At 36.2% G+C, this 115,343-nt stretch carries 118 protein-coding genes and 2 tRNA genes (2 of these 120 cut by a window edge); 56 read left to right on the top strand and 64 right to left on the bottom strand.

The features are described 5' to 3' along the window. Positions 1 to 351: the 5' portion of a hypothetical protein gene (locus tag DEU39_RS13420; RefSeq protein ID WP_062672789.1), read on the bottom strand. It extends 192 nt beyond the left edge of the window; the window shows 351 of its 543 coding nt (coding positions 1-351); its start codon is at positions 349 to 351; its stop codon lies beyond the left edge, outside the window. Positions 352 to 367: 16 nt separating this feature from the next. Continuing rightward, positions 368 to 919 carry an RNA polymerase sigma factor gene (locus tag DEU39_RS13425; protein ID WP_062672791.1) on the bottom strand — a complete coding sequence of 184 codons (552 nt, stop codon included), beginning with the start codon at positions 917 to 919 and terminating at the stop codon, positions 368 to 370. Positions 920 to 1,100: 181 nt separating this feature from the next. Between DEU39_RS13425 and DEU39_RS13430 the strand changes: the two genes are divergently transcribed. From DEU39_RS13430 to DEU39_RS13445, 4 genes are all read left to right on the top strand, one after another. Then, a complete protein-coding gene (locus DEU39_RS13430; protein WP_120232307.1) occupies positions 1,101 to 1,850 on the top strand; it encodes a Rossmann-like and DUF2520 domain-containing protein in 750 nt (249 codons plus the stop codon). Beyond that, positions 1,840 to 2,358 carry a KdsC family phosphatase gene (locus DEU39_RS13435; protein ID WP_034694018.1) on the top strand — a complete coding sequence of 173 codons (519 nt, stop codon included), beginning with the start codon at positions 1,840 to 1,842 and terminating at the stop codon, positions 2,356 to 2,358. Before DEU39_RS13430 ends, DEU39_RS13435 begins: the two co-directional genes overlap by 11 nt. Positions 2,359 to 2,366: 8 nt before the next feature. Then, complete coding sequence (locus DEU39_RS13440; protein WP_062672798.1) at positions 2,367 to 2,930, top strand: Maf family protein; 564 nt, start codon at positions 2,367 to 2,369, stop codon at positions 2,928 to 2,930. Positions 2,931 to 3,078: 148 nt separating this feature from the next. Next, entirely contained in the window at positions 3,079 to 5,637 is a 2,559-nt protein-coding gene (locus tag DEU39_RS13445; RefSeq protein ID WP_120232308.1) for a tetratricopeptide repeat protein, read from the top strand. Positions 5,638 to 5,653: 16 nt separating this feature from the next. Here the strand turns inward: DEU39_RS13445 and tsaB are convergent, their stop codons facing one another. From tsaB to rpiB, 8 genes are all read right to left on the bottom strand, one after another. After that, the gene (tsaB, locus tag DEU39_RS13450; RefSeq protein WP_120232309.1) at positions 5,654 to 6,334 is read right to left on the bottom strand and encodes a tRNA (adenosine(37)-N6)-threonylcarbamoyltransferase complex dimerization subunit type 1 TsaB; all 681 of its coding nucleotides are present in this window, start codon (positions 6,332 to 6,334) and stop codon (positions 5,654 to 5,656) included. An 84-nt stretch (positions 6,335 to 6,418) separates the two neighbouring features. After that, a complete protein-coding gene (locus tag DEU39_RS13455) occupies positions 6,419 to 7,168 on the bottom strand; it encodes an SDR family NAD(P)-dependent oxidoreductase (RefSeq protein WP_120232310.1) in 750 nt (249 codons plus the stop codon). 82 nt (positions 7,169 to 7,250) lie between these two features. Next, positions 7,251 to 7,622: a YraN family protein gene (locus tag DEU39_RS13460; RefSeq protein WP_120232311.1), complete on the bottom strand. Its 372-nt coding sequence runs from the start codon at positions 7,620 to 7,622 to the stop codon at positions 7,251 to 7,253. A 41-nt stretch (positions 7,623 to 7,663) separates the two neighbouring features. Beyond that, positions 7,664 to 8,593, bottom strand: coding sequence for an LD-carboxypeptidase (locus DEU39_RS13465; protein WP_062672808.1), 930 nt, complete (start codon positions 8,591 to 8,593; stop codon positions 7,664 to 7,666). Beyond that, entirely contained in the window at positions 8,590 to 9,276 is a 687-nt protein-coding gene (locus DEU39_RS13470; RefSeq protein WP_120232312.1) for a LysE family translocator, read from the bottom strand. Before DEU39_RS13470 ends, DEU39_RS13465 begins: the two co-directional genes overlap by 4 nt. A 246-nt stretch (positions 9,277 to 9,522) precedes the next feature. Continuing rightward, a complete protein-coding gene (locus DEU39_RS24215; RefSeq protein WP_145953321.1) occupies positions 9,523 to 9,789 on the bottom strand; it encodes a hypothetical protein in 267 nt (88 codons plus the stop codon). Positions 9,790 to 10,034: 245 nt separating this feature from the next. After that, positions 10,035 to 12,188 (bottom strand): ribonuclease R, encoded by a 2,154-nt coding sequence (rnr, locus tag DEU39_RS13480; protein WP_120232313.1) that lies wholly within the window; start codon positions 12,186 to 12,188, stop codon positions 10,035 to 10,037. Between the two features lie 337 nt (positions 12,189 to 12,525). Further along, a complete protein-coding gene (gene rpiB, locus DEU39_RS13485; protein ID WP_120232314.1) occupies positions 12,526 to 12,960 on the bottom strand; it encodes a ribose 5-phosphate isomerase B in 435 nt (144 codons plus the stop codon). A gap of 644 nt (positions 12,961 to 13,604) precedes the next feature. On the opposite strand from rpiB, the gene DEU39_RS13490 reads away from it, so the two are divergent. Further along, a complete protein-coding gene (locus DEU39_RS13490) occupies positions 13,605 to 14,795 on the top strand; it encodes a phosphoglycerate kinase (RefSeq protein WP_120232315.1) in 1,191 nt (396 codons plus the stop codon). Between the two features lie 1,514 nt (positions 14,796 to 16,309). Here the strand turns inward: DEU39_RS13490 and DEU39_RS13495 are convergent. From DEU39_RS13495 to DEU39_RS13520, 6 genes are all read right to left on the bottom strand, one after another. After that, positions 16,310 to 17,131 carry a class I SAM-dependent methyltransferase gene (locus tag DEU39_RS13495; RefSeq protein WP_120232316.1) on the bottom strand — a complete coding sequence of 274 codons (822 nt, stop codon included), beginning with the start codon at positions 17,129 to 17,131 and terminating at the stop codon, positions 16,310 to 16,312. A 112-nt stretch (positions 17,132 to 17,243) separates the two neighbouring features. Beyond that, positions 17,244 to 19,106 (bottom strand): tRNA uridine-5-carboxymethylaminomethyl(34) synthesis enzyme MnmG, encoded by a 1,863-nt coding sequence (mnmG, locus tag DEU39_RS13500; protein WP_120232317.1) that lies wholly within the window; start codon positions 19,104 to 19,106, stop codon positions 17,244 to 17,246. Positions 19,107 to 19,253: 147 nt separating this feature from the next. Continuing rightward, positions 19,254 to 19,673, bottom strand: coding sequence for an rRNA maturation RNase YbeY (ybeY, locus tag DEU39_RS13505; protein ID WP_120232318.1), 420 nt, complete (start codon positions 19,671 to 19,673; stop codon positions 19,254 to 19,256). Between the two features lie 4 nt (positions 19,674 to 19,677). Further along, on the bottom strand, positions 19,678 to 21,837 hold the full coding sequence (locus tag DEU39_RS13510; protein ID WP_120232319.1) for a patatin-like phospholipase family protein: 2,160 nt from the start codon (positions 21,835 to 21,837) through the stop codon (positions 19,678 to 19,680). Between the two features lie 2 nt (positions 21,838 to 21,839). Further along, positions 21,840 to 24,287 (bottom strand): bifunctional UDP-N-acetylmuramoyl-tripeptide:D-alanyl-D-alanine ligase/alanine racemase, encoded by a 2,448-nt coding sequence (locus DEU39_RS13515; protein ID WP_120232320.1) that lies wholly within the window; start codon positions 24,285 to 24,287, stop codon positions 21,840 to 21,842. Positions 24,288 to 24,492: 205 nt separating this feature from the next. Further along, positions 24,493 to 25,080 (bottom strand): thymidine kinase, encoded by a 588-nt coding sequence (locus DEU39_RS13520; protein WP_120232321.1) that lies wholly within the window; start codon positions 25,078 to 25,080, stop codon positions 24,493 to 24,495. A gap of 61 nt (positions 25,081 to 25,141) precedes the next feature. Here DEU39_RS13520 and DEU39_RS13525 point away from each other — a divergent pair, with 61 nt between their 5' ends. The 4 genes from DEU39_RS13525 to fabG all read left to right on the top strand — a co-directional run bounded on the left by DEU39_RS13525 (position 25,142) and on the right by fabG (position 29,737). Continuing rightward, a complete protein-coding gene (locus tag DEU39_RS13525) occupies positions 25,142 to 26,623 on the top strand; it encodes a hypothetical protein (RefSeq protein ID WP_120232322.1) in 1,482 nt (493 codons plus the stop codon). 2 nt (positions 26,624 to 26,625) lie between these two features. After that, a complete protein-coding gene (gene rsmI, locus DEU39_RS13530; RefSeq protein ID WP_120232323.1) occupies positions 26,626 to 27,300 on the top strand; it encodes a 16S rRNA (cytidine(1402)-2'-O)-methyltransferase in 675 nt (224 codons plus the stop codon). A gap of 6 nt (positions 27,301 to 27,306) precedes the next feature. Then, positions 27,307 to 28,818 carry a WG repeat-containing protein gene (locus DEU39_RS13535; RefSeq protein ID WP_147367593.1) on the top strand — a complete coding sequence of 504 codons (1,512 nt, stop codon included), beginning with the start codon at positions 27,307 to 27,309 and terminating at the stop codon, positions 28,816 to 28,818. Positions 28,819 to 28,993: 175 nt separating this feature from the next. After that, the gene (gene fabG, locus DEU39_RS13540) at positions 28,994 to 29,737 is read left to right on the top strand and encodes a 3-oxoacyl-[acyl-carrier-protein] reductase (protein WP_041461954.1); all 744 of its coding nucleotides are present in this window, start codon (positions 28,994 to 28,996) and stop codon (positions 29,735 to 29,737) included. A 55-nt stretch (positions 29,738 to 29,792) separates the two neighbouring features. On the opposite strand, the gene DEU39_RS13545 is transcribed toward fabG, so the two are convergent. Next, the gene (locus tag DEU39_RS13545; protein ID WP_120232325.1) at positions 29,793 to 30,830 is read right to left on the bottom strand and encodes a GMP reductase; all 1,038 of its coding nucleotides are present in this window, start codon (positions 30,828 to 30,830) and stop codon (positions 29,793 to 29,795) included. Between the two features lie 61 nt (positions 30,831 to 30,891). On the opposite strand from DEU39_RS13545, the gene DEU39_RS13550 reads away from it, so the two are divergent. From DEU39_RS13550 to DEU39_RS13560, 3 genes are read left to right on the top strand one after another with little or no spacing between them, the layout of a single operon-like run. Next, positions 30,892 to 31,647 (top strand): prolipoprotein diacylglyceryl transferase, encoded by a 756-nt coding sequence (locus DEU39_RS13550; RefSeq protein WP_120232326.1) that lies wholly within the window; start codon positions 30,892 to 30,894, stop codon positions 31,645 to 31,647. Next, the gene (locus tag DEU39_RS13555; protein ID WP_062672838.1) at positions 31,644 to 31,880 is read left to right on the top strand and encodes a hypothetical protein; all 237 of its coding nucleotides are present in this window, start codon (positions 31,644 to 31,646) and stop codon (positions 31,878 to 31,880) included. The genes DEU39_RS13550 and DEU39_RS13555 overlap by 4 nt, the downstream gene beginning before the upstream one ends. Before the next feature lie 10 nt (positions 31,881 to 31,890). Then, entirely contained in the window at positions 31,891 to 33,294 is a 1,404-nt protein-coding gene (locus DEU39_RS13560; RefSeq protein ID WP_120232327.1) for a radical SAM protein, read from the top strand. A gap of 53 nt (positions 33,295 to 33,347) precedes the next feature. On the opposite strand, the gene surE is transcribed toward DEU39_RS13560, so the two are convergent. Further along, positions 33,348 to 34,136 carry a 5'/3'-nucleotidase SurE gene (surE, locus tag DEU39_RS13565; protein ID WP_062672842.1) on the bottom strand — a complete coding sequence of 263 codons (789 nt, stop codon included), beginning with the start codon at positions 34,134 to 34,136 and terminating at the stop codon, positions 33,348 to 33,350. A gap of 366 nt (positions 34,137 to 34,502) precedes the next feature. Continuing rightward, positions 34,503 to 34,673, bottom strand: coding sequence for a lmo0937 family membrane protein (locus DEU39_RS13570; RefSeq protein WP_120232328.1), 171 nt, complete (start codon positions 34,671 to 34,673; stop codon positions 34,503 to 34,505). Positions 34,674 to 35,017: 344 nt separating this feature from the next. Between DEU39_RS13570 and DEU39_RS13575 the strand changes: the two genes are divergently transcribed. Further along, positions 35,018 to 37,147, top strand: a complete 2,130-nt coding sequence (locus DEU39_RS13575) for a carboxy terminal-processing peptidase (protein WP_120232329.1) — start codon at positions 35,018 to 35,020, stop codon at positions 37,145 to 37,147. Between the two features lie 55 nt (positions 37,148 to 37,202). Here the strand turns inward: DEU39_RS13575 and DEU39_RS13580 are convergent, their stop codons facing one another. Continuing rightward, positions 37,203 to 37,706, bottom strand: coding sequence for a superoxide dismutase family protein (locus DEU39_RS13580; RefSeq protein WP_062672846.1), 504 nt, complete (start codon positions 37,704 to 37,706; stop codon positions 37,203 to 37,205). Positions 37,707 to 37,947: 241 nt separating this feature from the next. Here DEU39_RS13580 and DEU39_RS13585 point away from each other — a divergent pair, with 241 nt between their 5' ends. The 10 genes from DEU39_RS13585 (at position 37,948) to DEU39_RS13630 (ending at position 46,530) form a co-directional block, all read left to right on the top strand. Next, complete coding sequence (locus DEU39_RS13585; protein ID WP_120232330.1) at positions 37,948 to 38,592, top strand: 4'-phosphopantetheinyl transferase family protein; 645 nt, start codon at positions 37,948 to 37,950, stop codon at positions 38,590 to 38,592. Positions 38,593 to 38,684: 92 nt separating this feature from the next. Continuing rightward, positions 38,685 to 39,587, top strand: a complete 903-nt coding sequence (locus DEU39_RS13590; protein ID WP_120232331.1) for a GyrI-like domain-containing protein — start codon at positions 38,685 to 38,687, stop codon at positions 39,585 to 39,587. A 93-nt stretch (positions 39,588 to 39,680) separates the two neighbouring features. Next, positions 39,681 to 41,927 carry a TonB-dependent receptor gene (locus DEU39_RS13595; RefSeq protein WP_120232332.1) on the top strand — a complete coding sequence of 749 codons (2,247 nt, stop codon included), beginning with the start codon at positions 39,681 to 39,683 and terminating at the stop codon, positions 41,925 to 41,927. Between the two features lie 51 nt (positions 41,928 to 41,978). Continuing rightward, positions 41,979 to 42,638, top strand: a complete 660-nt coding sequence (locus tag DEU39_RS13600; RefSeq protein ID WP_120232333.1) for a hypothetical protein — start codon at positions 41,979 to 41,981, stop codon at positions 42,636 to 42,638. A 139-nt stretch (positions 42,639 to 42,777) separates the two neighbouring features. Then, on the top strand, positions 42,778 to 44,091 hold the full coding sequence (locus DEU39_RS13605) for a 2TM domain-containing protein (RefSeq protein ID WP_062672857.1): 1,314 nt from the start codon (positions 42,778 to 42,780) through the stop codon (positions 44,089 to 44,091). Between the two features lie 4 nt (positions 44,092 to 44,095). After that, entirely contained in the window at positions 44,096 to 44,401 is a 306-nt protein-coding gene (locus DEU39_RS13610) for a 2TM domain-containing protein (RefSeq protein ID WP_120232334.1), read from the top strand. Positions 44,402 to 44,434: 33 nt separating this feature from the next. After that, the gene (locus tag DEU39_RS13615; RefSeq protein WP_120232335.1) at positions 44,435 to 45,004 is read left to right on the top strand and encodes a methyltransferase family protein; all 570 of its coding nucleotides are present in this window, start codon (positions 44,435 to 44,437) and stop codon (positions 45,002 to 45,004) included. A 123-nt stretch (positions 45,005 to 45,127) separates the two neighbouring features. Beyond that, positions 45,128 to 45,424 (top strand): 2TM domain-containing protein, encoded by a 297-nt coding sequence (locus tag DEU39_RS13620; RefSeq protein WP_120232336.1) that lies wholly within the window; start codon positions 45,128 to 45,130, stop codon positions 45,422 to 45,424. A 26-nt stretch (positions 45,425 to 45,450) separates the two neighbouring features. Further along, positions 45,451 to 45,726, top strand: a complete 276-nt coding sequence (locus DEU39_RS13625; RefSeq protein WP_120232337.1) for a 2TM domain-containing protein — start codon at positions 45,451 to 45,453, stop codon at positions 45,724 to 45,726. 60 nt (positions 45,727 to 45,786) lie between these two features. Further along, positions 45,787 to 46,530: a LytR/AlgR family response regulator transcription factor gene (locus DEU39_RS13630; protein ID WP_120232338.1), complete on the top strand. Its 744-nt coding sequence runs from the start codon at positions 45,787 to 45,789 to the stop codon at positions 46,528 to 46,530. 89 nt (positions 46,531 to 46,619) lie between these two features. On the opposite strand, the gene DEU39_RS13635 is transcribed toward DEU39_RS13630, so the two are convergent. Together DEU39_RS13635 and DEU39_RS13640 are read right to left on the bottom strand one after the other, a co-directional pair. Then, positions 46,620 to 47,846, bottom strand: coding sequence for a DUF6051 family protein (locus DEU39_RS13635; RefSeq protein ID WP_120232339.1), 1,227 nt, complete (start codon positions 47,844 to 47,846; stop codon positions 46,620 to 46,622). A 210-nt stretch (positions 47,847 to 48,056) separates the two neighbouring features. After that, a complete protein-coding gene (locus DEU39_RS13640; protein WP_062672870.1) occupies positions 48,057 to 48,953 on the bottom strand; it encodes a hypothetical protein in 897 nt (298 codons plus the stop codon). A 114-nt stretch (positions 48,954 to 49,067) separates the two neighbouring features. On the opposite strand from DEU39_RS13640, the gene DEU39_RS13645 reads away from it, so the two are divergent. Both DEU39_RS13645 and DEU39_RS13650 read left to right on the top strand, forming a co-directional pair. Then, positions 49,068 to 49,805 carry a glycine-rich domain-containing protein gene (locus DEU39_RS13645; RefSeq protein WP_120232340.1) on the top strand — a complete coding sequence of 246 codons (738 nt, stop codon included), beginning with the start codon at positions 49,068 to 49,070 and terminating at the stop codon, positions 49,803 to 49,805. A gap of 14 nt (positions 49,806 to 49,819) precedes the next feature. After that, complete coding sequence (locus DEU39_RS13650) at positions 49,820 to 50,170, top strand: hypothetical protein (RefSeq protein ID WP_120232341.1); 351 nt, start codon at positions 49,820 to 49,822, stop codon at positions 50,168 to 50,170. 63 nt (positions 50,171 to 50,233) lie between these two features. Here the strand turns inward: DEU39_RS13650 and DEU39_RS13655 are convergent, their stop codons facing one another. Then, complete coding sequence (locus tag DEU39_RS13655; protein ID WP_120232342.1) at positions 50,234 to 50,443, bottom strand: hypothetical protein; 210 nt, start codon at positions 50,441 to 50,443, stop codon at positions 50,234 to 50,236. 125 nt (positions 50,444 to 50,568) lie between these two features. After that, positions 50,569 to 51,756 carry a tRNA 2-thiouridine(34) synthase MnmA gene (mnmA, locus tag DEU39_RS13660; RefSeq protein WP_120232343.1) on the bottom strand — a complete coding sequence of 396 codons (1,188 nt, stop codon included), beginning with the start codon at positions 51,754 to 51,756 and terminating at the stop codon, positions 50,569 to 50,571. A gap of 189 nt (positions 51,757 to 51,945) precedes the next feature. On the opposite strand from mnmA, the gene DEU39_RS13665 reads away from it, so the two are divergent. Then, positions 51,946 to 52,473: a hypothetical protein gene (locus tag DEU39_RS13665; protein ID WP_120232344.1), complete on the top strand. Its 528-nt coding sequence runs from the start codon at positions 51,946 to 51,948 to the stop codon at positions 52,471 to 52,473. A 126-nt stretch (positions 52,474 to 52,599) separates the two neighbouring features. Here DEU39_RS13665 and DEU39_RS13670 read toward each other — a convergent pair whose 3' ends face one another. Beyond that, positions 52,600 to 55,134, bottom strand: a complete 2,535-nt coding sequence (locus tag DEU39_RS13670; protein ID WP_062673756.1) for an ATP-dependent Clp protease ATP-binding subunit — start codon at positions 55,132 to 55,134, stop codon at positions 52,600 to 52,602. Between the two features lie 150 nt (positions 55,135 to 55,284). On the opposite strand from DEU39_RS13670, the gene DEU39_RS24715 reads away from it, so the two are divergent. Genes DEU39_RS24715 through DEU39_RS13690 form a run of 4 tightly spaced genes read left to right on the top strand, consistent with a single transcriptional unit; the run spans position 55,285 to position 58,044 of the window. Then, positions 55,285 to 55,509: a hypothetical protein gene (locus tag DEU39_RS24715; RefSeq protein WP_062672881.1), complete on the top strand. Its 225-nt coding sequence runs from the start codon at positions 55,285 to 55,287 to the stop codon at positions 55,507 to 55,509. After that, the gene (locus DEU39_RS13680) at positions 55,509 to 56,606 is read left to right on the top strand and encodes a glycosyltransferase (protein WP_062672883.1); all 1,098 of its coding nucleotides are present in this window, start codon (positions 55,509 to 55,511) and stop codon (positions 56,604 to 56,606) included. Before DEU39_RS24715 ends, DEU39_RS13680 begins: the two co-directional genes overlap by 1 nt. A 44-nt stretch (positions 56,607 to 56,650) precedes the next feature. Next, positions 56,651 to 57,070 (top strand): SufE family protein, encoded by a 420-nt coding sequence (locus DEU39_RS13685; protein WP_062672886.1) that lies wholly within the window; start codon positions 56,651 to 56,653, stop codon positions 57,068 to 57,070. A gap of 50 nt (positions 57,071 to 57,120) precedes the next feature. Continuing rightward, positions 57,121 to 58,044, top strand: coding sequence for a glycosyltransferase family 9 protein (locus tag DEU39_RS13690; RefSeq protein ID WP_120232638.1), 924 nt, complete (start codon positions 57,121 to 57,123; stop codon positions 58,042 to 58,044). Here DEU39_RS13690 and DEU39_RS13695 read toward each other — a convergent pair. The 4 genes from DEU39_RS13695 to DEU39_RS13710 form a co-directional block, all read right to left on the bottom strand. Continuing rightward, positions 58,034 to 59,155: a hypothetical protein gene (locus DEU39_RS13695; protein ID WP_120232345.1), complete on the bottom strand. Its 1,122-nt coding sequence runs from the start codon at positions 59,153 to 59,155 to the stop codon at positions 58,034 to 58,036. The two genes, DEU39_RS13690 and DEU39_RS13695, sit on opposite strands and share 11 nt — an antisense overlap. A gap of 120 nt (positions 59,156 to 59,275) precedes the next feature. After that, a tRNA-Val gene (locus DEU39_RS13700) sits at positions 59,276 to 59,350 on the bottom strand. Positions 59,351 to 59,383: 33 nt separating this feature from the next. Next, positions 59,384 to 59,458 (bottom strand) — tRNA-Val (locus tag DEU39_RS13705). A 42-nt stretch (positions 59,459 to 59,500) separates the two neighbouring features. After that, positions 59,501 to 60,745 carry a bifunctional folylpolyglutamate synthase/dihydrofolate synthase gene (locus DEU39_RS13710; protein WP_120232346.1) on the bottom strand — a complete coding sequence of 415 codons (1,245 nt, stop codon included), beginning with the start codon at positions 60,743 to 60,745 and terminating at the stop codon, positions 59,501 to 59,503. 183 nt (positions 60,746 to 60,928) lie between these two features. Between DEU39_RS13710 and DEU39_RS13715 the strand changes: the two genes are divergently transcribed. The 5 genes from DEU39_RS13715 to DEU39_RS13735 are packed head-to-tail and all read left to right on the top strand — an operon-like array spanning position 60,929 to position 65,125. Next, entirely contained in the window at positions 60,929 to 62,251 is a 1,323-nt protein-coding gene (locus DEU39_RS13715) for a TolC family protein (protein WP_062672892.1), read from the top strand. 1 nt (position 62,252) lies between these two features. Next, positions 62,253 to 62,843 (top strand): SprT-like domain-containing protein, encoded by a 591-nt coding sequence (locus DEU39_RS13720; protein ID WP_062672894.1) that lies wholly within the window; start codon positions 62,253 to 62,255, stop codon positions 62,841 to 62,843. 2 nt (positions 62,844 to 62,845) lie between these two features. Continuing rightward, positions 62,846 to 63,928 carry a mannose-1-phosphate guanylyltransferase gene (locus DEU39_RS13725; protein ID WP_228432360.1) on the top strand — a complete coding sequence of 361 codons (1,083 nt, stop codon included), beginning with the start codon at positions 62,846 to 62,848 and terminating at the stop codon, positions 63,926 to 63,928. A gap of 32 nt (positions 63,929 to 63,960) precedes the next feature. Further along, positions 63,961 to 64,623 carry a hypothetical protein gene (locus DEU39_RS13730; protein ID WP_120232347.1) on the top strand — a complete coding sequence of 221 codons (663 nt, stop codon included), beginning with the start codon at positions 63,961 to 63,963 and terminating at the stop codon, positions 64,621 to 64,623. Beyond that, on the top strand, positions 64,592 to 65,125 hold the full coding sequence (locus DEU39_RS13735) for a GNAT family N-acetyltransferase (RefSeq protein WP_120232348.1): 534 nt from the start codon (positions 64,592 to 64,594) through the stop codon (positions 65,123 to 65,125). The genes DEU39_RS13730 and DEU39_RS13735 overlap by 32 nt, the downstream gene beginning before the upstream one ends. 90 nt (positions 65,126 to 65,215) lie before the next feature. Here the strand turns inward: DEU39_RS13735 and bcp are convergent, their stop codons facing one another. Continuing rightward, positions 65,216 to 65,665 carry a thioredoxin-dependent thiol peroxidase gene (bcp, locus tag DEU39_RS13740; RefSeq protein ID WP_120232349.1) on the bottom strand — a complete coding sequence of 150 codons (450 nt, stop codon included), beginning with the start codon at positions 65,663 to 65,665 and terminating at the stop codon, positions 65,216 to 65,218. 33 nt (positions 65,666 to 65,698) lie between these two features. Here bcp and nth point away from each other — a divergent pair, with 33 nt between their 5' ends. Further along, the gene (nth, locus tag DEU39_RS13745) at positions 65,699 to 66,319 is read left to right on the top strand and encodes an endonuclease III (RefSeq protein WP_062672899.1); all 621 of its coding nucleotides are present in this window, start codon (positions 65,699 to 65,701) and stop codon (positions 66,317 to 66,319) included. A gap of 224 nt (positions 66,320 to 66,543) precedes the next feature. On the opposite strand, the gene DEU39_RS13750 is transcribed toward nth, so the two are convergent. Genes DEU39_RS13750 through DEU39_RS13760 form a run of 3 tightly spaced genes read right to left on the bottom strand, consistent with a single transcriptional unit; the run spans position 66,544 to position 69,121 of the window. After that, positions 66,544 to 66,990 (bottom strand): DinB family protein, encoded by a 447-nt coding sequence (locus tag DEU39_RS13750; protein WP_183037422.1) that lies wholly within the window; start codon positions 66,988 to 66,990, stop codon positions 66,544 to 66,546. A gap of 8 nt (positions 66,991 to 66,998) precedes the next feature. Beyond that, entirely contained in the window at positions 66,999 to 67,316 is a 318-nt protein-coding gene (locus DEU39_RS13755; protein WP_120232350.1) for a hypothetical protein, read from the bottom strand. Positions 67,317 to 67,324: 8 nt separating this feature from the next. Further along, the gene (locus DEU39_RS13760) at positions 67,325 to 69,121 is read right to left on the bottom strand and encodes a DUF885 domain-containing protein (RefSeq protein WP_120232351.1); all 1,797 of its coding nucleotides are present in this window, start codon (positions 69,119 to 69,121) and stop codon (positions 67,325 to 67,327) included. Positions 69,122 to 69,290: 169 nt separating this feature from the next. Between DEU39_RS13760 and DEU39_RS13765 the strand changes: the two genes are divergently transcribed. The 4 genes from DEU39_RS13765 to DEU39_RS13780 all read left to right on the top strand — a co-directional run bounded on the left by DEU39_RS13765 (position 69,291) and on the right by DEU39_RS13780 (position 71,967). After that, positions 69,291 to 69,752 (top strand): hypothetical protein, encoded by a 462-nt coding sequence (locus DEU39_RS13765; RefSeq protein WP_062672903.1) that lies wholly within the window; start codon positions 69,291 to 69,293, stop codon positions 69,750 to 69,752. Positions 69,753 to 69,925: 173 nt separating this feature from the next. After that, the gene (locus tag DEU39_RS13770) at positions 69,926 to 70,630 is read left to right on the top strand and encodes a MotA/TolQ/ExbB proton channel family protein (RefSeq protein WP_047426580.1); all 705 of its coding nucleotides are present in this window, start codon (positions 69,926 to 69,928) and stop codon (positions 70,628 to 70,630) included. 12 nt (positions 70,631 to 70,642) lie between these two features. After that, positions 70,643 to 71,041: an ExbD/TolR family protein gene (locus DEU39_RS13775; RefSeq protein WP_062672905.1), complete on the top strand. Its 399-nt coding sequence runs from the start codon at positions 70,643 to 70,645 to the stop codon at positions 71,039 to 71,041. A gap of 35 nt (positions 71,042 to 71,076) precedes the next feature. Then, positions 71,077 to 71,967 carry a ferric siderophore ABC transporter substrate-binding protein gene (locus DEU39_RS13780; RefSeq protein WP_120232352.1) on the top strand — a complete coding sequence of 297 codons (891 nt, stop codon included), beginning with the start codon at positions 71,077 to 71,079 and terminating at the stop codon, positions 71,965 to 71,967. 15 nt (positions 71,968 to 71,982) lie between these two features. Here the strand turns inward: DEU39_RS13780 and DEU39_RS13785 are convergent, their stop codons facing one another. The 9 genes from DEU39_RS13785 to DEU39_RS13825 all read right to left on the bottom strand — a co-directional run bounded on the left by DEU39_RS13785 (position 71,983) and on the right by DEU39_RS13825 (position 79,674). Next, entirely contained in the window at positions 71,983 to 72,375 is a 393-nt protein-coding gene (locus DEU39_RS13785) for a hypothetical protein (protein WP_062672909.1), read from the bottom strand. Positions 72,376 to 72,447: 72 nt separating this feature from the next. Continuing rightward, the gene (locus DEU39_RS13790) at positions 72,448 to 73,851 is read right to left on the bottom strand and encodes a nucleoside recognition domain-containing protein (RefSeq protein WP_120232353.1); all 1,404 of its coding nucleotides are present in this window, start codon (positions 73,849 to 73,851) and stop codon (positions 72,448 to 72,450) included. Positions 73,852 to 74,159: 308 nt separating this feature from the next. Then, complete coding sequence (locus DEU39_RS13795) at positions 74,160 to 74,669, bottom strand: DUF6973 domain-containing protein (RefSeq protein WP_120232354.1); 510 nt, start codon at positions 74,667 to 74,669, stop codon at positions 74,160 to 74,162. Positions 74,670 to 74,723: 54 nt separating this feature from the next. After that, positions 74,724 to 75,578, bottom strand: coding sequence for an acetyl-CoA carboxylase, carboxyltransferase subunit beta (gene accD, locus DEU39_RS13800; RefSeq protein WP_105700341.1), 855 nt, complete (start codon positions 75,576 to 75,578; stop codon positions 74,724 to 74,726). Between the two features lie 89 nt (positions 75,579 to 75,667). Continuing rightward, positions 75,668 to 76,738, bottom strand: coding sequence for a class II fructose-bisphosphate aldolase (gene fbaA / locus DEU39_RS13805; protein WP_062672913.1), 1,071 nt, complete (start codon positions 76,736 to 76,738; stop codon positions 75,668 to 75,670). A gap of 70 nt (positions 76,739 to 76,808) precedes the next feature. Next, positions 76,809 to 77,675, bottom strand: a complete 867-nt coding sequence (locus DEU39_RS13810) for an NAD kinase (RefSeq protein ID WP_062672914.1) — start codon at positions 77,673 to 77,675, stop codon at positions 76,809 to 76,811. A 1-nt stretch (position 77,676) separates the two neighbouring features. After that, positions 77,677 to 78,330, bottom strand: coding sequence for a CBS domain-containing protein (locus DEU39_RS13815; protein WP_062672917.1), 654 nt, complete (start codon positions 78,328 to 78,330; stop codon positions 77,677 to 77,679). Positions 78,331 to 78,517: 187 nt separating this feature from the next. Beyond that, positions 78,518 to 79,048: an RNA methyltransferase gene (locus DEU39_RS13820; protein ID WP_062672919.1), complete on the bottom strand. Its 531-nt coding sequence runs from the start codon at positions 79,046 to 79,048 to the stop codon at positions 78,518 to 78,520. A 5-nt stretch (positions 79,049 to 79,053) separates the two neighbouring features. Further along, the gene (locus tag DEU39_RS13825; RefSeq protein WP_120232355.1) at positions 79,054 to 79,674 is read right to left on the bottom strand and encodes a toxin-antitoxin system YwqK family antitoxin; all 621 of its coding nucleotides are present in this window, start codon (positions 79,672 to 79,674) and stop codon (positions 79,054 to 79,056) included. Positions 79,675 to 79,729: 55 nt separating this feature from the next. Here DEU39_RS13825 and DEU39_RS13830 point away from each other — a divergent pair, with 55 nt between their 5' ends. Beyond that, positions 79,730 to 80,329, top strand: coding sequence for a hypothetical protein (locus DEU39_RS13830; protein ID WP_228432358.1), 600 nt, complete (start codon positions 79,730 to 79,732; stop codon positions 80,327 to 80,329). 12 nt (positions 80,330 to 80,341) lie between these two features. Here DEU39_RS13830 and DEU39_RS13835 read toward each other — a convergent pair whose 3' ends face one another. Beyond that, on the bottom strand, positions 80,342 to 81,220 hold the full coding sequence (locus DEU39_RS13835; protein ID WP_062672924.1) for a bestrophin family protein: 879 nt from the start codon (positions 81,218 to 81,220) through the stop codon (positions 80,342 to 80,344). Between the two features lie 265 nt (positions 81,221 to 81,485). Here DEU39_RS13835 and DEU39_RS13840 point away from each other — a divergent pair, with 265 nt between their 5' ends. Further along, on the top strand, positions 81,486 to 82,358 hold the full coding sequence (locus DEU39_RS13840; RefSeq protein ID WP_120232356.1) for a cupin-like domain-containing protein: 873 nt from the start codon (positions 81,486 to 81,488) through the stop codon (positions 82,356 to 82,358). 188 nt (positions 82,359 to 82,546) lie between these two features. Here the strand turns inward: DEU39_RS13840 and DEU39_RS13845 are convergent, their stop codons facing one another. After that, complete coding sequence (locus tag DEU39_RS13845) at positions 82,547 to 83,077, bottom strand: GNAT family N-acetyltransferase (RefSeq protein WP_062672929.1); 531 nt, start codon at positions 83,075 to 83,077, stop codon at positions 82,547 to 82,549. A gap of 125 nt (positions 83,078 to 83,202) precedes the next feature. Between DEU39_RS13845 and mutS the strand changes: the two genes are divergently transcribed. Next, positions 83,203 to 85,794, top strand: a complete 2,592-nt coding sequence (mutS, locus tag DEU39_RS13850; RefSeq protein ID WP_120232357.1) for a DNA mismatch repair protein MutS — start codon at positions 83,203 to 83,205, stop codon at positions 85,792 to 85,794. Between the two features lie 29 nt (positions 85,795 to 85,823). Here mutS and DEU39_RS24425 read toward each other — a convergent pair whose 3' ends face one another. The 4 genes from DEU39_RS24425 to DEU39_RS13865 all read right to left on the bottom strand — a co-directional run bounded on the left by DEU39_RS24425 (position 85,824) and on the right by DEU39_RS13865 (position 87,465). After that, complete coding sequence (locus DEU39_RS24425; RefSeq protein ID WP_157885766.1) at positions 85,824 to 85,991, bottom strand: hypothetical protein; 168 nt, start codon at positions 85,989 to 85,991, stop codon at positions 85,824 to 85,826. A gap of 157 nt (positions 85,992 to 86,148) precedes the next feature. Next, positions 86,149 to 86,304 (bottom strand): hypothetical protein, encoded by a 156-nt coding sequence (locus DEU39_RS24430; protein ID WP_156106405.1) that lies wholly within the window; start codon positions 86,302 to 86,304, stop codon positions 86,149 to 86,151. A 38-nt stretch (positions 86,305 to 86,342) separates the two neighbouring features. Continuing rightward, a complete protein-coding gene (locus DEU39_RS13860) occupies positions 86,343 to 86,504 on the bottom strand; it encodes a bacteriocin (protein ID WP_117753098.1) in 162 nt (53 codons plus the stop codon). Between the two features lie 112 nt (positions 86,505 to 86,616). After that, entirely contained in the window at positions 86,617 to 87,465 is an 849-nt protein-coding gene (locus DEU39_RS13865) for a hypothetical protein (RefSeq protein ID WP_120232358.1), read from the bottom strand. A gap of 135 nt (positions 87,466 to 87,600) precedes the next feature. On the opposite strand from DEU39_RS13865, the gene DEU39_RS13870 reads away from it, so the two are divergent. From DEU39_RS13870 to DEU39_RS13880, 3 genes are all read left to right on the top strand, one after another. Further along, positions 87,601 to 88,089 (top strand): TlpA family protein disulfide reductase, encoded by a 489-nt coding sequence (locus DEU39_RS13870; RefSeq protein WP_120232359.1) that lies wholly within the window; start codon positions 87,601 to 87,603, stop codon positions 88,087 to 88,089. An 11-nt stretch (positions 88,090 to 88,100) separates the two neighbouring features. Beyond that, positions 88,101 to 88,757 (top strand): thioredoxin family protein, encoded by a 657-nt coding sequence (locus DEU39_RS13875; RefSeq protein WP_062672937.1) that lies wholly within the window; start codon positions 88,101 to 88,103, stop codon positions 88,755 to 88,757. Between the two features lie 75 nt (positions 88,758 to 88,832). Continuing rightward, a complete protein-coding gene (locus DEU39_RS13880; RefSeq protein WP_120232360.1) occupies positions 88,833 to 89,234 on the top strand; it encodes a DUF2809 domain-containing protein in 402 nt (133 codons plus the stop codon). A gap of 23 nt (positions 89,235 to 89,257) precedes the next feature. Here DEU39_RS13880 and DEU39_RS13885 read toward each other — a convergent pair whose 3' ends face one another. Genes DEU39_RS13885 through DEU39_RS13905 form a run of 5 tightly spaced genes read right to left on the bottom strand, consistent with a single transcriptional unit; the run spans position 89,258 to position 93,786 of the window. Further along, on the bottom strand, positions 89,258 to 90,178 hold the full coding sequence (locus DEU39_RS13885; protein ID WP_120232361.1) for a YARHG domain-containing protein: 921 nt from the start codon (positions 90,176 to 90,178) through the stop codon (positions 89,258 to 89,260). Then, positions 90,175 to 90,813, bottom strand: a complete 639-nt coding sequence (locus DEU39_RS13890; protein WP_120232362.1) for a DUF2306 domain-containing protein — start codon at positions 90,811 to 90,813, stop codon at positions 90,175 to 90,177. The genes DEU39_RS13885 and DEU39_RS13890 overlap by 4 nt, the downstream gene beginning before the upstream one ends. A gap of 6 nt (positions 90,814 to 90,819) precedes the next feature. Next, positions 90,820 to 91,239 carry an energy transducer TonB gene (locus tag DEU39_RS13895; protein ID WP_120232363.1) on the bottom strand — a complete coding sequence of 140 codons (420 nt, stop codon included), beginning with the start codon at positions 91,237 to 91,239 and terminating at the stop codon, positions 90,820 to 90,822. 14 nt (positions 91,240 to 91,253) lie between these two features. After that, the gene (locus DEU39_RS13900) at positions 91,254 to 92,552 is read right to left on the bottom strand and encodes an alpha/beta fold hydrolase (RefSeq protein WP_120232364.1); all 1,299 of its coding nucleotides are present in this window, start codon (positions 92,550 to 92,552) and stop codon (positions 91,254 to 91,256) included. A 31-nt stretch (positions 92,553 to 92,583) separates the two neighbouring features. After that, positions 92,584 to 93,786 (bottom strand): NAD(P)/FAD-dependent oxidoreductase, encoded by a 1,203-nt coding sequence (locus DEU39_RS13905; RefSeq protein WP_120232365.1) that lies wholly within the window; start codon positions 93,784 to 93,786, stop codon positions 92,584 to 92,586. Between the two features lie 114 nt (positions 93,787 to 93,900). On the opposite strand from DEU39_RS13905, the gene DEU39_RS13910 reads away from it, so the two are divergent. The 5 genes from DEU39_RS13910 to DEU39_RS13930 all read left to right on the top strand — a co-directional run bounded on the left by DEU39_RS13910 (position 93,901) and on the right by DEU39_RS13930 (position 98,845). Next, a complete protein-coding gene (locus DEU39_RS13910) occupies positions 93,901 to 94,395 on the top strand; it encodes an acyl-CoA thioesterase (protein WP_114819788.1) in 495 nt (164 codons plus the stop codon). An 88-nt stretch (positions 94,396 to 94,483) separates the two neighbouring features. Next, positions 94,484 to 95,536: a thiamine-phosphate kinase gene (gene thiL / locus DEU39_RS13915; protein WP_062672952.1), complete on the top strand. Its 1,053-nt coding sequence runs from the start codon at positions 94,484 to 94,486 to the stop codon at positions 95,534 to 95,536. Between the two features lie 92 nt (positions 95,537 to 95,628). Further along, the gene (locus DEU39_RS13920) at positions 95,629 to 96,447 is read left to right on the top strand and encodes a helix-turn-helix domain-containing protein (RefSeq protein ID WP_120232366.1); all 819 of its coding nucleotides are present in this window, start codon (positions 95,629 to 95,631) and stop codon (positions 96,445 to 96,447) included. Between the two features lie 169 nt (positions 96,448 to 96,616). After that, positions 96,617 to 97,852: a multidrug effflux MFS transporter gene (locus tag DEU39_RS13925; RefSeq protein WP_120232367.1), complete on the top strand. Its 1,236-nt coding sequence runs from the start codon at positions 96,617 to 96,619 to the stop codon at positions 97,850 to 97,852. An 84-nt stretch (positions 97,853 to 97,936) separates the two neighbouring features. Beyond that, complete coding sequence (locus DEU39_RS13930; protein ID WP_062672958.1) at positions 97,937 to 98,845, top strand: DUF6268 family outer membrane beta-barrel protein; 909 nt, start codon at positions 97,937 to 97,939, stop codon at positions 98,843 to 98,845. Positions 98,846 to 98,896: 51 nt separating this feature from the next. On the opposite strand, the gene DEU39_RS13935 is transcribed toward DEU39_RS13930, so the two are convergent. The 7 genes from DEU39_RS13935 to pepT form a co-directional block, all read right to left on the bottom strand. Then, on the bottom strand, positions 98,897 to 99,631 hold the full coding sequence (locus tag DEU39_RS13935; protein WP_120232368.1) for a LytR/AlgR family response regulator transcription factor: 735 nt from the start codon (positions 99,629 to 99,631) through the stop codon (positions 98,897 to 98,899). After that, on the bottom strand, positions 99,621 to 100,682 hold the full coding sequence (locus DEU39_RS13940) for a sensor histidine kinase (protein ID WP_120232369.1): 1,062 nt from the start codon (positions 100,680 to 100,682) through the stop codon (positions 99,621 to 99,623). Before DEU39_RS13940 ends, DEU39_RS13935 begins: the two co-directional genes overlap by 11 nt. Positions 100,683 to 100,760: 78 nt before the next feature. Beyond that, the gene (locus tag DEU39_RS13945) at positions 100,761 to 101,354 is read right to left on the bottom strand and encodes a porin family protein (RefSeq protein ID WP_120232370.1); all 594 of its coding nucleotides are present in this window, start codon (positions 101,352 to 101,354) and stop codon (positions 100,761 to 100,763) included. 157 nt (positions 101,355 to 101,511) lie between these two features. After that, positions 101,512 to 101,754 (bottom strand): hypothetical protein, encoded by a 243-nt coding sequence (locus DEU39_RS13950; RefSeq protein ID WP_047426682.1) that lies wholly within the window; start codon positions 101,752 to 101,754, stop codon positions 101,512 to 101,514. Between the two features lie 156 nt (positions 101,755 to 101,910). Next, a complete protein-coding gene (locus DEU39_RS13955) occupies positions 101,911 to 103,218 on the bottom strand; it encodes a hypothetical protein (RefSeq protein ID WP_120232371.1) in 1,308 nt (435 codons plus the stop codon). A 155-nt stretch (positions 103,219 to 103,373) separates the two neighbouring features. Continuing rightward, the gene (locus DEU39_RS13960; protein WP_062672969.1) at positions 103,374 to 103,940 is read right to left on the bottom strand and encodes a hypothetical protein; all 567 of its coding nucleotides are present in this window, start codon (positions 103,938 to 103,940) and stop codon (positions 103,374 to 103,376) included. Positions 103,941 to 103,945: 5 nt separating this feature from the next. Next, positions 103,946 to 105,193 (bottom strand): peptidase T, encoded by a 1,248-nt coding sequence (pepT, locus tag DEU39_RS13965; protein ID WP_120232372.1) that lies wholly within the window; start codon positions 105,191 to 105,193, stop codon positions 103,946 to 103,948. 187 nt (positions 105,194 to 105,380) lie between these two features. On the opposite strand from pepT, the gene DEU39_RS13970 reads away from it, so the two are divergent. Continuing rightward, positions 105,381 to 106,229 (top strand): hydroxymethylglutaryl-CoA lyase, encoded by an 849-nt coding sequence (locus DEU39_RS13970; protein WP_120232373.1) that lies wholly within the window; start codon positions 105,381 to 105,383, stop codon positions 106,227 to 106,229. Positions 106,230 to 106,404: 175 nt separating this feature from the next. After that, positions 106,405 to 107,241: a sulfurtransferase gene (locus tag DEU39_RS13975; RefSeq protein WP_120232374.1), complete on the top strand. Its 837-nt coding sequence runs from the start codon at positions 106,405 to 106,407 to the stop codon at positions 107,239 to 107,241. Positions 107,242 to 107,292: 51 nt separating this feature from the next. Here the strand turns inward: DEU39_RS13975 and DEU39_RS13980 are convergent, their stop codons facing one another. The 4 genes from DEU39_RS13980 to DEU39_RS13995 are packed head-to-tail and all read right to left on the bottom strand — an operon-like array spanning position 107,293 to position 109,197. Continuing rightward, a complete protein-coding gene (locus DEU39_RS13980; RefSeq protein ID WP_047422116.1) occupies positions 107,293 to 107,619 on the bottom strand; it encodes an SUF system Fe-S cluster assembly protein in 327 nt (108 codons plus the stop codon). A 3-nt stretch (positions 107,620 to 107,622) separates the two neighbouring features. Then, on the bottom strand, positions 107,623 to 108,324 hold the full coding sequence (locus tag DEU39_RS13985; RefSeq protein ID WP_120232375.1) for a 3'-5' exonuclease: 702 nt from the start codon (positions 108,322 to 108,324) through the stop codon (positions 107,623 to 107,625). A gap of 19 nt (positions 108,325 to 108,343) precedes the next feature. After that, complete coding sequence (locus tag DEU39_RS13990; RefSeq protein ID WP_120232376.1) at positions 108,344 to 108,691, bottom strand: tRNA-binding protein; 348 nt, start codon at positions 108,689 to 108,691, stop codon at positions 108,344 to 108,346. Beyond that, on the bottom strand, positions 108,688 to 109,197 hold the full coding sequence (locus tag DEU39_RS13995; protein WP_120232377.1) for a hypothetical protein: 510 nt from the start codon (positions 109,195 to 109,197) through the stop codon (positions 108,688 to 108,690). Before DEU39_RS13995 ends, DEU39_RS13990 begins: the two co-directional genes overlap by 4 nt. A gap of 288 nt (positions 109,198 to 109,485) precedes the next feature. Between DEU39_RS13995 and DEU39_RS24720 the strand changes: the two genes are divergently transcribed. The 3 genes from DEU39_RS24720 to DEU39_RS14010 form a co-directional block, all read left to right on the top strand. Beyond that, complete coding sequence (locus tag DEU39_RS24720) at positions 109,486 to 113,127, top strand: hypothetical protein (protein WP_228436785.1); 3,642 nt, start codon at positions 109,486 to 109,488, stop codon at positions 113,125 to 113,127. A gap of 29 nt (positions 113,128 to 113,156) precedes the next feature. Beyond that, positions 113,157 to 114,734, top strand: coding sequence for a hypothetical protein (locus tag DEU39_RS14005; RefSeq protein WP_120232378.1), 1,578 nt, complete (start codon positions 113,157 to 113,159; stop codon positions 114,732 to 114,734). A 122-nt stretch (positions 114,735 to 114,856) separates the two neighbouring features. Next, on the top strand, positions 114,857 to 115,343 hold the 5' portion of the coding sequence (locus DEU39_RS14010; protein ID WP_120232379.1) for a hypothetical protein. 20 nt of this gene lie beyond the right edge of the window; 487 of the gene's 507 nt are visible here — the first part of the coding sequence; its start codon is at positions 114,857 to 114,859; the stop codon falls past the right edge of the window.

Consider the following 115,343-nt stretch of genomic DNA (forward strand, 5'->3'; position numbering starts at 1 on the left):
TTTTTGATTTTCAACTGTTTGATTGTTATTTTCAACAGAAGTTAAATCAGATTTTAAAGTTTCATAAGCCAGCTCGCTTTCTGTTTTAGGCTCTCCGTTATTGGCAACATAGGTTGTTTTAGAGTTCAAAATTTGTTCCGTGGAATTGTTATCTGAATTAAAAACATAAGTTGCTCCAAAAATCAAAGCCAGCGATGCTGCTGCAGCATACATCCAGTTCAGCTTAAAGACAGGTGCTTTTTTACTTGCCTTTATATCATTCATAACGTTCTCCTGAATATTTTGAAACAAATTATCAGGAACTGTGTAAATGTTTTTACGCTCTAATTTTTCTATGTCGAACTCTTTCATCTTTGTTGGTCAAAAATTATTTTTCGTAATTTTCTTTAATAAAATCTTCTATTTTCTGTTTGGCATAATGATAATTCGTTTTTAGCGTCCCTACCGACATATCTACAATTTTTGATATTTCTTCGTAAGGTAGATCATCATAATACCGCATCATAAATACCAGTTTCTGCTTTTCGGGCAGGCTCTGTATAGCGTTCTGTAGTAAAATCTGTATTTCTTCAGCATCACCTTCTGTATTATCTGCCACAAGATTCTGCATATGATACTCCGGATCCTCATCAGTTTTCTGCATTTTCTTCATTTTGTTAACCTGCTGTAACGCTTCGTTGGTAGCGATTCGGTACAACCAGGTATACAACTGGCTATCATTTTTGAACTGATGAAAATTCTGATATGCTTTAATAAAAGTTTCCTGCAAAGTATCCTGTGCAAGATCTCCGTCCACAATAATTCTTCTTATGTGCCAGTACAATCTGCTTTGATAGGCGTCCATCAAGGCACGAACCCCTTTATCCTGGGTCCGTGGATTCTGCATCAACGAAATAATTTCCGCGTCCTTAATCTTCATAAGATGCCTTCATTGTTTTGGATTACAAAAATAGCTGAAAGTTAAATTAAAAATTCAATTTTCAATGTAAATATTAAAAATAATATGAGACACTTACGCAATAAACGTGCCTATATTGAAGTACAGAAATTCTGAAGTGTTCTTCTTTTCCCGGCTCAGCTTAAAATCTTATATTTGTTATATGCAAATTGTAATCATCGGTTCCGGAAATGTAGCCTATCATATGGCAAAAGCTTTCACTTTGAAAAGTATTCCTGTGGCCCAGATTTTTGGGAGGAACGAAAAAGAATTAGGTAAAATTTCTGAAGAATTAAATCTTCCTTATTCCACAGATCATCTGGAAGAAGCAGATCTTTATATTCTTTGTGTAAGTGATCATTCTGTAGAAGAAGTCTCAAAAATTATTACAAGAAAAGATTGTCTGGTTGCCCATACCTCAGGATCTCTTCCAAAAGAAGTGCTGGCTGGTGAGTATAGAAAATCCAGCTTCTACCCTTTACAGACTTTTTCAAAATCCAAAGAACTTGAATATGAAAAAATTCCATTTTTTATAGAGGCGGAAAATGAAAAAGATCAAAAAATATTGTTTGATCTTGCTTCAAAGATTTCAGAAAGAGTGATGGAAAGCAATCACGAAAAAAGAAAATATATTCACCTGACTGCTGTATTTGCCTGCAATTTTGTGAATCATCTTTTTTCAAGAGCTAAAGAAATTTCAGATTCCCAGGATATTCCGTTTGATTATTTCTTACCCCTCATTGATGAAACGGTTCAGAAAATTCATGAAATTGAACCCAAACTGGCACAAACCGGTCCGGCAGTAAGAAATGATGTAAGGATTTTACAGCTGCATGAACAGTTATTAAAAGACGAGAGTCTTGAAATTTATAAAACAATGAATCATTCTATTCAGAAAATGTATGAGCTATAAAGAGAAATTAAAAGATATTAAGGCATTTGTATTTGATGTTGACGGAGTTTTCACTGACGGAAGCGTGTATCTGCTTCCCGGAGGAAACATGTGCAGGGTAATGAATGTCCTTGACGGTTATGCAGTAGTAAAAGCTTTAAAAAACAATTATTTAATTGGGGTTATTACCGGAGGAAATGATGAAATGGTAAAGCACAGAATCAATTATCTGGGTATTCAGGATTACTATCCGAAGTCTCACAATAAAATAGATGATTTCGAAGACTTTAAGAAGAAATATAATCTTAAAAACGAAGAAATTCTGACCATGGGTGATGATCTTCCGGATATTCACATTATGGAAAGTTCAGCCATTGCGGCATGTCCTGAAAATGCAGTTCCTGAAGTAAAAGGAATTTCCGATTATATTTCCCCTAAAAAAGGAGGAACCGGTGCAGTTCGTGATGTCATTGAACAGGTAATGAAAGTTCAGGGGAACTGGCATGACGATAATACTCAATCTGTATAAGTATCTGTATGAAATTACTTTTAGCATCACAATCCCCAAGAAGAAAAGAACTTCTTTCGAGTTTAGGCTTTGAATTTGAAGTTGTAAAAATAGACTGTGAAGAAATTATTCCGGAAAACATCAAAATAGAAGATGCTGCGGCTTATCTTTCTGATTTAAAAGCTTCAGCCTTTAGAAAACTTGAAGCGGGCGAAGTACTTCTGACTGCTGATACGGTAGTCGCTATCGATAATCAGATCCTGGGAAAACCAAAAGATGAAGATGACGCCTTTACTATGCTTCAAAGTCTTTCGGGAAGAACGCATCAGGTCTATACGGGCATTACCATCAAAACCGTCAATACATCCATTACCGAAACAGATGTAGCCGATGTTACTCTGGACACTCTTTCTGATGAAGAAATAAACTATTATATTCAGAATTATAAGCCTTTTGATAAAGCAGGCAGTTATGGTATTCAGGAATGGCTGGGAATGGCAAAGATCACAAGCCTTACAGGAAGCTATTATACCATTATGGGACTTCCTACCCATCTTGTTTATAAAATCCTGAAAGAATCTTCTCTGATTTAAAAGATTATCAGGTTTAAAACTTCCATTAAAGAAGAAATAAAATACTTCCTGAAGAAATATAAATATTATTCATTATAAAATTTTATTATTTTTACAAAATCATCAAACTGCTGATAATAAAAAGCAGATTAGCGAGTTATATTGAATAATGAAAAAGAATATATTATTCCTTTTAGTCATATGTCTTGTTGCTTCATGTGCTACCAAAACGAAAAAGCCGGAGCAGCGATCAAGAGTATTGAAAGGATTTTCCACATATTATAACACATTATTTAATGCAAAAGATGCATTAAACAGTGAGTTTACCACAAGAGACAAAGGGCATAAGGACAACTTTTATGCTCCCTACATTCCTATTCTGACTTATGAAGAACAGCCTTTAGGAAGTGATCTTGGACAGACTGAAGCTTTTGCCGAAAATTCGATGAAGATGGCTGAAGTAGCCAACAGACCTTCTGGAAGAGGTAATTCAGGAATTCCCAATATTCCCGGCGGAACTCAGGGAAATGGCCCTTCAAGACCTGACGGGGAACAGACCAAAGGAGCCACTACTCTCGAAATTGCAGAAGCAAAAGCTTTAAAAGCAATCAATAAATACTCCGTAACCAGAAATGGTGAGGAGAAAAATAAACAGATTTTTGATGCCTACATGATCCTTGCCCAGGCAAGAATTTATCGGGGTAAATCTCTGGAAGCACTTGATGCTCTGAATTATGTTTTCACCCGTATGAAAGATGACAAAAGGATTCCACTCGCGAGAATCTATCAGGGGCTTGCTTATGATCAGATCAAAGATTATCACAGAGCGCATGAAACTTTTGCCAAACTGAAAAGTGAAGATATCAGTAAAAGCTATGCAAAACTTCTGAGTATTTACTATTCCGAATCTTTGCTTGATGCCGGGAAAAAAGAAGAGGCCGCCAAAGAACTTGATAATGCTTTTGAACTGAACAGCAACAGAAAACTGAAAAGCAGAATCGCTTATCTGAGAGGTCAGGTGCTGGAAAATCTGAATCAGAATGATAAAGCAAGAGAAAGCTATGCTGCAGCGTATAAATATGCCAGTGATTTCGAATTTGAAGTAAAATCTCAGGTTGCCATCGCCAAAACTTTTAACGGTAAAGGAGACTATGCAGGAGCCAAAAATTACCTGGAAGGAATCAGTAAAAAAGGGATGTATGGCTCCAGAAAGAACGAATTTTATTATGCCTTAGGTTTAATGGCTAATAAAGCAGGCAAAAAGGATGAAGCACAGCAATTCTTCAGAAAATCACTGTTTGAAAAGGTTTCTGATCCTCAGATCCGTGGATTGGCTTATTATGAAATAGGAAAAAGCTATCTTGACAAAAATGATTATATAGGGGCCGGAAGTTATTATGATTCTGCGCTTGCCGTAATGACTTATGAACCATCAAAAATCCTGTTAAAAGATCAATCCGAGTATATTAAAAAGATTTCCAAAAACTACTATCTGATCAAAAAGAATGACAGTATTCTTTCTCTGGCAAAAATGAATGATGCTCAGAAAACAGACTATTTCACAAAATATATTGCCAAATTAAAGATTAAAGAAGAGAAAGAGGAACAGGAAAGGAGACGTGCGGAAAGAAGTAAAGGTTTTGATACCGGAGATTACAGTGCCAATTCTATTTTTGCCAATAGCGGCAATTCTTTTGAAGACTTTGGAGTCACTACAAAAGGTTTTTATTTCAGCAATTCAGGAACGGTAAGCAAAGGAACCTCTTCATTTAAGCAGATCTGGGGAGACCGTGCCCTGGCCGATAACTGGCGTTCTTCCAAGAAGATGGCCTCCATTGAAGATATGAAAAATGAAGCGTTGGGAGTAAACTCAGCGCCTAATCCAAGACGTTTTGAGCCTGCGTACTATATTGAACAGATTCCTACAGATCAGGGAAAATTATCTCAGTTAAAAAAGGACAGAGATACCGCCTCATTAGGTCTGGGAATTATGTATCAGAATTATTTTACCAATACTCCACTGGCTACGAAAACGCTTTATGATCTTGTTGATGTAAAGCCGGAAGAAAAGGTAATGCTGCAGGCATTGTATGAGATTTTTGCTATGAATTATGAGAAAAATCCACAGGCTTCTGAAAGAGCAAAACAAATTCTCTTAGCTGATTATCCTTATACTTCTTACGCTGAATTTGCCAGAAATCCTAAAAATAAATCATTTGTAAAATCAACTGAAGAAGTTGAAAACGAATACAAAAAGGCATATGCACTATTTGAATCAGAAAAATTTGTGGAAAGTAAAGATATTATAGATCAGACGATTCAGAAGTTTCCGAAAGATGCTCTGGTTCCTAAGCTGTATTTATTAAATGCTTTCAATGCAGGAAAATCAAGTGGAAAAGAAGTTATGATTCTGCAGCTGGAACAGATTGCCCTGAATTATTCCAAAACACCTGAAGGGATAAGAGCTAAAGAAATGCTGAATTATCTGAAAAGTGACCTCAGCTTCCAGGCAACGGACAACAAAGGAAATAATATTCCTCAACAACCATCAGGAGCACCTGTACAACCTAACACCCAAAATACGGGAGTTCCACAAATGAATAGTGGAAAAGTAAAGAAGCTGGATAATATAAGTACAGCTCCACAAGCAAGCCCGGGGCAACCACAAAATCCTAAAAAACCTACTGAGACAAAATCAGGATCGAAGATCCCACCAAGACCTCAATAAAAAGAAAAGCGAAGATTTATTCTTCGCTTTTCTTTTTCTTTACTCCATGGAAATCTTTGAGATAAAAAGGCTCAAAATAAGCCATATCTTCAAATTCTTTGTTTTGTATTTTCTCCAGAGTCTTTCTGATGAGATATTGTGCAGAAGGATAAACATCTTCTTTAAAAACAGCATCGGGGAGATTCAGAATTTCTTTTGCTTTTTTAGCGCCATCCCCTATAAACAGAATTTTTTTATCTTTAAATTCTTCAAAAGATGTTTCATCCAGAATCTTGGCTTCGGTCTTGGATAACTCCTCCCCTGTTTTACCGTCATAAACGGCCGTATAAACCTCCATTCTCCTTGCATCGATCAAAGGTATTATAAAATCGTAGTTATCGCCTAAAAAAGGCTCTATCATGCTTTCAAGAGAATTCACTGCTATTAAAGGAACTCTGAGTCCATAACAAAACCCTTTAGCTGAGGCGGCTCCGATTCTTAGGCCGGTATAAGATCCGGGACCTTTTCCTAAAGAAACGGCTTCGATATCTTTAAGCGTAATCCCCGCTCCTTCCAATGCCCACTCTACATAAGTGTGAAGACTTTCAGACTGTTTATAGTTTTCAGAAACTTCTTCACAAAGGCACAATAACTTCTCATTATCTGATATGGCTACTGAACAGTTTTTCGATGATGTTTCCAGATATAGAATTTTCATTTTTTTGTTTTAAAGCTAAACAGCAAAATCGCGAAAAGCAAAATCGCTTTATAATATTCTGCAAATTTACTCCATTATTTTGGACTATTTTCTATAAATCGTTCTTGGCTCAGCCTGAGCAATTGGATAGATAGTCATATCTGAAATAGTAACGTGTTTCGGAGCATTTACACAGTAAGCAATGGCATCAGCAATATCTTCTGCTTTCAGGGCATCATAACCTGCATACACCGTTGAAGCCTTTTCACTATCGCCTTTGAACCTTACCAGAGAGAAATCGGTTTCTACAGCTCCCGGCTGGATATTGGTTACTTTGATTCCAAATTCGGTAAGTTCCAGTCTCATACCTTCCGAAATAACGTCTACTGCTTTCTTTGTTGCACAGTACACTGCTCCATTCGCATAGGTTTGTCTTGCTGCTACAGAACTGATATTTACAATATGACCTAAATTTTTAGTTTTCATAGTTGGAATGATCATTTTGGAAACATACAGTAATCCCTTCACATTTCCGTCAATCATAGAATCCCAGTCGTCCGTCTTACCAGCAGAGAGAGGATCTAACCCATGAGCATTGCCAGCATTATTAATCAGAACATCAATATCTTTCCAGTTCTCAGGAAGAGAATTAATAGCTGCTTCCACTTCTTCAAGATTCCTTACATCAAATATTAAACTAAATATTTCGGTGTATTGGGAAAGTTCTGTTTTTACAGACTCCAGCACCTCACTTCTCCTTCCACAAATAATAATTCTGTTTCCTTGCTTTGCAAGAAGCTCTGCAGTGGCTTTACCTATACCGGAAGTTGCACCGGTGATTAATATTGTCTTCATAAAATTGGTTGTTAAATGTCCGAATGCACTCCTCTATCAATGTCATGATTCTGTTACATTCAAACATTGTTGTATTGATTTATTAATTTGCATCAAAGGCCTGAAAAGCATCTTTGATATGGTCAATAACTAAGTTTTTGTTATCATCGGGAAGAACGGAAATAATATCAAATCTGGCTTCCTGGTCTTTATGACATTCCTCAAGATAATGATTAGCTGCAGAAACAATGGATTTTATCTTTGTTTTGGTTACAGCTTCCTGAGGGAGCATAAAGGCATCCGTGGATCTTGCTTTCACTTCCACGATAATAATCAGATTATCTTTTTCAGCAATGATATCAATTTCGTTTTGCTTAAAACGAAAGTTTCTGGCCTTAATGGTATAGCCGTTTTTCTGAAGATAATCAGCAGCGAGATTCTCTGCTATTTTTCCAAAATCATTATGATGAGCCATAGTGTATAGTTAAGAGTTTGGAGACAGGAGAGTAGTGTACTTTAAAAATCTATTTTTACTTTAGCATCCACTTTCATTTTCACATTGGCACCAATTAAAAGTGGTCTGTTGTCTTTAATATGCCCATTCGGGAAGGCAAATACTACCGGGAAATTATACTTTGAAATTCTGTCTGAGATCAGTTTGTAAACGAACTCATCAAAGCTATCTTCATAGTTTTTATTTTCCTTTTCATCTCCCATATTGGTCATTCCACCAACAATCAATCCTTTGATTTTGTTGAAGACACCTGCCAGCTCCAGACTCATAATCATACGGTCCAGTGCATAAAAGTTTTCTCCTATATCTTCAATAAACAGAATCTTGTCTTTAAAATCGAATGAATATTTCGTTCCCAGAAGAGCGTAGATAAGGGCTAAATTTCCTCCAACCAATTCTCCCTGAATATTCCCCTTTTTATTGAATGGGTGAGATTTTAGGACGTATTTAGGCTTTTTGCCTTTTAGGATATCAAAGATCAGATCATAGCTTTCATTTGTCACTCCAAAACTTGATGTCTTAATGGTCTGTCCATGAATGGAAACAAAACCTTTTTTTAACAGATAACTTTGTATGACTGTATTGTCTGAATATCCGATATACCATTTCGGGTTTTCTGTAAAGTTTTTCAACTTCAGGTGCTGAATAAGATGCTGGCATCCGTAACCGCCTCTTGAAGCCCATACAGCTCTTATTTCCGTATCGTTTAAGGCCCAGTTGATATCTTTTGTTCTTTCCTTTTCTGTTCCGGCGTAATTATATCCGTTTGAAAATTTAGTGTAGAGATGTTCTCCGAGAACGGGTTCAAAACCTCTGCTTTTAATCATTTCTATTCCCTTTTCCAGTTGAGTAGTATCTACTGCACCTGCAGGGGAAATAACAGCTATTTTGTCTCCTTTTTTAAGAGACTTTGGAAAGATCATTTTTTTCATTTTGCTTTTTGATATTTTACTTCTTTCTTTTCTGCTTCCTCCAGTTGTTTTTCAAATTGGTTGAACTTTTTAAAACTCTGCAGGAAAATAAAGAAACTGAATATAATAAGAATACAGCCAACAACTCTTCTGATCTGGTTGGCCAGTTTTTGTGTTAATTTATCGTGAAACTGTTTGGCAAGAAATATCTTGGCAAGATCTATAGACAGGTAAGTGGCCAGTACTATACTGATGTATAAAATAAAACTGCTGGTGTCCGGATATTGATTCCTTACGGAAATTACCGTTACCAGCCAGAAAAGGATGACTCCTACATTCAGAAGATTAAAGAAAAAACCGTTGAAAAAGGTCTTAATATAATTTTGACCAATGATCTTTTCTTCTCCGGGCAGGTGCATTTTGGTTTTGGTCACCAGCATTACAATTCCGTAGATGAAAATAAGAATAGAAGTAATCCTGTAAAAACCTGGATGTTTATCAATTAAAGAAACAATATCTGTACTGGCATAGTACGCCGCTACAATGCATAATAAATCTGCAGTAATCACACCAAGATCTAGTGACAAGGCATGTCTGGGGCCTCTGGAAAAGCTGGTTTCAATTAACAGGAAAAAAATAGGTCCTATGAAAACCAGGCTCAGCATAAATCCTAATATGATGGCAGATAGTACAAGTTCTAGCATTAAGTGGTGTTTTAAAATGAATAAAAATTCATTTCGTTTAATACAAAGTTAGACTTTATGATTTAATTATTCAATAAAGTTGTGATATATCAAGTAGATTTTAATCAGACTTTAATGTAAAATTTTTAAGAAATAGTAGAGGAGCATTAATTATACGTTTTTTTCTAAAAAAATAAAGAGGTCATTCCGTTTAGAAACAACCTCCTTTATATTATAATTTTACTGAATACGTTCAGCAATCTTTTTTTATTTTTCCAAACAGTTTTCATTAAAAACAAATTCGAAATCTTTTCTGATTTTAAGACCAAAAATACCTCTTTCAAAGGTATAGATAACCTGATTCTTAAACAGCATTCTTTTATAATCAATCAAAAAACTTCTTGTCATATAAGAATATTCGTAGGCGTTTCCACTCAAATAAACGTAAGTTGTTTTACCTTTCTGATGGCTGCGTACACTCCCAACCTCCGAAACCATACATCTGAAACAGTATGTTTCTTTTGTAGGATTCATTCCTGTAACATAATTGATCAAAAAAAATGCATTGACTATCTGTGGAAATGTAACTGCAAAAAAGTATTTTTTTCCTTGTTTATCAATATTAATAATATTTCTTTTGATTAAAATATTACATATGAATACAAGGACGATTATAGCGAGGACAAAAAGATAAAAATTGATAACAGTGTTAAAAATTACTGTTATCAATAATATTACATTTAAAATACTAAATACAATGTATTTATCTATTCTCGTCATTACTTCACAATCTGGAAGTCAAGCTGCTTCTGAATCAGATTGGCTTTCACCACCTTAATCGAAACTTCATCTCCAAGCTGATATTTATTTCCATGTCTTATTCCGTATACAGCATGGGTTTTCGCATCATACATATAGGAATCATCCACAAGGTCTCTTAACTTGATCAAACCTTCAGCACCATTCTCAGGAATTTCAACCCAGAAACCAAACTCAGCTACTCCGGAAATCACTCCTCTGAATGTTTCTCCCAGATGTTTTTCCATGAATTTTACCTGCATGTACTTGATGGAATCTCTTTCCGCATCTGCTGCCAGTCTTTCCATCGCACTGCAGTGTTTTGCCTTTTCTTCAAGCTCACCTCTGTTTGGAGATTTTCCTCCATCCAGATAATGCTGAAGAAGACGGTGTGCCAGCAAATCGGGATAACGACGGATAGGAGAGGTGAAGTGGCTGTAATACTCAAAACCTAAACCATAGTGGCCGATTGGTTCCGTAGAGTATACCGCCTTACTCATACTTCTCATCGCAAGAGTTTCAATCATATTTTCTTCCCCTTTTCCTTTTACATCATGAAGAAGTTTATTCAAAGACGCAGCCACTTTTTTGGTATTGGCCAAATCCATTTTATATCCGAAAGTAGCAACGAAGTCTCTCAAAGATTCCAGTTTTGCAGGATCCGGATCATCGTGAACCCTGTAAATAAATGTATTGTTGGTGATCTCACCTTTTCTTGAAAGTGATACAAATTCTGATACTTTTTTATTGGCTAAAAGCATGAATTCCTCGATCAGGTGATTGGAGTCTTTACTGATTTTAAAGTACACACCGATCGGTTCATTATTTTCATCAAGATTGAATCTTACTTCACTTCTGTCAAAAGTAATGGCTCCTTTTCTTATACGTTCATGACGCATTATTTTCGCCAGCTTATCAAGTGTATTGATTTCTTCCGCCAGATCTCCCTGTCCGGTTTCGATACGCTCCTGAGCTTCTTCATATGTGAATCTCCTATCTGAGTGGATTACTGTTCTTCCGAACCACTGCTTTTGAATTTCAGCATTATCATTCAGTTCAAAAACAGCTGAAAAGGTATATTTATCTTCGTGTGGACGAAGGGAGCATACATCATTACTCAAAACTTCCGGCAGCATCGGCACAACCCTGTCAACAAGATATACTGAAGTAGCTCTCTGATAGGCTTCATCATCCAGAATAGTTCCCGGAACTACGTAATGAGATACGTCTGCAATATGAACTCCGATTTCCCAGTTTCCATTTTCCAGTTTTCTAATGGATAAAGCATCGTCAAAATCCTTCGCATCCTTAGGGTCAATGGTAAACGTACAGATATTACGCATATCCCAACGTTTTGCCACCTCGTCATCTGTGATGCTTCTGTCGATTTTATCTGCATCAGCTTCTACTTCTGATGGAAATTCGTAAGGAAGACCATATTCTGCAAGAATAGAGTGGATTTCCGTTTCATGTTCTCCCGGAGCACCCAGCACCTGAATGATTTCACCTTCCGGGTTTTTGTCACCCGGTCTCCATTCCGTCATTTTTACGATCACCTTATCTCCATCTTCAGCATTGTTGAATTTTCCTTTCGGAATAAAGATATCTGTGTTGATTGTCTTTTTATCACAAACCACAAACCCAAATTCCTTATGGGCAACCTTCTGAAATGTTCCTACAAATTCCGTTCTGGTACGTTCCAAAACTTCCAAAACAGAGCCCTCTAATTTCTTTCCTTTATAATGATAAGTTATAATAAGAACCTTATCTCCCTGCAATGCATCCTTTACATTTTTGGAATGAACGAAGACATCATCTTCCAAACCTTCCACACTTACATAAGCATTTCCACTTTGGTTAAAGTCAATAGTTCCCGTAAGCGTTCCTGCGATTTTCAGGTTCACAATGTATTTTCCTTTTTCAACTTCTTTAATCTTTTCAGATCCCTGAAGTTTATGCAGCGCCTGGATCACAAGTTCTCTTTGTCTTGGATTTTTGTAATCTATCCCATCAGCGATCTGCTTATAATTATAAATTTTGGATGAATTTGCATTCATAAAACGGAGGATCATTCTTCCGATCTCCATCATCTTTAAATCATTTTTATGACTTATATATTTTCTTTTTTTTGGCATTTTAATTTTTCTTTTAATTGTTTTGGTCTTATCTCAATTAAGACCTTTTTCTAAATCTTCCTTATTAGTTCCATAGTATAAGGTTATTCAATTTCATCATTAGAATCTTTCCGTAAATCATCAGAAATTATCTTTCATTTTGCTTACAACGGGAGCTTTAGTTTTGTATAAATTTAATACAATTCTGGAGAAGAAAAGAGAAAAACCTTTTATTAAATATATTTCAAATATAAGAAAGGCTTTGGAGAATAATAGAGTGTAATTTCTATTGGACACTGCAAATGTACGAATAAAAAATAAATAAGGCTTGTAAAGTGATTTACAAGCCTTATTATAATTAGCAAACTGCAATTTTGTCAACTCTGTTCTGGTGTCTTCCACCTTCAAAGTCTGTTGAAAGAAATTTATCTACAATTTCAAGAGCCAGTTCTTTAGATATAAATCTTGCCGGCATTGAAATCATGTTGGCATCATTATGCTGTCTTGCCAGTGTTGCAATCTCCGGCATCCAGCATAAAGCGCATCTTATCTTCTGATGTTTGTTAGCAGTGATCTGAACTCCGTTTCCGCTTCCACAGATCAGAATTCCCAGCTCATTTTCTCCGTTTTCCACAGAGGTTGCCGCAGGGTGTACAAAGTCTGGATAATCCACACTGTTTGTGGAAAACGTTCCAAAATCCTGAACATCAAAACGTTCTGAAAGGTAGTTCTTAACAATCTCCTTATATTCATAGCCTGCATGGTCCGCTGCGATAGCAATTTTTCTTTTCATAATACTCTTATTAAGCTTTATTAGATTCTATTTCCTTACAAAGGTAAGAATAATAACAATTCGTGTTAGTAAACCCTGAGTTAATTGTGAAAAGGTATGTGAATAACTGTGGAAAACTTTTCTCAACTTTCTATTTTTAAAGATCAATTTATTTCGTAATAGAAAATCTTTTCTCAAACTTTTACCACAACTTTCCAGATGTTTTCTTCAGCTATCCCCAGATTTTTCCATAATAAAATAACTAATAATGGTTTCATCTCAAAGTTATCAACATTTGTTAATAAGTATGTGAAATAGCGGGTTTACAGAGATTTATATTGTGAGTTAAATATGAATTGAGTAAAAGTTGAATGTTATCAATTTTTAGCATAAAACTTATCCCCGAAACTAACAACACTCAACAACAACTACATTATTCTTTTTTTTAAAAGAGATAAAATTGTTGATTAATGGGTGATTGGGTTCGGGGAAACTTTTTGAAAACTTTTATTTTAATCAAACTGTTGAAAAAGTTTAAAACCTTACATTTGTGAAACAAAAATTCAATGAGATTTATGAAATTGTTCTTGCGAGATTTTTCCGAAAGCTAAAACGGATTTTGAGCACGACGGTTTCATAGGGCTTAGCAAAAAATAAATCTACTTATGAAAACAATCAATGATCTTAATTTTAAAGATAAGAAGGCTCTGGTAAGAGTGGACTTTAATGTTCCACAGGACGATCAACTGAAAGTGACTGACAACACAAGAATTGTTGCTGTGAAACCAACAGTGGAAAAGATCCTTAATGATGGTGGTTCTGTCATCTTAATTACACACCTTGGAAGACCTAAGGGAGAGGTTAAAGATGAATTTTCCCTTAAACATATTGTTGGCGAAGTTTCTGCTGTTTTAGGACAAGAAGTGAAATTTGTTGATGAGTGTATTGGAGAGAAGGCAGAGCAAGCAGCTGCAGATTTAAAACCAGGAGAGATCTTACTATTGGAAAATGTACGTTTTCATAACGAGGAGGAAAAAGGAGATGCTGCATTCGCAGAGAAGCTTTCAAAGTTAGGAGACGCTTATGTAAATGATGCATTTGGTACGGCTCACAGGGCTCATGCTTCCACAGCAGTAATCGCTCAATACTTTCCATCAACTAAATATTTCGGTTTACTGATGGCTAGAGAGCTTCAGGCAATCGATAAAGTATTAAAAAGTGGTGAGAAACCAGTTACAGCTATTTTGGGTGGATCTAAAGTTTCAACTAAAATTACCATTATAGAGAATATCCTTCCTGCAGTAGATAATCTGATCATTGGTGGAGGTATGGCATTTACTTTTATTAAGGCTCTTGGAGGGAAAATCGGTAATTCTCTTGTAGAAGAAGATAAACTTCCTTTGGCCCTTGAGATTTTAGGAAAAGCTAAAGAGCACAAAGTAAAAGTATATCTTCCGTCTGATGCCATCATCGCTGAAAGCTTTAGTAATGATGTGGAGAGAAAAGAAGCTGATATCTATGCAATCCCTGAAGGATGGATGGGACTTGATGCGGGTCACAAATCGAGAGATCAGTTTAATGATGTATTGTTGAATTCAAGAACTATCCTTTGGAACGGTCCTATCGGAGTTTTTGAAATGTCAAACTTTGCTGGTGGCACAGTTGCTTTAGGAGAGAGTATTGCTGAAGCAACAAGACTTGGTGCTTTCTCTTTAGTTGGAGGAGGGGACAGTGTTGCTTTCGTGAAACAATTCGGATATGCTGATCAGGTAAGCTACGTTTCTACCGGTGGTGGAGCCATGCTTGAAAGTCTTGAAGGACTTGAATTGCCAGGGGTAGCTGCAATCAATAATTAATAGAAAAATAAAAGATATTTCAAAGCCTGCTAATTATATTAGCAGGCTTTTTTTATTTCTTAAACTTAAAGAAAATCCATTATTGATCGTAGTTTTAATGGTGTTTTAGATATAACTTCTAGTTATATAGAGATGGGTTGAATTATCTTTCAGGGACTTATGTTTTTAATGAAATTTATGATCAGAATATTCTTAGAAAATTTACGAGTTTATGTTATTTTATTTATGGTTTTATTCTCATTTTACTTTGATAAATGATCATTATTTTTGCAAAACAATTGATATAAAAAGCGGTATTTTTTCTGTGAATTATACTTTGTATTTCGAAAAATATAGAAGGAGTAGTTGATATGATCTTATGAAGATTAGTAGAGGATTTGAAGGAAGGTTTATGATTTTTTCTTCCCATTGAAAAGTGATTCTATTTATTTTTTTAAAATTATTCTGGAGAGATAGGTTTCACTTTATCTTTTTAGGAAATAGTATTCTAGATTGTTTTTGTATTTAAATTTCTACTAGAAAATGGAGATATAAATTTTTGAAAATTTTAAATTCAATCATTTATTTATTTCACATTATAGTGATAGCTTTGTATATTCTTGATTATTAATCATTAAACTTATTTTTTAACTATTTTTCCTTATTATTTTCATGTGATATTCTTACTAAAACAATAGAAACCCATAGGTAACTATGATAAAATGAATAAGTTAATTATTTTTTTGAATTTTTAAGATCCGTTTACATGATAAATTTAAGTAGGTTTCAATTTTTTATTCTTTAGACTTAAAAATCTGCCATGAAGTTTAACATTGTTTAGGTGCTTCCAAGTTTTAAATTTTTGATCAAGTATTGATTTTTGAAACTCTCTGTATTTTTATCTTTTCCTTTTTTCGTAAAAAAATACAACCTTTCAATTTTTATCAATTTTATTTTTTGAAGTAGGGAAAAATTATTTTTATTAAAAATGGTAGAGTGGAGTAGGGGAGCTTCTTTTTTATCGTGGAGTATTTACCTTAAGAAGAAATTAGATTTTCTTTTTTTGTCGTCAGAATTATATTTACCAAATCAGCTTTAATTTTTTCTTTTAATAAAAATGGCGAAAAATGAACTTCATAAATAGCTTAAAAATCAATTTTTTCTCTTTTTTAGAGTGTCTGTATCTTATTTTATTTTGAAGCTGAATTGAAGCTATTTCTGTAATAATTTATCTTGTTGAAACTAAATTTCTTCTTTTTTTGCTGTTTTTTATGCATTTGTTGAAAACTGAATGAGAAGGTTTAGTAAAATCTTAAGTGCATAAAATGCTGTGTAGGTGATGGACATTTTTCTCAACTTTTAAAAATAGAGTAGGGTAGATATTTTTATTTTTTTTTATTTGATAAAATTGACGAAGAAATTATTATTCGGATATGATATTTAAAAAGAAAACTCAGGAGAAAAATCCTGAGTTTTTATTTTTTAAGCTAAAACGCTGAAAATTGACCTTCATAAATAGGGTAAAAATCGATTTTCTATCTTTTTTCGATAATATATATCAAACTTGAAAATTCGTTCGAAAATAACGCTTTTACGTTGGAAATTGTTCCAAAGATCACTGCTTTTAACCAAAATAGAGGTGATTTTTTGTATTTTTCGCTCAACATAGAGATGTAATACGAATCAAGAACTAAAGGTTTGATCTTTCTCATTTTCCAGTCAGGATTTTTGGAAATTAAATTTTCCATACCATTTTTTGAAAAATGATAGATATGTCTTGGAACATCATAAGCGGCCCAATATTCTTTATAATGTTTCGCGTCATAGGAAGTAGGGTTGGGAACTGCAATCACAAGAATTCCTTTTTCTTTTAATTTTTCATGAAAAGCAGCAAGCATCTCATCTTGGTTCTCGATATGCTCAAATACATGCCATAGTGTAATAGCATCTAAGGTATTTTCCTCAATTTTGTTAATATCATCTAAAATAGAAGCCTTGGTTATTTTTCCCTGTGCTGCTTTTCTGGCATCAGAATCCGGTTCAAATCCATAGGTTTTAAAATCATTTTCAATGTATTTTACAAATTCTCCTGCGCCGCATCCGTAGTCCAGAACTTTTGATCCTTTTTTTATTCTGTCTATCAGGATATTTTTTTTGTACTTAAGATTGAATGATTGAAGAAACTTATAAAGCTTTTCTTTCAAACTTCCGGAATCCTGGTGATGAGAGATATAATCTTCACTTTCATAATATCTGGAAATATTGGATGGAATAGGAGTAGTTTTAAAAACTCCTTTTGTTTCAGTTTCTTCAATCTCAAATATTTCCTGTGAAAGAAAATGATCTTTTATTTTCATTGAAATAAATATCTTTAATATGATAAAAAAATTAAGATATTCAAAAGCTTTTATGCTTGAAAATACCTTAATTCTTGTTTTTATTTTTAATGTTTCACGTGAAACATTTTTATTAACGACCTAAATAAACTAATAAAACATTGATATCAGCCGGAGAAACACCACTTATTCTTCCTGCCTGAGCAATAGTCTTCGGACGTACGTTAGACATCTTTTGTTTTGCTTCTGCAGATAGGCTGGAAAGCTTTGTGTAATCAAAATCTTCAGGGATTTTAATATTTTCCAGACGATTTAGCTTAGCTACATTTTCTTTTTCTTTTTCAATATAACCTTTATATTTGATATTGATTTCAGCCTGCTCTCTTACTTCATCGTTATATTGGGTAGAAACTTCTTTAATAAAATCGATTTCATCCAGTTTTTCTAACGTCATATTAGGTCTGGTAAGGATTTGTGCTGCTCTGTACGCCTGATCAACAGGGCTGCTTTCGATAGATTCCAGGACAGGGTTAATAATACCTGGTTTTAAAGAAGTTTCTCGAAGGAATTCTTCAAGTGATTGACTTTCAGATACTTTAGTTTCGACGCGTCTTAATCTGTCTTCTTTTGCCAGTCCTAGCTGATATGCTTTTTCTGTTAATCTAATATCGGCATTATCCTGTCTTAAAAGGAGTCTGTATTCTGCACGGGAAGTAAACATTCTGTAAGGTTCTTCAGTTCCTTTTGTAATTAGGTCATCAATCAATACTCCAATATAAGCTTCATCTCTGTTTAAGATAAAATCTCCCTTTTCATGAACTTTATTGTGTGCATTGATTCCGGCAATTAATCCTTGACCAGCTGCTTCTTCATATCCGGTTGTTCCATTGATCTGTCCGGCGAAATATAAATTATCAATTAATTTAGTTTCGAGGGTATGTTTTAATTGGGTAGGAGGGAAGTAGTCATATTCAATTGCATAACCCGGACGGAAAACTTTTACATTTTCGAATCCTGGTATATGTTTCATTGCTTTGATCTGTACATCCTCTGGAAGAGAAGAGCTGAAACCGTTGACATAGATCTCTACTGTTTTCCATCCTTCCGGTTCTACGAAAAGCTGGTGTCTGTTTCTTTCTGCGAAACGGTTAATTTTATCTTCAATGCTTGGACAGTATCTTGGGCCTAAACTTTGAATCGTTCCATTAAACATTGGACTTCTGTCAAAGCCTTCTCTTAAAATATCGTGTACCGTTTCATTAGTATATACGATATGACAGCTTAGTTGTTTGGTGAGTTTTGGTGTATCAAGATAGCTGAACTTTTGAGGATTTTCATCTCCTTTCTGTTCTTCCATTTTTGAATAATCCAAACTTCTTCCGTCTACTCTCGGTGGAGTACCGGTTTTCATTCTTCCTGCCTCAAAACCTAAAGTGACCAGTTGTTCTGTAATTCCAAAAGCTCTCGGTTCACCCATTCTTCCTCCTCCTAATTGTTTATCTCCAACGTGGATTAATCCGTTAAGAAAAGTTCCGTTTGTAAGAACTACAGATTTTGCTTTAATCTCAATTCCTAAAGAAGTAACTACTCCGGCTACTTTATTATTTTCAACAATCAGTTGTTTCACCATATCCTGAAAGAAATCAAGATTGGGAGTATTCTCCAATGCTAAACGCCATTCTTCGGCAAAAAGCATTCTATCATTTTGGGTTCTCGGAGACCACATCGCAGGACCTTTTGAAAGATTCAGCATTTTGAATTGGATCGCAGATTTGTCTGCCACAATTCCGGAATATCCTCCCATTGCATCAATCTCTCTTACGATCTGTCCTTTTGCGATTCCGCCCATTGCCGGGTTGCAACTCATCTGTCCGATGGTCTGCATATTCATTGTAATAAGCAGTGTTTTAGAACCCAGGTTAGCTGCTGCTGCTGCTGCCTCACAACCTGCGTGTCCTGCACCTACTACTATTACATCATATATTTCTGAAATCATTTTTATCTCGCTCGTTTTAAGCTTTAAACCTTATCTTTATAACCAATGTTTCACGTGAAACATTTTTGGAGAATGCACTCTAGATAAACTTATATTGTTACTAGAATAGAGTACTTTAGATATGGGACTTTAAGTGATTGTTCAATTCTAAAACTTCCAATCCCTGTATTTATCCAGGTACAGATCTTCCATTCTCCGCATCTCTTTTTCTTCCTCTTCCGTCTTATCTTTATAGCCTGCAAGATGTAAAATACCGTGGGCTAAAACCCTTCTTAATTCTTCTTCATAATCTCGGGAAAGGGTAGAGGCGTTATCAGAAATGCGCTGCAAAGATACGAAAATCTCAGCGCTTATTGTCTTACCTTTTACATAATCAAAAGTGATGATATCTGTATAATAATCATGCTGCAAATAATCCTGATTAATCTTAAGAAGATATTCGTCATCACAGAAAATGTAATTGATTTCTCCTAATTTTTTTCCTTCTGAAAGAATAAGATCTTCCAGCCATTTTTTGTAATCTGTACTTACCGATTCTGGTAAGTTTTCGTAAAAGAACTGTATCATTTTTTTAAAACCAGTGTCCTAATATAACACTGAATATACCTTTTTGGTTATTTTTTAGGGAGTGGCTGAAGTTTACTTTTATCTGTCCGAAAGGAGATTTGTAACCTGCCGTAATTCCCAGTGAGCTATAATTTACTTTAACTGCATCTTCAAACTTAATATCGTTTGATAAGTTGGCAAAGGTAAAGTTTCCGCTGATAAAATAGTTTTTATTAAACTTAAACTGAACATCATTTGATGCCAGTATTACATTGTTTGTATACAACTGGGCGAAATAGAATCCACCAAAACTTTTAAAATTAATGAGATTCTGCTCAAAAATTCCGCCTAATCTGTATTGGTAATAGCCTGGAAGGTTTTCACCGATAGTAACTCCTCCAAACAGATTGAGACGATAGCTGAATTGTTTGCTTAGCGGAATATTAAGCTTAAGGTCCGCTTTAATCTGAATGATTCTTTTATCAACTTCAGACTTTAAAAGATCTACAACCTTTCCTTCTGCTGCAAAATAAACCCCTTTTGTAGGGAATTCCTTATCATCCTGAGTGTCGGTCTTAATAAAAACATAAGGGTTCAGAAAACGGCTGTATCGCCTGTTATCTCCATTGCTGTTTTCTGCTTTAAAATAATCGTGGCTAATACCGCCGCCAATGGCAAATTTATCCTTCCAGGTCGACTGTATATAAGCTTCATTTCTGATCCATTCCCAGCGGTCTACTACATAGTTATCTACATTCTTTATATCAAAGCTCATTCCTGATGAATAGAGGCCAACTCCCGGAATATATCCGTTATCTACAAAATAATTAAGGTAATATCTGAGACGATCTCCTACAACGAGATCCACCGAAAGGTTTGAATTTTTGAATAAAAGCCTTTTTGCAGAATAATTCAAAAGAAGTCCCGTTTTAAAAACTTCGTCATAATGCAATCCGAATTTTAAAAAATGACGAGCATCATCTTCAGTGACGTAAAGCTTCAGGTAATTGGCGTCATTCTCCTGAACGATATCATAATTGATAAATTTGTAGTTGTTGGTAGCAACCAGTTTATCTATCATTTTATTAATGCTTCCATAGGTCTGCAAAGAGGGGAGGCGTAGTCCCATTTTTCCCAGCGTGTAGTTTTTACCATAAATTTTGCTTCCTTCAATAGAAATACTGTCTATTTTATAAACATTGGAATATATAGGGTTCACCTGTTGTCTGAGACGGTCAAATGATCTCTTTGGCAGTTGGTCTAATACCTGGGAATATTTCATACCTTCCACATATCCGCTGTCCAGAATTTTCTTTTTATCATCGTAGCTTGTAGCGGACATCCCTTTCAGATTGGGTTTAATATTGATATCTGTATATCTGTATTGTCTTCGGGTATCTCTTTTGATACCGAAATCTATGACCTGGTTTAGAATGGCTATAATATTGTTTAAATCTTCTCTTTTAGAAAGATCCTGATTAAGATCCACACCTATGACGATGTCAATTCCTTTGTCCTTTAAAGGCTTTGAGGGGTAGTTTACCGTCATCGCTCCGTCAATATAAATGCTGTCCCCAATTTTTACCGGATCCATTAAAGAAGGGAACGCAGAACTCGCCATAATAGACTGTACGAGATCTCCCTTTTCAAAAATCTGCATATTGCCGCTTTCAAGATTGGTAGCGACACAAAGGAAAGGAATAGGCATTTTGGAAAAGTCCTCAATATTGGAAACGTTTTTAAAAAGTTCTTTCAGAAGATAAACATTTCTTTGTCCGGTACTGATAGAGGAAGGAAGTGTGATTTTACCGTTTTTGAGCGGAATGGATAAAAGATATTTGTCTACAGATTTATTGAAAAAGCTGGCTTCCTGCCGGGACTTTGGATCCATAATAAGAGAATAGAAATCTGTATCCATGACTATTTTTTCTATTTCTTTTCCGGAGTATCCGGCGGCATACAATCCGCCTACGATAGCTCCCATGCTTGTTCCAGAAATATAGTCTACTTTCACTCCCAAAGAATCCAGTACTTTAAGAACTCCGACATGTGAAAAACCCTTGGCACCACCACCGGCCAGAGACAGCCCTATTTTTGGATTCTTCGGAATTACCAGATTTTTTTTTACCTGAGAATGGATCAATAACAGTGGGAATATGAAAAGCAGAATCAGGAGTTTTCTCATAGTTAATCTTTTATATAAATCCGTTTCACCCGCGGGGAAATGGAGGTTAATACTTCATAGGTTATCGTTTTGCAGTATCCTGCGAATTCTTTTAAGCTTGGTTTGGCGTTGAAAACAGTTACGGTATCACCTTCTTTTACGTTGGGAATATGGTCTACATTAATCATCATCATATCCATGCAGATATTTCCGACGATAGGTGCAAGAGTTTTATTTACACCTACATTTCCTACCTGATTTCCGATCAATCTTGGAATTCCGTCTGCATATCCCACAGGAATCGTTGCAATTCTTGTAGGATGATCTGCTTTATATCTTCTGCTGTAGCCTACAGATTCACCATTTTCAACGGTTGATATCTGTGAAATTACGGTTTTAAAGCTTACCACAGATCGTAATTGTTTCTGAATTTCAGGATCTGCAGATTCTCCCAGCATACCAATACCGATTCTCACCATGTCATGCTGATGATCTTTATAGCTGGTAATTCCTGCCGAATTCAGAATATGACGGATAGGAGTGTAGCCTAGTTTTTCAATAAGGTAACCGGAATTTTTTTCGAATATCTCCAGTTGTTTTAAAGTGAATTCTTTTTCTTCAGGCATATCAGAAGAGGATAGATGGCTGAACATACTTTGAACCCTTACGTTTTTCTGACTTAAAGTTTCGCTTAATTGATCCAGCTCGAAGTCTTTAAAACCAAGACGGTGCATTCCCGTTTCCAGCTTGATATGGATCGGATATTTCTTATCATATCCGGATTTCTGAACCGCTTCATAGAATAATTCCAAAACTCTGAAACTGTAAATTTCCGGCTCCAGGTTATATTCTATAATCGTCTGATAACTGTGCTGCTCGGGATTCATCACAATAATAGGAGTGGTGATCCCTTTTTTACGAAGTTCTACCCCTTCATCTGCATAGGCTACCCCAAGATAATCTATATGATGATGCTGAAGAAATTCTGATACTTCAAAGCTTCCCAGCCCGTAAGCATTGGCTTTCACCATTGCCATCATTTTAGTTCCCGGTTTCAGCAATGATTTATGATAGTTGATATTGTGAAGAATTGCATTAAGGTTTACTTCCAATACCGTATCATGCTTTCTGAGTTCAAGAATATCTTTCAGTTTTTCGATCTCAAATTTTCTGGCTCCTTTGAGCAGAATAATCTGATTTTCTATTTCAGTAAGATGTTTACTTTCAATGAGCTCTTTAGTATCAATAAAAGTATATGTTTTAGTTTTAAATAATTCACTAAAGTTTGATATTTCATCGCCAATTAAGAAGACTGAGTCAAAATTTTGCTCATTCACCAGTTCAGAAACTTCTTCATATAACTCTTTGGCGTTGGAGTTTACTCCTACAATATCTGTTAAGACCAGTGATTTTTTAGATTTGTTGTATTCATTCAAAAACTGCAAGGCAGTCTTCAAAGAGTCGAGGTCCAGATTAAAAGAATCGTTGATGACAATATTGCCCTTAACTCCTTCAATCGCTTCAAGCCTCATTTCAACGGCTTTTAAAAGGTTGATTTTTTCAACGATCTTTTTATTTTCGATATTCAGTTCCTTGAGTACCGAGATAAGCGCCATAGCATTGGTTAATGTCGCTTCGTCTCTCTGATGAACCGGAAAACTGATTTCTTCACCCAAATATTCAACGATGATGTTTTCATCTTTGGAAATATTGTTTTTGATGAAAACCTGATTCTCTTTTTTAAAACCGTAAGAAATTAATTTTTTATCAGAATAGGATTTTTTAATTTTTTGATCAACCAAAAAATTATCTCCATTATAAATGATCACTTCAGAATTTTTGAAAAGAATAATTTTTTCATTAATCAATTCTTCCTCGGAAGAAAAGTTGGCCGCGTGAGCAGTTCCGATATGCGTGAGCAGTCCGATCTGAGGGTGGAAAATATTTTCAAGTTTTTCCATTTCATGCGGTTTTGAAATTCCTACCTCAAAAATCCCAAGCTGATGGGAACTGTTGATCTGAAGAAGAGACAAAGGAAGACCAATCTGGGAATTAAAACTTTTAGGGCTTTTTACCGTAGGAAACTCGTTCCATAAGCACTGATATAACCATTCTTTTAAAATAGTCTTACCATTACTTCCTGTAATTCCTATCGATTGTAAATGAGAATTTTCGAAATGATACTTTGCTAATTTTTGAAGAAACTCTACGGAATTTTCAACAATGATCCAGGTTATATTGTCAAACTCAGGATAGTAATGTTCAGAAATAATGACATTGATACCCCTGTCCATTGCAGATTCAATAAATTTTTCACCGGAATTTTTGTGAGTATTGATCGCAATGAAAGCTGAATTCTTGATAGAATAAATAATCCTGCTATCGTATGCTATATTTTTGATCAATAAACTTCCGTCACCAATGACCTGTGAACTGGTGATCTCTGCAATGTGTTGTACTGTATAATTCATTGGTACCCTTTCTGCTTTTTTTTTAGCGAACCGGCAAAAAGGTAAAATAGTAAAAGGGCTGAGATTTATGACATCATCCGGTTTTTCCTTTTTAAATATTTTACAGTGTAGCTTTTTCGCTTTTCATTTTATATTAGTGAATATATTTTACGGTTTATAGCAAACAGTTTTACAATTTAGTGATTTCGTCGTCTGCTTTATCCGATTATTTTCTTTTTGAAAGTACTTCGTCAATAAAAACACGGCGGCTTACTGCTTCATAGCTTTCTGTTTCTCCCAGTTCCACCAGATTATCTCCCTGTGAAATTCTCATCGAGTAGTTGGCAAGATTACCGGTTCTCTTACAAATAGCATGCACTTTTGTAACATATTCGGCAGTCGCCATCAAATTAGGCATTGGTCCGAACGGACGACCCAAAAAATCCATATCCAATCCTGCAATAACTACTCTGATACCACTATTGGCAAGCTGGTTGGCAACATCAACAATGCTTTCATCAAAAAACTGAGCTTCATCAATGGCTACTACATCACAATTGGAAGCCAACAGAAGAATTTCATTAGGGTTTTCTACTGCTGTACTGCGGATTTTATTCTGATTATGGGAAACTACATCCTCTTCAGAATACCGTATATCCATTTTGGGTTTAAAAATTTCCACATTCTGTCCTGCCATTTCCGCTCTTCGCAATCTGCGGATAAGTTCCTCGGTTTTACCGGAAAACATAGAGCCACAAATCACTTCCATCCAACCACTTTGTTTGGAATGATTAATTGTATTTTCTAAAAACATTTGTTAAATTAGCCGTATATTTTTAACATCAAAAGTAAGCAATTTTAATAAGAATCTTATTATGCAGAATATCCAAGATTTAAAGGAAAAGATTTTTTTTGAATCCATGAATATCATTGATAATCTGGACAAAATAAGCAATATAGACGAATTACTTTCCAAGCAAGATCTTGTAGATGAGCTTGCTAACAGGATTTCTTTTTTGAAACTGCTGGAAAAAAATATTGAATACTTCGTAGCAGACAATCCGGAGCAGAATCCGGACCATCATTATGTCTCTTTTGTGTCAGGAGAAACAGATCATCATGATACCGGAAACGAAGTGACGGAGGAGGAAGCAATTTTCAATAATGAACTGAACGAAATTGATGAAAATGAAGTTTTTTCAGACGAACCTGAAGAAGAAGCTGTTTTCAACAATCAGCTGAATGAAATTGTTGAAAATGAATTCCATGAAAATATTGTAAGTTTTGTAGAAGAAAACAAGGAAGAAAAATTACCGGAAAATATTCAGGAAGAGACTCCAGAATATGAACCCCTTGAAGAAGAGGCTGTTTTTAATAATCAGCTGAATGAAATTGATGAAAATGAAATTTCAGAGGAACAGAGAGCAGTTTTGAGCTTTGTAGATGAAGATAAAATTCTTGCAGATTCTACACCGGATTCGGATGAAGATCTTAACGAAGATCTGTTTTATAATGAAGTCACAGAGGAAGAAGCTGTTTTCACTAATCAGCTCAATGAAATAGAAGAACAGGAAGATGAAATTATTGTGACGAAATCTGAAAAAGAAACGGATTCTGTTGTAGTAAATGATGTAAAATCTTCTGTAACGGAAACAATTCCGAGCATTTTTGATACAGAAACGCTGGATGATGAAATACTGATTGAAGAAAACGAAGAACAATTTGTGGCTTCAAATGTTTCCATAGAGCAGGGGGAAATGGCTACAGAAACTTCCAATGTGGAAAATATTCTGAGTGAGATCAAAAATGACCACTCTGAAGAACCTGCAAAAGAAGAAAGTATTCTGGCTGAAGTATATGATCGCAGAAAGATTGTCGAAATCGACAAGCCTGTTACTGAAAAAACAGATAAACATCGTTCCGATGAAAGCTTCGAAAATTTAGAAGAATATCATCGGGAGAAAAAAATAAAATTAGCCAATATCAAAGGAATGAAGGCTGTTCAGTCACTTTTTGATGACGACCATCTGGAGCTTCACAAAGAAGAGAAAACTTCTCCGGTTGTAAAAGAAGACCAAGGAAGTATTCTGAAATCCAATATTCCGACCAATTTCATGGAAGCAGACAAGCTGAAACCTGAATTTAAGCTGGATCTGAATGACAGACTTGCCTTTACAAAGATGCTTTTTGAGGGAAGCCAGGCAGATCTGAATGATACTGTTTATCAGCTGAATCAATTCAGAACACTGGAAGAAGCCAAAGAATATCTTAGTGATCTGTATTACGAAAGAAAATGGAATAAGGTGGATGAATATGCACAGAGACTTTGGATATTGGTGGAAAATAAATTCTTATAATTTTGAGCGGAATCCTATATTTTGTTCCCACACCCGTTGGGAATCTGGAAGATATGACATTCAGGGCGGTAAATGTTCTGAAAGAAGTAGATTATATTTTATGTGAAGACACCAGAACTTCAGGAATACTTTTAAAACATTTTGAGATCTCCAAGCCTTTAAAGTCCTATCATTTACACAATGAGCATCAGGCAACGGAGAAAGTGATTACAGATCTTAAAAATGGTCAGAATATCGCTATTATTACCGATGCGGGAACACCTGGTATTTCAGATCCCGGATATTTGCTGGCCAAAGCAGGAGCAGATAATAATATTGACATGATTTGCCTTCCCGGAGCTACGGCGCTCATTCCGGCACTTGTGGTTTCGGGGCTTCCTAATAATGAATTTCTATTCGCAGGATTTCTGCCGCAGAAAAAAGGAAGACAAACCAAACTGAAGCAGCTTGCAGAAGAAAAAAAGACCATCGTTCTTTACGAAAGTCCTCATAAGATTAATACCACTCTGGAACAGATCAGAGAATTCTTCGGAGAAGAAACCAAGGTGAGCTTAAGCCGTGAGATTTCCAAGAAATTTGAAGAAACTAAAAGAGGGACAATCAATGAATTAATTGAATTCTCCAAGAGTAAAACTTTAAAAGGAGAGATCGTTCTTATTGTCAATAATTCTATTTAATTTTCTTTGAAAAAATTAGTTTTTGTATTGTTTTCTGTAGTCTGTACAGCACAGACTAACCAATATATGAAGGTGATCCTGTCGAAAAAAACAGGGAAGGAGATCAGTTCTTATTCGGAAGGATATGGAACATTCTATGATACTGGTTACAAGAAACAGGGAATTGTAGATTCTTTAGGAACGGTTACATTTGAATCCCCTTACAAAGGAGGTATTCTGCATGTCTTTAAAAACCGGTTTATTCTATATTCTGAGGAAGGAAATGGCAGAAAATCAGCTGTTATTGACGAAAAAGGAACAGAACTTATTCCTCTCAACGATCAGGAATTTAATACCCCATGGTGGAGTGAAGATTGTATCATCTCATCAAAACAGAATTCAGAAGCTGTTTATGATTTTAATGGAAAGGAAATTATTCCTTATGCTGAAAAGATTCGTTTTTCAGGGAAGAACAGACTCTTGGTTTTAAAAGATAAAAAATGGTTTCTCTACGACCTTAAAGGAAAGCAACTCGGCAATCGCGAATTTAAAGAAGACTATAGCTTGTATGAGGGTAGAGCATTGATCATCAATGAAGACAATGAAAAAGAAATCATTGGAAATAACGGAGAGACTCTGCATAAATTTTCAAAACAAGTGGTAAATATCAATGCCTATCCTTATCTGGTTACCCAAAATAAGGCTACAGGAAAATATGGTTTGATTGATGCTGATGGAAAAACAATTGCTGAAGAAGTCTATAATGATATCACCCCGGAATACTTTGGTAAAAAAGAGTATATCTACCTTACAAAAAACGGAAAGACAACAGTTTTCAGTAAAAAAGACAAGAAGCTGTATGCGCAGACTTTTAAATATCTAAATCCTTTATTGAATAATTATTTTGGTGTCTACAATGATAAGGTAAAGAAATCAGGAATTATAGATCTGGAAGGAAATGTTATTCTTCCACTGGAATATGATTTCATCAGAAGTTTTACCATTTCTGGGAAAGACTTTATTTACCTTAAAAAAGGAAATGAAGAGAAGTTTCTCGATAAAGATCTTAAAAATATTGTGGGTGACGGTGTCCGGATTTTAGGTTTTTATCCTGATAATCTTATTGTTGGAAAAGATAATCGTTACTACAGGTTTTCAGTGAAAGATCAGTCATTATCTGAGTTGAAAAATATCAGCCAGATAAAAAATGAAGATGTTGACTATTTTAATCCTCTCAATCAATATTCAAAACCTTTGGTCTGCAGAAACACAGATAACTTTTATGGAGTCCTGGATGGGAAGGGAACAGAAATTGTACCGTTTGTATACGAAGATATTATAACATTCGGAAATGCTGAAAACGAAATTGTCGTTAAAAAAGAAGGAAAATTTGGAGTTTCCAATTTTCAGAATGAGCCTTTGAAAGACATTATTTATGATAAATACTTTTGGCAGAAAGAGGTATTAAGACTGGATAAGAGTAAAAAAACAGACTTTATTTATTTCACTAGATTCAGAAATAATTTTGGTCAACTTTAATGAAAATCCTGATAATCATCAAAAAAATAGTAGTATTTTGACAATTTAAATGGGTTGAATAACATTTTATAATATCTTTGCAAACCGTTTAATTCCGGAAAGGAATTGTAGAAACATGAAGAGGCAGCTGTCACAAGCTGAACGAGTTATAAAAAGAAAATAATTGTCAATAGATATGAAAATATTAGAAGGAAAGGTAGCACTAATTACCGGAGCTACAAGAGGAATCGGTAAAGGTATCGCTGAAATGTTTGCTCAGCAAGGGGCAAAAGTAGCATTTACCTACGCCGGCTCTGTAGACAAAGCAAAAGAATTAGAAGCAGCTTTAAGTTCTGTAACCCAAATCAAGGGATATCAGTCTGACGCATCAGATTATGATGCAGCTCAGAAATTGGTGGAGGAAGTAATGGCAGAGTTCGGGCAGATTGATATTTTGGTAAACAATGCAGGGATTACAAAAGATAACCTGTTATTGAGAATGTCCAAAGAAGATTGGGATAAAGTAATCAAAGTAAATTTAGATTCAGTTTTCAACCTTACAAAAGCGGTAATCAAGCCGATGATGAAGGCAAGATCAGGATCTATCATCAATATGACTTCTGTAGTAGGTGTGAAGGGTAATGCCGGACAAGCCAACTATGCAGCTTCTAAAGCCGGGGTGATCGGATTTACAAAATCTGTAGCACTGGAGTTAGGATCAAGAAATATCAGATGTAATGCAATTGCACCTGGATTTATCGAAACGGAAATGACTGCTGTTCTGGATGAAAAAACAGTTCAGGGATGGAGAGAAGAAATTCCAATGAAGAGAGGAGGACAGCCTGCAGATATCGCCAATGCATGTGTATTCTTAGGCAGCGAAATGTCGGCATACATTACCGGACAGACATTAAACGTTGACGGCGGAATGTTAACATAACAATATAAAAAGGCTGCATATTATTTATGCAGCCTTTTTATATTTCTTTGATTTTTTAGTTAAAAACCTGATTTTCCTGTTCCTGAACCCTGATAAAAGTAGTTCTTTTGGAAAGTTCTTTAAGCTTTGAGGCACCTACGTAAGTACAAGTAGATCGTACGCCTCCTAAAATATCCTTTACGGTTTCTGAAACAGGACCCTTATAAGCTACTTTTACTGTTTTTCCTTCAGAAGCACGATATTCTGCCACACCTCCGGAATGCTTATCCATGGCTGTTTTAGAACTCATTCCATAAAAAAGGCGGTATTTTTTACCGTTTTCTTCAATCATTTCGCCACCACTTTCATCATGCCCGGCAAACATTCCGCCCAGCATGACGAAATCTGCACCGCCGCCGAAAGCTTTTGCTACATCACCGGGAACTTTGCATCCGCCGTCAGCAATGATATGCCCTCCCAAACCGTGAGCAGCATCTGCACACTCAATAATCGCAGAAAGTTGAGGATATCCCACTCCTGTTTTTACTCTGGTCGTACACACAGATCCAGGTCCAATACCTACTTTTATGATATCTGCACCTACCAGAAGAAGTTCTTCTACCATTTCTCCGGTAACCACATTTCCTGCTATAATAATTTTATCCGGGAAATTGGCTCTTGCTTTTTTCACAAATTCAACGAAATGCTCAGAATAACCATTGGCTACATCTATACAGAGAAACTCAATTTTTGGGTGCTTATCGAGGATCTGTTTTATTTTCTCTTCATCAGCTTTTCCGGTTCCGGTACTCAGTGCAATATACTGATGAATACTTTCAGGCTGGCTGTTGAGAAACTTGCTCCATTCCTCAGGAGTATAATGCTTATGAACCGCGGTAATAATTTTCTCCTTGGCCAGTTCCACTGCCATTTCAAAAGTTCCTACCGTATCCATATTGGCTGCAATTACAGGGACTCCTGTCCATCTTTTCCTGGTATGTTTAAAGGTAAATTCTCTCAGTAAATCAACTTCCGAACGGGATTTCAAAGTAGAACGCTTAGGGCGGAACATTACATCCTTGAACCCCAGTTTTATGTCATATTCTATACGCATTTTGTAATTATTTGTCAGAATAAAGGTAGTGAATAATATGAAATAGTGTATTTTTGAAACAATGGATTTTCCTGTAACATTTCATATTTTCGGCAAAACAATCCTTGCGCATCCGCTTTTTGAGGCTGCCGGAATGTTTTTGGGCATGAGATATTATTTTTATCTGAAACGTAAGTCTAAGGAAAAACTTTCTTTCAATACTTCTGCTGCTGTTTTAATTGGTGCCACTGCCGGTGCTTTGATAGGTTCCAAACTGATTGGTAATCTTGAAAACCCTTATGCATTATTTGAAAATTTTTCCTTCAGAAAGGTCTGGTCAAACAATACTATTGTAGGAGGACTGGCTTTTGGTTTATTGGGAGTAGAGCTGGCAAAAAAGATTGTACATCATAAAGAAAGTACGGGAGATCTTATTGTTTTTCCCCTGATATTGGCCATGATTATAGGCAGAATAGGATGTTTTCTTACAGGGGTTTATGAAGAAACATATGGTATTCCTACTGATTCTGTTTTTGGAATGCATTTGGGGGACCAATATCTCAGACATCCTGTTGCCTTGTATGAAATAGCCTTTTTAATTCTTCTTTGGATAGGATTAAAGTATATTCAGAGTCGTAAGAAGTACGCCTCCGGTTTTATTTTTCAGCTGTTTATGCTCAGCTATTTTACATTCAGATTCCTTTTGGATTTTATAAAACCAAGAATAGAAATCATTGGAAATATAGGTACAATTCAAATGGTGTGTATCTGTGTAATTATTTACTACATTTATAAAATCAAAAATACCGGATCTTTATATTTAAAATATTCAAGATGAAAACATTAACTATTTTAGAAGGCAATCTCAATCTGGCTGGGGTAGTGATAATGATTATTGGTGCAATTATTTTGGCTGCACTGGTTTTTTCCCTCATAGTCGCTTTTATTACAAAACTTATTTATGAAAGGAAAGGAGACCAAAAATTCACCAGAAAACAATTTATTCAGACCATGCTGATCTCTCTTCTGATCTGTGGATTAATCAGCGGTTATATTTGCGGAGGACTTTAAAAAAATTGCTATGCCAGTAAGAAATTATACCTATTACGATTATACAATAAGCCTTTGCCCGGAATGTCTTAAAAGGGTAGGAGCCAAAATCATTATTGAGGACGAAACTGTTTTTATGACCAAAAGATGTCCGGATCATGGATTTTTTAAAACAAAAATAGCTTCTGACGTACAGTATTATAAAAATATAAGAAACTATAATAAAGCCTCTGAAATGCCCTTTCATTTCGGAACCGACGTGGAATATGGATGTCCTTATGATTGTGGACTATGTGTTGACCATGAACAGCATAGCTGTCTTTCTATCGTAGAAGTTACAGACCGTTGTAATCTTACTTGTCCAACCTGCTATGCAATGTCCTCACCCCACTATGGAAGTCACAGAAGCCTGGAAGAAATTGAGGCTATGTTTGATGTTATTGTAAAAAATGAAGGGGAACCGGACGTGGTGCAGATCAGTGGAGGAGAACCTACAATCCATCCGGAATTTTTCAAAATTATGGATATTGCCAAATCAAAACCGATCAAACATCTGATGCTGAACACCAACGGAATCAGAATAGCCAATGATCCGGGATTTGCTGAACGATTGGCGACCTATGCTCCTGAGTTTGAAATTTACCTTCAGTTTGATTCATTTAAACCTGAAGTCCTGGAAGATTTCAGAGGGAAGGATCTTACCGCGGTCAGAATGAAAGCATTGGAAAAACTCAATGAGCTTAACCTTTCTACGACACTGGTTATTGTTCTTCAAAAAGATAAAAATATTGATGAAATTGGAAAAATTATAGAATTTGCCCTAAAACAGAAGTGCGTAAGAGGAATTACCTTTCAGCCGGTTGAAATTGCCGGAAGAAACCGGGAAGATTCTGCTCATGAAAAAATTACCTTAACTGAAGTAAGACAGGAAATTATCAATCAGTTTCCGTTATTAAATTCTGATGATATTATTCCCGTTCCATGTAATCCGGATGCTCTTGCTATGGGATATATCTTGAAACTGCAGGGCGAAACAATTCCTTTAACCCGGTATATCAATCCTGCAGATCTTCTGAATAATGAATCAAGGAATACCATTGTTTATGAACAGGATAAAGGATTGCATATGCAGCTGCTGGATATTTTCAGTACCGGAATTTCCGTAGATAAAGTTCAGCCTAAGGTCAATCAGTTACTGTGCTGCCTGCCGGATGTTTGTGCTCCGGATCTCGATTATGATAACCTTTTCAGAATAATTATCATGAACTTTATGGATGCTCATGATTTTGATGTAAGAGCGGTGAAGAAGTCGTGCGTACATATTGTCAATAAAGACCTGAAGCTAATACCTTTTGAAACCATGAACCTCTTTTACAGAGATGAAAAAAAGGCTTATCTGGAAGAACTCAGGAAAGAAGATAAAGTTTTATTTTAGCCATATAAAAAGCAAAGCGTGAAATGAAATTTCACGCTTTTATTATTTTCTTGTTATTTTACTTCTTTTACATCTTCAAAAGTCATCACTTCTTCCAATGTTTTCATGTATTCATAAGCTGTAAGGTCAAACTTTACCGGAACAATAGAAATATATCCATTGGCCAATGCTGTTTCATCAGCATCTTCAGAATCATCCATATTGTTGAAATAACCTGTCAGCCAGTAATATTTTTTACCATGAGGATTTACTCTCTCATCAAAGCTTTCTTCCCATTTGGCATTGGCCTGTTTACAGACTTTTACTCCTTTAATCTCTTCCGCCGGAAGTTTAGGAATATTTACGTTCAGTACAACTCCTTTTGGCATTGGGTTTTCCAATGTTCTTCTTACAATATTCTGAATAAATTCTTTAGCCTGAGTGAAATCTGCTTCCCAGCTGAAATCCAGTAATGAGAATCCAATGGCAGGAATTCCTTCTACACCTGCTTCTACTGCAGCCGACATGGTCCCTGAATAGATTACATTGATAGAAGAATTTGCCCCGTGATTGATTCCTGAAACCACAATATCGGGTCTTCTGGTCAGGATTTTATCAAGAGCCATTTTTACACAGTCAACAGGAGTTCCGCTACAGGAAAAATCTGTCTGCGGGCCATCCAGAGTAACTTCTTCGTAGCTTAGGGTAGAATTAATGGTAATAGCGTGGCCTTTTCCACTTTGAGGAGAATTGGGGGCAACAACCACTACTTCTCCGATTTCATTCATAAAATTTACAAGATTTCTGATACCAGGAGCTGTAATTCCGTCGTCATTAGTCACCAGAATAAGTGGTCTTTCCATAAATTATCTTTAATTTTTTATTTAAACAGAGTGAGTTTGTTCATTTTCAGAATTGAACAAATAGATTTTCAACACATCAAATGTAGGTAAAAATCAGACGCCATAAAATACCAGATTGGGATTGGCTGTTGTGAAATAGAAATAAAATCCTTCTGCTTTTGCTTCAGAGAGTGAAGATCAATGCACCGATAAAGAAAAATGCCAGAAGCAGAATATCTGACTAAAATGAAGGAATTTTAATATGAATTTTAGTTCATCAAACTCAGAATTTTACAGGTGCCTCCCATGAAAATCTCTTGTTATCCTGTGAAGAACACCTGTAAAGCCTGATAATTTTAATGTTAAGTGGTCGTACAAAATAATAAACTAGTCGAGAGGTTTTCTACCGGAAATGATATTATAAAGAATAACAATAATAGCAATAACCAGTAAAACGTGAATTAAATAACCTGTGCTTATTCCGGGAACGACTCCTAGCATTCCCAATAGCCAAACAACGATGCAGATGACTGCTACTAACCATAATAAACTTTTCATGACTTAATATTTTGAATTTGTATGGTTAATTCTCTGCATATTTTATGCCTTTATGGCTAAAAATTGATTTTTGTGGTATGTGTTTTCTGTTTTTAGATTAAAAATTAAAAATTTAGGTGTGTTTGAAAAAAAGGATTGATCTGTATCACTTTATAACGAAACTGTCTGATAATAGGAAATGGCTCATACTGTCCTGATTATTTGTAAATCTCTTTAAATAAAAATGATCAAAACTGTCGATATTTGTAAATAAGGTATTAAATTTGATCATTTGTAACAGTACCAAACTTACTGCTACTAATTACTATACTTATTATAAAAAAATTAATAAATAAAGACAGTTTATGTGGAAAAATTTCAAACTGAATAAATTTTTACTCCTGATTCCATTAACCAGTCTAATGTTTTGTTTCAACTCGCCACAGAATGACGATGAAAAGATGCAGACGATAATGGTGAGCGTAAAAAACACACTTTCTTATCTGCATTATAGCCCGAAATCTATCAATGATGCCTATTCGAAGGACGTTTATAAGCATTATTTCGAATTGGTAGATCCAGCGAAAAGATATTTTCTGCAATCTGATATGGATGAATTCAGCAAGCATGAAACAAAGCTTGATGACTATATCGGACAAGGTGATCTTACATTCTATAAGCTTACCATTGACAGACTCTACCAGAGAGTGGATGAGATTGATAAAATCACACAGGATATCTTCAGTAAGCCCATCAATCTTCAGGAAGATGAAACGCTTACTCTTGAGCCCAAACTAAAAAAAGTACCTGCCAACAAACAGGAACAGTATAATGAGTGGAAAAAATTCATCAAATACAACATCCTCCAGGAAGTTGAGTCGATGAACAGCAAAGAAGAAGCTCAGAAAGAAAAGAAAGACTCTGTTCAGAAATATAAACTGAAAGATACGATCAAGTTTAAGCCACTTACTCAGGACGAGAAGATCAAAAAAGCGACTGATGAGGTAAAAGACCTTGTAAAAGATACTTTCACGAGATTCAAAAAGAGAAAGAAAATGGATTGGTTTACCGTGTATATGAATGCGTATACTGAAGTATTTGATCCGCACACCAACTATTATTCTCCAAAAGATAAAGAAGATTTTGATACCCAGTTCACCGGAAAAGTAATTGGTATCGGAGCCCTGATCCAGGAGAAAAAAGGAAACCTTTACTTAGGAGCGCTTACCATTGGTGCACCGGCATGGAAATCCAAGCAGCTTTCAGAAGGAGATAAAATCCTGAAAGTAAGATCAAAGCCGAAAGAAGATGCTGTAAATGTGGTAGGAATGCTTTCTGATGAAGCGGTAAGACTGATCAGAGGTGAAAAAGGAACTCCGGTAACCTTAACTGTTCAGAAAAAAGATGGTTCCATTAAAGATGTAACCATGATCCGTGAAGAAGTTGCTATCGAAGATACATTTGCAAGAAGTATTGTAGTGAATGCTCCAAATGGTAAGAAATACGGTTTCATCAACCTGCCAAGCTTTAATGCTGACTTTGAAAATGCCAAAGGAAGAAACGCTTCTGATGATATTAAAAATGAAATCATTAAGCTTAAAGAACAGAACATTCAGGGAATCATCCTTGACCTTAGAAATAATGGTGGAGGTTCTTTAACTGAAGTAGGCGATATTATGGGACTTTTCATGGAAGCTGGTCCTTATGTTCAGGTAAAAGACGGAAACGGAAAAATACAGACGCTTAAGAACAAAAATGAAACTCCAATCTGGACAGGTCCGTTGGTTATTATGCAAAACGAACTTTCGGCTTCAGCTTCAGAAATCCTTGCAGGAGTAATGCAGGATTATGGTAGAGCGATGATTATCGGATCTCCACAATCTTTCGGAAAAGGAACCGTGCAGACTTTTGTGGATCTGAACAGATTCCTGAACACGGAAGATGATTTTGGATCTCTAAAACTGACAATCCAGAAATTCTACAGAATTACAGGAGAATCTACACAGAGAAAAGGAATTGTTTCTGATATCCAGATGAAAGACTTCTTTACGTATGCTGAAGTAGGAGAGCGATATGATGATTATGCATTGGCCTGGGATAAAATTCCACCTACAAAATTCCAGAAACTGAACTATTTCAATATCCAGGCTCTGGAGAAGGCAAGTGCAGACAGAATGGCTAAAAACAGCAATTATCAGTTGCTATTAGAATCTGCTCAGTGGAGGGAAAAACTGGATAAAGAAGAAAATATCACATTGAATATTACAAAATTTAATGAGCTGATGAAGAACAGAAAATCTCAGATTGAAAAGTTCAAGGCTTTGACAAAATTTGAAAACGGTCTTCAGTTCATCATGTATCCAAGTGAAATTGAAAGAGAGAAAAAAGACGAAGCTTTCAAGAAAAAATCTGAAATGTGGATCAAGAATCTGAAAAAAGATCTTTACCTGCAGGAAGCAATGAATATTGTATCAGATATGGGAGCTAAATCCTAAACATAAAAAAACCGCTAATTAAAAGATTAGCGGTTTTTTTATTGAATAAAGTAAATTATTTAATTTCTACACATCCTACTCTTCCTCCTGCATTTCCGGTAGGCTGAGTATGGAAATCATCTGCAGCAGCGTGTACAATAAGACCTTTTCCGATAATGTTCTTAGACTCGTCTGTACAGCCCAGACACCATTTGTCTGTCTTGAAAGTCAATGTTGCCGTTCCGTTCTGATCAGCAACCAGGTTTCCTATATCTCCCATATGGAAATGTTCAGCACCCCATTTACCATGATCATTCTTCGAAGGATTCCAGTGGCCGCCTGTAGAAGTTCCGTCTGCAGCTGAGCAGTCTCCTTTTTCATGAATGTGTACCGCATGGATTCCAGGAGTAAGGTTGGTAATATCAAGCTTCATGGTTACTTCATTTCCATTTTGAGTAAACTTCGCTGTTCCCCCTGTCTGTGTTCCGCTTTTGGCATTTACAGAATAGGTTTTTGTGGTTCCGCATGAAACGGCAAAAACTGCAAATCCCGCCAATAATGCTAATGTTTGTACTTTCATTTGTTAAATGATTTATAGTGATTTTACGATAAATTTAAAAAAGATTTTCCAAAGCGCTTTATGATCTCACTCTTTTTTAAAAAACAGGTTTAAATAATTACTGGCATAAGGCATCTTTTAACTTTAAATTCCAAAATCTTGAGATGAATAATATGTTGTTTAAAGAGAGATGAAAAAAAGCTTTATTTTAGTCGTTAAAAAGTCATTTTATCAAGCCTTCATAGTTGGAAACCAATAGAAAATGATCATTCTTTATACATTCATCAGCGAAGAAAAACATCAGTCACGTTTAGATCGATTTCTGCCTGCTTTTTCTCAGGAGGTTAATCAGAATATCCTGCGATACAGAAGATGGCAGGATGTGCAGCTTTCTTTACTGGGAAAGGTGCTTTTACAATATGGTCTGAAAACGTATTATAATATTTCTGATGTAGAAACAGGAGTTCTTCCCAATAAAAAGCCTTACTTAAAAGACCATCATCTTCATTTTAATATATCGCATTCCAAAGAGCTTGCGGTCTGTGCTATTGCAGAATATCCTTTGGGAATAGATGTTGAATTCAGAGATCCGAAGATCAATTATCAGGATTTTATATTTCAGATGACGGCCAAAGAGCTTCAGAAAATTCATGATGCTGAGGATAAAACGAAAGAATTCTTCACTTATTGGGCAAGAAAGGAAGCTGTAATAAAGGCCCATGGAGCAGGAATGATGTTACCTTTGGATTCTTTTGAAATCTTGCATAATGAGTGTATTATTGAAGAGGAAAAATTTTTTACCAAAGAGATTTTTATCCATGAAGATTATCACGGTTATATCGCCTCTTCAGATCAAAAAATTAAGGATGTGAACCCTCTTATTAAATACTTTCAAGAGGAAGTTTGAACGTGAAAATAAAAAAGATTTTCTGATAATAGCAATAAAAGACAACATAATTCCGCTCCGGAAAAATATCTTTGTGAATTAACAATTTTGAAGTGGAAGAATATAAAAAACGGATTGTAAAAACAATTCAATATATTGATAACCATATTGATGCGGAGCTGTCTCTGGAAAAAGTTTCAGAGGTAAGTGCCTATTCACCTTTTCATTTTCACAGAATTTTCAAGCTGGTTACAGGAGAAACCCTTCAGAACTATATCATCAGAAAGAAAATAGAGAAAAGTGCTCTTCATCTGGCGGTTCATAAAAATATGGAGATCAAGGAGATCTATTGGGATCTTGGTTTCTCCAATCATTCAGTTTTCTGTAAAACATTCAAAAAATATTACGGTCTCGCGCCCACAGAATTTCGCAGATCAGCACCGGAAAAATTTCACAGGATTTTACAAACACAAAGCAAGAACGGACAAGTTGAGACGGTTTTCAGCCAATACATTTGCAATATTGAAAACCTGTTAAACTGGACTAAAATGAATTTGAAAATCGAAATAAAAGAAATGCCGGAAATGAATCTGGCATCCATTATGAGCCTTGGAATGGCCAACGTAGAACCTTCTTTTAATATCCTGATAGACTGGGCAAAAAAGAAAAACCTGTTTCCGCGGCAAAATCTTAAAATGATTTCTGTATATCATGACAGCTGTAAAATCACACCTCTCGATAAAGTCAGAATTCACGCCTGTATGCTTTTGGATGAAAAACTGCAGCAACAGGAGGGAGAAGTATTTTCAGAAACGTTAGAAGGCGGAAAGTACATTGTAGGAAGCGGAGAGGTGACATTGGATGATTTTGAACAATGCTGGGTTTCTCTGTTCTTATGGATGAACGAAAACAACTACGCCATGAGAAGAACTTTTCCTTATGAAATCTATCACTCCAATTTTAAAGAACATCCGGAAGGGAAGATGATCGTGGATTTTTGCATTCCGGTTCATTAATTACCATTCGGGAGCAAAAGAATGCCTTTCAGTAATAATTTTTTTACAGAAAGGTATTTCTCATGCTATTTTTGATTCCAGAAAACAATAAAAATGAAAACACAAGGACAAAACATACTGTTTCTGATTCTTCTTCTCACTTCCATTATGGGATATTCCCAGGTGAAAATATCGGGGAAAGTATCCTTTAAAAACAAAGGAGTCGCCGAAGTAAATGTAACGCTCAAAGACACCTATGATGGGGCTACAACAGATGCTCAGGGTAATTTTACCTTTGAAACTTCAGAAAAAGGAGCTCATACAATTACTTTTACCCACCCGAAATATGAAAATGTAGAAAGATCAGTTTCTATTGAAAATCAAGATATATCTTTGAATATTGATCTTAAAGAACAGATCAGTGAGATTGATGCAGTAGTAGTTTCTGCAGGATCTATTGAAGCCAGTGATAAAAAAAGAGCAACAGCATTACTCACTCCCATTGATATTTATACAACGGCAGGAGCAGACGGACAGATTTCTTCAGCATTGACTTATCTTCCGGGAGTACAGAAAGTAGGAGGAACAGAAGGTTTATTCATCCGTGGAGGTACCGGAACGGAATCTAAAATCTTTATGGACGGAAGTCTTATCAATAATTATTTTTCTAATTCTGTTCCGGGAATAGCGGGGAGAGATCAGTTCAATACTTCACTTTTTAAAGGAAATGTTTTCTCAAGTGGTGGCTATTCTGCATTGTACGGGCAGGCTCTTTCGGGAGCATTGATGCTGGAAAGTGTAGATCTTCCGGAAGAAACCTCCTATAACTTTGGGATTTCACCCATTTTTCTGAGTGCAGGATTTCAAAAGTTAGGAGATAATAAAAACTATTCCTATGGTGCTACAGCAGGATATTCTCTTTTAAGTCTGATGCAGAAGGTCTTAAATTTTAATACAGACTTTGTAGAAGCTCCCCAAGGTCTTAACGGAGATCTGAATTTCAGATTTAAAACAAAATCAGGAGGCTTTTTCAAATATTACGGAATGTTCAATTCCAATAAAATGGGCGTGAGATCAGAAAGTCTTACACCCGGATATGATTTCAGTCTGGTAAATCTTAGCGGTAAAAATACATTTCACAACCTTTCTTTTAAACAAAAATTCGGAAAATATCTGCTTAATGTGGGCGGTTCTTATTCCTACAATAGATCGGATCTTCATTTTTCAACAGAAACCAATGATATTGAATCCAACAGAAGCCAGCTTCTCACTGACGGAAACTATGTGAACTTCAAAGCAGTTCTTGAAAGAAAGATAAACAGAATCAGTGCCGTAAGAGGAGGAATTGAACTGAATAATACCGATGAAAACCTGAATTTTGAAGCTGTGCAGAAACATTATAAAGACCTGATCTCTTCTGCTTTCGTGGAAACAGATCTTGGCTTCAGCAATGCATTGTCAGCAAAAATAGGGGTGAGAGCAGAGCATTCTTCTTTTTTAGGAAAGGATAATATTGCGCCTCGTTTTGCGATTGCCTACCGTCTTGCAAAAGACTGGACCACTTCATTAGCTTACGGGATTTTTTATCAGAATCCGGAAAGTAAATACATCAATGGACCTGCCAATCTTGGTTTTCAGAAATCACAGCATTATATTTTCCAGGTTCAGAGAGCTTCAGAAGGCAGAACTTTACGTTTTGAGGCATTTTACAAGAAATATGACCAGTTGATTAAGACGTTCAATATTACCCAGAACAAAGAGCAAAATCAGCAGATTCAGACCGCTTTAAATAATGATGGCTACGGATATGCAAAAGGACTGGAGTTTTTCTGGAGAGATAATAAAAAGACATTTGAAAATATCGATTACTGGATCAGCTACTCTTATCTGGATTCAAAAAGGGATTTCCTGAATTATCCGGTAAGCCTGCAGCCGAGTTTTGCAGCAGAACATACCCTTTCAGCAGTAGCAAAAAGATTTATTCCGGAATGGAAACTTGGAGTCAACTTATCATATACCTATGCTAAAGGACGTCCATATTATGATATTGCCTCTACATTTAAAGATGGAAAAGCAATAAATTTCATCCGAGATGAAGGAAGATTAAAAGATTATAATGCATTAAACTTCAGTATTAATTATCTTCCGAATATCGGTAAAAAAGATGCGAAAGCTTTCCCTGTATTTGTATTGAGCATCAGCAATATTTTAGGATCAAAGAATGTATATGGCTATAATTTTTCAGCCAATGGTTCCAGAAGCTCTGCTATTGTTCCGCCAGTCAATACTTTTGTTTTCATAGGAGCATTTATAAGCTTTGGAGTAGATAAAACAGATGATGCCATCAATAATAATTTATAAAAAACATATCTTAGAACAAACAAACATAACTCACTTTTAAAATTTGATATCATGAAAAAATACCTTTTAAGTTTTGCTTTAGCTTTTGTGAGCTTAACAGCTTTTGCACAGGCAGATTATGACAAAATAATGTCTGAAAAAATAGCCAGAATTGAAACCTGCAAAACCTCAGAAGATTTCCAGGCTCTTGCAAATGATTTCCAGAGAATAGGAAGTAAAGAAAGTACAAAATGGCTTCCGGCTTACTATGCCGCATTTTCTTATATCCAAAAAGGAAGAACCCTGATGAGAGACGGAAAAATGCAGGAATTGGATGGTATTGCAGATCAGGCAGAGAAAAGTCTTTCATTGGCTCAGAACCTTGCAGGAGCAGATAATGCGGAAATTCATCTGTTGAAAAAAATGTCTTATTCTCTCAGAATGATGGTAAATCCTGCCCAGCGTTATATGACAGATGGAGCAAGAGCTGCTGAGGAACTTAATATTGCAGAAAAATTAGACCCGGCAAACCCAAGAATTGCGCTTATCAAAGCAGAAGATGTCTATTTTACTCCCGAACAGTACGGAGGAAGCAAAACCAAAGGATTGGAACTATTTAAAGATGCTCAGGCAAAATTTACAACATATAAGCCTAAAACAGCTTTAGATCCTAACTGGGGAAGAGGAGAAGCCGATTATTTCTTAAGCTTACCGGCAGAAAAAACAAAATAGCTTTTTCTATATTTCAAATTAATCAACCTTCATTCGTGAAGGTTTTTTTATACCATTCGGAAAGAAAAATCAGCCCTTCGGTAACAATTAATTTGTGATACCTTTAATAAAAACTAATTTTGAGTCAAGAAAACAGATCATGAAACGGAAAAACTTTATCGTACTATTCTGGGTATCGCTTGCAGTCTCCATGTTTTTCTTTTTTGTCTTTACAGAAGAGAAGAATCTTGAAAACTTTTTATATACCCTGCTTATCTCTTTTATTTATTCTTTTGTATTGGGAGGAGGAAACGGGCTATTGAACAGTTTTCTGAATAAAAAGGTCCCATGGTCTGAGGCTACAACCAAAAGAGCGGTTATCAGTATTATTTCAATTATTGTCGCCAATTTTGTACTGGTCTATTTCTGCAATTATGTCAATTTTGTACTTATTCAAAAAGCAGCTACTACAGAAGAGTTTTTCCTTGGAAAATATAATTTCCTCAATTGGTTTACCATCAATATAGCATTGTTGATATCCGCTTTCCTTCATGCCAGAAGTTTCATGGAAGAGCTGAAGAAAACTTCCCGAAAAGAAGTGGTGGAACAGAAGCTTATCGCCAAATCTGCAAATGCCCAGTTTGAAAGTTTAAAGAACCAGCTGGATCCACATTTCCTTTTCAACTCATTGAATGTTTTAAGCTCGTTGATTGATGAAAATCCTCGTCAGGCACAAAAGTTTACTGCTTCAATGTCAAAGATTTACCGATATGTACTTGAACAAAAAGATAAAGAACTGGTAACAGTAGAAGACGAGATAGAATTTGCAAAAACCTATTGTGAACTTTTGAAAACAAGATTTGAAGACAGTGTGGATTTTACCTTTGATGTTGCTAAAGAGGATTATCAGAAATATGTAGTTCCACTGGCTTTGCAGCTCTTGCTGGAAAATTGTATCAAACACAATTTTGCCACATCATCAAAACCTCTGATCATCAGAATTTTTTCAGACGGAAATACGCTCTGCATTGAAAATAATCTTCAGGTAAGAGAGCAGATCAAAGAAAGCTCAGGAATTGGTCTGGCCAATATTGTACAGCGTTATTCCCTTATTACAGAGCGAAATGTCTTCATCGAAAAATCTGAAGATCATTTTAAAGTAAAACTTCCAATGCTCGTGGCTAAACCACAAGTTTCCATATCAAAACCTGAAGATGATTCTGCAGCTTACCAACGGGCACAAAAAAGAGTAAAAGAGATTAAGAGTTTTTATATGAACCTTATTTCTTACTGTACGGTAAGTGCCTTTTTAATCTTTATTAATCTTTTTACGAGCAGCAGAAATCATTGGTTCTGGTTTCCTGTACTGGGATGGGGAATAGGCGTTGCTTCTCATGCATTTCAGGTGTTTGGAGTAGGTGAATCCTGGCAGGAAAAGAAGATTCGTGAAATTATGAACAAACAAAAAAAATAGAATCATGAGAACATTTGAAGAAAACAATATTGAATATCAACAGGCAAGAAGACAGGTAGAAAGACTGCGTGGGTTTTACGGACATGTATTCGCTTATATAGCAGTAAATGCTCTGATTGTTGTCTATAATTGTATGCACCTGAAACCTGGTGAAAGTTATTTTCAGTTTAAAAACTTTTTCACGGCAACTTTTTGGGGAATAGGACTTGCAGCACATGCAGTTACCGTTTTTCTGCCCCGTGTTAATTTTATCAAGAAATGGGAAGATAAGAAGATCAAGGAACTGATGGATAAACAGAAAGATCACTAAAAAGGAAATTTTAATCTAAAAAAATTCTTTACAATGAATACCTTATCAACGCTGTTCTACATTTCAATGGCTGCTTGGTTTCTCACGGAATTCCTTTACAAAAACATGTTGAAATCTGGCAAAGAAGATCAAAAAAACAAGGATAAATCAACTCTGAATATCCTATGGCTGGCCATTCCTTTTTCCATTGCAAGTGCAGTATTTGTGTCTTATCAGACTCATTTTCCAATAATTGACGGTATCTGGATTTTATATCTGGGTGAACTTTTTATCGTTATAGGGATTATTGTAAGATACATGATCATCAGGTCATTGGGAAAATATTTTACAGTAGATGTAACCATAAGACAGGATCATAAAATCAAAAAAGAAGGATTTTATAAATATCTGAGACATCCTTCCTATGCTTTTTCCCTGTTAACTTCTTTTGGCCTCGGTTTGTATCTCAATAACTGGCTTTCATTAGTCTTTGCTTTTGTTCCTCCGTTTTTAGCCTTTGCCTACAGAATAAAAATTGAAGAACAGACGCTGATAGAACAGTTCGGGGATGAATATATTGAATACAGAAAAAGAACCAAAAAATTGATCCCTTTTATCTATTAATGGCAGGTTTTTACAATTCAGACAGCATAATCTACCATTCGGTCACATAAAATTGATTCATGGCACTTTCGTGAGCTACCTTTGATTCAAGAAAAAACAAATCAACCTTTAAAACAAATCATTATGGAAATTTTACCTGACAAAGAAACAATTGCTTACAGAAAAGCTTCAAGAAGAGTGAAAGACCTGAAAGAATTTTATGGAAACCTTACCTCGTACTGTATCGTTATTCCTTTTTTAGCAATACTGAACATTGTAACTGCTCCCGGATATTTATGGTTTCTATGGCCTGCACTGGGATGGGGAGTAGGAATTGCATTTCATGCCATAAGCGTATTCGGAATTGGTAAAAGCTGGGAAGAAAGAAAAATCAGAGAACTGATGGAGAAGGATGAAAAACAGAAAATAAAAACACTTTAAACAATAACTTAAAAACTTATAATATCATGGATTACGATACTGCCCACACAAGAACCAACAATATCAGAAAATTCTATAAAAGCCTTTTTATATTTGCCTTATTTGCCGTTCTAATCATTCCTGATGATATTTTTGGAGAAAAGATGATTAGCTTTCATTGGTTTGACCGATATATCATCCTTGGAATCTGGGGATTTATTATTCTGGTAAAAGCTGCAAAACTATTTCTCTTTGATTCCGAATGGGAAAAGGACATGATTGAAAAAGAACTCAGAAAAGAGAAAAAAACAATAAATTATTAAAATCTGTCCACTTTTATATAACTTTATTTCCTAAAATCTGACAACCAAAACTTAAACTCAATGATCAAAACTGTCATTATAGAAGATGAAAAACCTGCTTCAAGGAAGTTGGAGAGAATGCTGAATAACTTTCCTGATATAGAGATCGTTGCTAAAATAGAATCGGTGGAAGAAGGTGTTGCCTGGTTTTCTGAAAACGAACATCCGCAGCTGATCTTTTCAGATATTGTTTTAGGGGATGGATTGTCTTTTGATATCTTTGAAAAAGTACCTACAAAAGGTTTCATTATCTATACAACAGCCTTTGACCAATATACGCTGAAAGCTTTTAAACTGAACAGCATTGATTATCTTTTAAAACCCATTCTTGATGAAGACCTGGAAGGAGCAGTGGAGAAATTTAAATCATTTATTCCAGCCAATGACACTAATGGTTCTCAGGATATCAAACAGTTAATCCGAAAAGAAAAGTCTACGCTTTCCAGAGTTCTGGTGAAAATAGGCTACAACCTTAAGATTATACAGACTCATGAAATAAGCTGTTTTTTCAGTGAAAATAAAATCGTTTATCTTCAGACGGAAGACCGTACCTATCCATCAGATTTTACACTTGATGAGCTGGAAGATGTACTCGATGAGAAAAAGTTTTTCCGAGTGAACAGGCAATTTATTATCAGTTCGGATTATATCAAAAATATCCATACTTCGCCTTACTATAAAGTGGACCTTGAGTTTCAGCCTGAAGAAGAAATAACGGTCAGCAGAGACCGTGTGAAAGATTTTAAAGACTGGTTGGTCAGTTGATAAAGATTAACTTAAAAAACAAACACCATGGATCTTATTCTATTTATTTTTAAACTATTTCTCTCTCTATTTTATCCCTGAAAAAATCATCAGGCATTATAGAAATCACTGGCAGATTGTACAAACTGGTGGAATGCGTCGGTAACTTCTTTTGAATGCTTGTGGGTAAGCGGAAATGGAACCATATGGGAATATTCAAACGGGAAATCTTTGATTTCAATATCTACATTGATGTTCCTGTAGCCACCCTGCAGCGTATTGAGTGCTTCTATCGGAGGAGCAACACTGTCTTTCTCTAATACATAAGCCTTGATCTGAGATTGGATTTCCTGAATTCTTTCTTCTCTTTCCTTCTGGAAATAATTGTAGCGGAGCATTTTTTTGAACCAGCTTTCCTGTGGATGCAATGCTTCATTCTGATAATGTTTCAGACGTGAATCTGACTTAAAATCAGAGCTCAACAATTCCGTAAAAACAGACTGCATTTTAACTGTTGCCTGAGTATCCATGATGTATTTGGATATCGGAAACATCCTGTCAATTGTCATTCCACCACAAAAGCAAAACACTTTTGATCGGGTAAAATAATGTTGAGGATCTGCCATTTTGATAATTAAAGCAAGAAATGATCCTATAGAATACCCAAATAAATCCAGATCTGCTTCTGGAGAAATACCCTTGATTTTGCCCTTTTTAATATCTTTTACCACTTCTGTAATATCAGAATAGGTCTGTAGCCCGGACCAGAATATTCTTTGCGGATGCGCTTCCAGTCTGGAACTTATCGCAGCATTTACATAGGAATAATTCATGTTTTCCGGATACTTTTTTTTCCTGAAATTAACCACTTCCATCATGTGACGGCGGTCACTCCAGATAGGTTCTGCTCGATCCATATGAAACGCAATAGGGAACAGTATGATGGCCTTTTGTGTTCTTTGGGCCAATTCATACGCCCATGGCAGGTATTTATCCCATTTCTTTTCATTCAGTCCATGGAAAAAAAACAAAGCTCCTTCGGCTGTTTCTATATCTGCCCGCTTCAGGATATGATATTCAAATCTTTTATTGCATTCAATATCAAAATCTTTGATGTCTACAGCAGGTTGGTTGTACAAGAGATAACCATTTTTGTTGATTTCGAGGGTTTGCTGATGTTTGTTGCACTGCTGTTTCTCTGAGCCATAAAGCAGATCACATACCTTGGATTCAAAAGGAATTGATTCAATGCTTACATTCAGTTCCTGGAGTTCAACCCTGTCTTTTCCGGAATCAAAATGATTTTTCAAAACTTCATACAATTCATAATATTCCATAGCAAGACGATTGAAGGGTTTATATTTAGAACCATCAAGTTAGAGAATTATTGCGGTAATGAATTGATTTTTAAGGTTTAAATATATTCCAGGCATAAGAGAAATATAATAGACCCCGAAATAGTCTTATTCCGGGGCCATGATATAGAGATTGATGATGATGTTTATTGTTAAATTATTTTTTTGTCCGATAATCTTTATTTTTTTTAACTATCTGTAATCTATTCTGTTAGATTCTGTATCTTCAAGTTGTTTAACAATTGATTCAGGTATTTCGTCACTGTCAATGGGAAAACTGATGGAATCAGAAATGAAGTTTTTTCTGTCCGCTTTTCTGAAGATTTCAAATAAAGCAATCGGCTCCTGATTGAAACTAATGCAGGTGCTTATAAAGTGGATTTCGTGGAGTTTATAGTCCGGGTTCTTAAGTTTTTCTTTAATATCCTTTATCCTTGAAATGAAATGTCTCTGACGAATAAAAGTATTGCTGTTCATGATGATGAAAACATAATCAGAATAGGCGGTTACTTTTCCAAAGTATTTGTGATGATCACCACCGCTTCTTTCAATAAAATATTCTCCTGTGGTTTCCGACTTATAAATTTCCATGGCAGAACGCCATATGCGGTCTTCTTTTGCCATCAAAGGATTATCGGGCAGATTTCTGTTATAAGAATACCAGCACCCTACTAAACGGTCTAAAAGAGCGGTATTCATATTGGTATTATTAATATCAATCCTTAGATCATTAAAATTGAATGCTTCCGTATTTGAATTTATGAAATCTATGTAATTGGAATATCCCAAAACTTTGACAATTAAACTCAGCTTAGCAAGGTTGGGTCTGCTTAAAACCGCATTCTCGTTCTGTTTGAATTTTTTCAGTTTATTGATGATCAGATGCTCATACAGATAATTTGTTCCCAGAATATCAGGTTCTTTTTTGATCTCTTTTTCTGAATGATCATTGATAATCAGTTCATTTAGTTCAGCGCTTATATAAGACCATTCGGTTTTGGTCACATCTTCCCAATGGTTTTTCTTTAAAAATTGCCGGCTTAAGAAATTCATCAGTTTCTCAAGATGCAGGATATCTTCCTTTTTCATGGTGTTTATTTATAAGACTAATTTAAGATTTTTATCAAACTAAAAAAGATTTTTGAAAGACTTTTATATTGTATAATCCATTGATATTTGAGTAGAAAAACAAAAATCAAAACAATGGAAACAAAAATGTTATTACAAGATGAGTCTCTTTGGAACAGGATACAGGAATTTTCTCTGGATGCTCCGGGAGTTGATTTCCCTTTTTCAAAAAAGCTGGCCAAAGAAGAACGCTGGAGTCTTGATTTCGCAAGAAAAGCAATTGAAGAATACAAAAAGTTCGTGTATCTCTGCTGTATTCTTCCCCACGGAGCTTCTCCCAGTAACATCGTTGACAAGGTTTGGCATATGCATCTGATTTATACGCAGAATTATTGGGAGGAATTCTGTCCCCATATCTTAAAAAGACCGCTTCATCATCATCCTTCCGAAGGAGGCTCTGCGGAAAAAGAAAGACATCAGAACTGGTTTGAAGATACTTTAACAAGTTATCGGCAGATATTCCGGCAGGAAGCACCAGAAGAAATCTGGAGAGAGCGTAAGAAAAAGTCAAAAGTACAATTTTGGCTTAAAAAAATGGCCTTCTTTGCTCCCATATTTGTGTTACTGCTTTTATTTTCGTGTACAGAAGGAGATAGCTTTTCAGGGTTAATGGTTACTGGAGTTGTATTCGGGATTATTTTCATTCTGGGAACGATCGTTTCAATCATAGGAGATCAGGAAGTTTCTGACCCTAACAGAAAAGATAAGCAAAATAATGATGGAGGAAGTTGTGGTGGCTCAAGCTGCAGCGGAGGAGGTGGTTGTGGAGGAGGCTGCGGTGGTTGCGGTGGATGCGGAGGCTGTGGAGGATAATAAAACTCATCATTATGAAAAAACTCATCATTCATTCAGTTCCGGTTGTGATAGGCTTTATATGGCTTATGGCAGTCCATTTGACATTTAATCCGGTTATTCTTAAAGGACCTGACTTTTTGAAGTTCTATGTCATTCTGGTTCTAGGATTTTACGCTTCGTTTTTTATGCTAAATTCTTTGAAAGAAACCATTTCGGGAACGGCATTTTATTTCGCAGGATTTATTTTCTTGTTGGGAATTATCAAGCTTATCAGAGGTGTCATATTGGGAAAACCTGTTGGATTTCTTGTTGTGATATTAATAGCAGAAGGTATTGTTACATTGGTTTTTATCTCAGGTTATGTAAATGAAAAGATAAAATAAAATTTATTATTAAAAACAAACCCGAAACAAAAATGTTCCGGGCTTTATTATGTGTTGTTGATATTAAATATCTTTCTTTTCTTCTTTTGTGGGCTGATAGCCATATTTTCGAACCATAACGGAAGTCAGGACTACCAAAATAAGACTGATCGCGATATTGGAGTTTTCCGGATGTACAATGGCCTGATAAAGATTATAACCGAAAATAGAGGATACAACTGCAATCAGAATATTGTTTACATAAGCATACTGGTTTTTTGTAGATGTTTTCATAGTAGTATTTTTTATTGTTATTTACTCCGTAAGTATGATAACTTAAAAAACGTTACAGAAAAATTTAAAAAAAATATTTTCTTAAAAAAACAATCTCAATCACCCGAATCCCGTACCCGAAACTCTTACGAAATCACACCACTGCCGATCAGCTCCTCATCAATATACCATGAAGCAAACTGTCCTTCAGCAATAGCAGACTGAAGTTCATCAAATTCAATATAAAAAGCATTTTCAAACTGATACAGGGTTGCTTTCTGCAAAGGCTGTCTGTATCTGAATCTGGCCATTACTTCCATAGATCCTCCGTTCTGAAGCCTCAAATCTTCACGTACCCAGTGCAGTTCAGAATTATCAATTTTCAGAGCTTTTTTATGAAGTCCCGGGAAATGGCTTCCTTCTCCTACGAAAAGAATGTTGTTTTCCATATCTCTGGAGATGATAAAACAGCTTTCTTTGTGTCCGCCTATACCAAGGCCTTTACTTTGTCCGATCGTGAAAAACTGGGCACCCTGATGTTTCCCGATTACTTTTCCGTCAGATTTTTTATAATTGATTTTTCGTGATAAAAACTCAAGTTCCTCTTCTTTGGAGGAAAATTCAGGTTTTTCTTCTGAAAATAAAGGAGAATCTTTGAAAATTTCTACAATTTCCCCTTCGTTAGGTTTTAATTGCTGTTGTAAAAACTGGGGAAGGCTTACTTTTCCGATAAAACATAATCCCTGAGAATCTTTTTTATCTGCCGTTACCAGTCCGATTTCTTTTGCAATTTCTCTTACCTGAGGCTTTGTAAGTTCTCCGATAGGGAATAATGCTTTTGAAAGCTGATCCTGGCTTAGCTGGCAAAGGAAATAAGACTGATCCTTATTATTGTCTTTTCCTGCAAGAAGGTGGAAAATTTCTTTACCGTTTTCATCAAAAGTAGAATTTACCCTTGCATAATGTCCTGTTGCTACCTTATCGGCACCCAAAGACATTGCGGTCTTCATAAAAACATCAAATTTTACTTCTCTGTTACATAATACATCAGGGTTGGGAGTTCTGCCTTTTTCATATTCGGCAAACATATAGTCAACGATACGTTCCTTGTAAAGTTCACTCATGTCTATCACCTGGAAAGGAATTCCAAGCTTTTGTGCCACCATAAGGGCATCATTACTGTCCTCAATCCAGGGACACTCATCTTCTAATGTTACGGAAGCATCGTTCCAGTTTCTCATAAATAAAGCCACTACTTCATGGCCTTGTTGCTGCAGCAAATAAGCTGTAACACTAGAATCTACACCTCCGGAGAGGCCTACTACTACTTTCATTGTATTCAATTTTACGAAACTCTTAACGGGAGTTCTTAGTTTGATGTGGCAAAAATACAATTAAAAAATTCGTAAAAAAACCATAATTTTAAACATTGATAAAAACGATAGAGCTATATGTCATCTTTTTATCAACCTCTGCAAATGAAAACAGATGAGAATATAATTGTAACACCAAAAATATAACATATGAAAAAGTTTATTATTTCTATGATGCTGATATCTTCAGGATCAGTTTTTTCCCAAATTTCAGTAGGAGCACCCGTACAGGAAAACAGCAAGTGGACTTTTGGAGGAGGCATTGGATTAGGATTTGGAAGTAACAGCGCTTTTAATCTGTCTGCATCGCCAAGAGTAGGTTACAGATTTACTAATGATTTTGAAGGCGGTGTGGTAGGAAGTGTTTCGTGGCAGACTTCTGATTATTATAAATCTACCATGTTTGGAGTAGGTCCTTTTGTCAACTATTATTTTGCCAGATCATTTTACGTGGGAGCTAACTATCAGCATTATTTTGTTGATTACAAGGATAAATATTACGATTATAAATACAATACGGAAGAAAATGCATTATACCTTGGAGGAGGATATATGCAGCGGATCGGAAACAATTCCTTCATGCAGCTGGGTTTAATGTATAACGTGCTTTGGAAACAGAATTCCAGTGTGTTTTCCAGCGGTCTGATCCCGAACATTGGTTTTGTAGTAGGACTTTAATATTTGATTTATCAATAAGAAAGGGCCTAACCTGTTTAATCAGAAACCAAAATAGTCAAAATCTATAAAAACAAAAAACCCTGGGAAAGTTCCCGGGGTTTTTCTATTTGAAAATTATTTATTTAATTAAGATTGAGAAGACTTTTCAGCTGATTTCTTAGCCTTCTGTGTTTTCCCGATCAGTCCGTCTTTTGCCTCGTTAAGGTCAAGAACTACGGTTTCTCCCTCGTTCAATTGCTTGTTTACCAGCATTTCTGCCAATAAGTCTTCAATATACTTCTGGATGGCACGTTTCAATGGTCTTGCTCCGAAATCTTTATCCCATCCTTTTTCAGAAATAAAGTCTTTTGCTTCTTCAGTAAGATCTACTTTATATCCTAATTTTTCAAGTCTGCCATAAAGTTTGTTCAGTTCAATATCAATGATTTTCTTGATATCATCCTGTACAAGAGAGTTGAAGATCACAATATCATCAATTCTGTTTAAGAATTCCGGTGCAAATGCTTTTTTAAGGGCATTTTCAATCGTGCTTCTTGCTCTTGAATCCGAAGTTGTTTTCTTCGCAGAAGTTCCAAATCCTACACCGTCTCCAAAGTCTTTAAGATCTCTTGTTCCGATGTTTGAAGTCAGAATAATGATGGTATTTCTAAAATCAATTTTTCTTCCTAAACTGTCTGTAACGTGTCCTTCATCCAAAATCTGCAACAGAATATTGAATACATCCGGGTGAGCTTTTTCAATCTCATCCAAAAGAACTACTGCATAAGGTTTTCTTCTTACAGCTTCCGTTAACTGACCACCTTCTTCGTATCCTACATATCCCGGAGGCGCACCTACTAGTCTTGAAACAGCGAATTTCTCCATGTATTCACTCATGTCAATTCTGATCAAAGATTCATCGGATTCGAATAGCTCTCTTGCCATTACTTTTGCCAATTCGGTTTTACCAACCCCGGTTGTTCCAAGGAAAATAAAGGTACCGATAGGGCGGTTAGGATCTTTAAGACCTGCTCTGTTTCTTTGAATAGCTTTAACAACTTTCTTCACAGCATCTTCCTGACCGATTACTTTTCCGTTCAGTTTCTCATCCATTTGGGCAAGTTTGTCAAGCTCGTTCTTACCAACTTTCGTCACAGGAACTCCGCTCATCATAGAAACCACTTCCGCTACATTTTCTTCTGTTACGGTTTCTTTTTTCTCTTTTACATCTTTATCCCATTTTTCCTGAGCCGAGTTAAGTTCCATCTGAAGACGTTCCTCCTCATCTTTCAGCTTTCTTGCTTCAAGGTAATCCTGAGCTTTTACAGCCTTCTGTTTCAGTTCTTTGATATCTTCGATTTTCTTTTCAAAATCAATGATTTCTGTAGGAACTTTCATGTTTTTGATATAAACACGTGATCCGGCTTCGTCCATCGCATCAATCGCTTTGTCCGGTAAGAAACGGTCTGTAATATATCTCGATGTCAGATTGACACAAGCCAGAATCGCTTCCGGAGTATAGATTACATTATGATGTTCCTCATATTTATCTTTGATCTGATTCAAGATCTGTACGGTTTCATCAATAGAAGTAGGTTCCACCATTACTTTCTGGAATCTTCTTTCTAAAGCTCCGTCTTTTTCAATATACTGACGGTATTCATCCAGGGTAGTTGCCCCGATGCATTGAATTTCACCTCTTGCCAAAGCCGGTTTGAACATATTGGAAGCATCTAAACTTCCTGTAGAACTTCCAGCTCCTACAATCGTATGAAGCTCATCAATAAATAGGATGACATCTCTGTTTTTCTCCAGCTCCGTCATGATGGCCTTCATTCTTTCCTCAAACTGACCACGGTATTTAGTTCCGGCAACTAAACTTGCCAGATCTAAAGTGATCACACGTTTTCCGTAAAGAACTCTCGACACTTTTTTCTGTTGAATTCTTAGTGCTAACCCTTCAGCAATGGCAGATTTACCAACTCCAGGCTCCCCGATAAGAAGAGGGTTGTTTTTCTTTCTACGTGATAAAATCTGAGAAACTCTCTCAATTTCTTTTTCACGGCCAATCACCGGGTCCAGTTTTCCATCCCTTGCCAAAGAAGTAAGGTCTCTACCAAAGTTGTCCAATGTAGGCGTTTTACTTTTTGCAGAACCTAGATTTCCTGTAGGCTTTCTCATTTGCTCAAATTCTTCTCTCTCATCATCATCATCGTAAGCACTCATCTGAGGAGACTGTCCTGAATTTTTAAGCATAGTCTGGTATTCTCTTGAAACTCCTTCGTAGTCGATGTCATAAGCTCCCAGAATATTTGAAGTAGGATCTTCATATTTATAAAGAATACCTAAAAGCAGGTGAACGGTATTAATTTCATTGCTTTTATACTGTCGGCATTCTAACTCTGCACGTTTAATAGCATGGTCTGCCATCTTAGTGAAAGAAATATTGGTAACCTCTTCAGAAATAGGATTAAGACTTGCTGTATTTAAAGTTTCAATTTTTCTTCTGATTTGTGTTAAATCCGCATTAAGGTTTTGAAGGATTTCTTTTGCAGAGTTTTCCGTTTTTATAATACCTAAAAGTAGATGTTCTGTATTAAGAAATTCACTTTTGAGCCTTTTAGCTTCGCTTTTGCTTTGTTTGAACACCTGGCTCAAACCTTGTGAAAACTTATAATCCATAATATATCTCATTAGAACAAAGGCAACATTACCTTTTATTCATTATCTAAATTACAAATATTTTACCAAAAATCAATTAATGACTTTATGGCAGAAAAAAATTTATTATCTTATTGAAAATGATTAAGTTTGTAACCTTAAATTTTCCCCATGAATTCTGAACTTACCACTTACATTGGCTATTCTGCTTCTCTTTTTATCGTATTGAGTTTCATACTGAAAGATGTAAAAAAAATCAGAGTGGTTAACATGATTGGCTGTATTTGTTTTGTCATTTATGGTATCTTTAATGGAATGCTTTGGCCGGTTATCATACCAAACGGGCTTATTTGTTTCATTCAAATCTATTATTTAATACTAGACAAGAAAGATTGATGAGGAAAAAAATTATTACTTCTGCTTTTAGTAATCTGTATACTGACCAACGGATAGAGAAGGTGTGCAAAACCCTTTTTGATAACGGGTATTCCATAGATCTGATTGGTAACGACTGGGAAGGAAATGAAAAAATGGAACGTCCTTATCCCTTTTCCAGAATAGGATTGAAGTCTAAAAGCCTTAAGACCGCTTATTTTGAATTCAACTGGAAATTATACAAAGAACTGAAGAAAAAAGCGGACAAAGATACGATTCTCCATGCCAATGACATTGATGCACTTCTGCCAAATTATCTCATTGCCAGAAAACTGAATATTCCGTTAGTCTTTGACAGTCATGAAATTTTCACAGAAATGCCATCGGTTCAAAACAGGTTTTCTCAGAAGTTCTGGAGAGTACTTGAAAGAAAGCTGGTGCCTCATATGGAACTGATGATGACAGAAAGTGAAAGCTATGCCGAATGGTTTCATGAACAGTATAATGTCAATCCGGTAGTGGTTAGAAATATTCCGAGAAAAATTCTTTCCGCACCGGAAATTCCTGAAAATCATCCAAAGATCATTCTGTATCAGGGAGCGATTAATCAGTCGAGGGGAATTGAAAAAATGATTGTGGCCATGCATCATATTAAAGATGCTGTTCTGAAAATTGCAGGTGACGGCCCGAAGAAAAAAGAATACGAAGAACTTGTTATTCAGGAGAAACTTCAAGATAAAGTCTTTTTTCTGGGTAAGCTGAAACCGGAAAATCTCAGGGAAATAACAAAAACCGCTGATGCAGGATTCAGTCTCGAAGAAAATAATGGAGTAAGCTACTATTATTCACTTCCTAATAAGGTTTGTGACTATATCCAATCGAGAGTACCGCTTGTGATGATTAATTTTCCGGAAATGCAAAGGATAAAAAATCAATTTAATGTAGGAGAAGTTATTCCGGATCATCAGCCTGAAACCATTGAAAAAGCAATCAATCTTGTTCTTCAGAGAGGAAGACAGTATTATCAGAGCGAATTAAATAAGGCAGCAGATGTATTTTGCTGGGAGAATGAAGAGACAAAAATCCTCCAACTTTTTGAAAAAGCATCCTGTAAATAATTTTTACAAAATTGGTTATCTTTGCAAAAGAAATTTGATTTAAAATGACCATTAAAGAAAAACAGCAGGAAATAATAGATGAATTCGCTTTTCTTGAAGATTGGGAGCAAAAGTATGAGTACATCATTGATCTTGGAAAAGAACTGAAAGGCTTGGCTGAAGATAAGAAAACAGAAGAAAATCTGATTAAAGGATGCCAGAGCAAAGTTTGGATTGATGCTGAATTTAAAGACGGGAAACTTTTCTTTAATGCAGATTCTGATGGTATTCTACCAAAAGGGATCGTTTCTCTTTTAGTAAGTATTTACAGTGGACATTCCACTCAGGAAATCCTGGATTCTGATTTTGATTTTATCGGAGAAATAGGACTACAGGAATTTCTTTCACCTTCCAGAGCTAACGGGCTTATGGCGATGACAAAGCAGATCAAGTTTTATGCAGTTGCTTACCAACTGAAATCATAACCGTGACCAGAATTTTAGCATATCGTTTTTCCGCATTCGGAGATGTTGCGATGACCGTACCTGTTTTCAGAGAATTTCTGGAGCAGAACCCCGGTGTGGAAATTATTATGGTCTCCAGGAAAAATTTTGAGGCGTTGTTTGCTGGAATTTCCAATGTAACTTTTAAAGGGATTGACCTGGATGACTACAAAGGTCTTTTTGGATTGAGAAAACTAAGTAATGAACTGATTCGTGAGTTTAATCCTGATTGTATTGCCAACCTCCATGATGTAATCCGAACCAAAGTTTTAGACAGAATATATAGAAGAAAGGGACTTAAGGTCTTTAAAATTAATAAAGGTAAAGAGGAAAAAGAACATCTTACGGATGTCTGGAATCTGGAAAAGATGCAGCTGAAAAAAACAGTGGAACGTTACGCTGACGTTTTTCGTGAAATGGGATTCAAAGTTGAACTTTCTCATCAATTAAGACCGGTTTCAGAACAAAAATCTGGAATTGGATTTGCTCCTTTTGCCCAGCATAAAGGAAAAATGCTCCCTTTGGAAAAATCCTATGAGTTGGTAAGAATTTTGGCTCAGAAACATACTGTATATTTCTTTGGAGGGGGTAAAAAAGAAACGGAAACTCTCGAAAAATGGGCAGAAGAGATTCCTAATACAAAAAACCTTGCCGGAACATTAAATCTTACGGAAGAACTCAATTATATTGCCGGGCTTGAACTGATGATATCCATGGATTCTGCCAATATGCACCTCGCAAGTCTTGTAGGAACGCGATGTGTTTCTATTTGGGGAGCTACTCATCCTTATGCCGGCTTTTTAGGATTCGGGCAAAGCGAAGAAGATGTTGTTCAGGTGGAAGACCTGAGCTGCAGACCATGTTCTGTCTTTGGAGATAAAGAATGCTACAGAGGCGACTGGGCTTGCCTTGAAGAGTTTAATATTCAGAAAGTGGTGGACAGGATTAATTTTTAAAAATAATCCTAACTATCTCATTAGCTTTGGTTTTATCAGAATGGTTTTTTTCTAAGACTTCCTTTCTCTTTTCAGTATCATGATAGTCCTTTCCAGCTGAGGAGATAATCTGTTGACGGATTTGGCTCATATCATCGCCATACAGGCATAAATTTGTTAAAACCGGATCATCTGTAATATTCCCGTTAATAATCACGAAACGGCTGTTGTAAAGCGTATTAAAAAGTTTCACCTTTGTTCCGGAATTCTGGTAAGAAATCAAAATATTGGCATGAGCATCTTCCAGAAGGCGGTAAAGATTTTCTGTGGTTTGTATAGGAGTGAGGCTGATGTTTTCAACTGTGGAAATCTTCCTTTTAATATCCTCACTGGCACGATCTGAGGCTACAACAAGCTGATATTGTGGAAGGGTTTTAAATAAGTCAATTGTTTCATTCAATGCTCTTTTGTTATCAGCGGTAGTAAGGTCTCCATGAAAGAGAAAATACTTTCCTTTTTGATCCAATTCCTTTACCGATTCATTACCGTGAAAGATATGAATCAGGTGTGCATTTTCCGAATAAGTTTGTACTTCATTATATTCCTTTTCAGATAAGGAGAATACAGCTTCAAATTTCTTTAAAAGTTTTTTCTGATATCCGGAATACTTCACAGATTCAATTTTGTAAATAATCTTTTTAAATGGGTTCTTCTCAGACACAGATAGGCCTTTATAATACTCTGATTCGTTATTGTGATGACGGAGGTAGAGTTGGTGTCTGTTATCCTTCAAAAACCGTACAATATGGGTTGTTTGCAAGCCTTCGAACAAGATAGGAGCTTTGTGCTTCTCCAGATTTTTAAGCAGGGTTTCAGAATCTCTGATGGCAACAGCGAAAGGTGTTCCGGAGAAATAAAGAAGTGGATTCTTTTTCTTTTGATAAAAAAACACATTTTCTGTCATCTCTTTGACTTCCGGATCAATCTTATGAGGGATTTGATCTACAAAACAATGTAGGTGAATTTTTATTCCCAGATCAGATAATGCCTTAACTTTATAATACACATCAATAATTCCACCATAGGAAGGAGGGTAGGGATAATTAAATGATATAAGATGAAGTTTATTCACAGCAAGCGAAATTCAAGTGAAGGCAAAGGTAGATAAATATAAGGAAAAGTGGAGGAGAAGCTTTATAAATTGCTTAGGGGTAAAATAAAAAAATCTCCCAGAAATCTGAGAGATTTTTTGTGGGTCCTGAGGGATTCGAACCCCCGACCCTCTGGGTGTAAACCAGATGCTCTGAACCAACTGAGCTAAGAACCCGAATTTTTTTGAAAGGTTTCGTTTCCTTTTCTGTGGGTCCTGAGGGATTCGAACCCCCGACCCTCTGGGTGTAAACCAGATGCTCTGAACCAACTGAGCTAAGAACCCTCTAGACTTGTTCTCTTGTTTAGAGTGGTGCAAATATACGACTTATTCTTTAATCTCCAAATTTTTTTCCAAAAAATCTCCCACTACAAAGTTGCTTCCGCCAATAAAAATCATTTCTTCTTTTGTACATTGTTCTTTTGCAGAGAGATACGCTTCCTGCACGGAATCAAAAATTTTATAAAAAATTTTCGCCTCCTGGAGCAGATTTTCGTAATCTTCGGGATGTCTTCCCCTGTTGATGGATGGTTTTGCAAAATAGAACTCAGAATTTTCAGGAAGTAAATTCATTACATCATCTATTTTTTTGTCATTCACAAACCCCAAAATAACATGCTTGTGTCTGTTAATTGAATTTAATTGTGAAAAAACATACTCCAGACCTGCCTGATTGTGACCCGTGTCACAAATCGTAAGTGGATGTTGTGAAAACTCGAACCAACGGCCAATAAATCCTGTATTTTGGTGAACATGGAGAAGTCCTTTTTCCAATGCTTCATCAGAAATATTTACTTTAAGCTTTCTTAATTCTTCTACAGCGGCCAATACAATTCTGATATTTTTCTTCTGGTAATTCCCTTTGAGATCAGATTCAAGGTTGGTATTTATAAGAGTAGCATCTATAAATGGAGCATTTTCTTTCGTTGCTTTATCCTGAATGATATTTCTAACGGCTTCATTCTCGTCACCGGAAATAATCGGGATATATTGTTTAATAATTCCAGCCTTCTCTGATGCAATTTCTTCGATGGTATCTCCAAGAATATTCTGATGATCCAGCTGAACATTAGTAATGGCCGAAATCAACGGTTTGATAATATTTGTTGAATCCAGTCTTCCTCCCAATCCTACTTCAATAATGGCAAAATCTACCTGCTGCTGATAAAAATATTCAAAAGCCATGATGGTCGTAAACTCGAAGAAAGAGGGACGGATGTCTTCCGGAATCGTTTTCAGTTTTTGAATAAAATCAAAGACAAATTCTTTATTACAGTTTTTTCCATTCACCTTTATGCGCTCTGTGAAGTCTATAAGGTGTGGAGAATTGTATAATCCTGTTTTATAACCGGCTTCCTGAAGAACCGATGCCAGCATATTGCTTGAAGAACCTTTTCCATTGGTACCGCCAATGTGAATACATTTTATTTTATCCTGAGGATTTCCAAAGAAAGCACAAAGCTTTGTAATGTTATCAAGCCCAGGTTTATAAGCCTTCTGTCCATCTATCTGATAGTTGGGCATCTGTACGAAAAGCCAGTCGATAGCTTCCTGATATTGTTCATTTGTCATGGTGCAAAATTCCCAAAAGTTTTTTTAAAATAAAATATAATTTTTCAATCTGTAACTTTTTTATATTTAATTCGTCTAATATTGAAAAATCTTAATATGAAATCGCTGTGATTTACATGGTATAGTACTTATGAAGATAACACGATTCCATATGACCATTAAAAACAAATAAACATATACAATATGAAAAAAGTTTGGATCATCGTTTTTGGATTAGGTTATCTGGGTTTAAGCGCTCAGAAGAAATGGTCCTTAAAAGAATGTGTAAGCTATGCAGTGGAGCATAATCTTCAGGTTATCCAAAATCAGTATAACAAACAAAACCAGGAATATAATCTTAAAGCAGCCCAAAAAGAATATTTACCATCTGTATCGGGGAGTATGACGAATGGGGTAAGTTTCGGGCAAGGCTCATTAGGAGCAGGAAGCTTTAGAAACGATAGATTCAATAACAGTATTGGTCTGGGTGCTGATATTTTGCTCTATAATAATGGAAGGTTAGAGAAAAATGTAAGAAAAGCCCAGTTTGATGTAGAAGCAAGCCAATACGACATTGAAACCATTAAAAATGATATTTCCCTTCAGATCGCTCAGCAATATCTGACTACTTTGTTGAATAAAGAGATTGTTAAAATCTCTCAGAGTGCCGTGGATAATGCGCAGAAACAGTTTGACAGAGCTAAAATCACAACTCAGGTTGGAACAACAGCCCAGACGGTTCTGGCAGAGGCTGAAGCTGCATTGGCAAGAGAAAAACAAAACCTTAAAACTGCAGAAGTAAACGTTGGACGTGCTTTGTTTGCCATCGTTCAGCTTTTACAGCTTTCAGATTATAAAGGTTTTGATGTGGAAGATGTAAATATTCCTGAAAAGCTTGATTTACAACTTACTACCGCGGATGAAGTGCTTACCACTGCGTATGAGATACAGCCTCAGATAAAAGCAGCGGAAAGCCGTATAAGATCTGCCGAAGCACAAACGGAAGTAAGCAAAACAGCATACTGGCCTACATTAACAGCGAGCGCTGGTCTTAATACTTTCTATAACAGACAATTTGATCCTATGCCAGGTACTGTACAGGGAACTTTTTTTGAACAATATAAAGATCAGTTCGGACAAAACGTGGGGCTATCACTGAATATTCCTATTTTCAATAAAGGGAAAACAAAACTTCAGGTAGAACAATCTAAAATAAATGAAAGTTTAGCCAAGAATTCCTTGGAACAACAGAAACAGACGGTAAGACAAAACGTACAGAAAGCTCAGTTTGATGCTGATGCCAATTATGAAACCTATCTGGCTGCAGTGGAAGCTGAAAAAAGCTCAAAACTGGCTCTTGATTTTGCCGATAAAAGTTATGCTGCCGGAAGAACCACTATCTACGACGTTAATGTGGCGAGAAATAATTATGCAAATGCACAAGGATCAGTAGCGCAAGCAAAATATAATTATCTTTTTAGTCTTAAACTATTGAATTTCTATGCAGGAATTCCATTAAGTTTGTAAAATGCCAATTCAATCATTAGAAAAATACTTACCTCAAAATACACTTAGATATTTAAGAGTCTGGTTTGCAGATTACTATATACATATAAAAGTAACAAGAAACAGAAATTCAAAGCTGGGAGATTACAGAAAACTTCCGGATAATTCTCATGAAATTACGGTAAATTCTACCCTTACCCCGCAGCTTTTTTTCTTTGTACTCACTCATGAGCTTGCTCATCTGATTGCTTTCGAAAAATATGGGCGAAGAATCTCTCCCCACGGTAATGAATGGAAAGAAACTTTCAGAAATATGCTTCTGGAAAGCCTTGAAATTTATGATGAAGAACTCAAACCTATCATTATAAAATTTTCAAAATCGCCAAAAGCCAATTTCATGGCAAGCCCTGATCTGGTAAGGTATTTCCATACTGAAAAACAGGATGATACTCTTCTATTTATCGAGGAACTTAAAAAGGGAGAATTTTTTATCTATCGCAACGAAAAGTATTTATTAGAAGGTCTGGTTAAAAAAAACTATCTTTGTAAGAACCTGGCTACTGGAAGGAAGTATTCTTTCAAGCCTTTAGCGAGGGTAGAAAAATGTAGCTAAGAATGTTAAAATCAGATAGATACTGCGTTATAATGGCCGGGGGAATCGGGAGTCGGTTCTGGCCTATGAGCACGCAGAAATTTCCAAAACAGTTTCAGGATATTTTAGGAACCGGACGCACAATGATTCAGCAGACCTATGACCGAATCAGCAAGGTAATTCCTAAAGAGCAGATATTCGTGATTACGAATAAAGAATATGTTCCTGTTTCCCATCAGCAGCTTCCGGAAATTCCTGAAGAGAATATTGTGGGTGAGCCGTTGATGAAGAATACAGCAGCTTGTAATCTGTATATGGCTAACAAAATTGCTGAGATCAATCCGGATGCAACAATGATTGTATTGCCGGCAGATCATCTGATCCTTAAAGAGGACGTATTTCTGGAAAAAGTAGAGCTGGCATTTGAGGTGGCTTCACAGCATGATTATCTGGTAACATTAGGAATAACTCCAACAAGACCCGACACCGGTTATGGCTATATTCAGTTTGTAGAGAAAAAAGGATCAGAATATTTTAAAGTAAAAACATTCACAGAAAAACCTATTCTTGAAATCGCCCAAAGCTTTTTGGAAAGTGGTGATTTCCTTTGGAATGCAGGAATTTTTGTATGGAATGTGAAAAGTATTCACCATGCTTTTGATCTCTATCTTCCTGAGATGATGCAGCATTTTATGGCTTGTGAGTATAACTCCGAAAAAGAAAACAGCTGTATTGAAACCATTTATCCGAAGGTTCAGAAAATCTCCATTGATAACGGGATTTTAGAAAAGGCAAAGAATGTTTACGTGATTCCTTCAGATTTAGGATGGAGTGATCTTGGTACATGGACTTCCGTCTATGAAAATACAGAAAAAGATAAAAACGGAAACGCTGTAAAACTGAAACATTTACTTTCTTATAATTCAAAAGGGAATATCATCCGCTTAAAGAATAATAACAAGGCAGTGATTATTGACGGTCTTGAAAACTACATTGTTGTAGATACAGATAAAGCGCTTCTTATCTGCCCAAGGGATAATGATCAGCTCATTAAAGATTATGTTCTTGATTTAAAAAACTTTAAAAAGGGCGAGAAGTTTATGTAATATTTGGTATATTTTCTGCTGATTTTTAAATTATGATTAAAACTGCAACCCGATTTACAATTCTTATATTTTCACTTTTGGGAGTCTTAGGATTTGCTCAGGAGAAGAAAAAGTTTTCAAGCATTCCTGCTATTTTACAGCAGATCAACCCTGGTAATAGGGTGGATTCATGGGTGTTGGTGTACAACAGCTATGGGAAAGGTCAGGAAATAAAGATTTCGGGTAAGGTAAATTATACTCCTCAATTCTCAGGATTCAATCTTTTCCCTAGTGAAGACAGCTTTTATTATATCGCTTATTCGGAAGGAGGTAAAGTAAATTACGTTACGGATGTCGAAGGATTGAAGAAGTTTGTAGATAGAATTGATAATGCTCAGGAAGCAGCTGTTGTATTAGCCGCTGACGGATATATGATAGATGAAGAGTTTAAGGACCTTGCGGGTAATTATCATGAAGATAAGTCGAATTACTATCTGGACCTTGGAAAGCTCACCTCAAAGGAATGTCCATACCAGAAAACACATTATACAGTAACACTCAATAAATCTACAGGTGCTGTAAACAATGTTAAAGACAATGGAACTTATATTGAGCTTTACAATAAAAAATGTGCTAATAACCCGAGACTTTTAAAAATCGAAAAAAAAGAAGAACCAAAGAAAGATGAGCCCAAAAAAACACCCAAGCGCAAATAATACCTATGAGACTGAACGATTGATCCTTCGCCCTATGTCCCGTGAAGACAAAGATTTTGTCTTTGAACTTTATAACAGGCCAAAATTCATTCAACATATTGGCAACCGCAATGTAAATTCCATTGAAGATGCTGAAAATTACATCTTAAACAGATTTGCCCCACAGATTGAAAGGCTGGGATTTGGAAATTATATTTTAATAACCAAAGATGGAAATGAAAAAGTAGGTGCGGTAGGAATCTTCGAAAGGGAAGGACTTGATATTGTGGATATTGGATATTCTTTGTTGGAAGAGTTCGAAGGTAAGGGCTATGCTTTTGAGGCAGCTCAGAAGGTTAAATCGATCGGAATGGATGATTTCGGATTAACAAAAATATCAGCCATTATTTCAAAGGATAATATTTCTTCCCAAAAGCTGATTGAAAAATTAGGTTTGAGGTTTAAAAAACACGTCATACTTCCAGGTGAAACCGAAGAACTCAACTATTACGAAACAGAATAATAAATCTATAAAAAAATATTTTCACAAATAGCACAATAATGTATCTGGGTTATTTGTGAAAATATTTGTGATATCTGTGTTTTAAGAAAGTTATCCCTCCAGAATCTGTTCAGCAGCAGTCTTTGAAGTTACTTTTTCAATCACTCTTGTACAAATACCATTTTCATCGAAAATAAAAGTGGTTCTTACAATTCCCATATAGGTTTTTCCAAACGTTTTTTTCTCCTGCCATACCCCGAATTTTTCAATGATATTACGGTTTTCATCTGCAATAAGATCATAAGGAAAAGCAAACTTGCTGTGGAAATTCTTTTGCTTTTTTACAGAATCACCACTTATTCCCAATAATTGAAATCCTGCTTTTTTAAGCTTAGTATAATTATCACTCAGGTTGCAGGCTTCCACTGTACAGGTTGGTGTATTCGCTTGCGGATAGAAGAAAACGACCAGTTTTTTTCCAATTAATTTTGATGAGGTTACTGTTTCTCCGTCTTGATTGAATCCTTCAAATTCAGGTAATTTATCTCCAACTTTCAGCATAATGATTTAATTTTGTTCAAATTTAAGGCATACATGACAAAAAAACAAAGAGCTGAGCTCGTTCAGATAGAACTGGAAAAATTATATCCCACTACACCTATTCCGTTAGATCACACTGATCCCTATACATTGATGGTTGCCGTAGCGCTTTCTGCACAAACTACAGATAAAAAAGTAAATCAGGTTACTCCCGAACTTTTTGCGGTAGCAGGAACACCGCAAAGAATGGCTAAGCTGGAAGAATTTGAAATCAAAGAACTAATCAAAGAAATAGGATTATCCAATACGAAAGCCAAAAACCTGAAGAAAATGGCCGAACTTCTGTTAGAAAGACATAATGGTATTGTTCCCCAGACTTATGAAGAATTGGAAGCTCTTCCGGGCGTAGGGCACAAAACGGCATCAGTAGTAATGAGTCAGGGTTTCGGATTTCCTGCTTTTCCTGTGGATACCCATATTCACCGTCTGATGACGCAGTGGAAACTTACTTCCGGAAAAAATGTGGTGGAAACAGAACGTGACGCCAAAAAATTATTCCCTGAAGAAGTATGGAATAAACTTCACCTTCAGATTATTTTCTATGGAAGAGAATATTCTCCGGCAAGAGGAAAAGGAGAGAAGGATTTTATTACGAAAATGATGTTTGAGAAATAATTCAATTATTTTAGCGCCATGTCCGCTAAGATTTTATAAAAACCACGCTGAGATAGCTCGCGAAGACACTTCGTTTAGCAAAAGCAATATTGCCCTGACTGAGTGAAAGATCTATGCGAACTGATAGAAAACGCAACAATTACTTTGTGGTCGCTAAATAAACCATGTCAAGGTTCTGAACCTTGACATGGTTTAAAAACATCATGTGAGATAAAGGAAATGATTTAATATTCCAACAACCTTCTGTGGTAATTAATCTGTCCCAAATGATAATCCAGATGAGCAATCAGATGAATCAGGAAGTAATCTGTAGTCATTTTATTTTCAAAAACAACCAGTGGGTATTCTTTTTTCAGGTCGTCTTCTGATAATTGAGAAAGAGTAGAATCTATCATTGTTGTAGTTGCCTCTATTTTTTCAATAAGTTCAGCTCTTGGAACATCTTTTAATGAAAACTCCAGGTCACGCTGTCTTACATATCCTGTGTTTCCAAGGTGCGTTCCTATAAAATGATTGAGGTTTCCAACCAGATGAAGAACCAGGTTGCCCGCAGAATTGGCTATGTTTTTATCAACTTTCCAAAGATTTTGTTCGTTTTGATAGGCTTCTAGCTCTGTTTTTAATTTATTTAAATCTCTGTTGTAAAGAGATTTGAGGCTTTCTGTGATCATATCAATTTTTATTGTATTATGGTTTTAAAATATCCTTTAAAGTGTTTATCAACCAAACTGTCAATACTGCATTTATAATCATCGAATAAAAATGTTCCTTTACGAAAGCCATCTGAGTAACTTGCAGCCTGAACAATATGTGCTGTCCTTGTTTTACTTTCAACAATTTCACTGTTATAAAGCTTCAGTTCCGGATATTTGGAAAGAAGGAGAATAGTATCATTGCCAGGTAAGCTCTTGTCAACCGTAAAATTTTCAAAATTTTGCTTCTTTTGACAACTCAATAACACCAATAAAATACCGGTAAAAAATAAAAATAGTCTCATAAAAGAAACTATTTTTGTTTTTTAGCCCAAAGCTCCATTTTTCTGTTCAGAACATCCAAAGGAAGACATCCCTGGCTTAATACTTCATCATGGAAGCTTGCCAGCTTGAATTTGTTCCCAAGTTCTTTCTGATACTTTTCTCTCAGCTCACGGATTCTTAAGGATCCTATTTTGTAGCCTAAAGCCTGTCCCGGCATTGCCATATATCTTTCTACTTCTGCAGTGGCAGATCCCTCGTCGTAAGAAATATTGCTTAAGAAGTATTTGATAGCCTCTTCACGTGACATTTTTCCTGTATGAAGCCCTGTATCTACTACCAGTCTTACAGCTCTCAGCATCTGATCACTCAGGTAACCCATTTTTTGATAAGGATCTGTGTATAACCCAAATTCAGGTCCTAATGTCTCACAATAATGGGCCCAGCCTTCACCATAAGCTCCTAACCATCCGAATCTCATAAATTTAGGAAGCTTTGTGTTCTCCTGTTGCAAAGAAACCTGATAATGATGCCCTGGGATGGCTTCATGAAGGAAAAGAGATTCCATTCCTGAAGTAACATTGAATTTAGTAGGGTCAGGAAGCGGAACATAGAATATACCTGCTCTTTTTCCATCCGGAGTTCCCGGCATATATTCTGCGCTGGCACTTGCCTCTCTGAATTTCTCCGTCTGTCTGATCTCAAACTTCGTTTTTGGCGTTACATTAAACATTGTTTTCAGCTTCGGAGTGATTTTAGTTAAGATCCCGTTGAATGCATTTAAAACCTCTTTAGATGTTTTATAAGGCATTGCCTTTGGATCCGTTTTTACAAAAGTGATAAATTCTTCAAGAGTTCCCGTAAAACCTACCTGTTGTTTTACTTTTTCCATTTCTGCACGAAGCATAGCTACCTGCTGAAGTCCGATCTTATTAATTTCTTCAGGAGATTTCTTAGTGGTTGTCCAGCTTTTTACATAATAGTTGTAGATCTCATTTCCGTTAGGAAGACTGTTGTATCCGTCTGTATCCCTTGATTTCGGAAGGTACTCTTTTTCTAAAAATGTTCCCATTTTAGTATAAGCCGGAATGATCTTTTTGGTAATAGCATCTTTATAAAGTGCTGAAAATTTTTCTTTCTGAGCCTGAGAGAAGCTTTTCGGAAAATTTCTTATCGGACCATAGAAAATATTCTTTTCCATGTCAGAAGTGGTAATTTCCTCTGCTTTCATCTGAGGAATCATTTTGATAACCAGTTTTTTAGGTAATACTATCTTATTGTTGATTCCCTCACGGAAGTTGTCTGCCGCTGCATTCATCCACTCCGGGAATTTTTCCATTCTTTTCAGCCAGTCGCTATAGTCTTTTTCTGTTTTAAAAGGTTGATTACCCTGCCCGCTTCCATACAATGGGAACGTTAACGGAAGTCCTCCAAATTGAGTAAAAGGAATATATTCCGGATGATAGGCGTAGGCCTCAGTTTTATCTTTTAAAGTATAATCCAAAACATCATAGACCACTTTGTCTTCGTCAGAAAGGGTTTTATAATCTACATGTTCCAGTTGTTTTTGCACAGAATTGTAGAAAGCAATTTCTCCTGAGATAAAATCTTTATCAATATTGATAGGAAGCTGATCATTATATCTTGTATCTCCTTGTGCGGTAGCATCTAAAGGATATAGTTTAAGATACTGCTCATAATAGTTGGAAGCGATAGAATCCAGATTGCTGGGAGTCACTTTTGTAAGGGGAGAATCCGATTTTTTGCAGGAAGTAAGCCCAATCACCAACCCTAATCCTAGAATACTTTTTGATAAAATGTTTTTCATTTTCAGAATCTTTATGAAAACAAAAATAAGTATTATTGGGAGATTCAGACTTATTGTTTGCATTGATTTTAAAAAATTATTTTCAAAATCCTTTCAACTTTGAATCAATTTTTTATCTTTGTCTAAAACGTTTAACAATCATATTATTACAGCTCTTTTTTAAGAAAAAATGAAAGGGATTTTAAAAATTTACCATCCGGACGAAACGCTAAAATACAATATCAGAAATACTTATTGTAAGGCAGTTTACAGCAACCAGCAACATTTTTTAGAGGTTGAAGTGATTACGGATGACAGTTTGGATCACGTGGATGATGATTCATTACAGTACAACTTTCCGCAGCTTTCACTTGAAGTTTTTGATTTTCCTATTGAATCGGCGGAAATAGAAGGAAAAACCATCATCATCAATGACTCTGATGAAGAAACCTATACAGAAGTAGACCTTTTCGATGACGAAGATGCCTACATCTATGATAATGAGCTTCTTTTTGAAAAAAACGAAGAAGGGGAGCTTCAGGTCATCTGGAAAGGGACCATTGATGATTTCTATACCGGATCAGATACACCGATCCCCTTTAGATTAAAATGCGAATTTAAGCAAGATGAAATTGAGGTAGGAGAAGACTAACATAGGCTTCTATCTTTTTCGTACCAGATTTCTTTTCAAAATTTTTTTTTGGAAAGAAATTTGCTATTTGTAAAATTGTAACAAAATTTAAGTTGTTTTTAAGCAATTTTTAAGAGTTCAATTCATAATATTCTCCTACATTTGTCGTTGAAATTTAATAAAATTTACATTTAATGCTGTTAACGGAACTTTCTCAGATTTTATTTGCACAAATCGCTACCCCTGCAGTTGCTGCAGACAACTTAGAGTTCTCATTCTGGAAAATTATGTTCCATGGAGGAGCTTTCGCTAAAATAGTGATGGTCACTGTATTACTATTGGGAGTGTTTTCTCTATACCTGTTTTTTGAAAGATTTTTCTTTATCAAAAGGCTTACATCAAAAACAGATTCCAACTTCATGAACAATATCGAAGACTTCATCAAGGCAGGAAAAATAGAGGCGGCAGCAGATTACTGCAAAACCCAGAACTCTCCGGAAGGAAGAATTTTAGAAAAAGGAATTTCAAGATTAGGACGTCCTGTTTCTGATATTGTAAGTGCTATGGAATCTCAGGCACAGGTAGAGGTTGCCAATATGGAAAAAAACCTGAACCTTTTGGCTGTAGTACCAAGTATTGCACCCATGTTGGGACTTTTAGGTACGGTAATCGGGATGATTATTGCTTTCTTTAATCTTTCCCACGCAACAGGATCATTCTCTCCGAAAACACTTTCAGAGGGGATCTATACCGCTTTAGGGCAGACCGCTGTAGGTTTGGCTGTAGCAATTCCTGCTAACTTCTGTTATAATATTCTATTGACAAGGATTGATAAATTTGTCCTGAAAGCTCAGAATATGTCAGGAGAATTTTTAGACCTTATCAACAAACCTTTATAAATCTTTCTTACGATGAAAATTCAAAGAAGAAATAAAGCAAATCCGGAATTCAGTTTAGCAGCGATGACAGACGTTATCCTGTTGATGCTGATTTTCTTTATGATCACTTCTTCAGCTGCCAATCAAAGCGCTATTGATGTGAATCTGCCGAAAGCCGGAGCAGTTGACGATAATATTCCCAATCCTTTAACGGTAAGCATCAAGCCGGACGGCTCGTTCTTTGTAGATGATAATCCTGCCAATAAAGGAGAACTGGAGCAAATTATTGTAGATAAATTAGCCAGCCAGACCAATAAATCATTTACGATCAGAGCTGATGAAAACACACTGCATAAAGATGTTGTTTTTGTGATGGAAATTGCTGAGAAACATAAATTTAATATTGCTATTGCAACCGTTAAAGACAAATAACATAGCCGGATTTCCGGAAAGAATTACGTTTTAAGATGAAAAGCTATACAGCAAACAGAAACGAAGAAAATAAAGACAGAGTAAAGAGCGCATTGCTTTCTATTCTCATCTGGGCTGCTATTCTGCTTTTTGTTTTTTTGTATAAATTAAAACCTGAACTGGATAAAGATCCTGAGGTGGTTACTACCATGCTGGTTAATTTTGGTGATAACAGAAATGGAAAGGGGATTGAAGAACCAGCTGAACAGCCTGGAAGTCTTGCCGCTGCAACGGAAGAAGTTACACCAGAGCCCGCAGAAACTCCGGTTCCGGAAACAAAAACAGTTATAAAGCCAGAACCAGTTCCTACTCCCGAACCAAAGAAAACAGAGGTTAAGGAAAAAGTTATTACAGGAAATAATTCAAAAGCTACTGTTCCTAAAAAAGAGGAATCCAAAAAAGCTGAGAAAAAAGAAGCTACGAGTACAAGTGCTTCAAAAAATACTAAAAAATCAGGAGCAGCTACGTCTAACTCAAAAACAGGAAATGGAGACGGAAAAGGAAATGCTGCGATCGGAAACCTGATCAAAGGAAGAGGAACCAAAGCCGGAAGCCAGGGAACTGGTGATGGTATCGGAAATGCGGGAGATCCTTTAGGAGGAGATGGAAATGGAGACAGTAAAGTTGGAATCGACAGAAAACTGGTAGGCTATATTCCCGGAACAATGGGAAGAGGAGGAGCACAGCCTTCTCACAGCTGTACAGCAAGTGGATCAATTACTATTGCTTATACGGTAGATAAAGCAGGGAATGTAGTATCCGCAAGAAGAGCCGGCGGGATTTCAGATCCTTGTGTCTCATCCACATCTGTGGCCTGGGTTAAGAAATATGTAAAAGCAGAAAAAGCCAATACATCTTCAACCGGAACTTATAAAATTACCTTCTAACAATACAAAAGCACTTTATTCAAGTGCTTTTTTCAATTCATTTATTCTGTTGATAATGGGGAGTGCAAAAATACCACTGGTCTGAAGATAAAGCTCGTAGAATGTCTTGGCTTTATCCTGAAAATCTTTGTTCTGATCATGTCTGCTGTTGAAATAAAATAGATTTCCCAGCATTTCATAATAATCTTTGTGATCTCTTTCCTGTCTTTCATTCACAATCGCGATCATTTCTTCCTTGGTTTTAGAAGCAACCTCTGTGAAGCTCATCTTAAAAATGTCTCTCATCAACGTATCAAAATCCAGTTCTTTCTGCATTAAGCTTTCTTCAGGTTTGTCGAGAATCAATTTTTCTAATGCCTGAGTTAATTGGCGGATGAGTCTTAAGGTGAATTCTTTATCTGTGATCATAATGGATTTAAATTTTTAAGTTTTAAGTTTAATGTTTAAAGTTAATAGCATCTGCTCAACCTGCAGATTTCATTAAGCAAAGAATAAGTAAGCTAATGCAATGGCAGTGATAACGCCTACTAAATCGGCCAGAAGCATGGCAATTACCGTGTATCTTGTATTCTTAACGGCTACAGCACCAAAATATACTGCAATCACGTAGAACGTCGTATCTGAGCTTCCCTGAAGCACTGCCGCTAATTTCCCCTGGAAGCTATCTGCTCCAAATGTGGTCATCGTATCCACCATCATTCCTCTGGCTCCTGAACCGGATAAAGGTTTGATCAATGCAGTTGGAAGTCCATCCACAAATCTCGGATCCATATTGGCAACGTTTGCTACCCACTTCATTCCGTCAATAATCACATCAAATACACCGGAAGTTCTTAGTAATGAAATCGCAATCAGCATTCCAACCAGATAAGGAATAATTTTAACACAGGTGGTGAAGCCTTCTTTTGCGCCTTCAATAAAGGCATCAAAGACGTTAATTTTTTTATAAACAGCTCCCAATACAATCGCAAGGAAGATAAACAGAATTAAACCATTGCTTAATACTTTACTGAAGTCATCCAGTTCATCCTTACTCAATTGTACAAGGTATACTACCAATAAAGCAATAATTGCTGAAATTCCTCCTACATAAGCTATTACCACCGGACGAAGAAGATTGATTTTCTGGTATAAAGAAACAATAATCATCGCAGCTAAAGTTGCCGCAAAAGTGGCGATCATGCAAGGAAGGAAAATATCTGTAGGGGTCTTTGATCCCATAGAGGCTCTGATGGCAATAATCGAGACCGGGATCAATGTCATTCCTCCGGCATGAAGACACAGAAACATAATCTGCGAATTGCTGGCAGTATCTTTATTGGGATTTAAAGTCTGGAGACTTTCCATCGCTTTTAATCCAAAAGGAGTGGCAGCATTATCCAATCCCAGAAGATTGGCACTGAAATTCATTAGCATATGTCCGAATGCAGGATGGTTTTTAGGAATTTCCGGAAATAATTTTGAAAAAAATGGCTGAATCAAACGGCTTAGAAGGTTAATTCCTCCTGCTTTTTCAGCAATACTCATGAATCCCATAAACAAGGTCATGATTCCGATAAGACCAAGACAGATTTTTACGGCAGTTTCAGAGGTTCCGATAACTCCATCGGCTTCCTGAACGCGATAAACATTTACATTTTGTTTTAAAGAATCTGTTTTATAGTGAATTCTGCTGTCTGCAAAATCATTTTTTTTCATCAGGCTGTCTCTGACAATAGGAGATAGGCTGTTCATAGGTTGAGATGCAATCTTTACTGTATCACCTCCTTTTCCCACCACCATATCATTGAAAATGGTTTTGTAGTTACCTGACGAAACATATTTTATACTGGCAATGGCAATGGCAATGATAATGAAAGCCGACCAAATTCTGCTGAGAACCATCTGATTGATTTAATTGTTTAAACTTATCGAAAATACTTCAAACCACAAAAATAACTAAAGTCTTTTGTAATTCCGGTGTGAAAGAAAACTAATGATGGTCTCTAATCTTAAAGCTTATTGTTAACGCATTGTTCACAAAGTTCCTAAATAATGGGAAAATGATTTTTCTCGTTCGCAAAGGCGTTAGCACTAAGCAAAGAGAATTTAAGTTAAAGAGCATTGCTGAATGAAATGCCCTTGCGAACAAAAAATATGCATTAAGTTTTTAGATTTTCCTTACGCTCTCTAGCGTTTAAAACTAAAATGATTTACTCTTCCAGATAAACAAGATATCCTTTAAAATCATCATCAAGATTCTTCAGAACTTTGGCTTCATCCATTTTTTTGATCAAAGCATCTACAAAGAAGCTTTTTTCAAAGAACTGGCGATGAATTCCGGGTAAAATTTCCATAAAATAATCCATTCCGATTTTGTTGTTATGGAGATCCATTTTGGTTTCCAAAGGCTCATTAGGGAAGAGTTCTTCATGCATATCTGTGATTCTTTTACAAAAATCCAGCGCTTTTTTAGGGGAAGAGATCTTGCAGCAGTACATCATAATGAAGCAGCACCACAGCGCGTGTCTGAAAGCATTTCCAATTCCATTGTTGGAGGCCGTTGCAGGGAATTTTTTCTGTGCAATGGTAAACGCTTTTACTGTTGCATAAAAACTCAATAAAGCGAAAAGAGGATGAGGAAGGACAAGTGATAAAAGACGGATAATCTTTTTAAAACTCATGCTTCTGATGGTATTGAAAAATATCTTAAAAGTCCTCATAAATAAAAATCTCTCCCTAATTAGAGAGAGATTGTATTGTTTTTGTTACAGATACTATGCTTTTACAGTTAATAAATTAACTGTTTTGGCAACCGTATCCTGAATTTCAGTTCTTTTTACGATGAAATCTACAAATCCTTTTTCCTGTAAGAATTCTGATGTCTGGAATCCTTCCGGTAGATCTCTACCAATCGTTTCACGGATTACTCTTGGTCCTGCGAAACCAATCAGTGCTCCCGGTTCTGCCATAATAATATCAGCGGTCATTGCGAAAGAAGCAGTGATTCCTCCGAATGTAGGGTCGCAAAGGTAAGCGATGTATAAAAGTCCAGCTTCAGAAAGCTGAGCTAATTTAGCCTGAACTTTTGCCAGCTGCATCAAAGAGTAAGTCGCTTCCTGCATTCTTGCTCCTCCGGACTGACAGATAATCATATACGGAAGTTTGTGTGCAATACAGTAATCTACTGCTCTTCTGATCTTTTCACCCATTACAGAACCCAATGATCCTCCGATGAAAGCAAAATCCATACATGAAACTACCATTTCAGTTCCTTTTACGGTTCCTACAGCGTTTCTGATAGAGTCTGTAAGCTTTGTTTTAGCTTTTACTTCTTTCAGACGGTCTTTATAAGGCTTTGTATCTTTGAAGTTTAAGATATCAATACTTTCAACATTGGCATCCAGTTCGGTAAATTTACCACCGTCAAAAAGGATGTCAAAAAATTCTGCACTTCCTATTCTTACATGAAATCCGTCTTCAGGAGAAACATAGTTATTTCTCTTTAGTTCATCATGTTCCACTACTTTTCCTGATGGAGTCTGATGCCAAAGGCCTTTGGGAACGTCTTTTTTCTCATCAGTAGAAGTGGTAATGTTTTTTGCTTTTCTTTTAAACCAGTCGAATGCCATTTTTGCTTGTATTAATGTATAAATGTAAAAAGTACCAATGTAAATGCATTCCTATGAATACTTTTTACATTGGTACAAATGTACAGTTCTTATTTTAAAGTATCTACGTTATTTAAATCTTCAAATGCTTTCACCAATCTTGCAGAGAATGTATCCTCACCTTTTCTTACCCAAACTCTTGGGTCATAGAATTTTTTGTTAGGTTTTTCTTCTCCTTCAGGGTTTCCGATCTGAGCTCTTAAATAATCAATATTGTTAATCATATAATCTCTTATGCCCTCTGTGTATGCAAACTGAAGGTCAGTATCGATGTTCATTTTGATTACTCCGTAGTCGATAGCTTCTCTGATCTCTTCTAAAGTAGATCCTGAACCTCCATGGAATACAAAGTTGATAGGTTTTGCAGCTGTTCCGAATTTTTCCTGAACATATTTCTGAGAATTGTCAAGGATTTTCGGCGTAAGAACTACGTTACCTGGCTTGTAAACTCCGTGAACGTTACCGAAAGCAGCCGCGATTGTGAAGTTATCAGAAATAGCTTTTAATTTTTCATAAGTATAAGCTACGTCTTCAGGCTGAGTATATAATTTTGAGTTATCAACGTCTGAGTTGTCAACACCATCTTCTTCACCTCCTGTTACCCCGATTTCTACTTCAAGAGTCATCTGAAGCTTAGCCATTCTTTCGAAATATTTAGCAGAAATTTCAAGGTTTTCTTCTAAAGACTCTTCAGAAAGGTCTAACATGTGAGAAGAGTAAAGAGATTTTCCTGTCTGCTTGAAGAATTCTTCGTTAGCATCCATCAATCCGTCGATCCAAGGAAGTAATTTCTTTGCACAGTGGTCTGTGTGTAGAATTACCGTTGCTCCGTAAGCTTCTGCAAGAGTGTGAATATGTTTTGCTCCAGCAATTGCTCCTAAGATTGCAGACTTTTGTCCGTCATTGCTTAATCCTTTCCCTGCATTGAAAGCAGCTCCTCCATTTGAAAACTGAATAATTACAGGAGCGTTTAATTTCGCTGCAGTTTCCATCGTAGCGTTTACGTTGCTTGATCCAATTACGTTTACTGCAGGTAATGCAAATTTGTTTTCTTTAGCATACTGAAAGATATCAGTAACTAACTGACCTGTGGCAACTCCTGCCGGAAAAATTCTGCTCATGTTTTACTTTTTATTATAAATTTATTAGGTGTTTTAATTTCGTGTAAAGGTAATCATTTTTAAGAAATTACTAGTTTCTTTTATCTCTGCCCCAAAGGAGCTTCTGACGGATGGTTTCATAGAAACTCAAACTGTTGGGCTGCACCAGAAGAAGCTGGAATTTTGCCTTTTTAATGATGATTTCCTTGTCTGTTTCAATATGTATCAGTCGGGAATCTAAGGAAAGAGAGTATTGCGGTACGCGGCTTTCCACCCTGAATTTTATTTCTACTTTATCATTCACAACCAGCGGCCTCACATTCAGATTGTGAGGAGCAATTGGAGTAATGACAAAATTTTCGTTATTGGGAGAAATGATAGGGCCTCCGCAGCTCAGAGAGTAGGCGGTAGAACCCGTAGGTGTTGAAATGATCACGCCGTCACCCCAGAATACATTCAAAAATTCGTCATTGATATAAGAGTCAACGGTAATCATGGAAGTGGTTTCTTTTCGGGAAACGGTAACGTCGTTTAATGCGTAAGGAAAAACTCCCTCCAGTTTTGGAGAAACCACTTCAATTACAGAACGGCGGCTTGTTTTTACATTTCCTTTTAAGATGGAATCCAGTTCCTTAAAGGCTTCTTCTTTCGTGAAAAAAGCTAAAAATCCAAGCCTTCCTGTATTCACTCCTACCACCGGAATTTCAAGATCCTCAATAAAGGTTAAAGAATTTACAATCGTTCCGTCTCCACCGAAAGTGAAGAAAAGATCCACTTCTTTATCCAGAAGGTCCTGCTTAGAGTTGAAAGTTTCGAATATTTTTGAAAACTGAAGTGCTTCAGCCATTTCATCATACAGAACAGATTTTACACCTCTTGCTTCAAGTTCAGAGATAAACTTGCTTAAATATAAAAAAGTATCAAGATCTTTTTTCTGAGAATATATGGCTGCCTTCATGTTATATTTCTATGAATTTTTGTAAAAAACCATAACGGTCTTTAAACAGATCGGTTTTCTCATCAGAATAATATTTTTCAACGATTCTGTAGTCATACCGGTCAAAAGTAGCGTCTATCGAGGCCAGATTTTCATTGCTGATCTTTATGGTGACCTGAACTACCTCTTCAGACATAAAGCTTATAAATCCTCCGTAAAACTTCGAATTGTTGCTTTCGACGATGTTGGTAATTTCCGTCATTGAATATTTTCTGGCCGGAGTTTCTACGGTAAGAATAGCTCCTGTTTCTGAAAATAAAGGATAACGGGAAAGGTCCTGAAAAACATCTTCACAGGTAATATACCCCAGATATTTTTCATTTTTATTAATCACCGGAATCACATTGGAGCTGAAAGTATAAAACAGGCGGATGCTGTCCATGACATTGTTGTCCTCCAGAATTGCAAACCGTTCAATCTGGTGTTCCAGATCCTTCAGTATTCCTCCATCTTCTTCATACAGGAAGTCCATGGCAATGGCTCCGAAGAAGTGATGAGATTTTTTGATGAAAACATGAGAATATCCGAAGTCTTCCAACAGGTTTCTGGCCGACTCTATGGAGTCAGACAGGCTAAAACATGGAAAGTCTTTTGAGATATAGTCCTTGATAAACATTGTGCTAATTTATAAAAAATTAAACGAAACTTTTTCTGAAAACCTTACTTTTTTTAAGATGAAACAAAAAAAATGCCGTCAAAATTTGTTTGTAAAAAAAAATAAAGTACCTTTGTCGCCTTTCATTTTTACTTTTTATTAGATTTATTTCAAACTGCACTGTCTACTAAGGACATATGCAGTTTTTTTATTTTAATGCTTTTGCAAATTCCCACATCACAATTCCTGCACACACACTTACATTAAGAGAATGCTTCGTTCCAAGCTGAGGAATTTCTAAAAATACGTCAATATTCGGAAGTACTTCATCACTGATTCCTTCTACTTCGTTTCCTAAAATTAAGGCATATTTTTTTGATCTGTCGATGGTGAAATCCGTAATAAGCTGACTGTCGGTAGTCTGCTCGATCCCGATGATTTCGTATCCTTTGCTTTTCAGATCAGCAATCGCGTTATTGGTATCTGCGTCATGAGACCAGTCTACACTTTCCGTTGCTCCCAATGCCGCTTTATGAATCTCTCGGTGAGGTGGCTGCGGGGTGATTCCGCAAAGGATTATTTTTTCAATTAAGAAGGCATCTGCCGTTCTGAAGGCTGCACCTACATTGTGCATACTTCTGATATTATCTAAAATGATGACCAACGGAATTTTTTCAACCTTCTTAAATGTTTCTACATCTATTCTGTTAAGTTCTTCCAGTTTTAGTTTCTGTACCAATTGTATTATTTTGTTGAGATTAATTTTCCGTCTTTATAGACCTCTGTTTTTTCTATGCTTCCGTCTTCACGGTAATGAACTCTGTTGCCGTTTCTTTTATCGTTGGCAAGTTCAGTTTCACGCTGTAATTTTCCAGATGGATAAAAGACTTTCCATTTTCCGGTAGCCAGCCCGTTATCATACTGGCCAATATCTTTTATTGATTTTCCATCTTCATGAAAGGTCTTGCTTTCTCCCTGTAATTTATTGAATTTATAATTGGAAATTTCAGTTATTTTACCTGCAGGAGAATAAAAAGTAGCGGTAAGGCTGTTATCATAAATATTCTTCTCTCCATTTCTGAAAACTTCTTTGGAAGTGAGGACTCCATTTTTATCAAAATACGACCATTCCTTTACTTTGTATCCTTTTTTATATTCTCCTTTTGACTGCACTTTCCCGTTATCATAATAAAAAACAGCATCACCATCCAGTTTCCCTTTTTTCCATTCCACAGTATTTTTTACCTGGCCATTGTCATAAAATTCTTTACAGGCTCCTTCCTGTAATCCGTCTTTATATCCACAAGGTTTCTGTGCCGTGATCAGGGCAGCAGTGGAAAAAAACAATAGAAACATGTACTTCATAGCTATTTTTAATTCAAAAATAGTAAAATACTTATATTTGACTCAAAAATATACTATGAAAAAATTATTCACATTATTCATATTAATATGGGGATTTATTTACCTGAGTGCACAAAATACTTATTATCCTCAAGCTTTTTTTGATAAAAAGCTCGCAAGAGACATGCTTGGATTTGGAAACTCTACCATTGAAGGAGTGGCTTCTACCAAACAAAAAAACAACTGGGGAATCAAACCGTTACTTGGAGAAAAGCATTATGCTCCCAAAGGTACGGTTGTCATGCTTTTTCCTGTTACTCCTTATTTCCAGGAATTTTATGACATGAGAAGAAAATATGAAAATAAAAAGACCACCGTATATATGTCAGAAGAGGCTTTTAAATACAGAGTGGAAGCTTTAACCGATGACCATGGGAGATTTAAATTTGAAAAACTCAAACCCGGGAAATATTATCTTGAAACCATTGTCAACTTTACTGCAACGGCAAGTTATCAGCAGCAGACAGGAACCTCAGATGCTTATAACGGCTATGGAGCTTATCTGTATTCCACTCCTATATACAGTACCTTTTTCTACGGATATTCTGCTGCCAACAGGGAAAGCAAATTTGTAGAGATAAAACAGGATGGCGAACTTAAAGAAATCAAGCTTTAAAAGCTTGATTTTTTATTTTCTGATCATAATCTGCTGTACATTTTTCTCAATGTTCTGGGCTAAGGTTTCCATAGGAATATCATTTTCATCGTTATTGAACGGATCTTCAATTTCTTCTGCAATAAGTTCAAGGCTCATCAATACATAATACACAAAAACAGTAAGCGGAATCATAAAAAGCCCTATTGTAATAACGTAAGCAATAGGAAGCGCAAAAACATACAGAATAATAAATTTCTTGATGAAAGAAGAATAGGAATAAGGAATCGGTGTGTTTTTGATTCTTTCACAACCTCCACATACATCCAGAAAGCCGGAAAGCTGGGTATCTAAATACAGCATTTCAACTTCAGAAACTTTTCCTTCTTTTTTTAATTGATTCAGTTTATGGCTTAATAGAATAACAATTTCACTTGGTCCATGGTTTTTCAACGAATTTTCAATTTCAGAATAATCTTCATCCAAAGCCAGCCTTGTAGATTCCTTGGAAAGGTGTTTGGCTAAAAAGTGCGGGAAATATTTTAAATATCTAGCAATCTGCTCAGCATCCTGGCGGTTATCGCCAAGAATCGTATTGATTTTTATGGCAAAGTTTCTGGTATCATTCACCAGTTTTCCCCAAAGTTTTCGACCTTCCCACCATCTGTCATAGGCAGTATTCGTTCTGAAAACCAGCAAAAGTGAAAGCACAAAACCCAGCAGAGAATGAATCATACCTACATTACTCACTCCTGATTTTGTGGTAAGGTGCAGATATTCAACTTCCAGATACTGAATTCCCCAGGAATATAACCCTACAAGAATCATACTCGGGAAAAGAATTTTTAAAGTATCACTTTTGTGTAAACTGAAAAGGATTTTAATGAAATGTTTGGTATTATAGACTCTCATAAACTCGCTTATTACTACAAATATAATTTTTTCATCTGAGCTCTGCTAATTAAGTAAGGAAGTCTGAAGACGGAAGTGAGAAGTTATGGAAGCCAAAGAAGAAGTTTGAGTTTTCCATAAAAAATCTTTTAAGCAATGATGTATAAAGGTTTGCAGACAAATATTAACTTCCGGCATCGATCTTCCAGCTTCCAGCCTTTTTAATCTTAATTTTCTCACGTTTCAAAAAAAACACTATTTTTAGTTCGCATTAAATACAAAATACATGATCCTCGAAAACGTAGATGTTGTAAATGATATCAGTAAAGAAGATTTTCAGAAAAATTATTTTAAAAAGCAAAAACCTCTTTTGATTAAGAATTTTGCCAGCCGGTGGGAGGCTTTTGACAAATGGAATCTTGCCTATATCAAAGAAAAGGCAGGAGATCAGGAAGTTCCTTTATATGATAACAAACCGGCTGATGCCGCCAAAAGTTCTGATGCTCCGGTTACCCGTATGAAAATGAAGGACTATATTGACACCATCAAAAGCAAGCCTTCTGATCTGCGAATTTTTTTCTATATCATTACAGACAGGCTTCCTGAGCTGCTGAAAAACTTTACTTACCCTGATCTTGGAATAAAATTTTTTAAAAGACTGCCCACATTATTCTTCGGTGGAAGTGAGGCTCATGTTTTAATGCATTATGATGTGGATCTGGGTGATTTTATGCATATCCATTTCGAAGGAAAGAAAAGAATTCTGTTATTTGATCAGAAACAGTCGCCCTTTTTATATAAAGTTCCTTTATCCGTTCATACCATTTACGAGGTTGATTATGAAAATCCGGATTATGAGAAGTTTCCGGCACTGAAATATGCCAAAGGATACGAAATCTTCATGGAGCATGGTGATGCCCTTTTTATTCCCGGGGCATTCTGGCACTTCAACAGATATCTGGAACCAGGTTTTTCTCTTTCACTGAGAGCTCTTCCCAATAAACCCAATGTCTTTGCCAGTATGCTCTATCATGTTTTCATTATGAGATACACGGATAAACTAATGCGTAAGCTTTTCAAAGCCAAATGGGTGAATTATAAGCAGAAATGGGCCTACAAGAAAAGTTCCGAGGCTTTGGAAAAGCATCTTTCTAAATGATAAGAATTAGAGTTTAGATAATTTTAACGCATTGAACGCTAGTTTAATGCTTATCTGTTTATAAAGGTTCGCAAAGGCATTTCATTCAGCGAGAAAAGCAATTCAATTGCTAAATGAAAGCCTTTGCGAACGAAAATAAGAAGCATCAATATCAATTTTCTTTGCTTCCTAGCGTTAAATTTTTGAACTTATTTATTGATAAGCCCGAAGATGGTTGCATCTACGAATTTCCCTTTTTCAAAGAAATAATCTTTCAACGTCCCTTCTTTGCTGAAATTTAAAGAAGTCAACAGTCTTTCAGAAGAAATATTGGAAGGGTCTATGAAAGCATCTACACGGTGAAGCCTCATTGTTTCAAATCCGTAGGTTAAAATAGGAAGAATGGCTTCTTTCATATAGGATTGCTGCCAGAATTTGGGATTGAGTTCATAGCCGATTTCTGCTCTGAAATGTTCCCTGTACCAGTTGTGATAGCCGCAGGTTCCAATAACTTTTGCGGTGGATTTCAGTTCCAGAGCCCATCTGAAGCCTTTTCCCTTTTCGAATTCACTGTTAAAATGCTGGATGATGCGACGGGAGTCGTCTTCCGTCTTGAAGGTATCCAGATCATAATATTCCATAACTTCATCCAGAGAAAAGTATTCAAAAAGATCTTGGGTATCATTAAAAGTAAGCTGACGCAAAATAAGCCTTTCAGTCTCTAAAACAGGAAATTCCATGAATAATGTGATTTGATGGCTGAAAAATACGATTAATTACTGATAAAGAAAAGTATAGAAGATTAACCCCTAAACAATCTCTTACCCTGAATTTATTTTTTTAAATTTGGGGCTCATTTTTTACTATGGCAAAAACGAAGAAGGAAACTCCATTAATGACTCAGTACAATACCATCAAGGGTAAATATCCGGATGCGCTATTGCTTTTCAGGGTAGGGGACTTTTATGAAACTTTTGGGCAGGATGCTGTGAAAACATCCCAGATCTTAGGAATTGTCCTTACCAAAAGAAATAATGGAGAAGGCAGTGTAGAACTTGCAGGATTTCCACACCATTCAATAGACTCTTATCTTCCAAAACTGGTAAGAGCGGGAATGAGAGTTGCGATCTGTGATCAGCTGGAAGATCCGAAAATGGTGAAAGGAATTGTAAAACGTGGTGTTACTGAATTGGTTACGCCTGGTGTTACTTTCAATGACCAGGTTTTGAATTCCAAAAAGAACAACTTCCTTCTTTCATTGCATAAGGAAAAAGAGAAGTACGGAATTGCTTTAGTGGATATTTCCACAGGAGAGTTTCTGGTAAGCGAAGGAAACCTGGAAAAGCTTTTACACATTGTAAATACCTTTGATCCGAGTGAGATTATTTTCCAGAGAAGTACACAGATTCCGGAACAGATCAAAAATAAAAATGCCTTTAAGCTTGAAGACTGGGCCTTCCAATATAATTTTGCCTATGAAAAATTAACAAATCACTTTAAAACCAATTCTTTAAAAGGTTTTGGAGTGGAAGGTCTTCCGCTGGCGATTACAGCAGCAGGAGCTATTTTTGCTTATCTTGTAGAAGATACCCATCATAATCTGCTGGCCCATATTACGAAACTGCAGATCATTCCTCAGGAAGATTATCTGATGATGGATAATTTTACCCTGAGAAACCTTGAAATTGTTTATCCAAGCAATCCACAGGGAAAATCTCTGCTTGATATCATTGATAAAACATCTACTCCAATGGGAGGAAGATTGTTGAGAAGAAGAATTATTCTTCCTTTAAAATCTGTGGATGAGATCATGAGAAGACTATCTCTGATTGATTTCTTAAATGAAAACGATGCACTGAAATATGAAATCTGCCAGCTTCTGAAATCCATTTCTGATCTTGACCGGTTGATGGGAAAACTGGCTGCAGAAAAAATTTCACCTAAAGAACTGGGATATTTACGTCAGAGTTTAATTAATATTCATAAAATCAAAGCTTTATTACACCCTCATGCAGATGTGCTGTCGTGGTTAGAGCCTTTATTTGACCTGGATGAACTGATTAAATTTTTGCAAAATCACCTTAATGAAGAACTGCCGGTAAGTATTGCGAAAGGAAATATCATTAAAGAAGGAGTTTCAGAAGAGCTTGACAGACTGAGAAATCTTCAGAGCAAAGGGCGCGGTTTTCTGGACGAAATGTGCCAGAGGGAAATTGAAAGAACTGGGATTACCAGCCTTAAAATTGATTTTAACAACGTTTTCGGATATTATATTGAAGTCCGAAATACCCATAAAGATAAAGTTCCGGATGACTGGGTAAGAAAGCAAACCTTAGTGAATGCTGAAAGATACATTACCGAAGAGCTGAAAGAATACGAAAACCAAATCCTTGGCGCCGAAGAAAAAATAGGCGTTCTGGAAACATCCCTGTACAGAAATGTATGTGGGGAAACAATGGTTTATATTGATCAGATCCAGGGGAATTCCAATATCATTGCCCAACTTGATGTGGCTGCAGGATTGTCTGAACTTGCTGTATCTGAGAGTTATACAAAGCCCGTTTTGAATGACGGCTATGCTGTCGATTTAAAAGAAGCAAGACACCCGATCATTGAAAATGCACTTCCGTTAGGAGAAAAATACATCCCGAATGATATCTTCCTGGATAAGGATTCGCAGCAGATTATTATGGTAACAGGGCCTAACATGGCCGGTAAATCGGCAATTCTGCGTCAGACAGCGATTGTATGCCTTCTGGCACAGATCGGAAGTTTTGTGCCTGCAAAACATGCGGAGATCGGGATGCTGGATAAAATCTTTACAAGGGTAGGAGCTACCGATAATATTTCTGCCGGAGAATCTACTTTCATGGTAGAGATGAACGAGGCAGCCAATATCCTGAATAATATTTCAGAACGAAGCCTGATTTTACTGGACGAAATCGGTCGTGGAACTTCAACATATGACGGAGTTTCCATTGCATGGGCTATTGCAGAATATCTTCATCAGCACCCAACGCAGGCAAAAACTTTATTTGCAACGCATTATCATGAGTTGAACGAAATGACCGTGAATTTTGAAAGAGTGAAAAATTTCCATGTTTCTATCCAGGAAAACAAAGGGAATATTATTTTCCTGAGAAAGCTTGTTCCGGGCGGTAGTGAGCACAGTTTTGGTATTCATGTGGCAAAACTGGCCGGAATGCCTGTCAAAGTGGTCAACAGAGCGAATGAGATTCTTAAAACCCTTGAAGCAAGCAGAACGCAGGAAAGTGGAAGTACTTCTGAAAGTATCAAAAGAGTGACAGAAGAAAATATGCAGCTTTCTTTCTTCCAATTGGATGATCCTGTTCTTGAGAATATCCGGGAAGAACTGACGAAAATAGATATCAATACTTTAACACCTATTGAAGCTTTAATGAAGCTGAATGCGATAAAAAAAATGATTGGAGGGTAATCCAATCATTTTTTTACAGTTGTTTTGTGTTAGCAGCAGAATCCATCCTGCATCCCGGGAACACCATATCGTTCTTCTCCGGTATGAGGATCTGTACAGCTGATTACTCTTGGGCATACTGGCCTGTTTGCTCCGCCGCTGATTTCTTTCAGCTCAATTTTACTCAATTTTCTTTTCTGATTTTTTAAATTTTTCATAATAATTTTAATTTGGTAAAAGCTAATTTACAAGTTATTTTATTATGTTCAAAATATTGTGAGTCAAATTGTTAACTTTTCAAATCGAAAATCTATTTTATAAAAAAAGATTGAGGGCTGCCTCAATCCTTATTGATCTAACAAAGTGTATGTGATCCTAACAGCAATAGCCATTTTTGTCACCAGCACCTAGCTGCCATTCTTCGAATTCGCCTCTGCGGCAGAATCCATCCCAGCATACTCTGCCACTTCCTGTAATTTCTTTTAACTCACTTTTTGTCAGTTTTCTTTTTTGAATGTTTGATTTTTTCATGATGATTTGATTTTGGTTATTGTTTTTAGTGTATTGGATTAGCAGCAAAATCCGGTGCTGTCTAAAGGTCCTATGGTATATTCATCATCTGTTCCTCTTACCCTGCAAAGGCCTTCCCAGCATATCCCTGGTCCATTTCCTCCTGTAATGTTTTTCAATGCCTTTTTAGTCAGTTTTTTCTGATTGTTTGATTTTTTCATGGTATTTTTAGTTTGATTCAAATCAAATATATAAAAATCATCTATATAATTCTAATGCTTGTGAAAAAATTAACATATCTGCAAAAAAAAAGAGCCTTGTCGGCTCTCTTTATTATAAATGATTGTATTCATAGGTAATCAATTCACTATTCGTTACCCCCGTTCCTGTCTTATTATAGTATGTTTTTACATTTTTTGTTGGGTATCCGCTGTTATTATATTCGTAAGTGGATTTAAAGATTCCCCATTCTCCACTTCCGGCTCCGTTGTTATAATTAAGGACATGGTTATAGCTTATGATATTGTGTACAGATCCGTTTTCATCTTCACTATCAATAATTTTTAAAAAACCTGTTACATTTTTAAAAGGAATATTCTTGGTATCGTACACAATCGGCTGTAAAGTACCTGTGGCACTATGAAAACCTCCTGTATTATTAGGTACGGATGCTGTTTCTGTCCAGCTGCTAAGCGAACCATCAGCATTTAATGTTGCTGTTTTGCTGCCTGTTCTTATGGCTGAAGATCCGGTAAAGCTTGCGGTATAAGTAATTTTCACACTATTACTGGAAAGATAGCTATAATTGGTTTCTACTGTAGAAGTCGTTCCGGAAGAAAGGGAAGTCTCACTATATATTTTTTTGCTTAATCTGCTGCTTCCGTCGTAACTATACGTTGTTTTATAACTTGTGCTTAAACCAGTAGTTACCTGTTGAGTAATGAGATCTCCAGAATAACTGAAGAGAGTAATTTCACCATTGGTAATATTTTTAATCTGGGAAATTTTAGAACCACTGTAAGTATAGGTTGAGGTCTCTCCGTCAGAAACCATCTTTGTTACTAGAACCGGGCTGTCATTATTAGTATTATTTCCGTTGTTGTTAGATGAAGTATCATCGTCATTGCTGCTTGTGCATGATGCCAAAAAGAAAATTGGCAGAAGTAAATAAGTTTTTTTCATGATTATCATTTAAGGCTGTAAAAATATCAAAAAAATGAATCAGTGACCAAAAAAATGTTTATTTGTAAAAGATTTACGGAATTGATGAATTTTATTTTTGTATATTGTTGTATTGTAGTTGTTTATATTTTGATAATGAAAAATATAATAAAAATATTAATCCTGTTTGTATGCTGCTCTGTTTTCAAAGCCCAGCAGACGGAAGTTTCTGTTGTAAAATATGAAGACCTGGAAAGGCGTATTCAGCAGGAAAAAGATAAATTGCTTGTGGTCAACTTCTGGTCTACAACCTGTGGTCCATGCGTAAAAGAACTTCCCCATTTTATGGAGGTAAATACTAAATATGCAGATAATGAGAAGTATAAGATGATTCTGGTCTCGTTGGACAGACTGGCGGATCAAGAAAGAGTCTTGAAATTTATTAAAAATAAAAATCTGACTGCTGAAGTACTTTTGTTAGATGATATTAAAAGGATGAACACCTGGATTCCAAGATTTGAAAAAGACTGGGATGGAAGTATTCCGGTAACATTGTTCTACAAAAACGGATCAAAAATCCATTTCAATGACGGTGAGATGAGCAAAGAAGATCTGGAAAAAACAATTAAAGAAAATCTACAATAAATAATTAAATTATGAAAAATCTGAAAATTGTAATGACTGCATTCATCGTTGGGCTAGGATTACTAAGTTTTACAGCGAAAGATGATGATAAAAATATAAGACAGAAAGAGAATATTTTATTTGTAAAAGGCTATGAAGTAGGGGACGAAGCTACCGATTTTAAGCTTAAAAATATCGACGGGAAAATGGTTTCCCTAAGTGATTTTAAAAGCGCAAAGGGATTCATAGTAGTATTTACTTGTAATCACTGTCCTTATGCTAAAAAATATGAGGACAGAATCATTGAACTGGATAAAAAATATAAAACTCAAGGCTATCCGGTCATTGCCATTAATCCTAATGATCCCAACGTACAGCCCGAAGATGGCTATCAGCAGATGATCGAAAGAGCAAAGCAGAAAGGATTTACTTTTCCTTATCTTGTAGATGAAGGGCAGAAAATTTATCCTCAATACGGTGCTACAAAGACTCCGCATGTTTTTGTGCTGAAAAAAGAAAACGGAAAGAACATCGTAAAATACATTGGTGCTATCGACAACAATTATGATAATCCGAATGATGTCTCAGAATACTATGCTCAGGATGCCGTAAATGCTCTGATCAAAGGAGAACCTGTAAAAATGACTAAAACAGTAGCCATCGGATGTACAATCAAAGTAAAGAAATAATATATTTGTCTTTATAAAATGATAAGATCGGTGTTCTTAGAATGCCGATTTTTTATGCCTTAAACTCAATTTAAAATGAAATTCCAGTTCAGCCTGAAGTATCTGCTTCTCACCGTATTTATTTTTCTTGCAGAAGTGTTGATTGCCACCAAACTAAGTGATATTTTCTTTGTGAGAGCTTATCTTGGGGATGTAATTGTGGTTATGCTTCTTTACACGTTTGTAAAAAGTTTCGTAAAAGTAAATGATCAGAAACTGATTATGGGAATTCTTATTTTTTCATGGATGGTAGAATTTGCACAGTATTTCAATATTGCAGAAAAACTAGGCTTCCGTCCTGGAAGCCTGATGTATATTATCATTGGAAATTCTTTCTCATGGATAGATAATCTTTGCTATGCTGTAGGCTGTCTGTTACTCTATATTTTCGTAAAGATCACAAACCGTGATGGTTTAACTTCTACTCCTACTCCCTAATCCCAGCCATCTAAAAACCTTCTCTATCTTCCAAAACTGTCATATTTATCTTCCGCATATTTGGTAAAACGGTTCAGTAAAGCCACATTTTCCTTTTCCATAGGCGAAAGATCATTATCTACATTGCTCGAAACAGGAATATACCAGTCTGTTTGCTCAAAGAAATTTCTGTAAGTTTCTTTTTTGAAGGAATAGCCATGTCTTGCAAATACTGAATTTTTGATGATCTCAAGATCCAGTTTTCTTAAGTTTTTAAGATCCTTTTCTGTCAGTTTCTGCTTGGAAGCATTCAGTTTGAAAATGGCTTCAGATGCGATACGGTTTTTAGAGGTTTTATAGCTTTCTGTTTTTCCGGTTTCTTCATCGGTGTATTTTTCAGTAAATTCTTTTGGATTTGACCAGTCTACAAGGTCAGAATCCTTATCCAGCATAAAATTCGGGTTATAGACAAACTCTTTTTTAATAAGTTTAAGCGTTTTTGAAGGTGCTTTAACCATTGTTTTATCAAAAGCATTCCACTTTCCGGTTAAGCTGTCTCCCTTTAATTTTACTTCAAATCTTCCGTCTGTTTTGTCATTGCCCGGTTCATCAAGCACAAAAGACGTTGTAGCCTCATTGAAAACACCCCTGAACGGGCGCTGATTCCCATTCACGATACTTTGTCCGTAAACACTGTCTTTGGTGATCCTGTTGATCTTTAAAGAAATTCTTTTGTAGTTACTGACATCATATTCTGAGCCATCTGTCTGATCAACCACCTTTTCCATTCCGGCAAATTCGCCGGTATAAATTCCGTAATATTCCTGGTGAACTTCAGGGACTACCGCAGAATCCTTCTTTGCAGTCAGAGAATCTTTTCCTGATTCAGTAGTCTTTCCCTCTTTTTTGCAGCTTAACAGAGAAACTGTAAGTAGGGAAATCAATGTGTAATTTAGAATTTTCATAGATGCTTTTTTGTGATTAAATATTCAATAATAAGGATGTTGGGAATCCAGCCCAGCCATGCAATGATCTGATAGACATCCATAGGATTGGGATGAAATAAATATACAATAATTACCTTCCACATTCTCAGAGTAATAGCAGATAAAGTAAAAGCAAAGCTACGCCACATCCATTGTTTGTGTTCTTTAAACCTTTTCTGTCTTGCCAGCTGATAGGCTTTCAATGTTGAAAACCACCATAAAGAGCCTAAAATAATAAAGGAAATCTTTGAAAAAAGGCCTCCGTTGGCAAAAATTCCCATATAAATTCCTGAAGGCGCTGCAAAAATCAGGATGAGAAAAGTATATAGTTTTCCCATATTCCTGTGGAAATTATTGACGCCAAAATTCCTTCTGAGTAGAGCCAGAAAACCTGAAAAAAGCACAAAGATGCTCGTATAAACATGGGTATAGAAAAAATAAAGATATTCTGGTCTTTCCAATACTTCTGTCTGTTTAATCATCAGAAAGCTGACTTCAGGATTAAAAGGAATATATTCTAAGGTAATTTTCAGCATCAGCCAAAAGAAATACCCGAACCCTAAAACTAAAAGGGTTTTAAAGAAAACGGCAGTATTTCTTTTGGCAGAGAGCATCGGCTGTTAATCAAGTTTTATGGTAAGAGGAAAAGTATAATAGCTACGGGCAATACGACCCTTGGATTCTGCTGGTTTCCATTGGGCTTTCAGAGATTTTATAGCTCTTTCTATTTCTTTATTGAAATCGGCATTATCACCAGTTACTGTGATATCTTCTATTTTACCTTTGATATTAACTATAAACTTTGCCCTCGCTGTGATTGTTCCTTCTATTCCTCCCACATTTATTTTTTTCGTCCTTATTCTGTCAGCAATATCTTTTCGAAGTGCCATCCATCCTCCGGGATATTCTGCAGATTTTGAGTCTTTCGACAAAACATGCTCTTCAGACTGATCTTTAGCCGGTAGAATTTCAGTTTCCTTTACCTGAGAAAATGCGAACCCAAATCCAAGATATAAAATGAATGTTATTATTTTTTTCATGATTTGGTTTTTAGTTATTTATTTTCAAAGAAATCAATGACTAATTCATTGAATAATTCCGGTTTTTCTTCGGGAACATAATGATTGGCATTGGGGATAATAGCTAATTGTCCTTTGGGGATAGATTCTGCGATTTTTACCGTATGTTCTGTTTTTATAAGATCATTATCACCAGCAATGATTAATGATGGACACTGAATTTTATTCAGGTCTTCATACTTCCATTGAGGATACTTCAAATCCAGATTCAGAAGATCAATAAAGATGTCATTTTTATGGTCTTTGTTCTCTTTAGTAAGGCTTACAAGCATTTCTTTCATGGATTTTAAATCATGATCTTTCACTCCTTCCGGAAAAATATTGGCTCCTGAACAGGCAATTTTGTCTACCATTTCTGGATATTTCATGGCCATAGACAGTGCGAGAATTCCTCCGTCACTCCAGCCCAGAATTTTTGTTTTTTTGATGTTCAGCTTTTCTAAAAACTGCTTAATATCCTCTGTCTGAATATCGAAGGTAAGTTCCTTCGTTTTGTCATAAGTAGATCTTCCTCTTTCACGGCAATCTATAATGATCACTTTATATTTTTTAGCAAAGGTGTCTTTTTGATTCATAAAAGCACTTATAGATTGGCCATTACCATGAAGCATAAGAACCGGCTCACCTTCTCCATAGGTTTCATAATATAATTTGATGCCGTTAACATCCATAAATTTTCCTTCCGGCATTGTTCCGATAATACCACGACCTTTAACCAACAAAGATTTGTTACCACTGAATGGTTGATAATCCGAAGTTTCAATGGTAAAATGCTTTACGTGCTTTATTTTCTGAGAATGGATTCCTTCAAACCAGCCACCTGATGTAATATCTTTCTCAAAACCTGAATTTTCCAAAGGGATTTCAATCCACTTTTTTGACTTTCCATCATTGACTTCCAGCTTAAAATCGTCAAAATAAAAATCCCCGTTGTTTTGAGCAAATGCTCCGATAGTCATGGTCTTCGCAGATGGATTGATGGTTCCTTTTATTTCGTAGGTTTTCCATTCACGGGTTACCTGGATTCCATAATATTGATTTTCAAAGAAACTGGTAGACTCATCTTTATTATTTATTCTGCACCATAACCCACAATTGGAGCCATTATCCTCATTCTCTTTTCTGATTTTTGCCGTTATACGGAAGTTCCAATTCTGTTTATGCTCTATATTGACAGCTTGTGTGAATGATGTCCAGTCAGAGACGATTGTTTTTTCCTGGCTGTATCCTAAAAAGAACCAGAGTAAAAGAAAGAAACCGAAATTTTTTTTCATGTATTTAGTTTTTATTAAAAGTAATCATTTTTTACAAGCTGTTAAGATCCTGTGCAATCAGCCATCCTTCACTCCAGCATGCCTGGAAATTGAATCCTCCGGTCACGGCGTCAATATTCAGAACTTCTCCGGCAATATAGAAATTAGGAAGTAATTTGGAAGACATGTTTTTAAAGTTAATTTCCTTTAAATCAACACCTCCAGCTGTTACAAACTCATCTTTGAAAGTAGATTTTCCGGTCACCTGAAATTTCTTTTGGCAGAGGTTTTCCAGTATTTTCTGTATTTCTTTTCCGGAAATATTAGCCACCTGTTTGTTGAGATCGACCTTTGAAATTTCTAAGATTTTCTGCCAGAATCTGTTGGTAATATCAAAGATCTTTGATTGTCCGATGTTTTTTTTAGGGTTGCTTTGCTTGAAATTGTGGAATACTTCTTCTGCTTCATCCATTTCTATGGAAATGAAATTCACTTCAATTTCAAAGTTGTATTTAAGTTTTGCCAGACTGATGGCTTCCCACGCAGAAATTTTCAGAACAGCAGGTCCGGAAAGTCCCCAGTGCGTAATAAGTAAAGGCCCGCTTTCTTCCGTTTTAAGTTTAGGAATAGAAATTCCGGCATTTTCAAAGCTTGTTCCAGGAAGGTCTTTCAGCAATTCATCTTTAATATTGAAGGTGAAAAGGGAAGGCACAAGGTCTACAATCTTATGCCCCAGATTTTCGACAATTTTCAATGATTTTGGAGAACTTCCGGTCGTATAAACGATATAATCTGCTTCAAAATCTCCAGAATTGGTCTTTACAATATACTTTTCGTCCTGTTTTTCAATCTCTTTTACCGTACATTTTGTCTGCACCGTGACATTTTTCTTTTGAGTTTCATTCAGAAAAGTATTGATGATGGTCTGGGAAGAGTTGCTTTCAGGAAAAGTTCTGTTATCATTTTCAATTTTTAAAGGAACATTACGCTGGTCAAACCATTCCATTGTATCACCAGGCTGAAATTTAGTAAAGACACTTAGTAATTCCTTGTTTCCACGGGGATAAAACTGAACAAGTTCTCTTGGATCAAAGCATGCGTGCGTCACATTACAGCGTCCGCCTCCGGAAATTTTAACTTTCTGAAGGACATCTGAGTTCTGTTCTAAAATTGTAATTGTATATTTCTTTTCGTCAAGATTAGATGCGCAGAAAAAGCCTGCAGCACCACCTCCGATAATAATGATCTGTTTCATGTATGGGTAATCCTATGCGGAAGATTATTTTTTCAAAAGTACAATTTTTATAAACCATCTTATTTGAGTATTTTTGAAGATTATAATTTTAATTATATCAAAAACGATTTTCATATGATTTTCTACCATAAATTTGAAGTAAGATGGAGCGACCTTGATGCCAATAAGCACCTGGCCAATTCATCATATGTGCAATATTGTGCACAGGCCAGAATGGCTTTTATGACTAAAGAGAAAATGGGGGTTACCCAGCTGAGCAGATGGGGAATCGGTCCGGTGATCCTGCATGAAAGATATTCTTTCTTCAAAGAAATCTATGCAGATCAGATCGTCATCGTAAGTGTGGAAATAGACGGATGTGCAGAAGATTCTTCCATCTATCGTTTCGTACACAAATTCTATACACCGGACGGAATGCACTGTGCTACGGCAGAAGCTACAGGCGTATGGATTGATATGATGCTTAGAAAAATGACCACTCCGCCGGATGATGTAGTGGAAGCAATGAATAAATATAAAACCGCGGACACTGTTGTATTATCGAAAGAAGATTTCAAAAAGTTTCCTTTCCACCCACACAATATTGACCCGGCTGAAATTAATATATAAATGATGAATGATGGTTGATACAGAATGAAAATCTGTATTCAGGAATATCAATTATCATTTATCAACCATCACTTATAAAAAGAAATTTATGTTTGAAGATAAATCACAGGAGCTGACGCCCATTTCAAAATTAGGAGAATTTGGTCTTATTAAACATTTGACAGAGTATTTTCCGTTATCCAATGAATCTTCAGAGCTTGGAGTAGGAGATGATGCAGCAGTTATTAATCCTGATAACAAAAAAGTAGTTCTTACAACAGACGTATTGGCGGAGGGTGTACACTTTAATTTAGGATATGTTCCCTTAAAGCATTTAGGCTATAAAGCGGTGGTGGTAAACCTGAGCGATATTGCAGCAATGAATGCAACGCCTACACAGATATTGGTTTCCCTTGCGGTGTCCAATCGTTTTCCAGTGGAAGCATTAGAAGAAATCTATTCAGGAATTCAGGCAGCATGTGGAAGATATAAGGTTGACCTTATCGGAGGAGATACAACAAGTTCTAATTCGGGTCTTGTAATGAGTATTACCGCTGTAGGAATTGAAAATGAAGAAAACATCGTAAAAAGAAGTGGTGCAAAACCAAATGATCTTCTTGTTGTAACAGGAGATTTAGGTGGAGCCTATATGGGCTTACAGATTCTGGAAAGAGAACATGCTGTGTACCTTGCTAATCCGAATATGCAGCCAGAAATGGAGGGCTATGATTATATCCTTGAAAGACAGCTGAAGCCTGAAGCAAGAACAGACGTTAAAAAGATTCTGGAAGAACTGGATATTAAACCAACTTCTATGATTGATATTTCAGATGGTCTGGCTTCCGAAATCCTTCACCTTTCAGATCAATCCAATGTTGGATTCAGATTGTACGAGGAAAAAATTCCGTTAGACAATCTTACGATCTCTACAGCAGATGAAATGAACTTAAATCCTGTAATGACAGCTTTAAGTGGTGGTGAAGATTATGAATTGCTATTCACAATCTCATCTGGAGACTTTGATAAAATTAAAAATCACCCCGACTTTACCATTATAGGGCATGCCGTAGAAAAAGAAGAAGGAAACTTTATGGTAGCCAGAGGATCAAACCAATTGGTTGCTCTGACCGCTCAGGGATGGGATGCTTTTTTAAGCCAATAAAATCGAAAAATTATATTTAATTTTAAATATTGTAAGAAAACCGTAGTATTTTTTGCTGCGGTTTTCGCTTTCTCTGATCAAATACATTAGCAATGAATTCATCTGAAAAAAATATTCCTGTTCATAATCTGATGTCTGAAGAATTTCAGGTTAACACTTTAGAAAATGGACATCCGGAGAACTTCGAGGATATTCATCGGCATAATTTTTTTGAGATTATCTGGTTCAAAGAAGTACATACAGATAGCCGTCTTGAACTGGATTTTGAAAGCTATACCGTAAAAAATAATCAGCTCTGTATTATCGTTCCCGGTCAGGTTTTTAATATGAAACTCCGTGATGAAAAAGGCTATGTGCTGGCCATAAGCAAAGAAATTTTCAAAGAAGCCTGTGATACGGAAGTGGTCTTGGCCAACGGAGCAAGACCTTTCTTTTTGGATGCAGAAAGCAGTGAAACCGCAAATATGCTTATTTCAATGATTAAAAGAGAGTATCTGGGATCCGGGCGTGTTGAAATTTTAAAAGCTTATCTGAGAGCCTTCTGCCTGATCATTACAGATCAGATTACGATGCAGAATACTGCTGAAGATGAAAAACCGAGGATTCAGCAACTTGCAGCCTTGATAGAAGAGTATTATATCACAGAGAAAAATACAGACTTTTATGCTGAACAGCTCAAAATAAGTGCCCATCACCTCAATGACATTGTCCGGCTTTCAAGAGGAACGACAGTGAAAAAAATGATTGCGCAGAGACTTATTCTGGAAGCCAAAAGAGAGCTTAGTTTTGGCGCTTTAACGGTAAAGGAGATTGCTTTTAAACTAGGTTTTAGCGATGCTTCTTACTTTTCCCGGTTTTTTAAAAAGCATACCCGGCAGAATCCGGAAGGATTCAGGCCTGGAAAAGGTTAATCCTCAGAATGTTCCTTTGGTTTTTATTTTAAATAAATAATCCGGGGGTAATCAGATAGGGTAATCCTCAGTTTGTGCTATCCTTCCTTCAGTTCTTTTATTGAAAAACGATACTTTTTATAGCAATTTTGCAGCTGAAAAAATCGCCTGAGAAGGCTTATTGTTATTTATGAAGAAGAATTTGAACATCGTAGTGTTTATTCTCGCACTACTCAACACGTTAGAGTCGTTAAGTATAGATCTTTATCTTCCCGCTTTCCCAAGTATGGCGAAGATTTTTAATACCGATATCGGACACATTCAGGTATCCATTTCTGTGTTTTTTGCCGGATTTGCTTTCGGGCAGCTGTTATGGGGACCTTTATCAGACAAAAAAGGAAGAAAACCCATGTTGTATTGCGGACTTTTGCTTTTTATCATAGGAGCTACAGCTATCTACTTTACCTCTGATATTTATGTATTATGGGGCATGCGTTTCCTACAGGCATTCGGAGGAAGTGCCGGAATTGTTATCGGAAGGGCAATTATTATTGATCTCTATGATAAGCATAAGGCTGTCACTATCTTTTCACAGCAGTCGCAGATCAGTGGTATTGCCCCGATTGTAGCTCCGTTACTGGGAAGTGTATTCCTTAAATTCTGGGGATGGAACAGTTCTTTTGCCTTTTTATGCATCATGGGGCTGATTACCTTTTTCATGGTCTACAAGTATGTGCCGGAAACCAATACCAGAATTCATCTTTCCGATGATGAGATGTTGAATGAAAAAGGACTAAAAGATCAGCTGACAATGATCATTTCCAACAGAGACTTTATCAACAGCACCCTGGTAGGAAGTATTGCCTTTGCTTCTTTGATTATTTATATCTCCAATGCACCGTTTTTATTCATGGAGATCCATGGATTTTCGAGCGGTACATTTAGCTTTATATTTGCTTTTAACTCACTGGCATTGATAACAGCCGCTTATATTACGCCTAAACTGATCAAAAGAATAAGCAATTCAACACTTTTATTTGCTGCTACAATTGTTTTGTTGGTGGTATGTACCCTTCATATTCTGATTGCAGCTGAAAATCTTTCTGTAGCCTTAGAAATTGCTATGTTGTATCTGTCATTACTGGCTATTGGTATTTTGTTTCCTATTACATCAGCTCATGCTTTGTCTCCATTCAAAGAAGGCAGAGGAACAGCTGCGGCACTGCTTGGTTTTATGCAGTTGATGGTAACTTTCTTACTATCAGGCTTGATAGGATTCTTAGAAGCAGATTCTATCATTCCTATGGTGGTAACACGCTCAGCAATGGCATTGATTGCAGTGTGGTTCGGATACCGGATTTTTAAAACTCAAAAAAGAGAAAGCTTAAACACCAGTTCTAATCCGGAAATTGATCCTGTTATTTAATCCGGTTGTCATACAATCCGGGCACTTAATCAAGTAATTTTTGTAAAAAATAGTCAAAGGGTTCTCTTTGCATAAAATTTAAATATGAAAAGAACCCTTTCGACAGCTTTATGCTGTATATTGCCATTAGGATATGGGGTAAGTGCACAGTCCGGGCTTTCCGCAGAGCTTAAAACCGAATATATTCCTGCATCCAATTACATCCGTCCGGAAGATAGTACAAAGACCAGTTCTAAAAGTGATTTTAAAAGAGTCGATCTGAATCTAAGTATTCCGTTATCTGTAAAAAAAGATACTGACGGGAAGGTAAGGTCGTGGTCTATGCTATTAAGTGGCTCTTATGCAAAGATGACGCATAAAAATTACGAAACTCAGTTGTTTCCTGATCAGATGCTGAATGCACAGGCCGGAATACAGCATATGAGACCTTTAGGTAAAAAGTGGAGTATGATGATGACGGCATCGGTAGGAGTATATACCGACCTTGAGAAAATAGATTTCGATGATGTACTTGGACAGGGTGGAATTTTATTTATCAGACATTTTAATCCTAACCTTTCATTGGGAGCCGGTCCGGTGCTTACTACTGCTTTTGGTGTTCCTATGATTTTGCCCTGGATTTATTTCGATTGGAAAACAAACGGAAAAGTTAAGTTTAAGATCAATTTCCCGGAAGGGATGGAAGCCGGATATCTTTTTTCAGATAAATTTACTTTAAAGGCTGTTGTAGAACTGAATGGAATGACTGCCGAAAGAAATATAAACGGAAAATCGATGTTGCTAGGATATCAGCAGATCACTGCAGGACTCAGACCGGAATTAAAAATTAACGACCGGCTTACTTTGCGCCTCACAGGTGGAACTGCCATATTGAGGAGCTTCAGCGAAAATGACCGCAAAATCAGCAGTATTTTCAGAGACAAGAAGATAGCAGATCCCAGATTTTCAAGCACATTTTATGCAGCATTATCACTACGCTGGAATCTCCCATAAAAAATACCGGAAGCCTGGAGTTATTAAATTCCCTGCTTCCGGCTTTTTCTTCTATTTACTGATTAATTTCTTATAAACAACCTGATTAAGCAGTTCTTCCTTTCGGGTACGGGATATCGGAAGCTCAATTTTATTAATGAAAAGACGTCCTCCCGAAATCATATCAATATGGGTAATATTGATGAGGTAGGATTTATGAATCCTGAAAAAATGATCTGAAGGAAGGGATTCTTCAATAGCTTTCATAGTCTGATGAATAATCAGTGATTTATCTTTAAAATGAAGCTTGGTGTAGTTTTGCATACTTTCAATGTAGAGAATGTCTACCCAAGAAATTTTAATGAAAGTATCAGATTGCCTTACATACAGAAAAGGATCATCCAGCGAAGTATTTTTTTTCAGCTTTTCACTGATGATAAATTGCTGCTGAGCCTTATTTACCGCCTGATAAAACCGGTTGAAGGCAATGGGTTTTAACAGATAATCTACCACCTGAAGACGAAATCCTTCCAGCGCATATTCAGAATAAGCAGTAGTGAGAATACATAAAGGAGGATTCTCAAGCTGTTCCAGAAATTCAAGGCCCGTAAGATAAGGCATGTTGATATCCAGGAAGAGAAGGTCTATTTCACTCTCCTTTACCTTTGCGTCGGCTTCCAATGCTGTTGCGCACGTTCCTTCAACTGATACAAAATCAATCTGACCGGCCAGTTCTTTAAGATGGAATCTAGCGAGAGGCTCATCATCAATAATAAGGCATTTCATTTTAGGAATATTAGAGCTCATAACTGTCAGATAGTGTTAGTGTTAATGTTATTCTAAAGATGTGATTATCGGATTCGATATTCAGATCATGGGCGTCCGGATATTGTAATTTCAACCGTTTTTTTACATTTTGAAGACCAATTCCACCCGTTCCGTCTTTCTTTTTATAGGTTGCCATATCCGAATAGGAATTTTCGACATAAAAATAAAGACTGTTATTCTTTTCTTTGCAGGAGATTTTCACATAACCTTTATGTCCCGGAAGCCTGCAAACGTATTTAAATGCATTTTCTATGAAAGGAACCAAAAGTAAAGGAGCAATAGAAGCTTTTCTGTTATTGATCTGCCATTGGGCTTTTACGTCCAGCTCATTTCCCCACCTCAGTTTTTCTACCTCAACAAGGTTTTGGAGATACTCAATCTCTTTATCCAAAGGTACCAGTGGCTGATTGCAATGGTACAGCTGATACCGGAGAATATCCGAAAATTTCATAAGCAAAAAATCAGCAAGCTGGGTGTCCGTTTTCATCAGAATATGAATATGATTCAGGATATTAAATACCACATGAGGATTGATCTGGTCCTGTAAAAGCTTGAGCTGGTTTTCCAGATGCGCCTGCTGAAGGAGAATATGATCCCGCTCTATTCTTCCGTGTTCATTATAAAATTTTACACCACACGCTGCTCCGTTGATAAGAAATGAGGCAGGCAGAGACATATAAAACCCCTTCCACAAAAAAGGTAGCTGATCTGTGAAGTTTTCAGGAAGCTGATCTTTGGGCTCCACTTCAAGATACGTGAATATAACGGAGAAAACCAAACTAAGCATGAAAATAACCATTACCAGCTGTACCAGGAACAGTTTCATTTTCTTTTCCCGAAGTGCTTTCGGAAGAAGCTTATTGGTTAAAAAGTGAGTAAATGTAAACGAAAATGCCGCAATGATCGCAGCCTGGGTCATCGCAAGATAACTTTCTGTTGTACTCTGGAAATTAAACCACAATACAATCGCTAATACAAGCCAGAAAATAAAAGTAAATATGTATTCTTTTGCAATAAAAGATTTTGTCATGGAATTGGAAATAGGTTGATAAAAAAATTAGAAACTGCAGGGAAAACAATTTCTAATGGTAAAGATAATTTAAGTTTCTTAGAACAGGAAATAACCTATTCCAAGGGAAAAACTGTGGGGTTTGGACTTAAACTCTTTACTGATGCTCGTAAGACCCGTCTCATATCTCAGATCTACCGTGAAGTTCTTATAATCTAATCCTACACCTCCTGTAACGCCAATATTGGATTTGTCAAACTTTTTAAACCCTTCCTGAATGGCCTGAGAGGCAGATACTTTATTGTTGAAAGCATAGCTGTAAACACCTCCGGCAAATACTCTCACATTAAAGTCATCTGCTTTAATCAGTTTATATCCTACTACCACAGGAATATCAATAGCGTTCCATGAAAGTTTTGAAGAGCTTCCGTCTTGGGATTGGTATGATGTTTTTCTTTTGTTGAACAGAGCTTCTCCCTGCACATACAGTTTTCCGATATCCATTCTTGTCATTACACCTGCCTGATAACCGAATCCGTATTTCCCTTCTAAAGAAGATTCCGTGGAGGTTTTTGTAAAGTTTGCCCCTCCCTTTACCCCAATGTGAAAAGCCGGAGTCTGTTGTGCTTTAGTTTCCATGCTGCAAAAAATGCATAATAGCAATGCAGTTAAAGCGAAAAATTGCTGCTTCATAATTTAATTATTGTTAAAAATCTGATGCAAAACAACAACTATGGCGGATGAAATTAAATTTTATTTGATGAATGGCAGAGATGCTTTGATAAGGATCTTTTTTAAGGTGAAAAATAAAACCGGAAGCAGAAATACTTCCGGTTTTTATTAGTTGATTTTAATAAGGTTGTTCCTCACAAATAGAAGGAGGAGTACATCCACCTCCGCCAGGATTTCCACCTCCACCTACTGCAATGCATTGTCCCGGATTTCCGTCTTCATACATTTCACAAGCGTATCCCCATGCGCATTGACAGTCGTCCTGACAATTGTAAGAGTTGCCTCCCATATGACAGCCATCTATGCCGCTGCCCAGAATTGCAGATAAGTCTTTTCTCAAAAGTTTTTTCATTGTTTTCATGATAATTGGTATTAAATGTTATTGTTTACAATTGTACATCCTTGTAAATATAATAAAATTGTCTTAATGTGTTGTAAATGAATTTTATGTGGAGCTTTTATGTAAAGAAAAGCCACTCTGAAAGTGGCTTTTTATGATGAATAAGAAAAAGAGTATTTAGAAATTAAATTCCTTCTGGTACAGTACACGTTCTTTTTGGAAAAGAGGAATGGTTCCTTCATATCGTAAAGGAGCAATTCCAAAGCCGTAGAACATATCCGCCTGGATTTTACCTTTTACTGTAATCACTCCTTTTCTTGCAGGAACAAGAGTTAATCCTAAAGATGAAAGGGCAGAGGCTCTTCCTTTCAACCCTGAGTTAGCAATAGGAATGGTAAGGAACATTAATCCTACAGCTCCTTTTGCTTCTAAACCACCTTCAGCAGATAAATTTCCCTCTGCAAGAGTAATAGCAGGTTCTGATTTCTTTTGAAGATTAATGTTAATCTCCGGAGTTTTGCTTACTAAAAAGTTAGCATTTCCTTCAAGATCCAAAAGCTTTGCCTGTACTTTTCCTGTAGCCTGTACTCCCAGAAAAGGTCCGGCAGATAGGGTCGGGCTTAAGATCAGTCCTGTAGGTCCCAAAACAATAGGAACGATAGGAATATTAAGATAGTCTGTAGTACTTGCGGTGTAGCCCAGGCTTCCTACAATAGTTGCCGTACTCTGAAGTTTGATATCATCCATGATGAGGTTAACATAGAAGTTAGACAAATGTCCCCATGAGAATGTGATATTATAATCAATCTTTGGTGTAAATCCTCCTTGTACATTTACACTGGATGTTCCAGCTGAAGTTAGAGGAAAGGAATACGTTTTATTAAAATTATAACGGTTGAAAGTAATTAATTTCTGATTTTGAAGGTTTTTAGCTTCAATAGAATGTATTCTTTGATTGATCTGCTCAGAAACCATCCCTTCTACAGGAATATAATTCACCATTCTTCCATCAATATTGACGGGAGCTTTACCGGATGGATCATACACACCGCTCAGGGTTCCGCTGTAGATAAATTCTTCAAGCTTCGCACTGGAAGTCTGTACTGTAAATTGGTTGTTCAATTTTGAGACAGAACTTACTTTTGAAAGAATGGTGTTCACTTGATCTCCTTCTATTTTAGTCCCTACAATAACTGTTCCCACGGAGATGCTATCCGTTTGTGGTGTCATACGGCTAAATGTAATTTCTCCTTCATTGTGAGTTGAAATGGCATTTACTGATTCATCATTCAGAATAATAACATTCTTCTGTAAAGTCAGATTTCCCAAAGTCTTCATAGGGGTAGACTCTGCAGGTTTTTCAACAGGAGCATCCGCCGGATCATCCTGAGAACAAGACGTTAAAAGAAACAAACAGAAAAAAGAAAATAGAAAGGAAAAGTAGAAATTTCTGTTGATTTTAAAGTGGTTGGATTTCATTTTCATATAAAGTGATTTTAAGGTTTAATCAAAATTAAGTGAATTATTTAAAACTTACAAAAGAATTGTGTTAAATTAATATCAACAACATAATGATCTTTGATTATGTTTTTATTATATGAAAAATAAAAACCCGCTATCATCATAGCGGGTTCTATATATTATTTTTTAAAGGACATTGTTAAAGGAACGGAAACATTTGAAGAGACCGGTTTCCCTTTGTCTTCTGCAGGTTTCCACTTGCCCTTATCTTTAATCCGGTAAAAAGCGGCTTCAATGAATGCGTTTACATCTTCATTGTTTCCTTTTACCTTGGGATCAAGAGCATTCCCTTTGGAATCTACAACAAAACTTATCGTTGCCTTGTAGGTTTCCGAAGAAAAGTTAAGAAAATCAAGATTTACAGCTTCATATAAAAGTTTTTGAAAAGCGGTTTTTCCTTTATCGTATTCTGCTTCCTTACTCACTTTTGTTTTTACAGGAGGATCTGCGTTGATCATTTTCTGATCCTCAAGAGAAGCTTTATCCAAAGCGGTCTTGTAAGCTGTTATTTTATCCTCTGTCAAAAGCCATTCTTTCTTGGTTCTTAAATCATTAGGCTTAGGATATTTATTATACAGAGCCGTTTTCTTTCTTTCATAGCGTGAGTCTGCCCTCTGAAATTCAGAAACCTGGGCACTGCTGAAAATAAAAGTGAAAATGAATGCTGATGCTAAGACCTTTTTCATGATTATTAAGCTTTTACAATATTAATAATGACTTCAGTTGCTTTTTCCATGCTCTCCAAAGCTACATATTCGTAGGGTCCGTGGAAGTTGATTCCTCCTGCAAAGATATTCGGGCAAGGAAGTCCCATATAAGAAAGCTGAGCACCGTCTGTACCTCCTCTGATCGCTTTGATCTTAGGTTCTATACCTGCTTCAGTCATTGCTTTTGCAGCGAGGTCTACAATGTGCATTTTACCTTCAAACTGCTGTTTCATGTTTCTGTACTGCTCTTTAATCTCTACTTCAGCAGTTCCTTCTCCATGTTTTTGATTGAATTCAGCTACTTTTTCTTCCATGAATTTCTTTCTGGCTTCAAATTTATCTGCATCATGATCACGGATAATATATTGAAGTTTAGCCTCTGAAATATCAGCCGTAATATCCATTAAGTGATAGAACCCGTCAAAGCCTTTTGTTGTGGCAGGTGTTTCATTAGCAGGAAGCATTTGAGCAAATTCAGCCGCTAATAGAGCAGCATTGATCATTTTTCCGTAAGCATAACCGGGGTGAACACTTAATCCGTGGATTTTCACCACGGCTCCGGCCGCGTTAAAGTTTTCATATTCAAGTTCTCCAACTTCTCCGCCATCCATTGTATAAGCCCATTCTGCACCAAATTTAGCAACGTCAAATTTATGCGCTCCTCTTCCAATCTCTTCATCCGGAGTAAATCCAATAGCAATTCTTCCATGTTTGATTTCCGGATGCGCGATAAGATATTCAGCAGCTGTTACAATCTCTGCACAGCCGGCTTTATCATCAGCACCAAGAAGCGTATTTCCGTCAGTAGTAATTAATGTCTGACCAACATATTTTTTTAAGCTTTCAAATCTTGAAGGAGATAGTGTGAATCCTGTTGCCTGGTTCAAAAGAAGATCGTTTCCATCATAGTTTTCCCAAACCTGAGGTTTTACATTTTCTCCGCTGAAATCAGGTGAAGTATCATAATGTGAAATAAATCCGATGGTAGGTCTGTCATCATTTTCAAGGTTAGAAGGAACATAGCCCATAATATAACCATTGCTGTCTATAGAAACATCTTCCAGACCGATGGTCTTCAGTTCTTCAGTAATATAGTTGGCAATATCCCACTGACGTTCAGTAGAAGGTGTAGTTTCACTTTCTGCATCACTGGTTGAAGATATTTTTACATAGCTAAGAAAACGGTTCAGTAATTTTTCTTTCCACAAAGGGTTGAATTCTATTGTACTCATCAGATATCATAAATTTTAACAAAGTTAGCAAATTTGATGCTGAGAATACGTTATTTGCGATTTAATATCAATTATTGAAATTATGAATCAGATATAAATCTTTGAAAATCAAAATAGTGTTAGCTTTGTATATATAGTGTACCAAGTAGTTTAGTTTTATTATATTTGAGAAAATCAAAAAGTAAAAATGTTTCTTACCGAATGTCCTAGAGATGCAATGCAGGGATGGGGAGAATTTATCCCTACCGATAAAAAAATAGATTATATCAACTCCTTGATGGATGTTGGCTTTGATGTATTGGACTGCCTGAGTTTTGTTTCTCCTAAAGCGATTCCGCAGATGGCTGACTCTGATGAGGTGGCAAAAAATATCGACAAATCACGTTCCAAGACCAAAGTTTCTGCTATTATTGGTAATTACAGAGGAGCCGAAAAAGCATTAAAACACGAGTCAGTAGATATTCTGGGCTTTCCGTTCTCTATTTCTGAAACTTTTCAGCACAGAAATACGAATAAAAGTCAGGAAGAAGCTTTCGATGAAATCATTAAAATGCTTGAGCTGGTAAAAAGTGAAGGGAAACAGCTTAATATCTATTTCTCGATGGCTTTTGGAAATCCATATGGCGAAATGTGGAAGTGGGAGGATGTTGACCAATGGGCACAAAAGTTTTCGGACATCGGAGTAAAAGATATTTTATTATCAGATACTACCGGAGTGGCAACTCCTGAAACGATTGCTCTTTTGTTTGAAAAAATACCTTCAAAATATCCTGAAATTAATTTCGGGGGACACTTTCATAACCGTTATGAAGATTCTTATTCAAAATTAAAAGCGGCTTACGATCAAGGCTGCCGAAGATTTGATAGTGCCATCAAAGGAATCGGAGGATGTCCAATGGCTAAAGATGATCTTGTGGGAAATATGCCTACAGAACAGGTGATCAATTTTATGAGTGTGGAAAAAGCTGAACATAAACTGAACCTTCTGAACTTTGAAAGTTCTTATAACAATGCGAAGGATATTTTTCATTTTTAAGAAGAATAAATTTCTCGCAGATTCTGCAGATCCCACAGATAGAAAAGAAGATCTGCTTAATCAGCAGAATCTGTGAGAAAACTATCAATAGGAGCGGGCTTTAGCCCGCTTTACTATATTAAAATACATATGGCTTTAGCCAAAACATAATTAAATTAACCCAAAAATCAACAAAATGACTCCAATAATTTCGTCATCTGAACTCAAAAATATCCCTGCTGAAAATCTTATTATTCTTGATGCTAGAACCGGAAAAGATGTAAAGCAAAATTATCTTGAAAAACATATTCGCGGAGCAAGATTCATTGATCTGGATAAAGATCTGGCTGAAATAGGAGAAAATGCAGCTTTCGGAGGCAGACATCCGCTTCCGTCGGTAGAAAAGTTTGCTGAAACGCTTTCTGATCTTGGGATATCAGAAGAGGCCCATATTGTTGTCTATGACGACAAAAGTGCTTCCAATGCAGCAGCAAGAGCATGGTGGATGCTGAGATCTTTCGGGTTGGAAAAAGTTCAGGTTCTTGATGGCGGAATGCAGGCAGCGGAAAAAGCAGGATTAGAATTTTCTTCCGGGGATGAGAAATTTGATAAAGCAGCTTTAATTAAAAAAAATCACTGGAGTCTTCCGGTTTCGAGTCTGGAAGTGGTTGAAAATGAATTAACAAACGATTCTTCTACAGTTATTGATGTAAGAGATGCTTATCGTTATAAAGGAGAATCTGAGCCTATTGATTTGGTCGCCGGTCATATTCCGGGAGCGATTAATATTCCTTTTTCTGAAAACCTTGATGAAAGCGGAAATTTTCTGAGTCCGGAAATCTTAAAAGAAAAATACAGTAAGTTATTACAAAATAAGCCTGAACATCTGATCATTCATTGTGGTTCTGGAGTTACTGCCTGCCATACAATTTTAGCTCTGGACTTTGCAGGATTTCCCATCCCAGCTCTGTATGTAGGTTCATGGAGTGAGTGGAGCAGGAGAGAAGGAAGAGAAATAGCAAAAGATATTTAAAAATAAAAACCCCGAAAATACTTCTTCGGGGTTTTATATTATTAAGAGTAATTAAAGCATTCCCAGCTCAAACTTCGCCTCTTCGCTCATCATATCCTTATTCCAGCTCGGTTCGAAAGTAAGCTCTAAATCTACACTGTTTACATGCTCTACTTCAGCCACTTTATCTTTTACTTCCTGAGGAAGTGTTTCTGCAACAGGACAGTTGGGAGTAGTAAGTGTCATGATAATTTTTACGTCAGCATCATCGGAGATCTGGACATCGTAAATCAGCCCTAATTCGTAAATATCTACCGGAATTTCAGGGTCATATACGGTTTTTAATACACCAATGATTTCCTCACCAATGTCAGCAATTTGATCGTCTGTAAATTTCATTTTTTAATCTAGATTGATATTCCTTTTCAACAAATCTTCCTGACGCATGCGCCGGAAAATATTTGCCAAAGTTAAGACATCTTTTTCACAATAGTCAACAATTCTCTGCAAGTCTTTTTCTATGTAGTAAATTGATGAAACCATTGAGCCGTCAATATCATCTTTCGGAGTAGGAATACCAAAGACATGCGCCAGTAGTTCCAGCGATACAAAACTCTTATAATCTCCGAACTTCCAAAGCTCCATTGTATCTATGTGGGGAACCTCCCATGGTTTTTTTCCAAACATCTGGAACGGTGCCGGTGGCTGTATTCCATTGATTAGATATCTTCTGGCAATCCAAGGAAAATCAAATTCTTTTCCGTTATGTGCACAGAGAATCACATTGTAAAGCCTTGGACTGTTGAAGATTTCTCCAAATTCCTTAAGCATTTTCTTTTCATCATGTCCGGAAAAGCTTTTTATTTTTAACGTTTCATTCTTTTCGACCATTCCGATGGTGATGCAGATGATTTTTCCAAATTCGGCCATAATACCGGCTCTGTCATAAAATTCTTCTGCGGAGATATCGTCTTTTCTCTGAAATTTGGTTTTTTTATCCCAAAGATATTGCTCGGTTTCAGATAATTCGTCCCATGATCCTGCCTGTGGAACAGTCTCAATGTCAAGGAATAAAACTCTTTCTAAGGGTATGTTCTGTATCATATGTGTTTTTCTTGGGTATCTATCCTACCTGCATTCCATTTTTTGTTGGCAATGAAGGAGCCAAAAGTGTAACATCTTTTTTGTCCTCTCCATATAATCCTAACACAAGACATTCACTGAAGAAATTGGCGATTTGCTTTTTAGGAAAATTTACTACTGCTAAAATCTGTTTTCCTATCAATTCATCTTTTGTATAAAGGGACGTAATCTGTGCGGATGACTTTCTGATTCCTAAATCTCCGAAATCAATCTCCAGTTGGTAAGATGGGTTTCTTGCTTTTTCAAAATCATTTACTGAAAGTATGGTTCCACATCTGATGTCTATTTTTTCAAAATCCGCCCAGGTGATCTCTGGTTTTACTGTCATGGTATTTCGTTAATTAAATGTTCTACTTCTGTTTTCTGTTCTGCATACTTTTGCTGCAATACTGAGCCTTCACCCATTCTTTTGTAGTATTCCAATGCTTTTCCTCCAAAGAATTTTTTATGAAAATCCGAAACTTCCGGGATCTGTGGGAAAACCTTGTGAAAAAGCATTTCATAATACGCCTGAAATTCCCTTTCATTTTTGTCTTCAATAACTTGTCCGGGTGCTTTTTGTCTTACATGAAGCATTTCGTGGGCAACCATATTCAGAACAAGGTTCAGGTCAAAATCAAATAAATTTCGTGGGATCATTACGGTTTGTGGTCCTCCCAGCTCCCCTTCTGCCGTAAGAAGCATCGAAGTAGGAGATAGCTCTTCCCTGAAACCAAATCCCGCAAAGTTCTCATGTTCCAGATTAAAAGAATGGATCAGGTATTTTGCTGCATCCAGAATCTGGTTGTGTTCTTTGTAGGCCTCAAGGTGTAAGTTGATCTGCTCGAAATTCATCTGAAGTATGTTTTAAACAAATGTATTAAAATATTGAGAATACCAATAGTTTTTGCTCCAAAGGTTTAGAGTAGAAAAATAAATTTTTTTTTTACGTCAAGTTCTGTCGCTTCTGGGGGTGATCTTTGCTTCAAGAAAAAACACAGAAAATGAAACTAGACTTAAAAATTCCAGGTGGACATCTTTTGCCGGAAACCACCTAAAAAAATAAGGCTAAAACCTGAAGACATTCTACTAAAAAGAGCTTCAAAATCTTAACCTTTATAAATCAATACAAAATTACACAAAATGAACGATATGGAAAATAGTACTACAGATGTTCCTGTAGAAAATACACCATCACAAACACTTTTCAGATTTGTAAGCCTGAGAAGCCCTGAACTATCTGATGATACCAAGAAAGATAAAAGATTCATTGTTATTCCTCAGGATCTGAAAAATGATAACGCCTTTTATGTCCCTGTTGTTAACGGAACCGGAGCTAAACAAAAATTACTGAAAACATGTGCCGCTAATTATGCAAATAATCCGGAACGTATTTCAACAGACCCAAACAGTGCGAATAGTTTAGAGGGTTTCAAAAGAACCTATAAGGCTTACTATGTATTTGGAACCTGGTTAGCAAAAAATAAGACTATATGTACTTATGAAGAGGTAATTGCTAAAAGAGCCGTTTTGACAGATCCACAGGCTACTCCCGCAACCCCTCCTCTGATCAGTTTATGGAATAATCTGATTTATCAGGTGGTAACTCAGAAAGATTTTTACGTTAAGGAAGTTATCATGCAGGTGCTTCTGGCTCATCACATTCTTTCTGTTTCAGACAAAGAGGAAATGAAGACAGCACTTGGGGCAAGAGTTGTTTTGCCTAAAGAACTGATGATGGATGACAAGGCTCTTTCTAACTTGCAACCTTCTTCAAGAATGGTTTCTGAAGGCCCTAAAGAAACTTTTCCAACACAGGAAATGCAACAGCAACAGCTTATCTCTGCTGCAAAGATCAAATTGGAAAGATATGAGGCTTTAAAGAAAAACCTTTCCAGTATTGAAAGATTATATAAAGCAGAATATCAAAAAGAATATGCGGCAGCAGAAGAAATTCACCAGAAAGAAATAGCCCCGCTTATTGAACAATATAATAAAGATGTAATCGCAAATAAGGATAGATACTGCCAGGTACGAAATCAGGATATTAAATATGATCCGGCAGATCCTTGCCAGCAAATTCCGGAAATTCCCAAGCCGCAATTACCTAAACTTAATTTTCAATTTAGACAGGAAATAGAGGCAGATTCTCTATTAAGAGCCATAAAGCCGGAAAATTTAGATACTTTTTTGGATGTACTTGGGTATGATTTTCAGAAAGATGCAGGAGAAGAACGCTCAGCATCATTAAACTCTACAGATCTTAATATTTTGTTAGAGGGTAGAAATACCTTTTCCGAGATTGATATATTAGTAAAAGAAGCTGTTGAAAAATCCAACAATATTATTGTGGAAAATACTAATACGGAGCATGAAAGATATACTAGTATAGGAGGAGTTCTTATTCCGGTAGCAAGAACAGTGGCGGTTCCTTTTACCTATCAGATTTGTCCAAAATATGTTCATAAGGGATTTACTTTTGATATCGCACTTACCGTTCCGGATTCATCTTGGGAGGTAAGTAATATCTCTTACAATCTTACTCCAGGCAACGGTTCAGCAAACATCAATAGTGATTATTATGTAAAGTCCAGATCAGGAAATATTATTTTCCTCAATGATCTTTGTATGCCTGGATTAGACTTTAATACCATACAGGATGCTTCTTTAAGTGCTAAAATTATGTTCACGAATGGAAAGCTTGCCAATATCTATGCCAGTAAACTGCAGGCAAGAGCATGCCTTTCTGATAAATTTTTGCTAGAGGTGGATGAAGGAGAACCTGTAGATACTGAAGATGAAAATAATTTTATTCCGTCAGGATTCGGATTTAAACAAATTGGTATTGCAGACTATTTGAAAGTGGAGCAGACCACACATGCCTATGTTGAAGGCGAAGTCGCCCATATTGAAAATATTATGGCCAGAGAGTATCGTGAGAAATCAACCAGAAAATTAAGAAGAAGTGAAAATACTACTACTACTTCTTCTGATACTGAAAGAGAGCAGCTTACCGATACGACAACAGCTACCCGTTTTGAAATGCAGAATGAGATCGCTAAAATGATGCAGGAAGCATCAGACAGCAATACTCAGTTTGGGATAAATGCAAGTTACAAAACAGTAAATGCAAATATCAATACGAGTTTAGGATTAGGTAATGCCAGCCATAGTTCCAGAGATGAAAGTACCAGACAAGCCGTTACTCAGGCCCAGGATATTACCGCAAGAGCTATGGACAGGATTGTCACAAAAGTTCACGAAGAAAGAATCGAGAAAATTATTGAAGAATTTGAAGAAAATAACACTCATGGCTTTGATAATAAAAAAGGAGATAAACACGTAGTAGGCGTTTACAGATGGGTAGATAAATTGATGAAGAATCAGATCTATGATTATGGAAAACGTATGATGTTTGAGTTTATGATTCCTGAACCAGCAAAACTGCATTTGTTGGGGATTGCAAAGAGCAAGTTTGTAAAACCTGAGGATCCAAGAACTTCTGATGTAATGCCGATGAAGGATCATACAGCATTGGAAAATGATGTGATTTTTAAGTATTGGGCAGGAAAATATAATATTACTGCAGACAAAAGATTAAAGCCTGTTATTTATATTTCAAATGCATTTTCTGAGAAAAACCTTGGAGTTGATAATGAATATGGAGTAGGAAGATGGACCGGTGTATATCATAATAATGACTTTAAAATTCCTGAAAATTATGAAGCCATTTATGTAAAAGGCTCTTTAAGAGCTGGTGCAGGTGCTATGAATGATGGATTGGGAATGAATTCTAGACATACTGTATATGTTTGTGGTAAAGAAGTCGGAACAGCAGTAGATATGCCTCTGGATTCGATAAAAGATAAAATTACAATTTCTTTTATTTCATGGGATATGAAAGGAGTTACTGGTTCACTGGTTGCAACCTGTCAATTGACACAGGAAGCCAAAAGGGAATGGCAACAGGAAACTTTTAAGGCTATTATTGATGCATATGAAGTGGCTCTGATTGAATATAATAATGCGGTTTCTCAAGAAGAAAACAAAGCTTCTGCGATTAAAGGCTCAAATCCTAACTTTTACAGACAGATTGAAAATACGGTTCTTAGAAAAAATTGTATTTCCTATATGGCAGACAGAGCCCCGAATGCTATTCATGGTTACGGTTTATCAGGGTTAACTCAGGGAAGTTCATTTACTGATTATGAAACGAAGCTTTCTAAGGATCTTGACAAATACTCCGCTTTTGTAAAATTCATGGAGCAGGCATTTGAATGGGAAAATCTATCCTATTATCTGTACCCATATTATTGGGGAAATAAACACAACTGGTCAGATTTGTATAAAGCAGAGAATACGGATCCCGTTTTCACGGCATTTTTACAAAGTGGAATGGCCAGAGTGGTGGTCACGGTGCGTCCTGGTTTTGAAGGTGCTGTACAATTTTATCTGGCAACAGGAAAAATCTGGAATGGAGGTGAAGTTCCTGTCATCGGAGATGACCTTTATCTATCAATTGTAGATGAAATGAAGCAGCCAAAAGGCAAAAAACATGGAAAAGCATGGATTACCAGACTTCCTACTACTTTAAATATTCTTCAAGCTGAAAGTATAGGATTAAAAGTGGCTCACGCCCTGCCATTTACGGAAGAAAATCCAGATGACTTTGAAGTTCCTTCCGAAGTAATTACTAAGGATAGATTCAATTTCGACCCCAATGACAATCTTCTTGGATTAGAGTCGCTTGAAGGCCAGAAAGTTATTTCAGGAGACTGGAAATAACATAATTATTAACCTTAAAAATTAAAAAAATGCCAATTATAGGAAAAATTATACGTGTCAGTGAATTGCCTCCCATTGGAGAAAGAGAAACAAATGCTATTTATCAGGTAGCAGCTCCAGGTTCCCTGTCTTATACAGATTATGCCGTTGATGAAAACGGTGATTTAAAAACCCATGCCGTTGTTGATGGAACAATTCCTCTGGAATTAGCTGATAGTCATGTCAGTATTTCAAATGCGGATCTTTTAGCAGAAGGAATCGCAAGTCAGGCTCAGTATAATATCAAGACAAAAGAGAAATTAGCTAAGAAACTGGAAATTCCTGTGACAGATGGAAATGCGCAGGATTATCCTAAAATCATAGGAATGAATGATAACGGAAATGTTGCCAAACTTCCTGCAGGTGATCTGGGGAAGAACATGATGAATGCAAACCTTTCCAACAGTGCAGCAAGAAGCCATACTCTTAACGCCTCATTTTCGATCAATACCTTAGGAAACCCTTATGTGTTATCCGGGCTGCCCAATAAGAATTCTGACACCGTTAATTTTCAAAAAGTTGTAGTTCAAAATACCGATGGCTTAAACGCTATTGTAGACAGTAAAAATCTACTGTTGGAAATACCCAATCAAATGACAGAAGCTGAGAGAGCCGCATGGAAAACTAAAATGAACGGAGGATGGAGCACAGGAACAATGAGTGTTGCAGTCATATCTCCCCCCATTGTGGACAAAACAGATAAACCATTTTGGATTAATCTGAAAGGAGCCAACTTAAATCTTCCTTCCACAAGTTTTAAAGTGGAGCTATGTACCCAGGATAGTATTTCTGCGGATACTGCTACTGTTGTTGCCATCATCCCTGGTTCACAGGTTCAGTTGTATACTAATGGAATTGATCTGACCTTCTACTACAATTTCAAAAATATTCCGGCAGGAGAATATAAAATAAGACTGTGGAATGGGGTAGCATGGTACTTAACAAGTTTTACCATCCGTGTGGCAAGCCAGATCCAGCGTGTTCCTCTCAATAATATTGTTTGGGAACAGAAAATATACAATAATGCTGTATCATCCGCCATTACACAGGCAGGAGCAGCCGTAAGTTACAGTTCTGACAGTAATGTAAAGACTCCTGCCGATGATTCAAGTTTCATCGCAGCCAGAAAGACCAATCAATTGATTGGTGCAGATGAAGATTTTTACATGAATGTTGAAATTACAGGTAAAACAGCAACGATAAGTGGACCAAACGGCTTTGGAACGATGACCCATTTTATAGGATTAGTAAATGCCGCCAATGGAGTAGATCTCTTAAATCAAACGGTTGCGAATATCAGGCTGGTTCAGTCCTACTGGTATCCTATGTGTAAAATATTCCCTGACAATTCTGCAGAGACAGTAACTACTGCAGAGCCTACCTATGCTCTTAGTGCAACATTTATAAGACGTGGAGGAAGCTGGACAGTCATTGTCAACTTCAATAACAAAACGGTTACCTATACCAAAACAGGGTATACAGGCCCGGTTGCCTTCGGAATGTATAACATGAATACAGGCGGAAATACAGGCGTAAGTGCCAATATCGTTGAACTGTACAAATTGTAACAAGTTTCAAACTTTAAGATAAACTTACTATAAAAAGGCAGAGCCTGAAAATTCTGCCTTTTCATCAAGCAGTGTCTATGAATTGATAGACACTGATATTTAACCAACAAAATTTTAAAATAATGAAAGAAAAATTATTACTACCAGAACAGGTACAGCAGCTTTTAAACGAAATCAATACAACAGATCTCAACCTGGGTGAAATCCAGATATCTGAACATCCTATGCTTCCATCCTTTAACAGATTTATCCGAATCAATAAAATGGTGGTAGATACAGAACTTCCAAGAACCTATCTTTTTTATCAGCAGGTTTTAAGGAATAAAGAAACCAATGAAATTGAACCTTCCAACCTTCCGACTCCGGAATGGCTGATTGGGGAAGAGGAATGGTCAAGTCTGAGAGACGAAATTTTTAACAGAATACTTGTTCCTGTAGTAGATGAAGAAACGCAGAACCCTGTTCTGGATGAAGAAGGAAATCCTAAAACATCTATTGTTAAAGTGAATACTCACCATTACATGCTTTGGCTTGTGAAGAACAATAAAGTAGGTTTTCTGGATCTTCTGAAAAGCTATTTACAGGAATTTGTTGAGTTGAAAAGCAATG

It is taken from the genome of Chryseobacterium sp. AG363, from assembly GCF_003610675.1.
GTDB lineage: Bacteria > Bacteroidota > Bacteroidia > Flavobacteriales > Weeksellaceae > Chryseobacterium > Chryseobacterium cucumeris.

Coding starts and splice junctions, on each gene's coding strand:
- DEU39_RS13425 (WP_062672791.1), bottom strand. CDS start 919: ATGAAGATTAAGGACGCGGAAATTATTTCGTTGATGCAGAATCCACGG.
- DEU39_RS13430 (WP_120232307.1), top strand. CDS start 1,101: ATGCAAATTGTAATCATCGGTTCCGGAAATGTAGCCTATCATATGGCA.
- DEU39_RS13435 (WP_034694018.1), top strand. CDS start 1,840: ATGAGCTATAAAGAGAAATTAAAAGATATTAAGGCATTTGTATTTGAT.
- DEU39_RS13440 (WP_062672798.1), top strand. CDS start 2,367: ATGAAATTACTTTTAGCATCACAATCCCCAAGAAGAAAAGAACTTCTT.
- DEU39_RS13445 (WP_120232308.1), top strand. CDS start 3,079: ATGAAAAAGAATATATTATTCCTTTTAGTCATATGTCTTGTTGCTTCA.
- tsaB (WP_120232309.1), bottom strand. CDS start 6,334: ATGAAAATTCTATATCTGGAAACATCATCGAAAAACTGTTCAGTAGCC.
- DEU39_RS13455 (WP_120232310.1), bottom strand. CDS start 7,168: ATGAAGACAATATTAATCACCGGTGCAACTTCCGGTATAGGTAAAGCC.
- DEU39_RS13460 (WP_120232311.1), bottom strand. CDS start 7,622: ATGGCTCATCATAATGATTTTGGAAAAATAGCAGAGAATCTCGCTGCT.
- DEU39_RS13465 (WP_062672808.1), bottom strand. CDS start 8,593: ATGAAAAAAATGATCTTTCCAAAGTCTCTTAAAAAAGGAGACAAAATA.
- DEU39_RS13470 (WP_120232312.1), bottom strand. CDS start 9,276: ATGCTAGAACTTGTACTATCTGCCATCATATTAGGATTTATGCTGAGC.
- DEU39_RS24215 (WP_145953321.1), bottom strand. CDS start 9,789: ATGAATCCTACAAAAGAAACATACTGTTTCAGATGTATGGTTTCGGAG.
- rnr (WP_120232313.1), bottom strand. CDS start 12,188: ATGCCAAAAAAAAGAAAATATATAAGTCATAAAAATGATTTAAAGATG.
- rpiB (WP_120232314.1), bottom strand. CDS start 12,960: ATGAAAAGAAAAATTGCTATCGCAGCGGACCATGCAGGCTATGAATAT.
- DEU39_RS13490 (WP_120232315.1), top strand. CDS start 13,605: ATGAAAACAATCAATGATCTTAATTTTAAAGATAAGAAGGCTCTGGTA.
- DEU39_RS13495 (WP_120232316.1), bottom strand. CDS start 17,131: ATGAAAATAAAAGATCATTTTCTTTCACAGGAAATATTTGAGATTGAA.
- mnmG (WP_120232317.1), bottom strand. CDS start 19,106: ATGATTTCAGAAATATATGATGTAATAGTAGTAGGTGCAGGACACGCA.
- ybeY (WP_120232318.1), bottom strand. CDS start 19,673: ATGATACAGTTCTTTTACGAAAACTTACCAGAATCGGTAAGTACAGAT.
- DEU39_RS13510 (WP_120232319.1), bottom strand. CDS start 21,837: ATGAGAAAACTCCTGATTCTGCTTTTCATATTCCCACTGTTATTGATC.
- DEU39_RS13515 (WP_120232320.1), bottom strand. CDS start 24,287: ATGAATTATACAGTACAACACATTGCAGAGATCACCAGTTCACAGGTC.
- DEU39_RS13520 (WP_120232321.1), bottom strand. CDS start 25,080: ATGTTTTTAGAAAATACAATTAATCATTCCAAACAAAGTGGTTGGATG.
- DEU39_RS13525 (WP_120232322.1), top strand. CDS start 25,142: ATGCAGAATATCCAAGATTTAAAGGAAAAGATTTTTTTTGAATCCATG.
- fabG (WP_041461954.1), top strand. CDS start 28,994: ATGAAAATATTAGAAGGAAAGGTAGCACTAATTACCGGAGCTACAAGA.
- DEU39_RS13545 (WP_120232325.1), bottom strand. CDS start 30,830: ATGCGTATAGAATATGACATAAAACTGGGGTTCAAGGATGTAATGTTC.
- DEU39_RS13550 (WP_120232326.1), top strand. CDS start 30,892: ATGGATTTTCCTGTAACATTTCATATTTTCGGCAAAACAATCCTTGCG.
- DEU39_RS13555 (WP_062672838.1), top strand. CDS start 31,644: ATGAAAACATTAACTATTTTAGAAGGCAATCTCAATCTGGCTGGGGTA.
- DEU39_RS13560 (WP_120232327.1), top strand. CDS start 31,891: ATGCCAGTAAGAAATTATACCTATTACGATTATACAATAAGCCTTTGC.
- surE (WP_062672842.1), bottom strand. CDS start 34,136: ATGGAAAGACCACTTATTCTGGTGACTAATGACGACGGAATTACAGCT.
- DEU39_RS13570 (WP_120232328.1), bottom strand. CDS start 34,673: ATGAAAAGTTTATTATGGTTAGTAGCAGTCATCTGCATCGTTGTTTGG.
- DEU39_RS13575 (WP_120232329.1), top strand. CDS start 35,018: ATGTGGAAAAATTTCAAACTGAATAAATTTTTACTCCTGATTCCATTA.
- DEU39_RS13580 (WP_062672846.1), bottom strand. CDS start 37,706: ATGAAAGTACAAACATTAGCATTATTGGCGGGATTTGCAGTTTTTGCC.
- DEU39_RS13585 (WP_120232330.1), top strand. CDS start 37,948: ATGATCATTCTTTATACATTCATCAGCGAAGAAAAACATCAGTCACGT.
- DEU39_RS13595 (WP_120232332.1), top strand. CDS start 39,681: ATGAAAACACAAGGACAAAACATACTGTTTCTGATTCTTCTTCTCACT.
- DEU39_RS13600 (WP_120232333.1), top strand. CDS start 41,979: ATGAAAAAATACCTTTTAAGTTTTGCTTTAGCTTTTGTGAGCTTAACA.
- DEU39_RS13605 (WP_062672857.1), top strand. CDS start 42,778: ATGAAACGGAAAAACTTTATCGTACTATTCTGGGTATCGCTTGCAGTC.
- DEU39_RS13610 (WP_120232334.1), top strand. CDS start 44,096: ATGAGAACATTTGAAGAAAACAATATTGAATATCAACAGGCAAGAAGA.
- DEU39_RS13615 (WP_120232335.1), top strand. CDS start 44,435: ATGAATACCTTATCAACGCTGTTCTACATTTCAATGGCTGCTTGGTTT.
- DEU39_RS13620 (WP_120232336.1), top strand. CDS start 45,128: ATGGAAATTTTACCTGACAAAGAAACAATTGCTTACAGAAAAGCTTCA.
- DEU39_RS13625 (WP_120232337.1), top strand. CDS start 45,451: ATGGATTACGATACTGCCCACACAAGAACCAACAATATCAGAAAATTC.
- DEU39_RS13630 (WP_120232338.1), top strand. CDS start 45,787: ATGATCAAAACTGTCATTATAGAAGATGAAAAACCTGCTTCAAGGAAG.
- DEU39_RS13635 (WP_120232339.1), bottom strand. CDS start 47,846: ATGGAATATTATGAATTGTATGAAGTTTTGAAAAATCATTTTGATTCC.
- DEU39_RS13640 (WP_062672870.1), bottom strand. CDS start 48,953: ATGAAAAAGGAAGATATCCTGCATCTTGAGAAACTGATGAATTTCTTA.
- DEU39_RS13645 (WP_120232340.1), top strand. CDS start 49,068: ATGGAAACAAAAATGTTATTACAAGATGAGTCTCTTTGGAACAGGATA.
- DEU39_RS13650 (WP_120232341.1), top strand. CDS start 49,820: ATGAAAAAACTCATCATTCATTCAGTTCCGGTTGTGATAGGCTTTATA.
- DEU39_RS13655 (WP_120232342.1), bottom strand. CDS start 50,443: ATGAAAACATCTACAAAAAACCAGTATGCTTATGTAAACAATATTCTG.
- mnmA (WP_120232343.1), bottom strand. CDS start 51,756: ATGAAAGTAGTAGTAGGCCTCTCCGGAGGTGTAGATTCTAGTGTTACA.
- DEU39_RS13665 (WP_120232344.1), top strand. CDS start 51,946: ATGAAAAAGTTTATTATTTCTATGATGCTGATATCTTCAGGATCAGTT.
- DEU39_RS13670 (WP_062673756.1), bottom strand. CDS start 55,134: ATGGATTATAAGTTTTCACAAGGTTTGAGCCAGGTGTTCAAACAAAGC.
- DEU39_RS24715 (WP_062672881.1), top strand. CDS start 55,285: ATGAATTCTGAACTTACCACTTACATTGGCTATTCTGCTTCTCTTTTT.
- DEU39_RS13680 (WP_062672883.1), top strand. CDS start 55,509: ATGAGGAAAAAAATTATTACTTCTGCTTTTAGTAATCTGTATACTGAC.
- DEU39_RS13685 (WP_062672886.1), top strand. CDS start 56,651: ATGACCATTAAAGAAAAACAGCAGGAAATAATAGATGAATTCGCTTTT.
- DEU39_RS13690 (WP_120232638.1), top strand. CDS start 57,121: ATGACCGTACCTGTTTTCAGAGAATTTCTGGAGCAGAACCCCGGTGTG.
- DEU39_RS13710 (WP_120232346.1), bottom strand. CDS start 60,745: ATGACAAATGAACAATATCAGGAAGCTATCGACTGGCTTTTCGTACAG.
- DEU39_RS13715 (WP_062672892.1), top strand. CDS start 60,929: ATGAAAAAAGTTTGGATCATCGTTTTTGGATTAGGTTATCTGGGTTTA.
- DEU39_RS13720 (WP_062672894.1), top strand. CDS start 62,253: ATGCCAATTCAATCATTAGAAAAATACTTACCTCAAAATACACTTAGA.
- DEU39_RS13725 (WP_228432360.1), top strand. CDS start 62,846: ATGTTAAAATCAGATAGATACTGCGTTATAATGGCCGGGGGAATCGGG.
- DEU39_RS13730 (WP_120232347.1), top strand. CDS start 63,961: ATGATTAAAACTGCAACCCGATTTACAATTCTTATATTTTCACTTTTG.
- DEU39_RS13735 (WP_120232348.1), top strand. CDS start 64,592: ATGAGCCCAAAAAAACACCCAAGCGCAAATAATACCTATGAGACTGAA.
- bcp (WP_120232349.1), bottom strand. CDS start 65,665: ATGCTGAAAGTTGGAGATAAATTACCTGAATTTGAAGGATTCAATCAA.
- nth (WP_062672899.1), top strand. CDS start 65,699: ATGACAAAAAAACAAAGAGCTGAGCTCGTTCAGATAGAACTGGAAAAA.
- DEU39_RS13750 (WP_183037422.1), bottom strand. CDS start 66,990: ATGATCACAGAAAGCCTCAAATCTCTTTACAACAGAGATTTAAATAAA.
- DEU39_RS13755 (WP_120232350.1), bottom strand. CDS start 67,316: ATGAGACTATTTTTATTTTTTACCGGTATTTTATTGGTGTTATTGAGT.
- DEU39_RS13760 (WP_120232351.1), bottom strand. CDS start 69,121: ATGAAAAACATTTTATCAAAAAGTATTCTAGGATTAGGGTTGGTGATT.
- DEU39_RS13765 (WP_062672903.1), top strand. CDS start 69,291: ATGAAAGGGATTTTAAAAATTTACCATCCGGACGAAACGCTAAAATAC.
- DEU39_RS13770 (WP_047426580.1), top strand. CDS start 69,926: ATGCTGTTAACGGAACTTTCTCAGATTTTATTTGCACAAATCGCTACC.
- DEU39_RS13775 (WP_062672905.1), top strand. CDS start 70,643: ATGAAAATTCAAAGAAGAAATAAAGCAAATCCGGAATTCAGTTTAGCA.
- DEU39_RS13780 (WP_120232352.1), top strand. CDS start 71,077: ATGAAAAGCTATACAGCAAACAGAAACGAAGAAAATAAAGACAGAGTA.
- DEU39_RS13785 (WP_062672909.1), bottom strand. CDS start 72,375: ATGATCACAGATAAAGAATTCACCTTAAGACTCATCCGCCAATTAACT.
- DEU39_RS13790 (WP_120232353.1), bottom strand. CDS start 73,851: ATGGTTCTCAGCAGAATTTGGTCGGCTTTCATTATCATTGCCATTGCC.
- DEU39_RS13795 (WP_120232354.1), bottom strand. CDS start 74,669: ATGAGGACTTTTAAGATATTTTTCAATACCATCAGAAGCATGAGTTTT.
- accD (WP_105700341.1), bottom strand. CDS start 75,578: ATGGCATTCGACTGGTTTAAAAGAAAAGCAAAAAACATTACCACTTCT.
- fbaA (WP_062672913.1), bottom strand. CDS start 76,738: ATGAGCAGAATTTTTCCGGCAGGAGTTGCCACAGGTCAGTTAGTTACT.
- DEU39_RS13810 (WP_062672914.1), bottom strand. CDS start 77,675: ATGAAGGCAGCCATATATTCTCAGAAAAAAGATCTTGATACTTTTTTA.
- DEU39_RS13815 (WP_062672917.1), bottom strand. CDS start 78,330: ATGTTTATCAAGGACTATATCTCAAAAGACTTTCCATGTTTTAGCCTG.
- DEU39_RS13825 (WP_120232355.1), bottom strand. CDS start 79,674: ATGAAGTACATGTTTCTATTGTTTTTTTCCACTGCTGCCCTGATCACG.
- DEU39_RS13830 (WP_228432358.1), top strand. CDS start 79,730: ATGAAAAAATTATTCACATTATTCATATTAATATGGGGATTTATTTAC.
- DEU39_RS13835 (WP_062672924.1), bottom strand. CDS start 81,220: ATGAGAGTCTATAATACCAAACATTTCATTAAAATCCTTTTCAGTTTA.
- DEU39_RS13840 (WP_120232356.1), top strand. CDS start 81,486: ATGATCCTCGAAAACGTAGATGTTGTAAATGATATCAGTAAAGAAGAT.
- DEU39_RS13845 (WP_062672929.1), bottom strand. CDS start 83,077: ATGGAATTTCCTGTTTTAGAGACTGAAAGGCTTATTTTGCGTCAGCTT.
- mutS (WP_120232357.1), top strand. CDS start 83,203: ATGGCAAAAACGAAGAAGGAAACTCCATTAATGACTCAGTACAATACC.
- DEU39_RS24425 (WP_157885766.1), bottom strand. CDS start 85,991: ATGAAAAATTTAAAAAATCAGAAAAGAAAATTGAGTAAAATTGAGCTG.
- DEU39_RS24430 (WP_156106405.1), bottom strand. CDS start 86,304: ATGAAAAAATCAAACATTCAAAAAAGAAAACTGACAAAAAGTGAGTTA.
- DEU39_RS13860 (WP_117753098.1), bottom strand. CDS start 86,504: ATGAAAAAATCAAACAATCAGAAAAAACTGACTAAAAAGGCATTGAAA.
- DEU39_RS13865 (WP_120232358.1), bottom strand. CDS start 87,465: ATGAAAAAAACTTATTTACTTCTGCCAATTTTCTTTTTGGCATCATGC.
- DEU39_RS13870 (WP_120232359.1), top strand. CDS start 87,601: ATGAAAAATATAATAAAAATATTAATCCTGTTTGTATGCTGCTCTGTT.
- DEU39_RS13875 (WP_062672937.1), top strand. CDS start 88,101: ATGAAAAATCTGAAAATTGTAATGACTGCATTCATCGTTGGGCTAGGA.
- DEU39_RS13880 (WP_120232360.1), top strand. CDS start 88,833: ATGAAATTCCAGTTCAGCCTGAAGTATCTGCTTCTCACCGTATTTATT.
- DEU39_RS13885 (WP_120232361.1), bottom strand. CDS start 90,178: ATGAAAATTCTAAATTACACATTGATTTCCCTACTTACAGTTTCTCTG.
- DEU39_RS13890 (WP_120232362.1), bottom strand. CDS start 90,813: ATGCTCTCTGCCAAAAGAAATACTGCCGTTTTCTTTAAAACCCTTTTA.
- DEU39_RS13895 (WP_120232363.1), bottom strand. CDS start 91,239: ATGAAAAAAATAATAACATTCATTTTATATCTTGGATTTGGGTTCGCA.
- DEU39_RS13900 (WP_120232364.1), bottom strand. CDS start 92,552: ATGAAAAAAAATTTCGGTTTCTTTCTTTTACTCTGGTTCTTTTTAGGA.
- DEU39_RS13905 (WP_120232365.1), bottom strand. CDS start 93,786: ATGAAACAGATCATTATTATCGGAGGTGGTGCTGCAGGCTTTTTCTGC.
- DEU39_RS13910 (WP_114819788.1), top strand. CDS start 93,901: ATGATTTTCTACCATAAATTTGAAGTAAGATGGAGCGACCTTGATGCC.
- thiL (WP_062672952.1), top strand. CDS start 94,484: ATGTTTGAAGATAAATCACAGGAGCTGACGCCCATTTCAAAATTAGGA.
- DEU39_RS13920 (WP_120232366.1), top strand. CDS start 95,629: ATGAATTCATCTGAAAAAAATATTCCTGTTCATAATCTGATGTCTGAA.
- DEU39_RS13925 (WP_120232367.1), top strand. CDS start 96,617: ATGAAGAAGAATTTGAACATCGTAGTGTTTATTCTCGCACTACTCAAC.
- DEU39_RS13930 (WP_062672958.1), top strand. CDS start 97,937: ATGAAAAGAACCCTTTCGACAGCTTTATGCTGTATATTGCCATTAGGA.
- DEU39_RS13935 (WP_120232368.1), bottom strand. CDS start 99,631: ATGAGCTCTAATATTCCTAAAATGAAATGCCTTATTATTGATGATGAG.
- DEU39_RS13940 (WP_120232369.1), bottom strand. CDS start 100,682: ATGACAAAATCTTTTATTGCAAAAGAATACATATTTACTTTTATTTTC.
- DEU39_RS13945 (WP_120232370.1), bottom strand. CDS start 101,354: ATGAAGCAGCAATTTTTCGCTTTAACTGCATTGCTATTATGCATTTTT.
- DEU39_RS13950 (WP_047426682.1), bottom strand. CDS start 101,754: ATGAAAACAATGAAAAAACTTTTGAGAAAAGACTTATCTGCAATTCTG.
- DEU39_RS13955 (WP_120232371.1), bottom strand. CDS start 103,218: ATGAAAATGAAATCCAACCACTTTAAAATCAACAGAAATTTCTACTTT.
- DEU39_RS13960 (WP_062672969.1), bottom strand. CDS start 103,940: ATGAAAAAGGTCTTAGCATCAGCATTCATTTTCACTTTTATTTTCAGC.
- pepT (WP_120232372.1), bottom strand. CDS start 105,193: ATGAGTACAATAGAATTCAACCCTTTGTGGAAAGAAAAATTACTGAAC.
- DEU39_RS13970 (WP_120232373.1), top strand. CDS start 105,381: ATGTTTCTTACCGAATGTCCTAGAGATGCAATGCAGGGATGGGGAGAA.
- DEU39_RS13975 (WP_120232374.1), top strand. CDS start 106,405: ATGACTCCAATAATTTCGTCATCTGAACTCAAAAATATCCCTGCTGAA.
- DEU39_RS13980 (WP_047422116.1), bottom strand. CDS start 107,619: ATGAAATTTACAGACGATCAAATTGCTGACATTGGTGAGGAAATCATT.
- DEU39_RS13985 (WP_120232375.1), bottom strand. CDS start 108,324: ATGATACAGAACATACCCTTAGAAAGAGTTTTATTCCTTGACATTGAG.
- DEU39_RS13990 (WP_120232376.1), bottom strand. CDS start 108,691: ATGACAGTAAAACCAGAGATCACCTGGGCGGATTTTGAAAAAATAGAC.
- DEU39_RS13995 (WP_120232377.1), bottom strand. CDS start 109,197: ATGAATTTCGAGCAGATCAACTTACACCTTGAGGCCTACAAAGAACAC.
- DEU39_RS24720 (WP_228436785.1), top strand. CDS start 109,486: ATGAACGATATGGAAAATAGTACTACAGATGTTCCTGTAGAAAATACA.
- DEU39_RS14005 (WP_120232378.1), top strand. CDS start 113,157: ATGCCAATTATAGGAAAAATTATACGTGTCAGTGAATTGCCTCCCATT.